The organism is Parendozoicomonas callyspongiae (assembly GCF_023502345.1).
Classification (GTDB): domain Bacteria; phylum Pseudomonadota; class Gammaproteobacteria; order Pseudomonadales; family Endozoicomonadaceae; genus Sansalvadorimonas; species Sansalvadorimonas callyspongiae.
Genome location: NZ_JAMFLX010000010.1, coordinates 1 through 115,343, shown reverse-complemented (window position 1 = coordinate 115,343; position 115,343 = coordinate 1). Strand labels below are relative to the sequence as shown.

At 48.8% G+C, this 115,343-nt stretch carries 117 protein-coding genes, 4 tRNA genes and 1 rRNA gene (1 of these 122 running past the window's edge); 49 read left to right on the top strand and 73 right to left on the bottom strand.

The window, feature by feature from the left end; genetic code table 11:
- The 3 genes in view from fliO to M3P05_RS21105 are tightly spaced (each overlapping or abutting the next) and all read right to left on the bottom strand, a layout consistent with a single transcriptional unit that may run on beyond the window.
- Positions 1 to 48, bottom strand: the 5' end (the start) of a protein-coding gene (gene fliO / locus M3P05_RS09315) for a flagellar biosynthetic protein FliO (RefSeq protein WP_249699287.1). The gene continues 381 nt to the left of window position 1, outside the view; the window shows 48 of its 429 coding nt (coding positions 1–48); the start codon lies at positions 46 to 48; its stop codon lies off the left edge, out of view.
- Positions 48 to 392 carry a flagellar motor switch protein FliN gene (fliN, locus tag M3P05_RS09310; protein ID WP_249699286.1) on the bottom strand — a complete coding sequence of 115 codons (345 nt, stop codon included), beginning with the start codon at positions 390 to 392 and terminating at the stop codon, positions 48 to 50. Before fliN ends, fliO begins: the two co-directional genes overlap by 1 nt.
- On the bottom strand, positions 389 to 1,243 hold the full coding sequence (locus M3P05_RS21105; RefSeq protein ID WP_249699285.1) for a FliM/FliN family flagellar motor switch protein: 855 nt from the start codon (positions 1,241 to 1,243) through the stop codon (positions 389 to 391). The genes fliN and M3P05_RS21105 overlap by 4 nt, the downstream gene beginning before the upstream one ends.
- 345 nt (positions 1,244 to 1,588) lie before the next feature.
- Here M3P05_RS21105 and M3P05_RS09300 point away from each other — a divergent pair, with 345 nt between their 5' ends.
- The 9 genes from M3P05_RS09300 (at position 1,589) to M3P05_RS09260 (ending at position 10,449) form a co-directional block, all read left to right on the top strand.
- Positions 1,589 to 2,458: an OmpA family protein gene (locus M3P05_RS09300; protein WP_249699284.1), complete on the top strand. Its 870-nt coding sequence runs from the start codon at positions 1,589 to 1,591 to the stop codon at positions 2,456 to 2,458.
- Between the two features lie 6 nt (positions 2,459 to 2,464).
- On the top strand, positions 2,465 to 3,487 hold the full coding sequence (locus M3P05_RS09295; protein WP_249699283.1) for a sensor histidine kinase: 1,023 nt from the start codon (positions 2,465 to 2,467) through the stop codon (positions 3,485 to 3,487).
- Positions 3,484 to 4,827, top strand: coding sequence for a sigma-54-dependent transcriptional regulator (locus tag M3P05_RS09290; protein WP_249699282.1), 1,344 nt, complete (start codon positions 3,484 to 3,486; stop codon positions 4,825 to 4,827). Before M3P05_RS09295 ends, M3P05_RS09290 begins: the two co-directional genes overlap by 4 nt.
- A 76-nt stretch (positions 4,828 to 4,903) precedes the next feature.
- A complete protein-coding gene (gene fliE / locus M3P05_RS09285) occupies positions 4,904 to 5,215 on the top strand; it encodes a flagellar hook-basal body complex protein FliE (RefSeq protein WP_249699281.1) in 312 nt (103 codons plus the stop codon).
- Positions 5,216 to 5,278: 63 nt separating this feature from the next.
- Positions 5,279 to 6,859, top strand: a complete 1,581-nt coding sequence (gene fliF / locus M3P05_RS09280) for a flagellar basal-body MS-ring/collar protein FliF (RefSeq protein WP_249699280.1) — start codon at positions 5,279 to 5,281, stop codon at positions 6,857 to 6,859.
- Positions 6,856 to 7,890 (top strand): flagellar motor switch protein FliG, encoded by a 1,035-nt coding sequence (locus M3P05_RS09275; RefSeq protein WP_249699278.1) that lies wholly within the window; start codon positions 6,856 to 6,858, stop codon positions 7,888 to 7,890. The genes fliF and M3P05_RS09275 overlap by 4 nt, the downstream gene beginning before the upstream one ends.
- Complete coding sequence (locus M3P05_RS09270; protein ID WP_249699277.1) at positions 7,890 to 8,678, top strand: FliH/SctL family protein; 789 nt, start codon at positions 7,890 to 7,892, stop codon at positions 8,676 to 8,678. The genes M3P05_RS09275 and M3P05_RS09270 overlap by 1 nt, the downstream gene beginning before the upstream one ends.
- The gene (gene fliI / locus M3P05_RS09265; RefSeq protein WP_283777742.1) at positions 8,668 to 9,996 is read left to right on the top strand and encodes a flagellar protein export ATPase FliI; all 1,329 of its coding nucleotides are present in this window, start codon (positions 8,668 to 8,670) and stop codon (positions 9,994 to 9,996) included. The genes M3P05_RS09270 and fliI overlap by 11 nt, the downstream gene beginning before the upstream one ends.
- A 15-nt stretch (positions 9,997 to 10,011) precedes the next feature.
- A complete protein-coding gene (locus M3P05_RS09260; protein ID WP_249699275.1) occupies positions 10,012 to 10,449 on the top strand; it encodes a flagellar export protein FliJ in 438 nt (145 codons plus the stop codon).
- A 35-nt stretch (positions 10,450 to 10,484) separates the two neighbouring features.
- Here M3P05_RS09260 and M3P05_RS09255 read toward each other — a convergent pair whose 3' ends face one another.
- Positions 10,485 to 11,183: a type 2 periplasmic-binding domain-containing protein gene (locus M3P05_RS09255; RefSeq protein ID WP_249699274.1), complete on the bottom strand. Its 699-nt coding sequence runs from the start codon at positions 11,181 to 11,183 to the stop codon at positions 10,485 to 10,487.
- Between the two features lie 219 nt (positions 11,184 to 11,402).
- On the opposite strand from M3P05_RS09255, the gene M3P05_RS09250 reads away from it, so the two are divergent.
- Positions 11,403 to 11,987, top strand: coding sequence for a hypothetical protein (locus tag M3P05_RS09250; protein ID WP_249699273.1), 585 nt, complete (start codon positions 11,403 to 11,405; stop codon positions 11,985 to 11,987).
- Between the two features lie 81 nt (positions 11,988 to 12,068).
- Here the strand turns inward: M3P05_RS09250 and M3P05_RS09245 are convergent, their stop codons facing one another.
- The gene (locus tag M3P05_RS09245; protein WP_249699272.1) at positions 12,069 to 12,446 is read right to left on the bottom strand and encodes a YacL family protein; all 378 of its coding nucleotides are present in this window, start codon (positions 12,444 to 12,446) and stop codon (positions 12,069 to 12,071) included.
- A 337-nt stretch (positions 12,447 to 12,783) separates the two neighbouring features.
- On the opposite strand from M3P05_RS09245, the gene M3P05_RS09240 reads away from it, so the two are divergent.
- Positions 12,784 to 14,394: a hypothetical protein gene (locus M3P05_RS09240; protein ID WP_249699271.1), complete on the top strand. Its 1,611-nt coding sequence runs from the start codon at positions 12,784 to 12,786 to the stop codon at positions 14,392 to 14,394.
- Positions 14,395 to 14,435: 41 nt separating this feature from the next.
- Here the strand turns inward: M3P05_RS09240 and M3P05_RS09235 are convergent, their stop codons facing one another.
- Entirely contained in the window at positions 14,436 to 17,549 is a 3,114-nt protein-coding gene (locus M3P05_RS09235; protein ID WP_249699270.1) for a hypothetical protein, read from the bottom strand.
- A 262-nt stretch (positions 17,550 to 17,811) separates the two neighbouring features.
- Here M3P05_RS09235 and M3P05_RS09230 point away from each other — a divergent pair, with 262 nt between their 5' ends.
- The 4 genes from M3P05_RS09230 to M3P05_RS09215 all read left to right on the top strand — a co-directional run bounded on the left by M3P05_RS09230 (position 17,812) and on the right by M3P05_RS09215 (position 21,087).
- Entirely contained in the window at positions 17,812 to 18,171 is a 360-nt protein-coding gene (locus tag M3P05_RS09230; protein ID WP_249699269.1) for a HopJ type III effector protein, read from the top strand.
- Between the two features lie 229 nt (positions 18,172 to 18,400).
- Positions 18,401 to 19,240, top strand: coding sequence for a transketolase (locus M3P05_RS09225; RefSeq protein WP_249699268.1), 840 nt, complete (start codon positions 18,401 to 18,403; stop codon positions 19,238 to 19,240).
- 33 nt (positions 19,241 to 19,273) lie between these two features.
- Positions 19,274 to 20,290, top strand: a complete 1,017-nt coding sequence (locus M3P05_RS09220) for a transketolase family protein (RefSeq protein ID WP_249699267.1) — start codon at positions 19,274 to 19,276, stop codon at positions 20,288 to 20,290.
- A 2-nt stretch (positions 20,291 to 20,292) separates the two neighbouring features.
- Positions 20,293 to 21,087 carry a hypothetical protein gene (locus tag M3P05_RS09215; protein ID WP_249699266.1) on the top strand — a complete coding sequence of 265 codons (795 nt, stop codon included), beginning with the start codon at positions 20,293 to 20,295 and terminating at the stop codon, positions 21,085 to 21,087.
- Positions 21,088 to 21,156: 69 nt separating this feature from the next.
- On the opposite strand, the gene M3P05_RS09210 is transcribed toward M3P05_RS09215, so the two are convergent.
- The 4 genes from M3P05_RS09210 to flgA form a co-directional block, all read right to left on the bottom strand.
- Positions 21,157 to 21,780 (bottom strand): YceH family protein, encoded by a 624-nt coding sequence (locus M3P05_RS09210; protein WP_249699265.1) that lies wholly within the window; start codon positions 21,778 to 21,780, stop codon positions 21,157 to 21,159.
- A gap of 59 nt (positions 21,781 to 21,839) precedes the next feature.
- Positions 21,840 to 22,295 carry a flagella synthesis protein FlgN gene (locus tag M3P05_RS09205; RefSeq protein WP_249699263.1) on the bottom strand — a complete coding sequence of 152 codons (456 nt, stop codon included), beginning with the start codon at positions 22,293 to 22,295 and terminating at the stop codon, positions 21,840 to 21,842.
- Positions 22,295 to 22,606, bottom strand: coding sequence for a flagellar biosynthesis anti-sigma factor FlgM (gene flgM / locus M3P05_RS09200; protein ID WP_249699261.1), 312 nt, complete (start codon positions 22,604 to 22,606; stop codon positions 22,295 to 22,297). Before flgM ends, M3P05_RS09205 begins: the two co-directional genes overlap by 1 nt.
- A gap of 97 nt (positions 22,607 to 22,703) precedes the next feature.
- A complete protein-coding gene (flgA, locus tag M3P05_RS09195; protein ID WP_249699260.1) occupies positions 22,704 to 23,432 on the bottom strand; it encodes a flagellar basal body P-ring formation chaperone FlgA in 729 nt (242 codons plus the stop codon).
- Between the two features lie 374 nt (positions 23,433 to 23,806).
- On the opposite strand from flgA, the gene flgB reads away from it, so the two are divergent.
- From flgB to flgL, 11 genes are all read left to right on the top strand, one after another.
- On the top strand, positions 23,807 to 24,193 hold the full coding sequence (gene flgB / locus M3P05_RS09190; RefSeq protein ID WP_249699259.1) for a flagellar basal body rod protein FlgB: 387 nt from the start codon (positions 23,807 to 23,809) through the stop codon (positions 24,191 to 24,193).
- A gap of 39 nt (positions 24,194 to 24,232) precedes the next feature.
- The gene (gene flgC, locus M3P05_RS09185; RefSeq protein ID WP_249699258.1) at positions 24,233 to 24,667 is read left to right on the top strand and encodes a flagellar basal body rod protein FlgC; all 435 of its coding nucleotides are present in this window, start codon (positions 24,233 to 24,235) and stop codon (positions 24,665 to 24,667) included.
- A gap of 14 nt (positions 24,668 to 24,681) precedes the next feature.
- The gene (locus M3P05_RS09180) at positions 24,682 to 25,530 is read left to right on the top strand and encodes a flagellar hook assembly protein FlgD (protein ID WP_249699257.1); all 849 of its coding nucleotides are present in this window, start codon (positions 24,682 to 24,684) and stop codon (positions 25,528 to 25,530) included.
- An 89-nt stretch (positions 25,531 to 25,619) separates the two neighbouring features.
- Positions 25,620 to 26,822, top strand: coding sequence for a flagellar hook protein FlgE (gene flgE, locus M3P05_RS09175; RefSeq protein ID WP_249699256.1), 1,203 nt, complete (start codon positions 25,620 to 25,622; stop codon positions 26,820 to 26,822).
- Between the two features lie 14 nt (positions 26,823 to 26,836).
- Positions 26,837 to 27,577, top strand: coding sequence for a flagellar basal body rod protein FlgF (locus M3P05_RS09170; protein ID WP_249699255.1), 741 nt, complete (start codon positions 26,837 to 26,839; stop codon positions 27,575 to 27,577).
- A gap of 14 nt (positions 27,578 to 27,591) precedes the next feature.
- Positions 27,592 to 28,377: a flagellar basal-body rod protein FlgG gene (gene flgG, locus M3P05_RS09165; protein WP_249699254.1), complete on the top strand. Its 786-nt coding sequence runs from the start codon at positions 27,592 to 27,594 to the stop codon at positions 28,375 to 28,377.
- Positions 28,378 to 28,446: 69 nt separating this feature from the next.
- Entirely contained in the window at positions 28,447 to 29,196 is a 750-nt protein-coding gene (gene flgH / locus M3P05_RS09160) for a flagellar basal body L-ring protein FlgH (protein ID WP_283777741.1), read from the top strand.
- Between the two features lie 18 nt (positions 29,197 to 29,214).
- Positions 29,215 to 30,312 carry a flagellar basal body P-ring protein FlgI gene (locus M3P05_RS09155; RefSeq protein ID WP_249699251.1) on the top strand — a complete coding sequence of 366 codons (1,098 nt, stop codon included), beginning with the start codon at positions 29,215 to 29,217 and terminating at the stop codon, positions 30,310 to 30,312.
- A complete protein-coding gene (locus tag M3P05_RS09150; protein ID WP_249699249.1) occupies positions 30,312 to 30,728 on the top strand; it encodes a rod-binding protein in 417 nt (138 codons plus the stop codon). The genes M3P05_RS09155 and M3P05_RS09150 overlap by 1 nt, the downstream gene beginning before the upstream one ends.
- A gap of 114 nt (positions 30,729 to 30,842) precedes the next feature.
- On the top strand, positions 30,843 to 32,129 hold the full coding sequence (gene flgK, locus M3P05_RS09145) for a flagellar hook-associated protein FlgK (protein WP_249699248.1): 1,287 nt from the start codon (positions 30,843 to 30,845) through the stop codon (positions 32,127 to 32,129).
- A 26-nt stretch (positions 32,130 to 32,155) separates the two neighbouring features.
- Positions 32,156 to 33,049 carry a flagellar hook-associated protein FlgL gene (flgL, locus tag M3P05_RS09140; RefSeq protein ID WP_249699247.1) on the top strand — a complete coding sequence of 298 codons (894 nt, stop codon included), beginning with the start codon at positions 32,156 to 32,158 and terminating at the stop codon, positions 33,047 to 33,049.
- A 74-nt stretch (positions 33,050 to 33,123) separates the two neighbouring features.
- On the opposite strand, the gene M3P05_RS09135 is transcribed toward flgL, so the two are convergent.
- The gene (locus M3P05_RS09135) at positions 33,124 to 33,747 is read right to left on the bottom strand and encodes a hypothetical protein (RefSeq protein WP_249699246.1); all 624 of its coding nucleotides are present in this window, start codon (positions 33,745 to 33,747) and stop codon (positions 33,124 to 33,126) included.
- Between the two features lie 138 nt (positions 33,748 to 33,885).
- Between M3P05_RS09135 and M3P05_RS09130 the strand changes: the two genes are divergently transcribed.
- The 14 genes from M3P05_RS09130 (at position 33,886) to M3P05_RS09065 (ending at position 46,728) form a co-directional block, all read left to right on the top strand.
- A complete protein-coding gene (locus tag M3P05_RS09130) occupies positions 33,886 to 34,143 on the top strand; it encodes a hypothetical protein (RefSeq protein ID WP_249699245.1) in 258 nt (85 codons plus the stop codon).
- A 77-nt stretch (positions 34,144 to 34,220) separates the two neighbouring features.
- Positions 34,221 to 35,414 carry a flagellin lysine-N-methylase gene (fliB, locus tag M3P05_RS09125; RefSeq protein ID WP_249699244.1) on the top strand — a complete coding sequence of 398 codons (1,194 nt, stop codon included), beginning with the start codon at positions 34,221 to 34,223 and terminating at the stop codon, positions 35,412 to 35,414.
- 369 nt (positions 35,415 to 35,783) lie between these two features.
- Positions 35,784 to 36,953, top strand: a complete 1,170-nt coding sequence (locus M3P05_RS09120) for a flagellin N-terminal helical domain-containing protein (protein ID WP_249699243.1) — start codon at positions 35,784 to 35,786, stop codon at positions 36,951 to 36,953.
- 181 nt (positions 36,954 to 37,134) lie between these two features.
- Positions 37,135 to 38,301: a flagellin N-terminal helical domain-containing protein gene (locus M3P05_RS09115; RefSeq protein WP_249699242.1), complete on the top strand. Its 1,167-nt coding sequence runs from the start codon at positions 37,135 to 37,137 to the stop codon at positions 38,299 to 38,301.
- Between the two features lie 183 nt (positions 38,302 to 38,484).
- Positions 38,485 to 39,657 carry a flagellin N-terminal helical domain-containing protein gene (locus M3P05_RS09110; RefSeq protein WP_249699241.1) on the top strand — a complete coding sequence of 391 codons (1,173 nt, stop codon included), beginning with the start codon at positions 38,485 to 38,487 and terminating at the stop codon, positions 39,655 to 39,657.
- A gap of 147 nt (positions 39,658 to 39,804) precedes the next feature.
- Positions 39,805 to 40,161 carry a hypothetical protein gene (locus M3P05_RS09105; RefSeq protein WP_249699240.1) on the top strand — a complete coding sequence of 119 codons (357 nt, stop codon included), beginning with the start codon at positions 39,805 to 39,807 and terminating at the stop codon, positions 40,159 to 40,161.
- A 109-nt stretch (positions 40,162 to 40,270) separates the two neighbouring features.
- The gene (fliD, locus tag M3P05_RS09100) at positions 40,271 to 41,686 is read left to right on the top strand and encodes a flagellar filament capping protein FliD (protein WP_249699238.1); all 1,416 of its coding nucleotides are present in this window, start codon (positions 40,271 to 40,273) and stop codon (positions 41,684 to 41,686) included.
- Between the two features lie 26 nt (positions 41,687 to 41,712).
- Entirely contained in the window at positions 41,713 to 42,105 is a 393-nt protein-coding gene (gene fliS / locus M3P05_RS09095) for a flagellar export chaperone FliS (RefSeq protein WP_249699236.1), read from the top strand.
- Complete coding sequence (locus tag M3P05_RS09090) at positions 42,098 to 42,424, top strand: flagellar protein FliT (protein WP_249699235.1); 327 nt, start codon at positions 42,098 to 42,100, stop codon at positions 42,422 to 42,424. The genes fliS and M3P05_RS09090 overlap by 8 nt, the downstream gene beginning before the upstream one ends.
- Positions 42,425 to 42,438: 14 nt before the next feature.
- Positions 42,439 to 43,707 (top strand): flagellar hook-length control protein FliK, encoded by a 1,269-nt coding sequence (locus M3P05_RS09085; RefSeq protein WP_249699234.1) that lies wholly within the window; start codon positions 42,439 to 42,441, stop codon positions 43,705 to 43,707.
- 22 nt (positions 43,708 to 43,729) lie between these two features.
- Complete coding sequence (locus tag M3P05_RS09080) at positions 43,730 to 44,167, top strand: flagellar basal body-associated FliL family protein (protein ID WP_249699233.1); 438 nt, start codon at positions 43,730 to 43,732, stop codon at positions 44,165 to 44,167.
- Positions 44,168 to 44,185: 18 nt separating this feature from the next.
- On the top strand, positions 44,186 to 44,938 hold the full coding sequence (locus tag M3P05_RS09075; RefSeq protein ID WP_249699232.1) for a sigma-70 family RNA polymerase sigma factor: 753 nt from the start codon (positions 44,186 to 44,188) through the stop codon (positions 44,936 to 44,938).
- Positions 44,939 to 45,058: 120 nt separating this feature from the next.
- The gene (gene motA, locus M3P05_RS09070) at positions 45,059 to 45,916 is read left to right on the top strand and encodes a flagellar motor stator protein MotA (RefSeq protein WP_249699231.1); all 858 of its coding nucleotides are present in this window, start codon (positions 45,059 to 45,061) and stop codon (positions 45,914 to 45,916) included.
- Positions 45,913 to 46,728, top strand: coding sequence for an OmpA family protein (locus M3P05_RS09065; protein ID WP_249699230.1), 816 nt, complete (start codon positions 45,913 to 45,915; stop codon positions 46,726 to 46,728). Before motA ends, M3P05_RS09065 begins: the two co-directional genes overlap by 4 nt.
- Before the next feature lie 59 nt (positions 46,729 to 46,787).
- On the opposite strand, the gene brnQ is transcribed toward M3P05_RS09065, so the two are convergent.
- From brnQ to M3P05_RS09040, 5 genes are all read right to left on the bottom strand, one after another.
- A complete protein-coding gene (gene brnQ, locus M3P05_RS09060; protein WP_249699229.1) occupies positions 46,788 to 48,113 on the bottom strand; it encodes a branched-chain amino acid transport system II carrier protein in 1,326 nt (441 codons plus the stop codon).
- 171 nt (positions 48,114 to 48,284) lie between these two features.
- Positions 48,285 to 48,947 (bottom strand): class I SAM-dependent methyltransferase, encoded by a 663-nt coding sequence (locus tag M3P05_RS09055; RefSeq protein ID WP_249699228.1) that lies wholly within the window; start codon positions 48,945 to 48,947, stop codon positions 48,285 to 48,287.
- Between the two features lie 206 nt (positions 48,948 to 49,153).
- On the bottom strand, positions 49,154 to 50,767 hold the full coding sequence (pckA, locus tag M3P05_RS09050; protein WP_249699227.1) for a phosphoenolpyruvate carboxykinase (ATP): 1,614 nt from the start codon (positions 50,765 to 50,767) through the stop codon (positions 49,154 to 49,156).
- 408 nt (positions 50,768 to 51,175) lie between these two features.
- Positions 51,176 to 51,580, bottom strand: coding sequence for a cobalamin biosynthesis protein (locus tag M3P05_RS09045; protein WP_249699226.1), 405 nt, complete (start codon positions 51,578 to 51,580; stop codon positions 51,176 to 51,178).
- Between the two features lie 70 nt (positions 51,581 to 51,650).
- Positions 51,651 to 55,370, bottom strand: coding sequence for a hypothetical protein (locus M3P05_RS09040; RefSeq protein ID WP_249699224.1), 3,720 nt, complete (start codon positions 55,368 to 55,370; stop codon positions 51,651 to 51,653).
- Positions 55,371 to 55,721: 351 nt separating this feature from the next.
- Between M3P05_RS09040 and M3P05_RS09035 the strand changes: the two genes are divergently transcribed.
- Entirely contained in the window at positions 55,722 to 57,149 is a 1,428-nt protein-coding gene (locus M3P05_RS09035; protein ID WP_249699223.1) for a hypothetical protein, read from the top strand.
- On the opposite strand, the gene M3P05_RS09030 is transcribed toward M3P05_RS09035, so the two are convergent.
- A complete protein-coding gene (locus M3P05_RS09030; protein WP_249699222.1) occupies positions 57,097 to 60,342 on the bottom strand; it encodes a PAS domain S-box protein in 3,246 nt (1,081 codons plus the stop codon). The genes M3P05_RS09035 and M3P05_RS09030 overlap by 53 nt on opposite strands.
- Before the next feature lie 215 nt (positions 60,343 to 60,557).
- Between M3P05_RS09030 and M3P05_RS09025 the strand changes: the two genes are divergently transcribed.
- The gene (locus tag M3P05_RS09025; RefSeq protein WP_249699221.1) at positions 60,558 to 61,181 is read left to right on the top strand and encodes a rhodanese-like domain-containing protein; all 624 of its coding nucleotides are present in this window, start codon (positions 60,558 to 60,560) and stop codon (positions 61,179 to 61,181) included.
- A 42-nt stretch (positions 61,182 to 61,223) separates the two neighbouring features.
- Here M3P05_RS09025 and ssb read toward each other — a convergent pair whose 3' ends face one another.
- A complete protein-coding gene (gene ssb, locus M3P05_RS09020) occupies positions 61,224 to 61,856 on the bottom strand; it encodes a single-stranded DNA-binding protein (RefSeq protein ID WP_249699220.1) in 633 nt (210 codons plus the stop codon).
- A 103-nt stretch (positions 61,857 to 61,959) separates the two neighbouring features.
- On the bottom strand, positions 61,960 to 63,312 hold the full coding sequence (locus tag M3P05_RS09015) for an MFS transporter (protein ID WP_249699219.1): 1,353 nt from the start codon (positions 63,310 to 63,312) through the stop codon (positions 61,960 to 61,962).
- Positions 63,313 to 63,560: 248 nt separating this feature from the next.
- Here M3P05_RS09015 and uvrA point away from each other — a divergent pair, with 248 nt between their 5' ends.
- The 4 genes from uvrA (at position 63,561) to M3P05_RS08995 (ending at position 71,556) form a co-directional block, all read left to right on the top strand.
- Positions 63,561 to 66,401: an excinuclease ABC subunit UvrA gene (gene uvrA, locus M3P05_RS09010; RefSeq protein WP_249699218.1), complete on the top strand. Its 2,841-nt coding sequence runs from the start codon at positions 63,561 to 63,563 to the stop codon at positions 66,399 to 66,401.
- A gap of 61 nt (positions 66,402 to 66,462) precedes the next feature.
- Entirely contained in the window at positions 66,463 to 67,167 is a 705-nt protein-coding gene (locus M3P05_RS09005) for a hypothetical protein (protein ID WP_249699217.1), read from the top strand.
- A 540-nt stretch (positions 67,168 to 67,707) separates the two neighbouring features.
- A complete protein-coding gene (locus tag M3P05_RS09000) occupies positions 67,708 to 69,081 on the top strand; it encodes a KamA family radical SAM protein (protein WP_249699216.1) in 1,374 nt (457 codons plus the stop codon).
- 147 nt (positions 69,082 to 69,228) lie between these two features.
- Positions 69,229 to 71,556: a hypothetical protein gene (locus tag M3P05_RS08995; protein ID WP_249699215.1), complete on the top strand. Its 2,328-nt coding sequence runs from the start codon at positions 69,229 to 69,231 to the stop codon at positions 71,554 to 71,556.
- 1 nt (position 71,557) lies between these two features.
- Here the strand turns inward: M3P05_RS08995 and M3P05_RS08990 are convergent, their stop codons facing one another.
- The 35 genes from M3P05_RS08990 to rpsL all read right to left on the bottom strand — a co-directional run bounded on the left by M3P05_RS08990 (position 71,558) and on the right by rpsL (position 93,429).
- Positions 71,558 to 72,103: a thioredoxin family protein gene (locus M3P05_RS08990; RefSeq protein ID WP_249699213.1), complete on the bottom strand. Its 546-nt coding sequence runs from the start codon at positions 72,101 to 72,103 to the stop codon at positions 71,558 to 71,560.
- Positions 72,104 to 72,289: 186 nt separating this feature from the next.
- Complete coding sequence (locus tag M3P05_RS08985; protein WP_249699212.1) at positions 72,290 to 73,450, bottom strand: pyridoxal-phosphate-dependent aminotransferase family protein; 1,161 nt, start codon at positions 73,448 to 73,450, stop codon at positions 72,290 to 72,292.
- A 135-nt stretch (positions 73,451 to 73,585) separates the two neighbouring features.
- Positions 73,586 to 74,896 carry an amino acid permease gene (locus tag M3P05_RS08980; RefSeq protein WP_249699210.1) on the bottom strand — a complete coding sequence of 437 codons (1,311 nt, stop codon included), beginning with the start codon at positions 74,894 to 74,896 and terminating at the stop codon, positions 73,586 to 73,588.
- A gap of 146 nt (positions 74,897 to 75,042) precedes the next feature.
- Entirely contained in the window at positions 75,043 to 75,429 is a 387-nt protein-coding gene (gene rplQ, locus M3P05_RS08975; RefSeq protein WP_249699209.1) for a 50S ribosomal protein L17, read from the bottom strand.
- Positions 75,430 to 75,462: 33 nt separating this feature from the next.
- Positions 75,463 to 76,464, bottom strand: a complete 1,002-nt coding sequence (locus M3P05_RS08970; RefSeq protein ID WP_249699208.1) for a DNA-directed RNA polymerase subunit alpha — start codon at positions 76,462 to 76,464, stop codon at positions 75,463 to 75,465.
- 30 nt (positions 76,465 to 76,494) lie between these two features.
- Positions 76,495 to 77,115 (bottom strand): 30S ribosomal protein S4, encoded by a 621-nt coding sequence (gene rpsD, locus M3P05_RS08965; protein WP_249699207.1) that lies wholly within the window; start codon positions 77,113 to 77,115, stop codon positions 76,495 to 76,497.
- An 18-nt stretch (positions 77,116 to 77,133) separates the two neighbouring features.
- Positions 77,134 to 77,523, bottom strand: a complete 390-nt coding sequence (gene rpsK, locus M3P05_RS08960; RefSeq protein WP_249699206.1) for a 30S ribosomal protein S11 — start codon at positions 77,521 to 77,523, stop codon at positions 77,134 to 77,136.
- Between the two features lie 46 nt (positions 77,524 to 77,569).
- Entirely contained in the window at positions 77,570 to 77,926 is a 357-nt protein-coding gene (gene rpsM, locus M3P05_RS08955) for a 30S ribosomal protein S13 (protein ID WP_249699205.1), read from the bottom strand.
- A gap of 178 nt (positions 77,927 to 78,104) precedes the next feature.
- On the bottom strand, positions 78,105 to 78,221 hold the full coding sequence (gene rpmJ / locus M3P05_RS08950; RefSeq protein ID WP_155162175.1) for a 50S ribosomal protein L36: 117 nt from the start codon (positions 78,219 to 78,221) through the stop codon (positions 78,105 to 78,107).
- A gap of 31 nt (positions 78,222 to 78,252) precedes the next feature.
- Positions 78,253 to 79,578, bottom strand: coding sequence for a preprotein translocase subunit SecY (secY, locus tag M3P05_RS08945; RefSeq protein WP_249699204.1), 1,326 nt, complete (start codon positions 79,576 to 79,578; stop codon positions 78,253 to 78,255).
- Positions 79,579 to 80,013, bottom strand: coding sequence for a 50S ribosomal protein L15 (gene rplO, locus M3P05_RS08940; RefSeq protein ID WP_249699203.1), 435 nt, complete (start codon positions 80,011 to 80,013; stop codon positions 79,579 to 79,581). It abuts the gene before it with no gap.
- A 1-nt stretch (position 80,014) separates the two neighbouring features.
- Complete coding sequence (gene rpmD, locus M3P05_RS08935) at positions 80,015 to 80,200, bottom strand: 50S ribosomal protein L30 (protein ID WP_155162178.1); 186 nt, start codon at positions 80,198 to 80,200, stop codon at positions 80,015 to 80,017.
- 7 nt (positions 80,201 to 80,207) lie between these two features.
- Positions 80,208 to 80,717 (bottom strand): 30S ribosomal protein S5, encoded by a 510-nt coding sequence (gene rpsE / locus M3P05_RS08930; protein ID WP_249699202.1) that lies wholly within the window; start codon positions 80,715 to 80,717, stop codon positions 80,208 to 80,210.
- An 11-nt stretch (positions 80,718 to 80,728) separates the two neighbouring features.
- Positions 80,729 to 81,079 (bottom strand): 50S ribosomal protein L18, encoded by a 351-nt coding sequence (gene rplR, locus M3P05_RS08925; RefSeq protein ID WP_249699199.1) that lies wholly within the window; start codon positions 81,077 to 81,079, stop codon positions 80,729 to 80,731.
- 24 nt (positions 81,080 to 81,103) lie between these two features.
- Positions 81,104 to 81,637 (bottom strand): 50S ribosomal protein L6, encoded by a 534-nt coding sequence (gene rplF / locus M3P05_RS08920; RefSeq protein ID WP_249699198.1) that lies wholly within the window; start codon positions 81,635 to 81,637, stop codon positions 81,104 to 81,106.
- A gap of 11 nt (positions 81,638 to 81,648) precedes the next feature.
- On the bottom strand, positions 81,649 to 82,041 hold the full coding sequence (rpsH, locus tag M3P05_RS08915; protein ID WP_249699196.1) for a 30S ribosomal protein S8: 393 nt from the start codon (positions 82,039 to 82,041) through the stop codon (positions 81,649 to 81,651).
- Positions 82,042 to 82,062: 21 nt separating this feature from the next.
- Positions 82,063 to 82,368, bottom strand: a complete 306-nt coding sequence (gene rpsN, locus M3P05_RS08910) for a 30S ribosomal protein S14 (RefSeq protein WP_249699195.1) — start codon at positions 82,366 to 82,368, stop codon at positions 82,063 to 82,065.
- Positions 82,369 to 82,380: 12 nt separating this feature from the next.
- Positions 82,381 to 82,920, bottom strand: coding sequence for a 50S ribosomal protein L5 (gene rplE / locus M3P05_RS08905; RefSeq protein ID WP_249699194.1), 540 nt, complete (start codon positions 82,918 to 82,920; stop codon positions 82,381 to 82,383).
- A gap of 12 nt (positions 82,921 to 82,932) precedes the next feature.
- On the bottom strand, positions 82,933 to 83,247 hold the full coding sequence (rplX, locus tag M3P05_RS08900; RefSeq protein WP_249699193.1) for a 50S ribosomal protein L24: 315 nt from the start codon (positions 83,245 to 83,247) through the stop codon (positions 82,933 to 82,935).
- Between the two features lie 11 nt (positions 83,248 to 83,258).
- Entirely contained in the window at positions 83,259 to 83,627 is a 369-nt protein-coding gene (gene rplN / locus M3P05_RS08895) for a 50S ribosomal protein L14 (protein WP_249699192.1), read from the bottom strand.
- Positions 83,628 to 83,682: 55 nt separating this feature from the next.
- The gene (rpsQ, locus tag M3P05_RS08890; protein WP_249699191.1) at positions 83,683 to 83,946 is read right to left on the bottom strand and encodes a 30S ribosomal protein S17; all 264 of its coding nucleotides are present in this window, start codon (positions 83,944 to 83,946) and stop codon (positions 83,683 to 83,685) included.
- Position 83,947: 1 nt separating this feature from the next.
- Positions 83,948 to 84,139: a 50S ribosomal protein L29 gene (rpmC, locus tag M3P05_RS08885; protein ID WP_249699190.1), complete on the bottom strand. Its 192-nt coding sequence runs from the start codon at positions 84,137 to 84,139 to the stop codon at positions 83,948 to 83,950.
- A complete protein-coding gene (gene rplP, locus M3P05_RS08880) occupies positions 84,139 to 84,552 on the bottom strand; it encodes a 50S ribosomal protein L16 (protein WP_249699189.1) in 414 nt (137 codons plus the stop codon). Before rplP ends, rpmC begins: the two co-directional genes overlap by 1 nt.
- A 12-nt stretch (positions 84,553 to 84,564) precedes the next feature.
- Complete coding sequence (rpsC, locus tag M3P05_RS08875; protein ID WP_249699188.1) at positions 84,565 to 85,266, bottom strand: 30S ribosomal protein S3; 702 nt, start codon at positions 85,264 to 85,266, stop codon at positions 84,565 to 84,567.
- Positions 85,267 to 85,278: 12 nt separating this feature from the next.
- Entirely contained in the window at positions 85,279 to 85,614 is a 336-nt protein-coding gene (rplV, locus tag M3P05_RS08870; RefSeq protein WP_249699187.1) for a 50S ribosomal protein L22, read from the bottom strand.
- 11 nt (positions 85,615 to 85,625) lie between these two features.
- Positions 85,626 to 85,904, bottom strand: a complete 279-nt coding sequence (gene rpsS / locus M3P05_RS08865; RefSeq protein ID WP_249699186.1) for a 30S ribosomal protein S19 — start codon at positions 85,902 to 85,904, stop codon at positions 85,626 to 85,628.
- Between the two features lie 17 nt (positions 85,905 to 85,921).
- Positions 85,922 to 86,746, bottom strand: a complete 825-nt coding sequence (gene rplB / locus M3P05_RS08860; protein WP_249699184.1) for a 50S ribosomal protein L2 — start codon at positions 86,744 to 86,746, stop codon at positions 85,922 to 85,924.
- Between the two features lie 11 nt (positions 86,747 to 86,757).
- Positions 86,758 to 87,054 (bottom strand): 50S ribosomal protein L23, encoded by a 297-nt coding sequence (gene rplW / locus M3P05_RS08855; RefSeq protein ID WP_249699183.1) that lies wholly within the window; start codon positions 87,052 to 87,054, stop codon positions 86,758 to 86,760.
- On the bottom strand, positions 87,051 to 87,653 hold the full coding sequence (gene rplD, locus M3P05_RS08850) for a 50S ribosomal protein L4 (protein WP_249699182.1): 603 nt from the start codon (positions 87,651 to 87,653) through the stop codon (positions 87,051 to 87,053). Before rplD ends, rplW begins: the two co-directional genes overlap by 4 nt.
- Before the next feature lie 14 nt (positions 87,654 to 87,667).
- Complete coding sequence (gene rplC, locus M3P05_RS08845; protein WP_249699181.1) at positions 87,668 to 88,330, bottom strand: 50S ribosomal protein L3; 663 nt, start codon at positions 88,328 to 88,330, stop codon at positions 87,668 to 87,670.
- A gap of 113 nt (positions 88,331 to 88,443) precedes the next feature.
- A complete protein-coding gene (gene rpsJ, locus M3P05_RS08840; protein ID WP_249699180.1) occupies positions 88,444 to 88,767 on the bottom strand; it encodes a 30S ribosomal protein S10 in 324 nt (107 codons plus the stop codon).
- A gap of 224 nt (positions 88,768 to 88,991) precedes the next feature.
- Positions 88,992 to 90,215, bottom strand: a complete 1,224-nt coding sequence (gene tuf, locus M3P05_RS08835; RefSeq protein WP_249699163.1) for an elongation factor Tu — start codon at positions 90,213 to 90,215, stop codon at positions 88,992 to 88,994.
- 32 nt (positions 90,216 to 90,247) lie between these two features.
- A complete protein-coding gene (gene fusA / locus M3P05_RS08830) occupies positions 90,248 to 92,362 on the bottom strand; it encodes an elongation factor G (RefSeq protein ID WP_249699179.1) in 2,115 nt (704 codons plus the stop codon).
- A gap of 24 nt (positions 92,363 to 92,386) precedes the next feature.
- Complete coding sequence (gene rpsG / locus M3P05_RS08825) at positions 92,387 to 92,857, bottom strand: 30S ribosomal protein S7 (RefSeq protein ID WP_249699178.1); 471 nt, start codon at positions 92,855 to 92,857, stop codon at positions 92,387 to 92,389.
- 197 nt (positions 92,858 to 93,054) lie between these two features.
- Positions 93,055 to 93,429, bottom strand: a complete 375-nt coding sequence (gene rpsL, locus M3P05_RS08820; protein ID WP_249699177.1) for a 30S ribosomal protein S12 — start codon at positions 93,427 to 93,429, stop codon at positions 93,055 to 93,057.
- A gap of 332 nt (positions 93,430 to 93,761) precedes the next feature.
- Here rpsL and M3P05_RS08815 point away from each other — a divergent pair, with 332 nt between their 5' ends.
- Positions 93,762 to 94,127: a hypothetical protein gene (locus M3P05_RS08815; RefSeq protein WP_249699176.1), complete on the top strand. Its 366-nt coding sequence runs from the start codon at positions 93,762 to 93,764 to the stop codon at positions 94,125 to 94,127.
- Between the two features lie 5 nt (positions 94,128 to 94,132).
- Here M3P05_RS08815 and M3P05_RS08810 read toward each other — a convergent pair whose 3' ends face one another.
- Positions 94,133 to 95,536: a DUF945 family protein gene (locus tag M3P05_RS08810; RefSeq protein ID WP_249699175.1), complete on the bottom strand. Its 1,404-nt coding sequence runs from the start codon at positions 95,534 to 95,536 to the stop codon at positions 94,133 to 94,135.
- Between the two features lie 155 nt (positions 95,537 to 95,691).
- Here M3P05_RS08810 and M3P05_RS08805 point away from each other — a divergent pair, with 155 nt between their 5' ends.
- Positions 95,692 to 96,405 carry an HAD family hydrolase gene (locus M3P05_RS08805; protein WP_249699173.1) on the top strand — a complete coding sequence of 238 codons (714 nt, stop codon included), beginning with the start codon at positions 95,692 to 95,694 and terminating at the stop codon, positions 96,403 to 96,405.
- On the opposite strand, the gene M3P05_RS08800 is transcribed toward M3P05_RS08805, so the two are convergent.
- The 17 genes from M3P05_RS08800 to birA form a co-directional block, all read right to left on the bottom strand.
- Positions 96,383 to 97,141, bottom strand: coding sequence for a TlyA family RNA methyltransferase (locus M3P05_RS08800; RefSeq protein WP_249699172.1), 759 nt, complete (start codon positions 97,139 to 97,141; stop codon positions 96,383 to 96,385). The genes M3P05_RS08805 and M3P05_RS08800 overlap by 23 nt on opposite strands.
- 85 nt (positions 97,142 to 97,226) lie before the next feature.
- Positions 97,227 to 101,426, bottom strand: coding sequence for a DNA-directed RNA polymerase subunit beta' (gene rpoC, locus M3P05_RS08795; RefSeq protein ID WP_249699171.1), 4,200 nt, complete (start codon positions 101,424 to 101,426; stop codon positions 97,227 to 97,229).
- Between the two features lie 63 nt (positions 101,427 to 101,489).
- Positions 101,490 to 105,569 (bottom strand): DNA-directed RNA polymerase subunit beta, encoded by a 4,080-nt coding sequence (gene rpoB, locus M3P05_RS08790; RefSeq protein WP_249699170.1) that lies wholly within the window; start codon positions 105,567 to 105,569, stop codon positions 101,490 to 101,492.
- Positions 105,570 to 106,178: 609 nt separating this feature from the next.
- Positions 106,179 to 106,553: a 50S ribosomal protein L7/L12 gene (gene rplL, locus M3P05_RS08785; protein ID WP_249699169.1), complete on the bottom strand. Its 375-nt coding sequence runs from the start codon at positions 106,551 to 106,553 to the stop codon at positions 106,179 to 106,181.
- A gap of 91 nt (positions 106,554 to 106,644) precedes the next feature.
- Positions 106,645 to 107,175: a 50S ribosomal protein L10 gene (gene rplJ, locus M3P05_RS08780; RefSeq protein WP_249699168.1), complete on the bottom strand. Its 531-nt coding sequence runs from the start codon at positions 107,173 to 107,175 to the stop codon at positions 106,645 to 106,647.
- Positions 107,176 to 107,456: 281 nt separating this feature from the next.
- Positions 107,457 to 108,152 carry a 50S ribosomal protein L1 gene (gene rplA / locus M3P05_RS08775; RefSeq protein WP_249699167.1) on the bottom strand — a complete coding sequence of 232 codons (696 nt, stop codon included), beginning with the start codon at positions 108,150 to 108,152 and terminating at the stop codon, positions 107,457 to 107,459.
- Between the two features lies 1 nt (position 108,153).
- Complete coding sequence (gene rplK, locus M3P05_RS08770; RefSeq protein ID WP_249699166.1) at positions 108,154 to 108,585, bottom strand: 50S ribosomal protein L11; 432 nt, start codon at positions 108,583 to 108,585, stop codon at positions 108,154 to 108,156.
- Between the two features lie 172 nt (positions 108,586 to 108,757).
- The gene (nusG, locus tag M3P05_RS08765) at positions 108,758 to 109,291 is read right to left on the bottom strand and encodes a transcription termination/antitermination protein NusG (protein WP_249699165.1); all 534 of its coding nucleotides are present in this window, start codon (positions 109,289 to 109,291) and stop codon (positions 108,758 to 108,760) included.
- 9 nt (positions 109,292 to 109,300) lie between these two features.
- Complete coding sequence (secE, locus tag M3P05_RS08760) at positions 109,301 to 109,672, bottom strand: preprotein translocase subunit SecE (protein ID WP_249699164.1); 372 nt, start codon at positions 109,670 to 109,672, stop codon at positions 109,301 to 109,303.
- 43 nt (positions 109,673 to 109,715) lie between these two features.
- A tRNA-Trp gene (locus M3P05_RS08755) sits at positions 109,716 to 109,791 on the bottom strand.
- 118 nt (positions 109,792 to 109,909) lie between these two features.
- Positions 109,910 to 111,133: an elongation factor Tu gene (gene tuf, locus M3P05_RS08750; protein ID WP_249699163.1), complete on the bottom strand. Its 1,224-nt coding sequence runs from the start codon at positions 111,131 to 111,133 to the stop codon at positions 109,910 to 109,912.
- Between the two features lie 74 nt (positions 111,134 to 111,207).
- Positions 111,208 to 111,283: transfer RNA gene (locus tag M3P05_RS08745), tRNA-Thr, on the bottom strand.
- A gap of 14 nt (positions 111,284 to 111,297) precedes the next feature.
- Positions 111,298 to 111,371 (bottom strand) — tRNA-Gly (locus tag M3P05_RS08740).
- Between the two features lie 95 nt (positions 111,372 to 111,466).
- Positions 111,467 to 111,550, bottom strand: a tRNA-Tyr gene (locus tag M3P05_RS08735).
- A 165-nt stretch (positions 111,551 to 111,715) separates the two neighbouring features.
- A complete protein-coding gene (locus tag M3P05_RS08730) occupies positions 111,716 to 112,417 on the bottom strand; it encodes an SPOR domain-containing protein (protein WP_249699162.1) in 702 nt (233 codons plus the stop codon).
- A 22-nt stretch (positions 112,418 to 112,439) separates the two neighbouring features.
- The gene (locus M3P05_RS08725; protein WP_249699160.1) at positions 112,440 to 113,183 is read right to left on the bottom strand and encodes a type III pantothenate kinase; all 744 of its coding nucleotides are present in this window, start codon (positions 113,181 to 113,183) and stop codon (positions 112,440 to 112,442) included.
- A complete protein-coding gene (gene birA, locus M3P05_RS08720) occupies positions 113,180 to 114,139 on the bottom strand; it encodes a bifunctional biotin--[acetyl-CoA-carboxylase] ligase/biotin operon repressor BirA (RefSeq protein WP_249699159.1) in 960 nt (319 codons plus the stop codon). Before birA ends, M3P05_RS08725 begins: the two co-directional genes overlap by 4 nt.
- A 59-nt stretch (positions 114,140 to 114,198) precedes the next feature.
- Between birA and M3P05_RS08715 the strand changes: the two genes are divergently transcribed.
- Positions 114,199 to 114,891, top strand: coding sequence for a DUF924 family protein (locus M3P05_RS08715; protein WP_249699158.1), 693 nt, complete (start codon positions 114,199 to 114,201; stop codon positions 114,889 to 114,891).
- A gap of 270 nt (positions 114,892 to 115,161) precedes the next feature.
- Here the strand turns inward: M3P05_RS08715 and rrf are convergent.
- Positions 115,162 to 115,277 (bottom strand): 5S ribosomal RNA (gene rrf / locus M3P05_RS08710).
- Positions 115,278 to 115,343: the final 66 nt, after the last annotated feature.

Genomic DNA, 115,343 nt, shown 5'->3' with positions numbered 1-115,343 from the left:
AACAGTGCCCGACAGAAAAGCCAAGCACGCAAGAATGAAGCGAAGCATCAGCCTAGAGGGCCTAACCGCTCGTTCACATTGACAACTTCAGTCAGGCGGATGCCGTAACGGCTGTTACTTTCTACGACTTCACCACGACCGACGAGCTTGCCATTCACTTTCACATCCAGCGGATCACCAGTATGGCGGTTCAGTTCAATGACTGTACCACTGCCCATGGACAGCAGCTCATTTACGGTCAGCTCCGTACTGCCAACTTCCAGAGACATAACAACAGGAATATCGAGGATGACACCCAGATCAGGGGTGACCTGCTCAGCAACAGTTTCCTCAAAAGCAGGAGAAACAATTCCCGTTTCTTCTTCCTGGGCCAGTGCAGTTGCTTCCGTCATTCTACGGCTTCCTCTTCAGTTTTCTGTTCGCTTTCAAGCTCAATCGCAAGCTGGCCATTTCTGGTCACAACTCTGGCCTGACAGAGCATTCTCTTGCCTGTGTGCACATCGGCAATACCAGGCAGATTCAGGGGTAATGTGTCGCCGACCTTAAGCGCCATAACCTTTCCAAGTGTGGTTTTCTGGCGGCTAAGGGTGGCAGTAATCGGTACAGGCACTGAGAAGAGCGCATTCTTGAATGTACTGACCGCGTTCTCATCTTTTTCAAGATTGGGATTGATAATTTCACCAGGAAGCCAGATAGACAGCACGCCGGAAAAATTATCTGTTGTTACTGTCATTTCCATTAACAGATAGTTGTGGCTGGCTGCAGTCTGTTTGTCTGAATCACGCTCTGTGCTGATAGTCAGAGCCTCTTTCAGCCCAAGTGACTTGGTGATCATCTCAACGGCCAGGTTCACCAGGCGGATGGCAAAGCGATGTTCGGCATGAGTCAGCAGGTCAATACTGTCTTTTATTTCGCCTTCGCCGCCACATGCTCGCTCCAGCAGAGCACAGCACAGGGCATTGTCCAGGTGGATCAGTCCGACTTCATCACTGCTACCTGTCTTAACGGGAAACGATGTCACATGGCGTTTTTTCGTGCGAGGCAGAGTACTTGGATAACGAGACTCTGCAGTTACTTCAACACCTTCACCAGTCATATTGGTCAGGCATTCATTGACTGCCCGGGCACAGACATGGCTCAGCTCCATAGCCTGCTGCCGGACATCAGCCATACGACCGCCGACTTCAAACAGATTACAAGGGCGAATGTCACCGGCCCCACTTTCAGCGGATGAGATTATCACAAGGATTTGACCTAATAGTCAGCAAGTTAAATCTGGCGTTCACCCGACATTGAGGCAGATTATTCCTTCAAAGAAAGAACGCCTGTTCAATGCGCCGTCGTGATGATTATTTCCACTTACGAGTTCTCCTGCATCCCTGACAAGAAAAATCTTTAAAACAGCGCACCATGCAGCGGGATAATATTATTTCGATATACCCCCTTCATCCGTACATCTACGAATTATTAGCAGTTGCATTGATATTTATAACTTAACGCAAATAGCCATGAGCCAACATTTTTTTACAGCATTTGACATGCAGTAAAAAAAAGATTTGTGCACAACACCTAAAAGGCCAGAGACTGAATGCGCTTCCTCACCTTCATATTACTACTAGCCGCAACTGGGGCAGGTATTACCCAAGCCCAGGACAGCAACCCTCTACTTTGGAAGGTCACGAGCGGCAAAGAACAATGCCGCCTTGAAGCCAGCCTGTCTGAAAAATCCCGTATTTCATTTATTGCCAATGCAGGCCATAAGCCTGTATTGAGCCTTAATATGCCATTCAGAAACCGATCAACCAGCAAGAGCGAACTGAAAATTATTCCTGCTCCCTGGCAAAAAACATCTCCACGCGCTGTTGCATATACCGATCGAGCACCTGCTTCCGAGCTTGTCTTCTCACAAAGCATTCAACAGCTTCTTGATGCCATGAAAAATGGAGAATGGGCTGAAATCAATTTAACCAGTGATGAAGGCCAGATCTGGACACAGCAGATTCCTGCTACCGCGATAGGCACTCATATGGATAAATTCAATACCTGTCGCAACGCACTCCCTCCTGTGAGTTTTTCTTACATAAACGACACCAGAGTTTTATTTAAAGTAAACAGCATTGAAGTCAGCCCCCTTGAAGCCAAAAAACTAGAGCTGGTTCTTGATTACCTGACTTATGACAAAACCATCAAATCCATACAGATTGACGGCCATACAGATCGATCCGGCAAGAGCTACATCAACCTGACTCTGTCCAGAAAACGGGCCGAACAGGTCCGTGAATATCTGATCGCGGCTGGTATTGATCCCAAAATGCTACTGCCCGTTCGCTGGCATGGTTCCCGCTATCCGGTCAATGACGGCAACACTCTCGAAAAGAGACTTCGCAACCGGCGGGTTGAAATCAAGTTGATGCGAAAAGATCCCCGTTCCACCCCCCCAAATTTGAACTGGAGCTAGAACAATATGGATCTGCAAGCCGCTGGCCTGCACCCCCAGCTCTTTCAATCTCTCCCCCTTGGGCTGGTTCTTCTTGATCGGCAGGGTTTTGTCGCGCATGTCAATCCATCCGCTGAAGCAATCATAGGCAAGCCTCCCAGCGAAACCCGTTGGGCACAAACTGTACGAGAACAATTTCAGCACAAGAACAATGACAGCAATGAAGTCTTTCTCAGAGACGGCCGCAGCATCCATGTCAGCACCTGCCCTCTCCCAAACAGATCCGGCCAGCTTGTCATCCTTCAGGATATGAGTGCCACTCGCCAGTTACAGGAAGTACTGGGAAGGCAGCAGCGTATGGCAAGTATGGGTCAAATGCTGGCAGCGATGGCACATCAAATCAGGACACCGCTGACGACAGCCATGCTGCATGCAGGTAATCTGGAGTGGCTTCAGGAAGACAAACTGTGTGCTGCAGGTAAAAACGCTCTCACCACATTACATCAAGAACTGGTAGCAATTGAACGTAAAATCAGCGATTTTCTGCTATTTGCCAAGGGAGGCCGGATATTACACGACACTATTTGTGTAAATCGTTTAATTCATGATCTAAAACAAAACTGCAATAATCCAAACTGGCAGAATCTCGCGATCATCTGGAACACTGACCAGATTCAATCGAGCCTTTTTGTGTTATGTAACAGAAATACTCTGTTTTCTGTTTTCAGCAACCTTCTCAATAATGCAAAGGAAGCCGGTGCATCAGAAGTGAATCTGAATTGTTCCTGCGATGAGGAGTGGCTGACAATATCATTACAGGATAATGGAAAAGGGCTTTTGGATAGCGAAATACGGCAAGTCATGCAGCCCTTTTACAGCACCAGACCAACCGGAACCGGTTTAGGTCTCCCGGTTGTGAAGCTAGTCATTGAAGCGCACAACGGAACTCTGTCATTAAGTAAGGGGCGGGAGCTGGGCGGACTTAATATCACCGTAAAACTACCTCTGCAGTCTTCATTGACAAAAACTTCATCCAGAGAGGCTGCATGAACAGTCAACATGTACTGGTTGTCGAGGACGATCACAACTTACGCACAGCACTTTCCGACACTCTCGGCCTGGCCGGATATAAGACATGCGTTGCAGAAAGTGCCGAACAGGCCATGACTATCTGCGCCCGCCATAATTTTGATGCCGTTGTCAGCGACATCAACCTCCCCGGTGATGATGGCTACACCTTGATGACCCGCGTTCACAAGAATAACCCCGACCTCCCGGTTATTCTTATGACTGGATACGCAGACACTGAAAAAGCCGTTGCCGCCATGAAAGCCGGCGCACGGGATTATCTGGTCAAACCATTTCCACCGGCCCGTTTGTTGCGGCAGCTCAAGAGCGTCACACCAGCTACAGCAAAAAACAACTGGGTTGCTGAAGACCCGGCCAGCCTTCAAATCAAGAAAATGGCCACCCGGGTAGCCGGTAGTGATGCGACCGTACTGATAACCGGTGAATCCGGAACAGGAAAAGAAGTCCTTGCCCGTTTTATCCACAGCCATTCCAGCCGATTCCCTAACCCATTTGTTGCTGTCAATTGCGCTGCACTGCCGGACACCATGCTTGAGTCCATACTGTTCGGGCATGAAAAAGGTGCTTTTACCGGTGCCACCAGTCGTCAGACGGGCAAGTTTGAACAGGCAAACAACGGAACACTGTTCCTTGATGAAATCGCAGAGATGCCACTGCCACAGCAGGCAAAACTTTTGCGGGTTATTCAGGAACGTGAAGTAGAAAGGCTGGGCAGTCACACCCCTATTAGTGTTAATGTACGCATCCTTGCCGCAACCAACAGAGATCTGGCAGATGAAGTAAGAGCAGGTAACTTCCGTGAAGACCTGTACTACCGCCTAAATGTTATTCCATTGCATATCCCTGCTCTTCGCGAAAGACCAGGTGATATTCAGCCTATTGCACGACACCTGCTTAAAGCCCATGCAAGCACACGACAGAGCGGCCCGGAAAAGTTCAGCCCGGATGCCGAAACAAGTCTTTTACAGTATCACTGGCCAGGCAATATTCGAGAACTTGATAACGTCGTACAGCGCGCCTGTGTGATGAGTGCAGGAAACCAAATTGAGGCTACTGACCTGCTGCTTCCGGTTTCTCTCGCAACCCGACAGCAGAACAAGAATGAGGAAACAAATCCCGAACCAGTCAGCTTTGATGATTTACCGGTGAATAGCCGGAAAAAAGCCGAGTTCAAAGTCATTTTTGAGACCCTGGCCAAACACCACGGTCACAGAGGTGATGCCGCAGCGGAACTCGGTATAACCACCCGTATGCTGCGATATAAACTGGCTCGCATGAGGGAACTCGGAATCGAAACCTGATTTTATTTATATCAGACTCATCCGACTTCAGACTATTAGCAGTAAAAGCTACAGCTTCCTGTAGGAAAAGACAGCCATGATTGACAACAAAATTGCACTATCATCGCTCAGCAATATTGATGTTGCCTCGCTTGAATCCAAAGGCATTGAAAAGCGAGATACTCAGGGACAGGACTTCGGAACCTACTTAAAGCAGGCTCTGGAGCACGTGAACGATCTGCAGATGAATGCAGACGAGATGCGCACCGATTATGAGACCGGTGCCAGTGACGATTTGGCAGGAGTAATGATTGCCGGACAGAAAGCCAGCCTGGCCTTTCAGGGGCTGATGCAAGTGCGTAACCGCGTTGTTTCCGCCTACGAAACTGTTTTCAACATGCCCGTATGATTCTCATTATCGATAGCGTAAATACCCGAAACGGCTCATTCGGGTCACGGAGACATTGAACAAATGCCGTCCTTATCAGCATCAGCTGCGATGCCAGTAGCGCGTGAACGCATCGATGAGCTGCGTACGAACTTTCGCAACCAACTGTTGCCCCGACTAAAACAACGGCGAGGTCTGGTTCTCACCATAACTGCCGCCATTATCGCTGTTGTCGCTACCCTGTTCTTCTGGAGTGGCCAGGAGAACCTGCGTCCTTTATTTGGCAGCCAGGAGCGTTATAACACTGCCAATATTATCGATACCCTGACCGCAGGCAATATTCCCTACACCCTGCACCCAAGCAGCGGCCAGATTCTTGTCGATGAAAGCCTGCTGCCCAAGGCTCGAATGACACTTGCTGCCAATGGTGTCACTCCTGATATTCCCTCCGGAATGGAACTGCTCTCACCCAACGGTGAACTTGGCCGAAGCCAGTTTGTTGAACAGGCCCGCTACAAGCAGGGTCTTGAAGGCGAAGTTGCCAGAACCATTATAAGCATGAGCGCCGTCCGTAATGCACGGATTCACCTGGCAATACCGGAACGCACCTCGTTTATGAGGGAAACTCCGGAAATCACAGCGTCTGTATTTCTGGATATCTATCCGGGAGCACGCCTGAGAGAGAAACAGATACAGGCCATAGTGAATCTTGTTTCAGGAAGTGTGCCAGGACTGGAACCGGATAATGTTTCGGTCATGGATCAGAACGGTAATTCGCTCTCAGCCAGTACTGCGGACAGCATTCCGGAATGGCAGGAACAACATACCCGCAAACGTGAAGCCGCTCTCGCCCACCGGATTACTGCGTTATTGGAGCCTGTCGTTGGCCCGGGCAACCTGCGCGTTCAGGTCACAGCCGATATCGACTACAACTCCAGCGAAGTTGTGAAGGAAAGCTATGACCCTCAAAGCCAGGTGGTTCGCAGTGAGAGTCTGTCTACAGATGAACAGACTGCGGCTCCAGCCAAAGGCGTTCCCGGCGTAGAAAGCAACCGTGTTGCCGATGCTGCTGAAAACAACAAACTTGGTCGCTCCAGCTCAAAGACCCTGCGAAATTACGATGTAGATAAAACCATCAGTCGTAACACCAAAACCGCAGGCAGTCTGGATAAGCTGAGCATTGGTATTGTTGTCAACAGCCTTGCCGCAGAAGGTGATAATGGCTGGACGCCGGAAGCGCTGGAAACCATGACCAACCTGGTCAGCAATGCTGTTGGTATCGAAAACACCCGCGGTGACACAATTAGTTTGTATAGTCTGCCATTTTCTTCAAAGTTTGAGGAAGAAGATCCGAATCCCTGGTATATGATCTTCGAGGGCGAGAACTCTCAGTACGTCATTAGTGGATTGGCTGCTGTTGTCCTGCTCTTCCTCGGGCTGTTGCTGCGAATACAGTCTTACCGCCGTAAGATCGCAAAAGAGCGTAAGGAAGCCGAGGCCCGCCAGAAGGCTCTTACCTCTGAAGAAAGTAAGGATGCGGCTGAAGCCGGACTGGTTATCGCTGTTCATCCGCATGACAAGACTATCGAACGTGCCCGTCAGCTGACCATTAACAACCCTGAACAGGTTGCCATGGTGCTGCAGCAATGGATTGATAAACAATGAGTGAAGAAATAACAATCCAGGAAGAGTCGTCGTATGACGACTCTTACCGATCATCACGTTCCCCGCTGGAACATGCAGCACTATTGATGCTTGGCCTTGGGGAAAAGGCTGCAGGCAGCGTTATTCGAATGATGCCGCCTGATAAGATCATGACCCTCAGCCGTGCCATGGAAAATATCCAGGTGGTGCGGCGTGAAGATTTGGCCCAGGCATCCGAAGCCTTGCTGGGAGCCTGTGATGAAAGCTCATTGCTGACCGGTTCAGAATACGTTAGCCGGACTCTGCAGGAAGCACTGGGTGAAGACCGCGCCAAGAGTCTTCTCAAGTTCTCCTCATCCATTGAGAGCAATCCTGTTCTTGAGCGTCTGCTCTGGCTTGAGGCCGGAGAAATCCTGGCTATGATTCGAAATGAAAAACCACAGCTTCAGGCTGTGGTTCTGGCCTGCCTGTCTCCGGATAAAGGCTCCGCAGTTCTGGCCCAGCTGCCGGAACCTGCCCGTCTGGATCTGGCCAACCGTCTGGCTCGTTTGAAAGACATCCCTCTGACATCTCTGGATACCGTTGCCGACCTGATCTCCTCTTTCGATTCAGGTGCCAGCGATTCCCAGCCAATTCATGGTGCTGGTCACCTGGCAGAGATGATCAACTACATGGACGATATGGATGGCACCTGGCTGCTTAACGGCATCAAGGAATCCGATGAAGAACTGGCCAGCGAAGTTAATGACCTTCGTCTCAACTTCGAACATCTGCTCGGTCTCGACCTCGCCAACCTTACCGTCATTATTGAAAATGCATCCCAGGATACGCTTGCTCTTGCCCTTAAGGGTGTTCCTGAACTGCGTCTGGAACGAGTATTCAGCTGCCTGAGTAAACGTGCTTCCAAGTACCTGAAAGAGGAAATCGAAGGACTTGGCTCTGTCCGTATGAGCCTGGTACGCAATGCCCGTCATGAGATTCTTGAACTGGCCCGTCGTCTGGAAGCAGATGAACAGGTTGAACTGCACGCAAACGATGAGCTGGTTATTTGATGAAGGAAACGACGCGACCGCTTTTTCCTGACAAACAGGATGATGCCATCACTCGCCTCTGGGTTAAGAATGAAAACCTGGTAAAAGCGGTGACTGAGCGCTGGCAGCCTGTTACGGAAAAAGATCAGGAGGATGATGGCTTAATCCGGGAAACACCTGAGCAGCGTCAGCACGCTTTAGCTCAGGCTCAGCGGGAAGGATTTGCCCGAGGCCGGGAAGAAGCCATACAAGCCCTGAAGGAAGAGTTGCGCCCTGTCGTTCATCAGGAAATCTATGATGCCAGCTACCTGGAAGGTAAGCAGGCTGGTCACACTGAAGGCTACCGTAACGGGATACACGAAGCCCAGGTGGAAGTTGATCACCAGATTGCTCTGCTGAAAGAGTTATACCGGGAAATGCACGTCTGGCAGTGTGCCCGTGATAAACGACAGCTTAAAGATTTGCAGGAACTGATCAGCGCAATGGCGCGCAAAGTGGTGATGACTGAACTCAAACTTCAGCCTGATACCATTAACCGCGCCATCTCTGGCGCTATACGCATGCTGCCCACTGACAGTGATGAGATTCCAACCATCATTCTCAATCCGGCAGACAGAGAGCGCGTTGAAAAATTCAAGGACAGCATCAACGCCAAATGGCATATTCATGTCGATTCCAACCAGCATGCTGGCGGCTGCTATGTCGAAGCCAGTCAGAATGCGGTTAATGCTTCCTTTGAACTGAGACTGGAGCAAAGCCTGCAGGCTCTGATAGAAGTCTTTGGTGAGGAATTCAGGAATGAAGCCTGACCGGCTAACGGATATCTACCAAAAGTGCATCAACAGGCTGGAACATGCACAGGTTGCTGAACTGCAGGGTAAACTCCTGCGGGCAACAGGTATGACCTTCGAAGCCATCGGCTGCCGTATGGAAACCGGCCAACGTTGTATGATTCGCGCCAGCCAGGGTGCACCGGTGGAAGCCGAAGTTGTTGGTTTTGATCGTGACCGCCTGTTCCTGATGCCACTGAATCGTGCCAGAGGCCTCGGCCCTGGTGATCCGGTTATCCCTATTCGTGAAGATATCCAGGTTCCTACCGGACGCGGGCTGCTTGGAAGAATTCTTAATGGTGCCGCTGAGCCTCTCGATGGCAAAGGCCCCATCAAGACCGGTCCGACCCTTCCTTTGCAGAGTGAAGTGATTAACCCTCTCCAGCGTCGTCCAGTTTCCGAACCTCTGGATGTCGGTATTCGCTCTATCAACAGCCTGCTCAGTGTCGGCAAGGGTCAGCGTCTTGGTCTGTTTGCCGGTAGTGGTGTGGGTAAATCTGTTCTTTTGGGTATGATGACCAAGATGACAACTGCCGATATTGTTGTGGTTGGACTGATTGGTGAACGGGGACGTGAAGTCCGGGAATTTGTTGAAGAAACCCTCGGTGAGGAGGGTCTTGCACGTTCAGTTGTAATTGCAGCTCCTGCGGATGAATCTCCTGTTCTTCGCCTGCGCGCCTCCCTGATGTGTCACCGTATAGCTGAAGGTTTCAGAGATCAGGGACGTAATGTTCTGCTGCTTATGGACTCCCTGACCCGTTACGCCCAGGCTCAGCGGGAGATCGCTCTGGCCATTGGTGAACCACCAGCAACCAAAGGTTATCCACCCTCTGTGTTCAGTCTGATTCCCCAGCTGGTAGAACGCGCCGGTAATGGCCGGGACGGCAGTGGATCAATAACAGCTTTCTATACCGTTCTGTCGGAAGGTGATGACCAGCAGGACCCAATTGCTGATGCTTCTCGAGCCATACTTGATGGCCACATTGTTCTGAACCGTAGTCTGGCAGAAGCAGGTCACTACCCGGCAATAGATATCGAAGCATCCATCAGCCGCGTTATGCCTCAAGTTGCCAGCCCGGATCATATCAGGGCTGCCAATAGTTTCAGGCGACAGTATTCCATTTATCAGCAGAACAAAGACTTGCTGACCTTGGGTGCATATAAGAGTGGTAGCAATCCGGCATTGGATGAAGCCATTCGCAACCAGCCTGCCATGACGGCTTTGTTACAGCAGGGTATGAAAGAGTCTTCAGACTGGCAGTCCAGTCTGAACCAGCTGACATCCATATGCGGATAGAAAGGGTAGTTAAGGATGAGACACTCAAAAGGATTAAAGCAGTGGTTGAATATCCAGGAGCAACAGAGAAAGAAAGCTGAAAGTCAGGCCATGGCCAGCGCCCGCAAACTGGCTGAAGAAGAGCAGCGCCTGCAGGCTCTGAATCATTTCCGGAACAATAACCCTCTTGACTGCGGTACTGTTCGCAACGGCTTAACACTTAACAACGCACAGATGTTCAACGAACAGTTGGACAAAGTCATTCTGCACCAGAATCAGCAGGTTGCTATTCAACAATCCCAGCAGCGCCGTAAAGCCGATCAGCTGCAACAGGCACAGCTGAACAAGCGTAAAACAGAAGTATTGATTGAACGCTATCAACAGAAAGAACAGCTTGCCGCCAGCCGTTTAGAGCAGAAGCAGATCGACGAGATGGCCAGAATCATGCTGAACAAAACTGTTTTCAGCCCGTAGATATTTCGGCCTTTTGTTAGCCTTTACATTTAAAGCTATCGGGGGGAATTACTATTTCCAGTTAAAACTTTTCTATTTTTGAAAATATTCCCGTCGAATTCTCCGATTATGGAGTTTAATGCTGGAATTATATTTTGTTTATCCTTGTGAACCCAAAATACCAGGTATTCGGCATCTGGTTTAGCAGAATCCATCGGGTGAACATCAATCATTGGGAGGTTTATATCATCCTCTGGATTATGCCTGAATCCAAGATATCCCTCTGCAACAGCATCAACAGTCCCTTCATCCAACAATTTTCTACCTTCAGATATTGATCTTACGAAATGTCTATTTTTAAGAAAAAGCTGATAATTTCTCTCAAGATCCTGATTGGCTGTTGTTGCTTCTACTACAGCAATCTTTGCGTCTTCGTCCAGCTTTCCAGCTTTAGCATATTGAGAATCACTTTTTACACAGAACCCTCTTTGAACAGCTAGATAAGAATCAGAAGCAACACAGGATTCGAGGGGAGCATTTTCATTGATTTTTGAAACCCCATGAGCAGAAATATCTATTTCCCTTTCCTTCAGTTGTGTTGAAAAACAACCAAAATCAGATTCAATATACTTTATTTCACACTTAATTTTTGTTGCCAGTCGACAAAATACTTCTCTAACCTCTTGCGAGGGGCCTCCTTTTGACACTCCAACTTTTAAAACATTTCCCTGCGCTGTAATAGCTATAGGATCCATTACAAACCTCCTTATCCATTAAAAGTCTCACTTAACACCGGCATACTTACGACCGTTATAAAAATTAAAAGTTTCTTGTATTTATATAATTAGCCCGCCACATAATAAAAATAAAAACTTATGTTACACACACTTTCTGCGTTGTTAGTCAAAATATGGAAGCAAGCACTCAATATTTAAGACAGCGATGGGCATGTATTGATATACTCTGGAGAAAAAATGGCCATAAATCATCAAGCTAATGACAGTGGAATAGTGACAACCAGCTCAACTACCGGAATAGCTGGCATAATTTATAGTAAAGCTGCTGATTTTATCGGTAAATCTGTAAAAAACATCTCTTGTCATAATGCATTGATTGATTTGGATGATTCTCGCGTTAAAGATATTTTTAGAACAAGGCCACTTTTAGCAGATTATATATTAATGAACACATGCAGTTTTTCTTCAAGTGCCGCGTGTTTGATTACCGGGTGCTATTTAGGACACAGCTCCCCCGCCTTGTTAGGGGAACTGATTGTTGGCTGTGGAGCTGGTGCAGAAGCAGGACATCGATATTATAAATTTTTAAAAAAAGAATATGACACTAACATAGCTGATCAACCTACAACTACATCTCCTGTACAGATGAGAAGTCATGAAAGAACGAATACCCAAACTCGACCAAATTTACACAGCCAACCACCTTATGGAATCCAGCCGCCGCCTCCAAGTTATGAGGAGGCTTGTCGTTTAACAAACACTGAATCTCATGTAGGTATGACCCAGTTGAGGAGAAGAGCGAGAAATAATGATATTCACTGATTTTTGCGGGTAGTCAGCATCTTTATCAACGCTTTTTACAGTTTTGTTTACAAGTGTTTGACCACTTTATTCAAAAAAACTTTAGTGCCTGACAAACTGCTCCCACTCAAGCAGCATGCTTTTAAAATCATCCAGCCCACAAGATGACCGTGACTCATCGTCATAGAAATCTATTTCTTCCCCGAGACCATCAAACTCATCATCAGCATTCTCAAAATCGATTCTGGAATTATAAACTTCTGCTTCGCTGCGGTTCAGCTTCAAACTGTACTCAACCCCTTCACGGCTGTATTCCCAGAGTTCACGGTTCTGAAGCTTCTCAATGGCTTTGTGCAGCTCAGGTAAAACAGCCTTTCTCTTGCCAACTTCTTCCAGCAGCCAGGCCGCGATCGCTTCATGCCCCATGGAAAAACTGGCCTGCAGCTCTCCGGTTACATCTCTTCGAAACTCAAATTCCATCTTTATTCCTCTCTTTATCCCTCTTTCTACTGGCAACAAAAGACATCCGGGATGCTCATCATGCAGAAGTATCTGACTGCAACATCTTTCTTTGACTACGATCATCCAACCATCCAGAGTTGGGCTCAATGAGTCACAGGTCGAGAAACCGACCCTGAACAACAGGCGGTCAGGATATACCACGCAGTCAGAGACAGTATCCGCTATAACCCTTATGTGTTCAGTGTCATCCTGACCCGTTAGATGCGGTGGCCACTGAGTTAGGCCATTACGGGAATTGTCATGCTAATTTTTTCTCCAACCTTACACAGCAAATTCAACAATCAAGGAGAAAAACATGCTACGTCTAACACCAAGCAGCCTAGGTCCAGGTGCTACGGGGCACCCTGCGCCTGCACCGCATACCCCAATTCCTGAAGACTCAAAACAACTACGTGCCCTAATGACGTTACTGGCAGGGAATGATGCAGAACTCAATTGGAAGAAGTTCGGACAGGCCCTTGAACTGAATAAAAGCGATTTGCAAATCATTGAACGGGGTGCCCCCCCTTGCCCTGCCATGGAAGTGTTCAATAAATGGACTCGCTCTTCCCCTGATACCTCGCTGGAAAAACTGCGGTCGGCTTTAATATTAAGTGGTATATCCGCTTCATGTTTCAAAGATGATGGCACGCTGGAAGATAGTGAGTGGCATTTGCAGAATCAGGCCCGCCTGCCTTGTACTGTTAGCGAATTACCCCGCAATAACTGCGAAGGGCAAAATATTATAGAACCATTTTCCAGACTTGACGAAGAATGGTACAAGATAGGAGCCATGCTGGGTGTTTCTTTGGCGGACCTGAATAAAATCATCACTAAGAACCGTAGTTGTAAGAATATGCGCGGTTTAGATTTGTTAAATCTTATTTGCCGTTCATACCCTGACATTACTCTCGGACAGGTCATCACTGTTTTCTGTCATCCCTCCATAAGCCTGTTTGGGGAAGCGAATACACTTTTGGCTAAGTCCAAAAACACGCCACAACCGCGACCACAACCGCAGACTTACATGCAACCTCAGCGGTCATTCTCTTCGGTTGCTGCCACTTCCCATCTCACAGAATCAGTTATTGCTTCCCCTTATAAGCACCAAAGCAGCAGCTCACATGATGCCTCTACTTATAGCCCTGCAGGCAGATGGGGTCACTCTCACAATGCAATGACAGCACCCTACACGATCCGGCCCTCAAGAAAAGAAAAAGAACCAAAAAAAGCCGTTGATCTACTCAAGGGACGACCAGACCCTGATTATCAGTTGCAGATGAAGCATTTACCCTGGTTGCTGCAAAATGCAAACGTGGGAACAGATTGGTATACATTTGGTATTTCGTTAGGACTGGATTCTCGGAAACTGGCGGTAATAGAAGCAGATTGTTCGAAGATCGACGCAAGAGTGCAAAAAATGTACGCTCACTTTCTGCAAGTAAAAAACTGCACTCTGGGAGATTTTCTTGATGCTATGGAGGCCAAATGTAAAATGGTGACTATGGCCCACACTATAGCTCGAAGCAGTTCGGAATTACTGCATGTTCCTGAATGTGCTCCTCCCGTAAACTTAGCTCCCAGTGCTCCCGCACTGCTGCCTGTGGTTGCCCCCTTCTGCCCTCGAGGAGGCCAAGCCAAGGATGTCATTCTCACTGACGAGCATCTGGGATGGCTTGTTGAGAATGCAAATGTGGCAACAAGTTGGATGGGGATGGGCATACAATTAGGCGTGGATTGGAAGTATTTAGAGGAGTTGAACGAGTCTCAAAATACTCATAACTGTCTGACTGGAGTTTACAGAAAATGGCTTTCGATCGATCCTTTCCCAAAAAATCTGGAAATGTTGATATCCGTTTTAAACAAGAAGTCTGTTGGGCAAAATACTCTGGCCGCTGAGCTTGTTAAAAAGGTCTGTGGAAAGTAACGTTGATAGCCAGGGCATGTAAGTGCCCTGGCAGTTACTCTTCAGTCAAGAGTGCTTCTGCCTGGCTTGCCTGGAGTATATTTTGCCGACTTTGAGCCAAACCATGCCAGTTTTTCTGCCATGCAAGGTGCGCATACCATTTCATCATCGGCAACCAGCACACAGGAATCCTTCCACCAGCTGTTACAATCCTGACATTGTCTTTGACCTTTTTGCCCTATTGTCATAACAGACAATGTTTTCCCAGTCCTGCTTTTCTCTCCAGCCTGCTCCAGTGACTTCCAGAACGCACAGTTTAAACAGTAATCTGTACCATGAACCCTGGAACTGGAGCCCCCCGGCATAAAATCACTGTAACATTGCTCACAGCGATAGTGGTGGCAGGGTAAGATGTCTTGTTTGCAGCCATCACAGATACGCCATTTCACCCCACCAACGGGAAGTGACAGTTTCATACGATGCTCTTTCGGGCATATCACTTCAGGAGGCAGAGCCCAGACTTTTGCAGCGCCTGCCACACAAGGCCCGCACAAGTCATACTGACATTGAATACAACTCATAACATCCCCCACCCTTAGCAGAGTCTCGTCTCCCCCGGCTTTACAGCCATCACAAACAGTACCCACCCCGTACTGGGCATGACTGGCACTGACTGCACGCATCTTAAGAGGATGGTCTTTAGGACATGTAAGCCGATAAGGATGCCGAGAAACTTTTTGCCTAATGGGTTTGAATTCAGTCTTGGGCAGTTTTTGAGGATCAACCAGATCCAGTGGTGTTTTTAAATGAGGATAAGGCCCTCCAGCTGACAGTACACCCGAACCGGATGCTATTCCTGATGTTCTTTTTCCCTGACCAGAAAAATGATAATGAAGCGGCATTAACTGGAAGGAAATTTCTTCAGCAGCATTCCATCCCCATCCAGACTTTTCTCTGAAAAATGTTTGAAGCAAGGCAAAGTCAGCATTATCAACCCTTACATGGCTATTCGATGATGCCATCACCCAAGTACGCCAGATATTCTGGTAGTCTTGAGGATTGCTAAAAAACACACTTCCAAGGCTTCCTACATCAACAAACCGCCCATCCAGTACCTTGATGGTTGCAATGTTTTTTTCGAGATCCTCTCTGGTTCTTAAAAAGTAATATAATTTTACTAACTGGAAAACATCGCGCTGAATCAGATACTCATGCTCTTCAACATCTTCAGCTGACATCAACCCAGGCTTAAGTTCAACAAAAAAAATTTTTTCCAGTCCTCCATCAGAATACTTACGAAGGATTTGCTCTTTTCCCAAATAGCTAATCAGTAGTTTCTTCTTATGCATTCGGGATAATGAGTCGAGGGTATGTTTAATGAAATGAACAGCTTCAGGGATAGGGACTTCACGCGAGGCCACGCGATCAGCAAGCGTTCTCAAAGAGCCGTCATAGTAACCGTATTCAGGACTGACTACCTGGATATGAACTCCACCACCATTGTATGTTGAAACAGGTTTCGGTACGGGTAACCACTTTCCTTTATCAGTATACGATTTAACTCCTTTTATCGCGTCTTCATAACCATCCATATCGTCCTCAGAAGCTTTGTATATTCTTAGCTCCATCGGTGTCCGTTTCCCTCCATTAATAAGTACCAGACGTATTGCAAAAAAAGCTGTACCTACCTCAATTTCATTCAACAATTCACAACTATGATTGAGGAACATCATCTGTATCAAAGAAAAGAGCTCAGCTTTAAGGTTGTTTGTTCCTTTATCATTCTTTTTTTCAATTTCTGCTATCAGCCTTCCCACTACCACTTCCATAGCATCAGCATGATCCTCAGCTTCTGTTTCCATTTCCTTAACATCGACACCATCATCCGCATCTTCTGCAACACTCAAACCAGCTGCAGAAGGCCATTTGTATTTCGGGTTTCGGAAAAAGGCTTCGACTGTTTCTTTATCCGGTCCACTTTTCCCCAGACCCGGGAGCTTTTCGATAGTGTTGCTTCCCACAACTCTGGCGGCATGTAGAAAGTAAATCCAGAGAACATTTCTTAATTTCATATCCAAAGAGGCTTGACCGGGCAGTAAAGCATTCAACTCTGAAATAAAATCTACGGATACTTGACCGTAGCTCTTTGACATTAAGTCCAGGCTCTCCGTATTTACCTTTTTCACTAAAGGATGACTTGGGTTAAGATTCTTTATGGTCTCCTCAATTGATGCTACCTTCCTGCCTTTGTTCTTTGACAACTCCCCTTTTGCATGTCCGCCTTGAGAGCCTGAAGCAGATGTCATAGATCGTTTCTGAGCTTGAAAAAGATCACTAAATGCGATTGAGGAAATAGGGATTGAAGATGGTGGCGCAGCAGATGGGGCAGTCAACTCTTCTAACTGAAGCAATTCTATTTGCTCAAGTAAATCTTTATTTTCCACATTAATGTCTGACTCTTTCTGATCAATTGTTTTTAAAATTAATGCAGCTTTCGCTTTGGTAAAAGCCAAATCAATATATTCAGGCACTCCTGAACTCAACACGTTATCCTTTAATTCAAAAGCTACAACCTGATCAACAAAGGCATTTCCTGAAGCGAGCATTCTATGCATATTAAGGATTTTATAAATATCTATTCCAGAGTCTGGATGCTTTACCCACTCACTCTCTGTCAAATTGGGCATACCACCATGAAAGTCACTTCGAGGACCATACTTTTTTTCAAAAACTTCCTGCTGTCGGTTGATCGTAATTGCAATCCCGCCGCCAGGGGATTTTCCTGCAACGGCTGGAGCTACAGACAACGTTTCAGTAAATAGAATATGCAAATGTCCTTTACCCAAAAGAGCCAGTTTAAGCAGATGCGTGCGCCCTGAATCCAGAACAGGTTCTACATGAGAAAGTGAATAGTTATCCGTTATTTTTCCCGCAACAACAGGTCTGATAGCCGATTGGACATCTTGCAATTGAGCTGCCTGCTCCTCACTGACAGTAACTCGCAGAATAATGTTCCCGGGGGCCCACCACTGAACAGTGATAACTGTCCCAGGTTTTGGAAAAGATAGAGCAGGCTGGGCAACGATCAGTAGCAACAGCATAAACAGGTATAACAACATACTGCCAGCCTGTCGAAACCCTGCAAAACCGTAATGCAGATTCAAGCGGGATAACACGACGATGCCCTCCCCTCTACCAGCCCTCGGGATTTACCTAAAAGAGCAGGCAGTATAGGTCAGAGGTGCCAGCAACACTGAAATAACGCATCCGTACACCTACTTACCCATAACAACCGACAGACGATGTCTTGACATATAGAACACAGGTCAAAAGAACCTGACATTCTCAACAAAATGCATTTCTATTCTTGCTCATTACGGGTTTATTATGTCTGTGCATAAAAACCACAATAACAACACAACAGCAGGATATAAGACCATGAATCTCACAGGTTTTCTTTCCCGGCTGTCAGAACAACCGGAGAGTATTAGGTTTTCTGATACCATCGCTGTCATTGATAATAACTACGACTTTTCGCCCATCGAGTTCCACTGCGGGAAGCACAAGAATGCTCCTGGAGAACATGTCAGAACCTGCAAAATTTTCGCATTTGCTTTACTGAACGGCCTGAGTGCCCGGCAGACGCTGACGTGTTTCGGCGAGTTTTATCGCGACGATGTACTTGGTAACCCAACCGGGGAAGATCACCCGAACCTGCGCGAATTTTCTCGCAGGGGCTGGAATGGCCTTTATATGGATGGTTCACCATTAAGGTTGAAGAAAGCAGCCGTTGCATAACCAATAACCGGGCATGCCGCACTCAGGCATACTTTTGGCAATTTATTACCAGTGAAATCTGATACTGTGTTATGCCGTTTTGATGACGACAGCATTAACGTTAACGAAGCATTTTCCTCCTTCGGCAGTATTTTTTATTCGACTCAATTAACCTGAAAGCTGAACCGGCATGGCCCGATCATCTTTCTTATCGTTCCTAAATAAAACAACTACAGAATCCGGGGGAACAATGCCATTAGCACCAAGTGACATCAAAGAGCTGAAGGATCAGGCGAAGCAGCTCAGGCACGACATTATCAATGTAACAGCCTGGGCTGGCGGCGCCCATATAGGCGGAGCCATGAGCATGCTGGAAATTCTGGTGCTGCTCTACTTCAAATACCTGAATATTGATCCATCCAATCCTGAAACCGAAGACCGTGATCGTGTGATTGTCAGTAAAGGCCACGCTGGTATCGGTTTCGTTTCTGTTCTTGCCCGGCGTGGATACTTCAAGCTGGATGAGCTGAAAACCTTCAACCAGTTTGGCTCCAAGTTCGGTATGCACCCGGATGCCAGCAAAATTGCCGGAGTTGATGCCTCTACAGGATCTCTTGGACATGGCCTCCCAATGGCTGTTGGTCTTGCCCTTGGTGCAAGAACAGCAGGAAAAATCTGGAAGACATACTGCGTTCTTGGCGATGGGGAGTGCAATGAAGGTTCCAACTGGGAAGCAGCAATGGCAGCCTCTCATTATGGCCTGACCAACCTTGTCACCATTATCGACCGTAATAACCTGATGATTGATGGCCCCACCGAAGACATCATGAGTCTCGAACCTTTTGCCGACAAATGGAAAGCATTTGGTTTCCACACTCTGGAAGTTGATGGACACAACTTCGAAGAACTTGCCGAAGCCATTGATATATCGCTCTCAGGGGAAAAAGGTCCCTGCATCATCATCGCTCACACTCATAAAGGCCGCGGCGTCGACTTTATGGAAGACAATGTGAAATGGCATTACGGCAGTCTGGACTCGACTCTGGTAGGGCGGGCCCATGCATCTGTGGATAAAGAACAGCAGCCCTGAGCGATAAAAAAATAATAATATCAGGAGGATTGTATGAGCGAAGTGACAGGCACCACCTGGACCATATACGACGCCAACTCAATGACCCAGGCCGAAATCTATGGCCATGTTTTGTGTGAGCTTGGCGAACAGCACAAAGATATCGTTGGCGTCACTGCCGATCTGGCCAAGTCCACCAAGATTGGTATTTTCGGCGACAAGTTTCCCGATCGATTCTTTAACGTCGGTATAGCAGAGCAGAACCTGTTTGGTATTGCAGCCGGTATGGCACTTTCCGGCCTGACGCCTTTTGTTTCCACCATGGCAACCTTTGCATCCATGCGGGCCTGCGAGCAGGTTCGTACCGATATCTGTTACCAGAACCTCAACTGCAAGATTATTGCGACACATGGTGGCATCTCTTTTGGCACAGCCGGAAGCACTCACAATGCCCAGGAAGACCTGGCAATTATGCGCTCATTCCCAAATATGACCGTGATTGTGCCAGCTGATGGTATTGAAACAGCCAATGCTGTGCGTGCCTGCATAGACTGGCCAGGCCCGGTTTATATTCGTGTTGGCAGAGGCTTTGAGCCAACCTGGTATCAGGATGAAGATTACGGTTTTGAAATTGGCAAAGCCGTTACCATTAATGAAGGCACGGATATCACCCTGATCTGCTGTGGGATGACTGTTCTGCAGGCAGGTGAAGCTGCCAAGGTTCTGGAAAAAGAAGACGGTTTAAGTGTAAGAGTACTGAATATTCATACCCTGAAGCCCCTTGATGAAGATGCCATCATGAAGGCCGTTCTCGAAACTCGCAGAATTATCACCTTTGAAGAACATACCGTTCTCGGTGGTTTGGGTAGTGCCGTGGCCGATGTGATTGCATCCAGTGGTAAGGGTTGTGCATTCGAAAAAGTCGGCCTGAATGACCAGTTCTCCCTGGTGGGTTATCCCGAAGATCTTTATGCCTACTACAAACTCGATACCAACGGCATTATCGATCGGGTACGTGAAGTTATGGGCCAGGACTTCGAAGAGGATGAAGACTGGGAAGACGAGGTGTAACCATGAGCGCATCGAAAGAGCACGAACGAGCACTTCTGGCTACCAGGATATTTCTGAATGCACTGATTCCGGTTATGAAAGTCGTTGTAGCTGACGATCCAAAAATGTCTTCACGCTTTGAAGAGGTTAATGCCAGAGTTCGATTTATAGTCAGGGAAGGGGAAGGTATTCTTGGCACCGATCTGGTATTTAAGGATGGTATTCCTGTCGTAGACAGTTCCATGGAAGGCCAGCCGGATATAACTCTCACCTTTAAAAGCGCTGAAAAATTTAATGGTTTTATGGCAGGCAAGCCGGTTATCCCTTCGATTAAAGGGTGGAACCAGCCAGTGCTGCTATTTAAAGTTATCAGCCTGCTTCTGGCCATGAAGATCCTGATGCCGGATGCCCGCCCCAAAGACCCGGATAAACAGCAGCTCAAAGTCAAAATGATCCTTTACATGATCACCACAGCTCTCAGTCAGTACAATAAGGGCGGTGATTCCGATATGCAGAAATGGACAGGTAAACAGCCAGACCGTATCTATCAGCTGTCTGTCACAGATACGGATGAGGATATTGCCGCGTATTTAAGGGTCAAAGCAGGGAAAACCAAAGCAGGAAGAGGTTTTTACACCCGCCGCAGACCATTTGTGCATATACGTTTCAAAGGAATAGAAGGGGCGATGCCGGTTTTGCTGGGCGATATGGAGTTTGTTGAAGCCGTGGGCCGGGAGTATGTCAACGTTGAGGGTTCCCCTGAATACGCTACCAACCTGAATGACTTTATGCAGAGAATTCAGGCCCTTATCGTGTGAACACCCCCTACCACTTGTTGCGATCTGCTTATGCGGATTGCAACAAGCCTCTTTCCGGAGTAGTGCTCTTCAGGAGCGTGCCTCCAGCTCTGCCTGAAGACGGGCAACTTCTGCTTTCAACACAGTAATCTCATGCTCCAGTTCCCGAATACGGGCTTTATCATCAGCAACCAGATCTGCCGTTGTTGGAACTTCCACATCACCTGAAAAGAGGTGGGCAAACCGTGATTCACGCTTTCCAGCTTCACGCGGCAGTTGAACAACCAACTCCTTATCAGCCATCCCCATAAGTACGGCTTCTGTTTCCTTTACATCCTTGAACTCAGCCATACGTCCAGTTCGGCTGCGCAACTCTCCAGGAGTCTGAGGTCCACGAAGAAGCATGACACAGACAATGGCTCTTTCCTGTTCGGAAAACTGGAGGGTACTGAACTGGGTATTGCAGAACCTGTGGCGATAACGGCTGACCCTGGCACCACTGTCTTCACTGACCATCCGTTGCTCCATCAGGCTGTTTAATGCCTGCATGATTTCAGCATTCGTCAGAGAGAGTACCGGAGCCCGGTTACTCTTCTGATTACAGGCATTCACCAGTGCATTAAGACTCAGAGGGTACTGATCTGGAGTGGTACTCTCTTTTTCCAGAAGGCAGCCAATAACCCGGGCTTCGTTGAGGGTCAGGTTGATATCCATGGCATAAGATCCCGTAGGTGAAACAGCTGCCCATGTTATAACTGATACCAGTGCTTATGTCAGGCATAACCCAGAGATGTTGACTCACCCAGACGGCCATCAGTGCCATCTTTGGCATAACCAACATTATCAACGTCCCGGTTCAGACGTTTGAGCATGGTTTCAGTGAGTTCCTGCTGCATCTGCAGCAGCTGGCCATTAACAGCGTTTGTACTCTGGCACTCCTTGGCAAGTCGTGCCATCCGGACCCAGTCTTCATTAACTTCCGGATGTTGCTCAAGAAAACCGTGCATTCCTTCTCTGTCAGCAGTGAAGCCTAAAGACACAAGGACTTCACCACGCTTCAGGTTATTGCGATCCAGCTTCTGTACAAGGTTTGAGATGGACTGAGCCAGAACAGGAATGGCATCCATATTCCGGCTGCGCAGACTGTCTGTCTGTTGTTCAAGAAGGGGCTTGAGTTTGTTGAGATCGTTAAGATCACTGGCAATCGAGGCGATTATTCGCGCCGGCATTACTCATCTCCGAGGATATCTCCAATTTCTGCCTCGAAGTCGAGCATCTTTTGTGCCAGTTTTTCATAATCGATTTTCAGCTCACCATTAATGATGGCCTGTTTGATCTCTCCAACCTTATCCATATCGACATCCGGCGCAGACTTGGCAAGCGCCTCAGCATTCTGCAGCGTAGCCGCATCCGTGCTGATAGACAGCTTGTCCTTATCGGAACCTGATATTTTGTTGTTGGCCACTTTCCCTGTTTCAGAGCGACGCATACGCTCAATGGTGAAATCGGAAACGGAACCAGTAATACGGGTTGGAGCCATGCTTTAATCCTGAATAATCCCAAACTCCCATGGGGTATATTAAGAGTCGCTAATTTTATGAAAAAATTAAACTCACTGGCTAGAAATAGAGCATAAATCAGAAGCCGATACTTACTATACCATTCCCTTGAGCTGTCGCGACAATTTCCTTACCGCTCGACAAGTTTCTGACCCGGATATTTTCCCCGGCAGCACCATCTTCCAGAGCCTTTCCCGGCATGGTAACGATCAGACCATTTTTGCCTGCTCGAATCTGTACACTGTCACCCCGGTTAACAGCCTGCGCCACCTCAAACATTCCCGGGTTCAGCACATCGCCCGCTTTCATGCGTCGTTTGAGTACTTTCCCATTGAGAAACGCCAGATCCGACAGGTATCCCCGACGCAGATCACTGATATCACGCTTTTGAAGCGAAACGCTGCCCGTGCCAACACGAGATCCCGAAGAGAGTGGTTCCGAAGCAACCAGAACCTTGGCAAGAATCTGAATATCACCGGCGACGTAAACAGACCAGTTACGTGGCCCTTCACAGCGCACCTTTACACGCTGCCGGCCTGACTTTCCCTGACGGGTATCCTCAAGCGCAAAACCCATTTGACACGGTTCCAGGCGGCTGAGATTTGTCAGCTTGGAGACCTCGACCTTCCAGCTGCTTCCCTTGAGATTTCCAGCCAGCATGGACGCTTTATTATTTAGCATCTTGGTCACACGGCCAGTGATATCACGGGACATCCTTTCGGTGGCTTCCTTCGAAGCAGTATCCGCCGACACAGCCCCCGCCGCTAACAGTACAAAAATCAGCCAACTGGAAAGAAATCGTTTCATCATATGCTTCCGCAAGTCCATTCCTGCGGAAATAAAATTCCGCAAGTGTCGTTTATTTCCCTCTTTGTCACGAGTTCATCAGAAACGTTTTCGGCAAGGGAATATCAAGCAGCCTTTACCATGGAAAGACCATTTTTGCCCTATTTAAGCGGTGAAAATGGTCTTTCCATGGTAAAGGCCAAACAAACTACAGTCACAACCCCCTTCTGACAACGGCACAAGTCACTATTAGGTCTTCCTGAAGAGCTACCTGAACAGCTGCCTGAAAAAGCTGGCATATACATTGCTCTAATGCTTCTCGTATACAGCCATGAGCGAAAACATTTTTTCGGCACCCATGGTGATGAAAAAAATTTAATGGAATCGGGAAGCGCATGGCTATCAGCTTCGACAACTATCTGGGGCTCCATCAACAGGCACTGGAATTCCGCTCTCAACGTGCAGAAGTCATTGCCGGTAATCTCGCCAATGTTGATACACCTGGGTATACCGCGAAAGATCTGGATTTCAGCAAGGCACTGGAACAGGCCCGTGAGCAGCTATCCCTCGCAAAGGGAAATGAACTCCACATCCAGCAGGTAAACAGTCCGGTTGCACCCGAAGTTGTAGAGCGCACTGAAACCCAGCCTTCTGCAGACGGTAATACTGTCGAGCTTTCAAAAGAACAGGCTGCCTGGGCAGAGAACCGTGCTCAATGGGAAGCCAGCTTTACTTTTCTGAACCAGAAATTCAGGGGTCTGGAACAGGCCATTAACGGTTAATAACGCAGTATCACTTATCCGAGCTTTCTACCCAAAACCATGTCACTGAATAATATTTACAACATTGCTGGCTCAGCCATGACTGCACAAAGCCAGCGTCTGAATACCGTTGCCAGTAACCTTGCCAACGCTGAGACTGCCGGCTCCAGCCCTGAAACCACATACCGTGCCCGCAAGCCTGTGTTCTCAGCTGTTATGGAACAGGTTCAGGATGACCTGATGACGTCTTCTTCCCTGGATGCCGGTTACAGCGTAAAGATCACCGACATTGTGGAAAGCGACGCGCCACTGGAAACCCGCTACCAACCTGACCATCCTATGGCAAACGACCAAGGTTACGTTTACTACCCCAACGTAAACGAAGTAGAAGAGATGGCTGACATGATGTCCGCCTCACGTAGCTTTCAGACCAACATTGAAGTTCTGGCCAGTGCCAACGCCATGCAGGAACGCCTGCTGACACTTGGTAAATAATAAGAGGCTGCCTGATGACAACTATTAATAACGTTAACGCCCCCAATACTCAGCAAGCGAGTTCCAGCACAAACTCTGTAACATCCATGAACTCGGATGCCTTTATGCAGATGCTGATGGCTCAGCTGCAGTATCAGGATCCAACCAAGCCCATGGACAGTGCACAAATGACTTCACAGATGTCTGACCTGACCATGATTCAGTCTATGTCAGATATGAAGGATGCAGTAAAAGAACTGGGAAGCCAGATGTACTCTTCCCAATCCCTGTATGCATCAACTTTGGTTGGGCAGGATGTATCCGTGCTTGCCAACGTTATTAATATTGAGAAAGGCGAAACAGTTAAAGGCAAAGTCCTGCTGCCAACAACGGCAGACAACTTAAAGATTGAAGTGCTCAATAAGAATGGCGAAGTGGTTGACACCCTTCCTATCGGTAAGCAAACCAAATCAGGAGAGGTCGAATTTGATCTTGCTGACCTTAACAAAGATCTGGAAGCTGGCAAATACACCCTGAAAGCAATAGCTACGGTCGACGGTAAAGAAACTGAAGCCGCCATCATTCAGGATACCAAGGTAACTGGTGTTGTTATTCCAGGCGAAGGGAAAGAGGTTCTGATTGAAGTTGATAATATTGGCCTTGTTCCCCTGTCTTACATTACCCGCCTGAATGGTAGCGCTCAGCCTGAGAGCCAATCAAAATCTGAAATTAACAGCTTTTTCAACCGCGAGCTGCTTAATAAGTATGAAGGCTTAAAAGACTCAGGCATCGTCAAATCAGACATAAACACAACAACATCAAATCATGCCCTTCCCCCCAGCCCTGCATCTCTGGCCATGGCAGAGTGGCAGGCTCAAGTGTAAAAACGGCCATAAACAGGAAATACCTTTACCGTCACCTTGAGAGAATTTCAAAGGTATTTTCATAAAAGTATTCGTGCAAGGAACACCAAATGCCCGCACTCAATAATGGTATCAGCGGCCTGAACGCTGCCTCCTCCAAGCTGGACGCTATCAGTAATAATATTGCTAACGCGAATACCACTGGTTTCAAATCGAAAAACGTCCAGTTTGCTGATGTTTTTTCATCAACTGGTATTGGCGGCGGCGTTTATGTTTCTGATGTATCCACTGACTACGCACAGGGGGCCCTGAACTCCACATCCAGTGTTTTGGATATGGCTATCCAGGGAAATGGTTTCTTTATCACCTCTGATGCAAGCGGCAATACAACGTACACCCGTGCGGGTAACTTTGAGATTGATAAAGATGGCAATGTTGTTAACTCTCAGGGGCTGAATGTTAAAGGGTATGGTGTTGACGGTAACGGCAACCCGATCACAGGCAGCCTTAAAGAATTGAACATTGATACCAGTGATAAAGCCGCCAAAGCCAGTTCTGTCGCTACACTCAAGGCAAATCTTGATGCCCGTGCGAAAGCTGTAACAGTTTCTCCATTAGATCCGTCAAATAAAAACACCTATACCAGCACCACAAGCACCATTGCCTATGACTCCCAGGGCGTTGCTCATACTGTTACCAGTTACTACATCAAAAAAGATTCACCAGCCAACACCTGGGAAGTTCATTACCGTGCCGACAACGGTGCATCAGACATTGCCACCGCCACTCTGACATTTGATGCCAACGGTAAGCTCACTTCAACCGCCCCCAGCCCTATCAGCGTTGCTGTTCCAGCCGGAGGAGCAGGCACCTTAAACCTGAAAATGGATCTCACAGGTATAACCCAGTATGGCAGCGACTTCAACGTCAACACCAACAAAGCCGATGGTTATGCACCTGGCAGCTATACCGGCATCACTATCTCCGATAAAGGTGAGATCTTCGCCACTTACTCCAACGGTCAAACCAAACTGCAGGGTGTTGTCGCTATTGCAACCTTCCCTAACCAGGGTGCGCTGGCTGATGCCGGCAACACCAGCTGGAAAGCAACTATTGAAAGTGGCGACCCAATCACCCACATTCCTGGGGAAGGCAGCGCCGGATCTATCAAATCCAAGTCTCTGGAAAATTCTAACGTCGACAGCACTGCTGAGCTGGTTGATATGGTTGTTGCCCAGAGCAGCTATCAGGCCAATGCAAAAACCATCTCGGCCAGTAACCAGATGACACAGACCCTGATAAACGCCATATAAACGGATAGACGACTATGGATAAGGCGATCTATACCGCGATGAGCGGCGCCACCCGGGCATTATTCCAACAGCGCCAGCACTCCAACAATCTGGCAAACGTAAATACCACCGGTTATAAGGCAGACTTTGCCGATATCATGGCCCGGAATGTGAAAGGCGAAGGCCTTCCCACCCGTGTATTCACAGAAGTCCAGGGAACCTGGTCCGACACCTCCAGCGGCACCATGATGAGTACAGGCCGGGAGCTTGATGTTGCTGTTCAGGATGGTGGCTGGCTGGCCGTTCTTGATAGCAGCGGCAAAGAGGCTTACACCAGCTCCGGTCAACTCTCCGTGACTCAGGAAGGTTTGTTAATAACAGGCAGAGGCCAACCTGTTCTTGGAGTGGATGGTGCCCCCCTCAGTGTTCCGGAATATGAGCAGCTTCAGATTGGTCCTGATGGCACTATCAGCATTCTTGGCTCCGGTGACCCCAAAAGCCAGACCACAACTGTCGGTCAGCTGAAGTTGGCTCTCAGCGAAAGCCGCCTTGAAAAAGGAACCGACGGTCTGTTTCGCACAAAGAATAATGCCCCTCTTCCTCCCAGCGAATCTGTCTCTGTTGCTTCCGGCACCCTGGAAGGCAGCAATGTAAACAGCGTGGAAGAGATGGCTTCATTTATGTCGCTTAGCCGCCAGTTTGAAATGCAACTGAAAACTATGGAAACCGCTCGCCAGATGGCCGAAGCCGGTGATCGCCTGATCAGAAAAGGTTAAAAAGGTAAAGATTCATGCACGCATCACTCTGGGTCAGCCAGACAGGCATCAGCGCACAGAACACCCAGCTGTCCGCAATTTCCAACAACCTGGCCAATATTAATACCGTTGGCTTCAAGGCTGACAATGTCGTTTTTGAAGATCTGTTCTACCAGATTCAGAAGCAGCCTGGCAGCAACAACACACAGGACAACGAAACGCCTACCGGCCTGCAGCTGGGTACCGGTGTTCGTGTTGTTGGTACCAGCAAAGACTTCTCGACAGGTGCCTTCAAGACCACAACCGGCCAATATGACCTTGCCGTTATCGGCCAGGGTTTTTTCCAGGTTGCCATGCCTGATGGCTCCAATGCCTACACCCGGAATGGTCAGTTCCAGCTGAACTCAAATGGTGAAATCGTAACTTCTGATGGTTTCCGTCTGGAACCAAGTATTGAAGTTCCGGCAGAAGCTACAAAAGTCACCATCGGTCAGGACGGCACTGTCTCAGCCACGATTGCCGGACAGGCTGCACCGCAGGAGCTGGGACAAATCACGCTGGTAAACTTCGTAAACCCAGCCGGCCTGAGTGCCATGGGCCAAAACCTGTTCGCTGAGACAGCATCCAGTGGTGCCGCCCAGGAAGCAACGCCTGGCCAGGACGGTCTCGGCACAGTTCGCCAGTTTGCCCTTGAGGCTTCCAACGTGAATATGGTGGAAGAGATGGTGAACATGGTGACAGCCCAGCGTGCCTATGAGATGAACACCAAGGTTCTGTCTTCCGTTGATCAGATGCTGAAGTACACCAACCAGGTTCTGTAATAACCCGTTTCGCTATTGGCTGACTCTTCTGTAGTCGGCCGATAGCAAAAACTGAGAAGTTTCATCAGCATGTTTTCAGCAAGACGTTTTTTACCTTTGAAATGCCCCAGATACTCTCATTTTTCGAGGTGGGCATTTCCAGCTCAAGGCTGTATAAAAGCTGCAATAATATTGGCCTTGGCTACCAGCCTGATGTCTGGCTGCAGTCTTCTTCCAAAGCCTGATGCACAGCCAGATACCAAGCGCTGGGCACCAATACAGCCTCCTCTTGTCAAGACACAGACAACCAATAACGGCAGCCTGTACAACCCAACCTATGCCAATAATCTGTTTGAAGACAGAATGGCTTTTCGGGTTGGCGATATTCTGACTGTCCGCCTGGATGAGAGCACCAGTTCCAAAAAAAGCTCAGGAACAGATTTCAACAAGAACAGCTCTGTTGGAATGAAAGCACCAACCCTGTTTGGCTCGCTGAAAGACTGGGCCACATCTATTGGTACAGACCGGACATTCGAAGGTAAAGCCAACAGCAGTCAGAACAACCAGCTTCAGGGTGATATTACTGTCACAGTTGCCGAAGTTTACCCAAATGGTTCTCTGCGGATCGTGGGAGAGAAATGGCTGCGGTTAAACCAGGGCGATGAATATATCCGCCTTGAGGGCATACTGCGTCCAGAAGATATCAGCCCCAACAATGTTGTTCTCTCAAAACGTCTTGCTAATGCCCGCATCATGTATTCCGGCGCTGGTCCGCTCAACGATGCCAACGACCCAGGCTGGCTGAATCGCTTCTTTAACAGTCCGATTTACCCAATGTAAGGCAGCATTATGAGTATTATGAAAAGAATCCTTCCGCTGCTATTTCTTCTGTTATGCACCCAGGTAAAAGCTGAACGCCTGCTGGATCTTGTTGATATCAGCGGTGTTCGCAGCAACCAGCTGGTTGGCTATGGTCTTGTTGTTGGTCTTGATGGCAGCGGCGACAAAACCCGACAGACCAAGTTTACCAGTCAGTCCCTGAACAATATGCTGCGCCAGCTGGGTATTCAGCTTCCAGCTGGGACTGACCCCAACATCAAGAACGTGGCAGCAGTTTCAATCACTGCCACTCTGCCCGCTTTTGCACGCCCCGGGCAGAAGATAGATATTACCGTGTCGTCCATTGGTGATGCCAAAAGCCTGAATGGCGGCACCCTTCTGCTTGCGCCACTGAAAGGTATCGATGGCAATGTTTACGCTCTGGCCCAGGGTAACCTGGTTGTTTCCGGCATCTCAGTTGAAGGCAACAGCGGTTCTGAAGTGACCGTAAATATTCCGACTGTAGGTCGCATCCCGTCCGGAGCAACTGTTGAACGCGAAGTTCCCAGCAACTTTGCCAGCCAGGATTTCATTACTCTCAACCTGCGCAGCCCAAGCTTTACCACAGCCCGCAATATTGTTCGCAGTATTAATGAACTGCTGGGGCCATCTGCGGCCAAAGCCCGTGACAGCGCATCTATCACTGTTTCAGCTCCAGCAGACAGTGGTCAGAAGGTTACATTTATGGCCATGCTGGAAAACCTGGATGTTGAATCATCACGCCCACCAGCACGTGTCGTTATCAACAGCCGTACCGGTACTGTGGTTATGAACCAGGATGTACGTGTGACTACAGCGGCAGTGAGCCACGGCAATCTGATTGTTTCCATTCAGGAATCATCTAATGTCAGCCAGCCTAATTCCTTCACCTCTGGAGGCCAGGCCGTCACAACTCCCCAGTCTGATATTCAAGTTGAACAGGGCAACAGCCGTCTATTTATGATGCCCGAAAGCCACTCTCTGCAGGAAGTTGTAAACGCTGTAAACAGTGTTGGTGCAACACCTGCCGATCTAATGGCAGTTCTTCAGGCTCTGAAGGAAGCTGGCTCCCTGAAAGCCGAGTTGGTGGTGATCTGATGCAGATAAATAACGGCAACTCAGGTCACCTTCCCGATTCAGTATCTCAGCCTTTTCAGCAGCCATCGCAAAAGATGGCTGCTGACCCGAAGTCCATGGAAGTCTTCAAGGGAAACAGCAACTCTCCGGAAGCACTTCAGGCTGCTGCCACTCAGTTTGAGGCGATGATGGTTGAAGAGATGCTGAAAAGCATGCGGCAGGCTACGGAAACTCTGGCGGAAGACAATCCATTCTCCAGCGACCAGACCCGCTTCTACCAGGGCTTCTATGACAGCCAGCTGGCTTTGGAAATGGCCAGCCAGAGAACCCTTGGCGTCGCTGATCAATTGGTTTCTCAGGTTGAGCAGATCCAGGGTAAGACCCAGCCCAGCGAAAGCACACCTACAGGGACTTCAGAAAAAGGTGTTGAGGAATAACCTTTACGTCCTCAGAACAAGGTATCTGTTTAAGTCAGTTCGCTAACAGACGACTACTGACTTAAGCAGAAAGCACTTAATACCGCACTCTATACAAGAGCTAAGACCGCCTCTATGAGCATGATTTATAACGGTGTGTCCGGCCTGACCGCCGCATCAACCGCACTGAAAACAACCAGCAGCAATATTGCCAATGCTGGTGTAGCTGGTTATTCGCGACAGGTTGCCAACTTTACTTCTGCGGAAACCGGCGGTGTTTATATTTCCCAGATTGAGCGCATCAGTGAAAGCTATGCCGTACAGGAACTCTGGAGCTCGGCCACTGTTCTGGGCTACAACACGACTGATGCCAGTCATGCCAAACGTCTCGAAACAACTATTGCAGGCAACTCAACAGGTCTTTCTCCAGTTATCAATGAGTTTTTCGGCAACCTGAACAAAGCCAGTGCTGACCCCATGGACAACGCCTTCCGCCAGGAAGTACTGGCCAGTGCCAACAATATGGCGAGCCGTTTTAACAGTCTGTCCAACTCTCTGGATACGCAAAAAAATGATATCCAGCATCAGATGGGGTCTTTGGTTGGTGAAGCTAACAGTCTGATTGAGGATGTAGCAAGCATCAACAAAGCCATCGCCGAAGCTGATACTGCCGGTGAAGTTCCAGGGCATCTGCTGGACCAGCGCGACAAGGCTATCCAACAGTTATCTGAGCACCTCAATGTCTCAGTTCTGATTGAAGACGACAAAACTGCAACCATCACCATGCCCTCTGGCGAGCCTCTGGTGACACGCGTTGAAACCAGCGAAGTGGTTATCCAAGGTGGATTTGTTGCCATCGACACAGGGGTTGCCACAAAAAAAATTGATGAGCCCGGTGGAGCTATCGGCGGCCTGGTTGATTTTCGTGATGGCACTCTGGCTGATGCACAGAAAGAACTGGATGATCTGGCCCAAAAGCTGGTGACTTCACTTAATACTCAGCATAAGAATGGCTTTGATGCCAAGGGCAATGCCGGTAAAGATCTTCTCAAGTATGAAAACGGCAAGATGACCGTGGAGATCACTGCTCCGGAAGAGCTGGCATTTTCTGATAAGGCTGACGAGCATGGCAGTAATGCCAACCTGCTGAAGATGATTGATGTACAGAATGATCAATCGATTAATAAAGACTGGAACAGCATCGTCAGCAAAGTGGCCAGCAAGAGCGCCAGTGCCCAGAACAGCCACAAAGCCAGTGAAACGGTTTTCAAGGAAGCCACGAATAAAGTGATGAGTAAAAGCGGTGTCAACCTCGACGAAGAAGCCGCTAACATGCTGGTATTCCAGCAGCTTTACTCTGCCAATGCCAAAGTTATTTCATCTGCAAATGAGATGTTCAAAACCGTGTTGAGCATGGTCTGAGCCTGTTGAGATAAGGAGAATCAAATATGCGCGTCAGCACTATGCAGTTGCACAATTCAATGAGCGGTAACATTCAAACTGCATCGACCGGTGTCAGCAAAACAATGATGCAGCTGAGCTCGAATAAGCGCATTCTTGCACCTTCTGATGACGTTTTCGCAGCCTCCCAGTTGATGGGACTGGATGACGACCTGAGTCAGCTGGAAGTCTGGTCAAGCAATATCAAATCAGCGACCACCATGCTGTCCAATCAGGAAACGGCACTGAAAGATATCAACAATAATATGAACCGCGCCCGGGATCTGGCGATTTCAGCTAAAAATGGCAGTAAATCCCAGGAAGATCTGGAAGCCATCGCCAAAGAACTTGAGCAGGTCGTTGAAACCATTGCAGATCTTACAAACACCAAGTCTTCCAGTGGTGAATACATTTTTGGTGGTACTAAAGGCGATACCGCCCCCATCAAGAAAGCGGCTTCTGGCTGGGATAATAACAGCTCCAGTTCAACCAGAAAGATTGAAATCAGTGACTCTCAATCTGCCAGCCTTGGAGTTACCTCTGAGCAGCTCTTTGGGAGCAGCGCAGAATTTCTTGAAGAAATGGATACATTTATCGCAGCTTTGAAGAACCCATCAACCGATAATGCGGCAGCTGTTGACAAAGTCATTAAAGATATTGATAAAGCCCAGAAGAGTGTCAACGAGTCCATCACCACCATTGGTGCTGAAGTGAATACATTAAAAGCTGCAGAAACAACAAATGCAGATAAGCAGCTCGCCAACAAATCCATGCAAAGCTCTCTGGAAGACCTGGATTTTGCTGAAGCGACGACGCGCCTAAGCGTCCAGCAGACGATGCTGACTGCAGCTCAAAAAAGCTATTCCAGCACTATCAAGCTATCCTTATTCAATTACGTTTAGTAATTAGACTGCAAAGAATAAAAAAGCGCAGACCTGAAAGGTTCTGCGCTTTTTTATTTCCAGGGTTTGGTCATTTAAGCCAGATCCAACTCCAAACGGTCGCCCTTCATGGCAAAACCGATCTTAGTCAAATATGTTGTATGGCCTTCACTACCAGGGGCAGAGACAACCTTTTTGATACCGTGCTTTTTAAAGATATCTGTACTCTCTTTAAAAATAAACTGCCCAGGCTTCATATCGCGATACGGCGCCAGAACAAAGTCCAGATCCATTTCCAGCGTCGTGCCATCAATCTTGTGGCCAATAAACATACCCGCCACAGCCAGATCACGGTGAATCATCATGGAGATGTAATCACGATTGTCACGCAGACCGAAAGGAGGGAAAAATTCCTTGATTTCGCCTTCATGCAGGCGGACAAACTCTTTCAGATAAACATCACTTGTAGAAATCGGAAGAACCTGGAAGTGAGCCTTCTCGGTGTACATCTTGTACAGATAGTAGATATTGGCCAGAGCAATAAAGTAGTTCAACAGAGCAACAGGCAGCGCACCGATCAACAAACCGTAAGTACCAAAACAGGTTGCACCCAAAAGGTTCCACCAACGCAGTTTTACGATGGAACTCATTGTCAAACTGATTGCTACGATAACCGAAGCCACGTAACCAAACAGCTCAAGCAGATCTACTTGAGACATACAAACACTCCAAGCTTTAAAGCCAGTTTTATAAAATATTTTCAAAAGCGCGCTTTTGTACAGGTTTCATCATAGGCAGGTCAACCGGGAGCTATACTCATTCCCCTGCAGAAAAGAACAACAGGCGGTGCTACTGGTATGGATTTTAAAAAGCTGGCTGATTTTTATGCCAGGCACCAGGAAGAGTACGACAGACTTTTGCATGGTGTGGAGGATGTCATCAGTCTTATTCTCAAGGAGCAGAGGGAGTATCAGGGAAGAACAGAGTATCGGCTGGAAAAACTGGAACAGGGACAACAGGAGCTAAGAGTTCATATTGACCAGCGGTTTAGTCAACTGGAGGGACGTTTTGACCAGCTTGAATTTCTTATGCGCCAGCATTTCACCAACGGGTAAAAAGGTTCAACTCTCACCATTATGATGGCTTGTTTCTTGCTTTGAATATGCGCATTTATTCGAAATGAGCTGTACCGATGCCCGCTTCCCAAAATCAGGTTCTATATCCAAAATTCTATCGCGACTTTTCCTGCATTGGCCCAAACTGCGAACATCACTGCTGTCAGAGCTGGCGAATTACTATCGACAAGAAAACGTATAAAATCTACAAAAAAAGCACAGATCCCGTTCTTCGTGATATCACCCGCAACCAGATGAGCCGCCCCCGGCAGCAGACCGACCATGAATACCGGTTAATTAACCTGAAGTCTGACAGCTCCTGCCCTCTGCAAAATAAAGATGGCACCTGTTATATCCACTGCAATCATGGTGAAAAACTTCTTTCTGCAACGTGCAAAACTTATCCTCGTCAGACTAAATCCCTAACAGGCAAAATCGAACCAAGTCTAAGTCTTTCTTGCCCGGAAGCAGCGCGAAAAATTCTTCTCGACCCTTCTGCCATGATGTTTGAAACCGACCCGGAAGCAAAGATCGAATCCGGTCTGATTTTGTCTACATACAATAATGTGCCCGACCATTTTGATGCTTTTCGTCAAACTGCTTTTCAGGCTGTTCTTGGGGAAGAGGAATGTCCAGATGAACGATTGTTCCACCTGGGTGCATTATTCAGTCTTGTTGCTAAGCGAGAGAACAGTGGTGACATTCTTGCCGCGTGCCAGACTTTTTTCCAGATGCGTGAAGATAAATTATTAAATCGTATGTACGCGGAAGCCACTCCAAATATTAAAGGGCAGGCACATCTTCTAAAACAGCTGATGGAGAAACTTCAATTCTTCAAGCACAACAAGGTTCTTGAAGGATATCACCAGCAATTTGTTGATAACTTGAAGGAAAAATTTGGGGAACATGGCTCGGTCAATATGGAACAGCTTCTTGCCGACCGGCAGCAGCATTATACTCCACTCATAGAAGACTGTGGTCATGGTCTCGTGAATATGATGCTTCATTGGCTGTACACCAGTGATATCTGCCACAAAACTGGAGAAGAATTACTGGCCGGATATGCTGAATTTACTCTGAAATATATTTTGATTCGCTTCTATTTGCAGATGCTTGCTGAGCCAGGTCACTATAAAGAGTTATTGGTTGGAATTGTGCACTCAATGTCCCGCAGCGCCGATCACAATCAGGAATATCTGAAAAGCCTGCATGCCAATACAGTATTAATGAAACTGGGAAGCCATGCCCAGATTATGAGCCTGCTGAAGTGATAAACTTTTCTCGACAATATCAATTGAGGAGGTGCCTCGGTTAAACCTCAGCTCATTGGCTTTAAAAAATCGACCAGATGTCAAAAATAATTGTAAGATCTACATAGCAAACCTGACACAGCAGTCGTTCTCGCTCTCTACGCTAAGCTGTTTTTAGAGCCGCTACCAAAAATCAGGTTCCCCCCGGTTGCAACATTCAAACTCTTAACCAATTGCTGATAGCCGGGGGCTGTCAACAAGAGTAAGTAATCACAGTACGAGGTTAAAGATTTTCGAGAAACTCACTTAAAAAATTTAAAATCAAAGCCACAAACCCGACTCCTATAGGTACTGGCCCGATGGCTAGACAAAATTTTTTGGAGTCAGACGATGATTACTATTAACACCAACACCACCGCAATGGTTGCCCAGAGCAACCTGAATAACACCCAAAGCGGCCTGAATGCAAGCATGCTCAAGCTGTCCACCGGCCTGCGCATCAACTCTGCTTCTGACGATGCGGCCGGCATGCAGATCTCTAACCGCATGGAAACTCAGATCAACGGTCTGAATGTTGCCCAGCGTAATGCTAATGATGCGGTTTCCATGGCTCAGACAGCTGAAGGTGCCATGACTGAAGTCACTGATATGCTGAACCGCATGCGTGACCTGTCTCTGCAAGCTGCCAACGATACCAACACCACCAAAGACCGTGCAGCCATGCAGAAAGAGATGGATGCTCTGGCTACTGAAATCACTCGTGTTGCAGAAAAAACCGAGTTTGCCGGCATTGATCTGCTGAGCGGTACTGACGGCAGCAAGGGCAGTGAGAAAACCTTCAGTTTCCAGGTTGGCGCTAATGCCAATGAAACTATTGAATTCTCTCTGACCAATGTTGATGCAGAAAGTCTGGAAGTTGCAGGCAAGGACTACACCGTAGCCGCTGCGAAAAACTCTGAAGCTACTGCAAATGACACTAACGGCAACATCACTATTGAAGTAGGTGCTGCCGGCGGTGATGACGATATTACTATTTCTGTTGCCGGTAAAACTGAGGCTGAAGTTAAATCTGAAGTTGCAAAAGCTCTGGGCACTGATGAGTCCAAAATTGCTTACACTGCTGGTACCTCTACTTCCAAGCAAAAGCTTGAAATCCTGTCTGGTGCAGTTCTGTCTGTTGACGCTCAGAAGATTAAAGCCGGTGACGGTGCAAACACAGCTACATCTGTATCCACTGGCGTAGTTAGCACAACAAAAGGCCTGAATATCTCCAGCCGCGGCAATGCCAATGCAGCCGTTGAAGCTTTGGACAAAGCTCTGGCAAGCATCGATGATCAACGTGCACATCTGGGTGCAACCCAGAATCGCCTGGAATCTACCATCGACAACCTGTCCAACATTACTACTAACATGACGGCTTCCCAAAGCCGCATCAAAAATGTGGACTTCGCCAAGGAAACTACCAACATGACCAGCAAGCAGATGATGATGCAGGCTGGCTCTACTGTTCTGTCCCAGGCCAAGCAAATGCCTCAGTACGCTGCTCAACTGCTGCGTTAATCAGCAACCAAGCGCACTTAATAAACAAGGCCGGGCTTATGCTCGGCCTTGTTTTATGTATTTTCTGAATAACTCTCCATCAAACAATTTATTTACACTCGACCTTATTTAATTATCTGTACTTTTGTTCCGACTCCTGAAGTACTGGCCTGAGAGCTGGAAAAATTTACGGAGTCAGATAATGATTACTATCAACACGAATACAACTGCGATGGTTGCCCAAAGCAACCTGAACAACACCCAAAATGGACTGAGCAGCAGCATGCTGAAACTGTCCACCGGCCTGCGTATTAACTCCGCTTCTGACGATGCGGCCGGCATGCAGATTTCTAACCGCATGCAAACCCAGATCAACGGTCTGAATGTTGCCCAGCGTAATGCCAACGATGCTATCTCCATGGCTCAGACCGCTGAAGGTGCCATGACTGAAGTCACCGACATGCTGAACCGTATGCGTGATCTGTCCCTGCAGTCTGCCAACGACACCAACACTGCAAAAGACCGTAAGGCCATGCAGAAAGAGATGAACGCTCTGGCAAAAGAAATTACTCGAGTTGCTGAGAAAACCGAGTTTGCAGGCATTGACCTGCTGAGTGGTACTGACGGCAGCAAAGGCAGCGAGAAAACCTTCAGCTTCCAGGTTGGTGCTAACGCCAACGAAACTATCGAATTCTCTCTGACCAATATTGACGCCGAGAGCCTGGAAGTTTCCGGAACAGATTACACTGTAACAGATGCCACTGGTGCAAAATCTGAGGCTGCCGCTAACGGTAACGGACAAGACATTACTATTGCAGTAACCGGTGGTGACGATATTACCGTCAAGGTTGATGGCAAAACTGACACCCAAATCAAAGATGAAGTGGCAGATGCGCTGGGCATCGATTCCGGTGAGATTACTTACGCAGCTGGCGGTACTTCTTCCAAGCAGTCCATCACCATTGCCAAAGATGCAGTAATGGATGTTAATGCAACTTCCGTTAAGGTTGGAGGAGCAGCCGCAGTCACGGCTATCACCAGCACCTCTGCCGCTTCAACGGAAAGAGGGCTTGATGTTACGACCAAAACTGCAGCACAAGCCACAGTTAGCAAACTGGATAGCGCTCTTGCCAGCATTGATGACCAGCGTGCTCACCTTGGTGCGACCCAGAACCGCCTGGAATCTACCATCGATAACCTATCCAGTATCACCACTAACATGACGGCTTCCCAGAGCCGTATCAAGAATGTGGACTTCGCCAAGGAAACCACCAACATGACCAGCAAGCAGATGATGATGCAGGCTGGCTCTACTGTCCTGTCCCAGGCTAAGCAGATGCCTCAGTATGCAGCTCAGTTGCTGCGTTAATAGGCGAAAATCTTCTAGAGAATCAAAACCGGGCTTAAGCCCGGTTTTGATTTTTTACTCGCCCTGATAAATGTAATGATCAAACCTTTTCGTCACACCCAGTTCAATTTAATTATTTGTACTTATGTACCGACTCCTGAGGTACTGGCCTGAGCGCCGGATAAAATACTACGGAGTCAGACGATGATTACCATCAATACCAATACCACTGCGATGGTTGCCCAGAGCAACCTGAACAATACCCAGAACGGTCTGAGCAGCAGCATGCTCAAGCTGTCTACCGGCTTACGCATTAACTCCGCTTCTGACGATGCGGCTGGTATGCAGATCTCTAACCGCATGCAGACTCAAATCAATGGTCTGAATGTTGCCCAGCGTAATGCCAACGACGCCATCTCCATGGCTCAAACTGCTGAAGGCGCCATGACTGAAGTCACCGATATGCTGAACCGCATGCGTGATCTGTCCCTGCAGTCTGCCAACGACACCAATACTGCAAAAGACCGTATGGCCATGCAGAAAGAGATGAATGCGCTGGCTCAGGAGATTACTCGTGTTGCAGAAAAAACCGAGTTTGCAGGCATTGACCTTCTGAGTGGTACTGATGGTTCCAAGGGAAGCCAAAAGACTTTCAGCTTCCAGGTTGGCGCTAATGCCAATGAAACCATCGAGTTCTCTCTGACTAACATTGATGCAGAGAGCCTTGAAGTAAATGGAAATGATTACAAAGTAGGTGGTACTGCCAAGAGCTCTGAGGCTGCCGCCTTGAACACCAATGGCGATATTAAAATCCAGGTTGGTGCTACCGCTGGCGATGAAGATGACATTACCATTTCAACCACTGGCAAGACTGCTGCAGAGCTCAAGACAGAGATTGCAAAAGCCCTCGGTACTGATGAAACCAATGTTACATATACTGAAGGTGCTGTTGGTGCCAAGCAAAAGGTTGAGATTTCTGCTAACGCAGTAATGACAACTGATGCTCAAAAGATTACTGCAGGCACTGGCCCAGACACAGCCATTGGTGCTACCGCTGTAGCCAGTACTACTAAAGGTCTGGATGTCACCAGTAAAACTGCGGCCCAAGCAGCTGTCGGCAAGCTTGATTCTGCCCTTGCCAGCATCGATGACCAACGCGCGCATCTGGGTGCTACCCAGAACCGTCTGGAATCCACCATCGATAACCTGTCCAGCATCACTACTAACATGACGGCTTCCCAGAGCCGCATCAAGAACGTGGACTTCGCCAAGGAAACCACCAACATGACCAGCAAGCAGATGATGATGCAGGCTGGCTCCACTGTACTGTCCCAGGCCAAGCAGATGCCTCAGTACGCTGCCCAACTGCTGCGTTAATTGGCAAGCCTTTTGGTTTTCCTCAAGCCGGGTTTTTGCCCGGCTTTTTCATACAACGAAAGCAACCACTCACTCTCTTCGTTATCTTCTTTTAAGAACCTTTCGTCTTAGACCGATTCCTTGACCAGTTAACGGATGCTGATAACTATGGGCGATGAACCTCTTCTTCCACTGAACATCCATAAACACTCTCGTGTTCGCGCTGCAATTGCACAGACACCTGTCGCGACAGCTAATAGAAGACAGCGTGAAATCATAGCGGAAATGTGGCCGGAAATATCCTTCCGGAAGAAAGAGAAACTGTTGGGATTTCTTCTGGGTCGGCTTCGCAGACACTTCAGGAGCAATCTGAATGTCAGTCTGGTGCGACATGATGATGATGTTCGCTTTCTGCTGGAAGATTCTGAAACTCATACAGTTCATCAGCTTACTCTTGAAGATGCCTGTAAGGTACTGGAGAGAGACTCTGACCATAATGGCCAGCTACTCAACCAGGAGTGTTGATGGCACATAAATTGCCATCACTTTTGGAACAGCTCATTAATACTCTGATTTCGGCCTTTGTTTTGAACTGGCCCTGTGACTCAGACGATTTGGATATTTAGGAAGTTATATGTCTATCTCAATGCCCGGGACGGGAACAGGGCTCGATATTCAAGGTATGGCCAAACAGATGGCCAAAGCCAACCTTGCAGGCAAGAGCGACCAGCTCACCAAACAAGAAAACAAAGTCAATGCAGAGGTTGCGGCTCTCAATCAGCTGGATTCTGCATTAGACAAGTTTTATTCCAGCCTGAAGACTCTGTCTGATCCGGAAAGCTTCGGCACATTGAAGCACAATATGAGTGACGATGACCAAAAGTTCTTCACCATAAAATACGATGAAACCGCTGTCGCAAATAGTTACCAGATTGCAGTTCAGCAACTGGCTGAAAAAGACAAGTGGAATATCATGCAAACCACATCCAGCAAAACCCCTGTTCTGGAGGGTACTGGAGATACATCCAGAGAAGTGGAAATCAAAACCGCAGGGATGGATAGTGGAACAAGCTTCAAAATAACCATTGATGCCGATGACACCCTTACTGATGTCATGAACAAGATCAATGACGCCAGTGATAACCCAGGGATTGATGCATCTATAGTTACCGGTTCCAATGGCGCCCAGTTAACTTTAACAAGCAGAGAAACTGGCACTGAGAAGGCTATAACAAGCATCAAGATTGGCTCTCAGGCTCTTGCTGATAACGCAACCAACCATATCAACCCTGCTAAAGATGCCCAATTTACAATTGATGGCATTGCAGTGGAATCTCAATCAAACACTGTTGAGAATGCAATCACAGGCGTCACTCTGAACCTTCTGAAGAAAACAGATGCTGCCAACCCCATTGACGTTAACCTTTCCACTGACACTGACCAGATGAAGAAGTCAATCAAATCTCTGGTGGATAGCTATAACACATTACGTAAAGTCATTGATTCGGTCTCAAAGTCTGAACCTGCTGAACCAGGCGAAACAGCCAGCCGACCTCCTTTAGCCAGTGATACTCTTGTTAACTCGTTAAACAGCCAGCTGCGTGCAGCTCTTACATCTGAAGTTCCAGGCAGTAGCTTTAAAACACTGGCAAGTGTCGGAATAATTACCAAACAGAATGGTGACCTTGAAGTCGATGATAAAATTCTCGATAAAGCTCTTAAGGATAATCCATCCGAAGTGGTAGATCTGTTTGTTGGAACTGATGCTTCCCTAAATACTTTGATGAAAACTGTTGAAGTGTTTATTGGAACTCAGTCATCCAGTTCGGATGACAGTTCCAGCTCTACATACACCCCCAAAAAAGATGGTCTCATTAAGGAGCGTCTTGATCGGCTGAAAGAAGAACAGACCGACATCAAAAATGAATGGACAGAAGTAAATAAACGTGCCGAAGAGGTATACCAGCGCTACTTCAACGAACTAAATGCGATGGATCTTGCTGTCAAGCAAATGAATACCTCCATGCAAAACCTGCAGAAGATGATGTAACAAGTACTCAGGAATCAAGGCATAACATGAAGTACCAACAGGCAATGAATGCCTACACCCAGAATCAGGTTCAAAATCGCGCTGCAGTTGCCAGTCCTTACCGCCTGGTTCAAATGATGTTTGAAAAACTTCTGGATCATATCGCCAGTGCTGGCGGGGCAATTGATCGCAAGGATATTGCAGAGAAAGGCAACCATATCGGAAAGGCTCTTCAACTGCTTGGAGCTTTGCGCAGCGCACTTGATCTGGAAGTTGGTGGCGAGGTTGCCGTTAATCTGTCCCGGCTCTATGAGTTCTGCAGCGACACCCTGATGCAGGCCAGCCTCAAGAACGACAAACAAAAAATCGAAGATGCCGCAGGTATTATCAGAGATATCAAGTCTGCCTGGGATCAGCTGGAGCATGCCTCCAATGGCTGATCTTTCCCAAAAGCTGAATGATATTGAAGTTGCGCTGCAGAAAGTATTTGAGCAGCGCGACTGGGATGAGTTTCTGGAATTGGATACAGCTCTTCAGGACATACTTGCAGGCTACAAGGCCATTGATGAGACCCCTCCCAGGGATCAAATCGAACGAATCCAGAACCACTACCAGACCATGCGTTCCTGGTGTATGAAGCGTCGCCTCCACCTCAGTAAAAAGATGGAAAGCATGCGGCAGCAACGCGGAGCCTTAAATGCTTACGCGCTGTGCTTTCAAGCCGGAAGCTCTCAGACAGAAAACCGCGCAGGAAAATAGAATAAGTATTGACCATGTCTTTGATTAGCTCTCTCAACCAAACCCCTCTCAATCAAACCTCTCTTAATCAGAGCAAAGGGGCAGACTCTATACAGAAGTCTGACTCCCAGTCAGATACCGCAGAAAGTAAAACCAGTGATGGTTTTGACAAACTGCTGGATAACGAGCAGCCAAAGACTGAAAAAAACACTCAGAAGCCGATCAGCGATAAAACTGATCAGACTGAGGAACCAACTGAACCTTCATCAGAAGTTGCAGAGAATGAAGTCACCGAACTTCAGGATATGGTTGAAACTCAGGCTAACTGGAAAGCAGAAAGTGGTACCCCAAAAACCACAGACGCAGTACAGCAGAATACTCCTGAGAACCATGTAACCCAGAATGCTGCAGCAGCAGTTAAGAATGCCGTTACTGAACAGACTCAGGAAGCTGTTTCCATAAGTCAGATTGAGCAGAAAGCAACTGAGTTAACTGCCAAGTTGGCTCAACAAACTTCTGTGGCAAACCAAAACCCGCTACTTGCTCAAAAAACGGCTCAGAGTGCTGAAAACCCTGAAGCATTCAAACAGGATACCCATACAGAGCATTTTGATCTTGAAGATGTTCTGGTTCCCCAATTGAAGGCCGAAGACAAAGGAACCAAAACCAGTCTTGATATTCAGCAGCTGGTTACCCGTCTAAACGCACCAAACGCACAACCGGTGGCTGAAACGTCACAGGCAACTTATGCACAAGCAGCTGCAACAGCACAAAGCACACAGTCTGTTGCTTCAGCTCAGGGCAGTGCACAAACAGCTGCAGCACAACAGGCACGTCCTGAAGCGCAGCCTTCCCTGTCCATGCTTAGTGACCCGGAATGGCCGGATGATCTTGGCCAGCGCCTGCTGCGTATGAGTCAGGGCGAAAATGGTATTAAAGAAGTCAGTCTGCGCCTGGATCCTCCCTCCATGGGAACTCTGGACATTCGTTTAAAGATTGATGAGAACAGCCTGAGCGTTCACTTCCAGTCTTCATCCCCACAAGTGCGCGAGCTTTTGCAAAACCAGGCTGAACGCCTTCGTGCCAACCTGGGGGATTCCAATATGAATCTGGTAGATGTTGACGTCTCCTCCGGACAGGAGCACAAGGGGCAGCACGCATCAGAACAATCAGGTACCTGGCACAGCGATGGCCTGGCTCACTCGGCATCCGACTCGGATACAAGTACCAGTGATGATTTCGAAGAACAGAGTCCACAGCCCGGCTCTGTATCCAGCAATTTATTCTTTAGCACATACGCCTGAGTAACAGGCGGAGATAACTGAAATGGCAGACGCGAAAAAAGAAGGTAAAGGATCAGCCTACAAAGCCATGACCGCCATTCTGGTAGTCCTGACAGGCGCAACCATTTGGTTTACCCAGTTCCGTGATACGCGGACAATGGTCGAAGACCCGTTTTATTTTCCTCTTGATACGATCATCGTGAACCTCGAGAGCAGCACCCCCCGTCACTACCTGAAGGTGCAGCCTGTTCTGGTGACTCGTCATATCGAGTTGAATGAAGAGCTTCCAAAATTCAAGCCACTGCTCCGAAACCGGTTGATTGAAGACCTCCGTAAGGAGTCTGTTGCCTCGCTTTCCGAGAACAATAGCTTTGAAGTCATTCGGGCTAAAGCGCTTGAAGATCTGGATCGCCTGTTGAAGGAAAAAGCAGGAGTTCAAGCATTGGATGAAGTTCTCTTTACCGAGTTTGTGGTGCAGTAACGGGGGAGATATCGCTCTATGAGTGGTTACACAAAAACGGCAATTCACGCCTATCTAACAGGGGCGGGAACCCCGGAAACCACCCATGACCCCATTCAGGATCTGGTGAACGCCCAGGCCCCCATGGTCAGACGTATAGCTTTGCACTTGTCTGATCGACTGGATCGCATGGTGGATGTGGATGACCTGATCCAGTCCGGATTTATCGGACTTCTGGAAGCGGCTCATCGGTATGACCCAACAACCGGTGTTCCATTTGATGCCTACGCCCTGACACGTGTCCGGGGTGCCATGGTAGACGAGTTGCGCCGTAGTGATTGGTGCCCCCGCACACTGCGCCAGCAGGGTAAACAGATTCGCAAAGCCAAGAATGAGCTTGAGCAATCACTGAGCCGTCCTGTGCAAACTCGCGATGTTGCCGAACATCTCAATATGCCTCTGGAAGTCGTCCAAAAAGCAGAAACCAGGCTCGAAGCGGCAAGCAGTATTAGCCTGGATACACTTGTTGAAGACCGGGGTGACAGCTGGGACGTACTGGGCTCAACGGAAGAAACACCGTTCAGCCCACTTCTGAAAAAAGCAGACTCCCAGGAGCTGGCAAGTGCACTCCAGACGCTGCCAGAACGTGAACAGCTGATCCTTCATCTTTATTACGAGAAAGAGATGAACCTGAAGGAGATCGCTCTCATTATCGAGTTGACGGAAGCCCGTATCTGCCAGCTTCGTAAAAAGGCACTGGCAACTCTGAGCCAAAAGATGTCTGAACATTGAGCAATCACTGTCATTTTTCATGGAATACGCGTTTTGTTGTCTTGAAACAACACATTGTATTCGCACATTTAGTAAAAACCTGCACATTGCAGGTTCAAACCTCAAGAGATCTCCCCATCTATGTTGAAAATCACCGGGTTGGCCATACTGATCTTCAGTGTGCTCGGCGGATTTGTTTTAGCTGACGGTCAGCTCCTGTCGCTCTGGCAACCCGCCCAGATATTAATTATTGCAGGTGGCGGTATTGGCGCTTTTTTGATTGCCAATCCATGGCACGTGGTTTGCCACACAATGCGCCACCTTGGCAAAGCTATTCGCGGTACTAACCACTACCCGGCCGAGTACTATCAGAATCTTCTAACACTTCTGTTTAAGCTATTCGAAGTACGCAGGCAAGCCGGCGTCACTGCACTGGAAGCACACATTGAAGAACCAGAAAACAGTATTCTGTTTATGGATTCCGGCATTCTGGAAAATGAACGCCTGACTGCGTTTATCTGTGACAACCTTCGTCTGGTTACGCTTGGCAAGGTCTTACCTCATGAACTGGAAGGTCTTCTGGATCACGAGCTAACGACAATGGCCGACGATCTGCACCGCCCTGCCGATGCACTTCAGCGTATTGCCGACAGTCTGCCCGGTTTTGGTATTGTTGCAGCGGTACTGGGCATCGTACTGACCATGCAGTCTATGGATGGTCCAGCTTATCTGCTGGGTATGAATGTTGCGGCAGCCCTTGTGGGAACGTTCCTCGGCATTTTGCTCTGCTATGGTCTGATCAGCCCTCTCGCTCAATCTGTCACGCACTCGGTGCGTGATGAAATCCAGCTTTATGAGTGTGTGAAAGCTTCACTTCTGGCTAAAGTCAGCGGTCGACCTTCAGCGATAGCTGCCGATGCAGGTCGCAGAATCCTCTACTCCGAAATTCGCCCAAGCTTTATTCAGCTGGAAGCCTGGCTGGCGGAGAGCCGTGAATGAAGGAGCGCCCGACAACAATTGTTGTTAAGCGGGGAATAAGAAGAAGAACCCCTAAGCCCAGATCAAAATGGAAGAATGCTCTCGCAGACTTCTCCATGGTATGTCTTGCACTCTTTATTTTCATGTGGATGGCTGACACGGCAACCCCGGAACAGAAAGCCGGTATCGCTGGATATTTTCGCACCCCTGGCAATAAAGAACAGATTAAGCTGGCGGTTGAGAAGGTACGCATTGCCCAGCTTGAACTTGAGGCCGCAGCGACAGCAAAGCTTAACTCTGATGGCCAGCTGAAAGAACTGGAAAAGCGCAAGTATGAAGAACTGGTTGCACGTATTGAGCAGCAAACCGTTTCATTGCCAGAAAAGATATCAGAAGCCCTGCAGGTGTCTCACTCCCCTGAAGGCTTGAGAGTTGAAATCAGGGAGCTGAAAGGACGGCCGATGTTCGCGCGTGGTAGCGACCGCTTGATGCCTGCTTATCGTCAGATAGTGATTATGCTCGCCCCACGGCTTGAGGAGACAGGCAGTAACATCATGGTTCTTGGTCATACTGACGCCACCAAATTTTCCAGCGCATCCAGACGCGATAACTGGGACTTATCTTCAGCGCGAGCCCAGAAAACAAGGCGCGCCCTGGTTGAAGGTGGTTTCCCGGTTGAACGCATAACGCAGGTCGTTGGCATGGCTGATCGCCAGCTCAGGGATCCTGAAAATCCCAACGATGCCAGCAACCGAAGGGTGGAAATTATCTTACTTGGCAATCATCAAAAATCAGATGAAGAGTCTGACACTATCAAGCTCTCTGCCAACTAGAAAGCTTCTTCATTAAAAAGGCAGCCGATGGCTGCCTTTTTAATCTCTGTGAAATACGATCAACTTTCCACATTTCCCCGTTTTTTTAATTCAGCCACTGAACGTATCAGCCAGCCAAACACCAGTACACTCAAACCCGGAAGGAGCCAGCCCAGACCATTATCAAACAGAGGAATATGGTCGGTCATTTCTATTCCTTTCAGGAACCCGACAGCATTCAAACCATCAATACTACTGAAAAGAATAATAACAAGCAGAGCTGCCTGCATACTTCCACGGGAAAGCGTTATCCAGTTTCTTAGAATACCCGCCACAACCACCATAATGGCCACTGGGTAGAGGGTAATAACAACTGGAATGGATAGCTTCAAAAGCGTTTCCAAGCCGATATTGGCAACAACCATTGAAGCCAGACACAAAATGGAAACCCAGAAACGGTAGCTGATTCTGGGCCAACGATGATGAAAGTAATCACCGCAGGATGTCGTTACTCCAACAGCCGTTGTCAGACAGGCAAGGGTGATAACCAATGAGAGAGCCACCTTGCCCATAGGACCCAGCAGGTGTGTGACCATATAGGCAAGAATTTGCCCACCATGGGTAGCGTCTGTAACCAGCCCCTGACTCATTCCACCTAGATAAAACAGGCCAAGATAAACCAGGCTCAGCCCGGCACCGGCAATCAGGGCAGCCTGAATGGCGTGCCTGACAACCAGACGGTGGTCAGAAACACCATATCGCCTCACTGCTGCAACAATTACGATTCCAAACGCCAGAGCCCCCAGGGTATCCATAGTGAGATAGCCCTGTACTGCCCCTTCAAGCATGGCATGCTCTTTCCACTGGCCAACACCTTCACCAAACTCGGCAGGAGCTTGCAGCAACATCGCCATATACAGAGCGGCCAACACTGCAGCGAGAACCGGTGCCAGTACCTTTCCAACGATATTGACCAGTTTTCCTGGGTTAATACAAAGACAGAGTGCGACTGAGAAGAAAAGCAACGAATAGAGAGCCAGGTAGAGACTTGAGGATTGAGAAATCCAGGGCAGAACACCAACTTCATACGCCACAATTGAAGTTCTGGGCACGGCAAAAGCCGGCCCGATAATTATATAAACAGCTATCCAGAACAGTGGCGCGAGAACACCAGGTATATCACGGGTCAGAGACTCAGGACTTCCAACCATGGCAATGGCAATAATGGCCAGAAGTGAAAGACCAACATCAGTGGCGAGAAAACCAATCAAAGCTAGCCAGAGGTTTTCTCCCGCCTGCTGTCCGGCCCAGGGAGGAAAGATCAGATTTCCGGCCCCTAGAAAAAAGGCAAACACCATTAACCCCATGCCAAGAATGTCGCTTTTCCTCATACCAGCCCTGCTCATTTCTACTTATTTCCTTACCATGGAAATCCCTTTTTCATCCCCCTCCGGGTGATAAAAAAAGGATTTTACCCATAGGGCACGCTGCACGCTCATGGCTGCTTGCAGGTAACTATAGGCAGTTTTGATATAACTGCTTGTTTGGACGCCTGTTACTTCCTCAGTTATCACAGGTCAACGTCGGGTAAGAAGAATGACATCAGCTCCAATAAACTCCACACGGCAGTTGTTTTGGCGAGCAAACCATTCGAATGTCGATCGGCTGAAAAATGTGATATGCGTTGGGTCACGCGTGTAATGCCAGTTTTTAAAGGCTTCCTGATTCTTTACCTGCTTGGTCATTATTCCCAAAATACCTTTGGGCTTGAGAAGGTCCAGAAGCTGGGCAAGCACTTCCCCAGGTTGAACCAGATGCTCGGCAACCTCTGTGCAAGTTACAAAGTCATAGCGCTTCTCCAGCACTTCCGGGTTATTGGCAAAATAGAGATCAAAAATGGCCATTGGATGGCCAGCTTCCATAAACATGGTTGCCAGTGCCGGGCCTGGGCCACAGCCGAAATCCAGCCCACAGGCCCCGGAATCAATACGTTCAGCAACAGGTTGATACATCCGGTTTAGAAATGTCCTGTACCCCGGATCATCAATATTGTTGTTGTGAAGATCGTAGTAAGACTTCTCATCTTCAGGGGAAAGGTGCCAGGCTGGCGGAACAAAAACCAGTTCACATTCGCGGCACTTAACATATTCACGGTGCTTGTCCTGATGCCAGGAATCAGTATGGGAGCATCCACAAAGGGGACAACAAAGGTCAGACATGTAACTGCTACAGAAATTCATCAAGACACCACTATAACCTGAAGCGCGGCAAAAAAGTGGTGCTGACTGTACCGCAGTTAAATTCCCTTATGCCATGACGGGTCAGTTATTGAAAATGACAGGGTTTTATCTTTCTATATGACTACCTGCAAAAAAGCGTCATAGAAAACGGCCCACTGAGTGAGCCGTTAGAGTTATACGTTTATATGGGCTTTAGCCTGAAAGCATCAAACCTGTGGGCCTGCTGCAACCAAAGCTTCACCCGCTTCATTATCAGTATACTGTTCAAAGTTAGTGATAAAGCGGCCGGCCAGATCACGCGCTCTCATTTCCCAATCAGCAACAGATGACCAGGTATTACGTGGGTCAAGAATGTTACTGTCTTCAATGCCAGAAACAGACACAGGCATTTCCAGATCGAAGTGTGGCAGTTTAACAGTCTCGGCGTGATCAATAGATCCATCCAGAATCGCATCAATAATGGCGCGGGTTGCCTGAATGGAGATACGTTTGCCGGTTCCGTTCCAGCCAGTATTTACCAGGTAGGCCTCAGCACCTACATCCTGCATACGTTTCACCAGAAGTTCAGCATACTTGGTTGGGTGCAGAGCGAGGAAAGCCGCACCGAAGGCTGCAGAGAAGGTTGGTGTTGGCTCTGTAATTCCACGCTCCGTGCCAGCCAGCTTGGACGTATATCCTGACAGGAAGTGATACTGGGTCTGATCTGGAGTCAAGCGGGACACAGGAGGGAGAACACCGAATGCATCAGCTGTCAGGAAGATAACCCGGTTGGCATGAGTACCTTTAGAAACAGGTTTAACAATATTTTCGATATGATGAATCGGGTAGGAAACCCGAGTGTTCTCAGTCACACTGCCATCATCATAATCAATGCTGCCATCATCTCTGACGGTTACGTTTTCAAGCAGTGCATCACGCTTGATCGCGTTATAGATATCAGGTTCGGCTTCTTTACTGAGATTGATGGTCTTGGCATAGCAGCCACCTTCAAAGTTGAAGACGCCATCATCGTCCCAACCATGCTCATCATCACCAATCAGAGCGCGCTTGGGGTCAGTCGAGAGGGTGGTTTTACCAGTACCAGAGAGACCAAAGAAAATCGCAACATCGCCATCTTTACCAACGTTTGCTGAACAGTGCATGGAAGCGATTCCTTCAAGAGGAAGGAAGTAGTTCATCACGGTGAACAAACCCTTCTTCATCTCACCACCATACCAGGTGCCACCAACAACCTGCATTTTCTCAGTCAGGTTGAAGGCAACGAAATTCTCGGAATTCATCTTCATTTCTTCCCACTGAGGGTTCACACAGCGGGCACCATTCAGCAGAACGAAATCAGGTTCAAAATCAACCAGCTCTTCTTTTGAAGGACGAATAAACATATTAGTGACAAAGTGAGCCTGCCAGGCAATTTCAGTGACAAAACGGACTTTCAGGCGGGTATCCGGGTTAGCACCACAGAAAGCATCAACAACAAACAAACGCTTGGCTGACAGCTCTTGGGTCACCAGATTTTTCAGGTAAACCCAGTCTTCCTGCCGGATAGGTTTATTATCGTTTTTACCCTGATCAGCCCACCAGACAGTATCACGGGTTGTATCATCACGGACGATATATTTATCTTTAGGAGAGCGTCCGGTGAAAATTCCAGTGTTGACTGAAACGGCACCGGAGTCGGTGACTCGCCCCTGTTCATAACCTTCCAGATCATCCCTTGTTTCTTCTTCAAAGAATTGCTCATAGGATGGGTTATAAACAACTTCCGTCGTGTCTTTGATTCCGTAGGAAGACAGGTCCAGCATGGTCTTGTTAGCACTCATTTATTGTTATCCCGCTCTGCACGTTTCACTACAGAGATAGAGCTAGGATCGAAGTCTGAAGCTGAATCCCTCAATTCAGCATAACCAGATTCAAGAAACCCTATCTCCCACTGATGGCTCTAGGTCGGGTAAATTGTTATCCGCCAGCTTGGTCGTTTTCGGTTCCGGGTCACCCCGGGGCTGCCTGACAACGTTCCCCTCTGTCTGCTGCCCTCAAAGGCAGCTTTTCTGTTACAAAGGCCTGTTACTGTCATTCGTTACAAAAGGCAGGGCCTTTGCTTCCGCAGCTATTTTTCTATCTGTCGCGCACAGGCTACCTCAATGTTTTCCCGTTTTTTTTGCACTAGCTCAGTATTTGCGCCATTTACAGTGCAATTTACGAAAAAACCAGAATGAAGATTCGCCAATCTACAGGCTAACAGAATCCCTACAGATAGAAACCACTACATAATGTTGTCCATAGCAAAGCTGAAAAAGGAATGTGGGGGCTAGCAGCTGACGGGCTTCACTAAAAAAAAGGGCTGCCCGCTCGCTTACTGCAGCCGGACTGAACCAGCCCAGCCCCATGCACCCCTGAGCAGGCGCAGATACTGACCATAATGCTTCAGCATCACAGGTGACAAACGGAACATCATGAACTCTGGCAAATTCATCATAAGCAGGATCAAACTTCTTGAGGTGTATACTTGCAACTTTGGTCACATCCCGAATATCAATATCCAGTTGATCCAGCCGTTGCATAACTCCCTGGCCAATAACCTCAAGTGGCGTCCCTCTAATACTATGAACACCTACAACGAAATTACCTATCATACAGACTCTCCTGCTCAGGCGGGATATGCGTCTGCAGAATAGACAACATTCAACTTACCAGAGGCTTTCATTACATCTTGCTGGGCCCTGTAGTAATAGGAGGTGAATGCATCTGTAATGGCGTTGGTGGGGTATTTGGTGTCTTAGGTGGGCTCCAGGATGTCATGCACTGCTGCTTTCTGGGCGATCCTCCAACGTAATCGTTGCCATCTTCATCCTCAACAGTTCCTATAACGAGCTGATCAGGTCTCTTGCCTCTTGTATCAAAGAAAAGCGGTGACCGTATTCCCATTAAGGAAACTGCAGATACTGTAACCCTCTCCGGGGTATATGTCTGTGATCTCTTCATTTCAGGAGAAACCACGGGCTGTGAACAATTACCAGAAGGGCTTACCGATGAATCCTTTTTTTCAATTTTTGGCTGTGAGCGGTAATCCTTTATAAACGCCCAATGATCCGTTTGATCTCTTATTGTTCTTTCAAGCCATATCCACTTATTATTTCCGTTTGTAATTTCTTTTTCTACATCCTCTTTCTTTTTCTCTGCGTAGCGCACAGCCCAAAGGCCTCCATTTTCATACTCATATGTTCTTAGGCGAGTAACTACTTCTTCCTTCTTCACTTCATCTGTTTTATTAGCTGGCACTCCATTTACCTCTGAAATAAAGATATCCATATTTAACGATGCTGATAACATTTGAAGAAAATACTCTGCTTCAGAGCTGTTAAATTTTAATCTTTTATCACCGAGCCCCCTCAATATTTCAAGAAAAACCATCAGGTTTGTAGGGCTAGCAATAGTGTACCCTCCTTTTTTTGGCGGTATCTTTTGGATTAAACTATTAAAAAAATATTCATGCTTTTTAAAATCATTTAAAATTTTTTGGTAATCTTTTTTTTGTTTATGTGGCATAACACCAATCATCCAAGAAAGATGAGCATCTATGCAATAACCCTGCAAGCGTTGATTTTCTTTAAAAATGCCAAATAAACTTTCAGAACCAAAGGCGCGACCTTTACATGGACCAGTTTTCACTAACCCATCAGATGTAAATGGTTCAAAATCAGCTTTGTAACTTTCCCCATTTGAAAGATTCGTATTATCTTCAGCTGCACTAGGTTCTAACGGCCAAAATCCATGCGTAATAATAATTCCACAATTACGAACCTCCCCGTTTTTTTCCATATAGTTATCATAAGATCTTGCCTGCATACGAAGTAAAGGGGGCTTAAATTGTCCAACATTCCATACAGGTAGTAAGTGCCTATTCGGCTTGCACTTCATATTCCATAATTGCCCTGTGTCAGCACTTAAAGTAGGCGGACAGGCAAGTGCCTCAAGATAACCATAATATGACCTATATTGTTCTGTTGATTCATTTTGAACTGAATTTTCTTGTACAGATTTTGGATGTTTTTTCAAATCTACCCCGCCTACGGAAAAGGGAGAAATAGGGGTCACTGGTTTTTTCGATGTAAGTGAATTTGCACCATCAGATTTACGCTTAACCCCTGCCGGTCGATGACTCGGAATAACAAAGGAGGGGTGCCGTGATGAAGAAACAGGTGCGACCGAGGCTACAGGCACTTTTTTTCCATTCAAGTCAGGTTTTTCAACTTTTGTAATTACAACATCTGGAGTGTTTGTAGCACCTGTAGCGGTAGCTTTTTCAGTCACAGCAGGAGTATCCTTTTTCTCAGGTAATTCCACCACACCTGCACTAAAATCCCTGTAATTCCTGTTTTCTGTAAATGTTTTCACAACTCCCCTGAGAAGTGGAAGAACATGATCCGGGTTGAACTTTTTCTCATCAGCCCCGCTTGCCAACTGATGAAGGCGATTGCCGTCTTTAAAAAGCAGTCCATCAGCCCAACGAACTAATTCCTCTTCATCATTTGTTTGTGACAACATAAAACCATCACGTAACTCCCTAATTTCTTCTATTAGAGCTTTTTGTTTAGCTTCTTCTATTTCAGATGACTTGGTTATTATAAAGTGGTCCCAATTCACCTGTTTACTGTAATGGAGCCCCAAACGCAAAAGCATGTTTGACTTTATGCGCTTTTTCCAATAATTAATTGCATCATCCTCTAAAGTGTCAAGATCAACTTCACCAGGAAATGTGGTATTACATACATTTTTTATCTCATCAAAAACCATCTTCAAGAGTTTATATTTATCACTTTTTTCTTCTTTTAGATCTTCCCAAACAAAGTGGTAACGAGATTCACATTCATCCTTATCGTAAATTGTATCAATAATATCGCTAGCTAACTTTAAAACAATTGCCTTAGCATCTGAGTAACCTTCAAATTTTCTTAAATACCTTTTTACCATTCCTTCTGAAACAAGTGCATCATCAGATTTATTATCATGGAAAAAAGTATCAAATACAGTATAGGGAGTACGACCATTATCTTCTGTTGGGTGCCTCCCAAATACTTTAAGATGAACTGGGTATGGATCCATATACCTGAGAACAAAGTGGCCAGATTCCACTTCTATGGCGTAATTAGCATATTTTGCATCAACATATCCGGCCAGCATTTGTTTCCTACCAGGTGGCATAGACTGATCTTCGTGCTTTTTGTTTTTTTTAGATAGCTCACGAACATCATTCAGTATTATTTCAGTGATGCGATTTAAAAATTTTCTTGCTGTCAGCTCCTGTCCTAAAACTGTGATTTTTTCATCTGGTTTTTTCCCCAAAAGAACCTTCTTAAAGTACCAATCAAGCAAGTTCTCTTTTACAAGCAGAGGCTGAACGATATAGACAACATTTCCGACTTTAAGAAATTGGGTTTCTAATGAATTTACACCATTTTCTTTCAAATAAACCTCATGAGCACGCTGATGGAAATAAAATGAACGTGCCTGAGTTTCATCTGGCAATACAATTCGTCTTAATGCCAAATTTGGTAGAAATGTTCTCACAGAATCTAGCGCGCTTTCATTAACATGTGGGTACTTATCTGGTAGCCCTTTACACTCTTTCCCGACATCAATTTTAAATACAACTGTGCTTGTTCCCGAACCGACAATAGTGATTTTAGCCGGACCACCAAAAGAAAAATCAAACGTCTCCCCATTTTTGAAGGGACCTGAAGGGAATACAGCCTCTTTCTCAATCGCCTCAATAAATTCAGAAACCTCCCGGTTCATTGCAGTTATTTCATCCTGATCTCCTGGTGGTGGCACTCCCAGTGATAGCTCAGCATAATTGGGATCTTTTATTTCCTCCACACCACAACATATTTCTGCACTTTCCACTCTAACCGTTTCTGCATTTGCACTTTCCAGACTATCTGTATCTACACTTTTTGATTGGACAAAATATGTATTACAAACCAGAGACTTCTTTTTCCGTTTGTCGGATGACAGCGCCGGAAGATCAGATTCCTTCCATTCAGATTTCTTATTTTTTATTCTTACCCAGACATGCCCTTTCATCTTCATAGCCCTCAGCTCACTCTCCTGTGACACACTTCGTGATAACACAGCAGGGGAAGCAGCCAAGGAGGGTGGCCCCGGAGAGGCTGAAGCTAGCTCACTTATGGAGTAGGTATTATAAGGTGCAGGAGTAAATGAATGTTGTTTATCAAGCTTGAAGTTATATTTATCCTGATATTCTGTAGGGGCTCCATACTCTTGAATAGCCACTCCTGTGGTCTCTTCATTGTCCATTAAAATGGCAAAACGCACCCATCCATCAGGTTCGTAATTTTCACCAGAGCTGATACTGGCATGGGGTTTTGCATGCTCAATTAAATAATCGTACGAATTGGTCATGACTTCAACACAACCGTTAAGACCAAGTACCTGACCATATTCCCCATATGCAGTTGTAGAAGCATATGCGAGGAGAATAAGCAACAGTATGCGAAAACGCAGAGAACATACCACCAACTACCCTCATAATTCGCGCAATCTACCACAGAGATAGCAGTTTAGTTATAACTGTTGAAAACAGCTCTATTTATCCCAATTTTTTCAACAGTTTTCTGCATTTGGACTATATTCCTTGTTTCTATCAGGCATGGAATTATTGCGTAATAACGATACGACGGATAAATCATCTCAGAACATATCGCAAGAAATCATAAAGACCATTAGTTTTTTATGGATATAAACTCATAGCCGATGCCCTTAAACAACTACCCAAAGTTAACAGAATTCTCTCTGGCATTAACTGCCGGTATCCTACTGCCTCTGGGGCTCCCTCCAGTAGATATTTCGTTTTTATCACTATTGGGAGCATCTCTTCTTTTTTCGCGAACCCAACTGGATGGTATGCGTAGCATTGCCATTGCCATTCTTGGGTTTGCTTTTGGATATACAATTACAGGACAGTTCTGGTTCTTGTGTCACCAAATTCTTTTACCACAGCATCAAAGTATTGCTGAAACTTTAGAGATAGTCCTACAGCAGCTTCTTATACCTATCCTATCAATAATATTGATCCTGGGATTCTACCCTACCTGTCGTAAGGTCTTAAATCTTGCAAGATTTTCAATTGGAAGCTCAATCTTATTTGCTTGCCTGTGGGTGATTTATGAGGTTTTGTACAGCCTTATACCATTAACCTATCCACCGCTATTGATTGCTGGCTATTCAACTATTGGTTTTCAATCTGATAGTCTTTTTCCAATAATGGGTCCATTTGGTGGTAGCTTTGTTTTAATGCTGGCAGCAAGCCTACTTAGCAGTCTTTTCTACCAGCTGTCCAAAAAGCATCCACGTCATGTTATTTCACTTGTACTCACGCTTATTCTTACTCTTATTACACCTTTTCTATGTAACCATCATGAATGGACTGTCTCTTATGACAAGCGCCCATTCAGCTATGCAATGCAAACCCGAATTGATGCTGACCAGGTTTCATCATCACTGAATAAAACCTTGGGTACAGTCTCTCCAAAGCTTGTTATTTTTGGGAATACCTTCTCAAGAGATGTAAATGGCAACTGGCCCAAGTACCTTTCCAAGCTTGATAGTTACTCAAACACAGCATTCCTTGCAAGGTTTAAGTCAGATCAGAAAAACTGCCCGACATATTATTGTACCTTTGGAGAAGGAGATGGATGCACCTGTGCCTATGATCACATTCCTTCCGCAGATGTTTTTAAAGCAGGCTTGCCAGTTCATAATCCCTCAACATTTCGTCACCCTGCTGTTGATGCTTACAGAATAATGATCACCGGAAATTCAGACGACCTTACCCCGTACTTCATTTCGAGTAAGGTCATAGGGGCAGAAGCCATTATTGTTTATGACGTCTCCATAAGTAGTAAAGTTCTTCAGGACAGGTTGCTCAGAATCAACCAATCCAGAGCATTGGAAACTGGACGTCCCGTACTTCGCTACAGTGAAAAGGGAGTAGCTGCTGAAATTAACCATCGTGGAGAAGTCAAAGCCCGGTATTATCCGGAACACATTTTTGCATCGGGTAGTATTACCCCTATGACCAAGCCCACTCCCTTCATGCTTTTAGGGCCTTATGCACCACTTAGTGTTGTTACTCTTTGTCTGGTTTTTTTTGCGTATCGTCGCTTATTTCACAGTCTTTAGGCAACTTAACAGCCCCCCTGCAAAAGTGTTCCAGTCGATCAAAGGCAAATGTCCGGCATAAGTCTTCCAGTGCTGGAACGAATTGCTCGCAGGCAGGATCTTCCTGGAGTACTGATGCCAGGTGCCTGATTCTGTCAATATCTCCTACCTCTGCAGCTTCCTGGAGCGACTTAAGCAACGGTTTCAGATGCGGGGGGGGATCACCCAGTTGCAAATCAAAATCTTTGCTGCCTTTCCCCTCTTTCCACACAAAGTGGATATTTAAAACACTTTCAATCTTGCGAAACAGATCATCAACCTGAAATGGCTTCCCTACATATCCATCGAATCCAAGTGTCTCGAAGCGTTCCCGCTGGGCCGGATCAACACTAGCTGTGACTGCAATAACAGGAATAGGGTTTCCCTGTCGCCTGAGTTTCTGGACAGTTTCCATACCATTCATAACCGGCATACGAATGTCCAAAAGAACAAGATCAGGCTGATGTTTATGGATAGAATTCAAAGCATCCAAGCCATTTACTGCTTCAAGGGTTTCAAAACCTGCATCTTCAAGCAGACGTACAAGCATTTCCCTGTTTATGCGGCTGTCATCTGCAACAAGAACCCGGCCACTTTCCCCTGGCAGCAATCGCATACAGCGAGCATCAAGGCTTGCAGCACTGGCCTCAACATCTTCATTCAGAACAGCCTTTCGTAAAGGGAGAGAGAAATAAAACCGGCTTCCGAAACCCGGGGAACTTGCAACCTTTAGCGCCCCTCCAAGAGCTGTCACAAGTCGCTGACTGATTGCCAGGCCAAGGCCCGTTCCTCCAGGATGATCCGGATACTCAATTTGCTGGAATGGTGCGAATATCCGATCCTGCTCGTCCTGCTCTATACCAATACCCGTATCACTGACGATGTACACAACCTGATCACCATTCGCCAGAACTTTGAGCTGAACCTTCCCATGGCTAGTGAATTTAACTGCATTTCCCATCAGGTTAATCAGAACCTGTCTCAGCTTGGTGGCATCCATCAGGATCACTGAAGGCAGCTTTTCATCAACTTCCAGAGCAAGGTAAAGTCCTTTTCGTTCGGCCCGTGGGCGTAACATACGACACACCTTGTCCAGCACCGGCCTAAGCCGAACAGGCTGGAACTGAACCTGCGCACCAGTTGTCTCAATTTTTGTCAGATCCAGAATATCATTGATGATCATAAGCAGATGCTGACCACAGTCTTCCACAGTCTCCAGACTATCCCTCTGGCTTTTACCCAGGATTTCTGTTCGAAGTAACAACTGAACATGGCCAAGAATTCCATTAAGCGGCGTTCGCAGCTCATGGCTCATATTTGATAGGAACTGGCTTTTTGCCTGATCAGCAGCCCTTGCCCTGTCGCGAGCCAGACGCAAATCCTTTTCTGTATCTTTGCGATCAGATATATCACGTACAGCAATGGTTATGAGAGTTCCCCCCTCAACTTCAAGAGGATTTGAAGTCACCTCTGCCGGAAAACAGCTGCTGTCCTGACGTCGGCACACAGTTTCAAAACCAAACTGCGTAGAACCCTCATGAAGAAAGTCCCGTTCTCTTGGCAATAAAAACCCTGCTCGCTTCTTACCCAGCATGGCAAGAGGCCTTCCGAGAAGCTCCTGCCGTTTATACCCGAACATGTCTTCTGTTCTGGCATTGACCATTGTTATCAACTCATCCCTGTCCGTAATCACAATGGCATCAGGTGCAGATTCCAGTAGCCCACGGAATTTCTTGGTGTCACTGATCAACTCCGTGACATCATGACCCATGCCTTCTATTCCGCTGATACGGCCTCCAGGCTCAATAACGGGGACGTTGATAATTTCTATAGTCCGTACGCTGCCGTTTTGATGTGGAAACTCGATCTGAATCGCTTCGTCCTGTAGCTCTCCATGAAGGACTGTATTGATAACCCGCCGGATGTCCCGATGCTCCATCTTCCCGGAGAACATATCAGCAATTTTCTCCATAAATTCCTGGGGTGAGTAACCGAGAATCTGGGCAACGGATGAACTGACAAACGTCACCTTTCCTCTGTCATCCAGGATGTAATAGAAGTAATGACCCCTTAAACATTCGGCAATGCGGCTAATATTGCTGGCCCGTAATTCACGTAACGCTTCATCGCGCTCCTCCAGTCTTATAGCCATGGCTGAGATACTTCTGGCCAATCTTCCGGTTTCATCATCAGACTTATGAGCAAATGGTAAATGCCAGTGACCATCACCCAGATGATCCACTGCTCTGGCGAGCCTGACCAGTGGGCGAGTAATAAAGCCGGATATCTTCAGAAGAACAGCACTGACCACCAACAGGGCAGCAAACAGCATTAGAGCACTGTTAAGGGCTGCCTGACGTACAGACGCCAAAGCCTTGGTTTCCCGGATATGAGTCAGCAAAATCCAGCCAGATTGAGTAATCGGACTGGTGAAATACCATGATGGCCAGTCACGAAAAAAGATTGTCGCGACGCCTCTTTTGCCATCATGAACAGGGCCATTCAGAAGTTCTTTGAGTGATGCTGAGTTTATACGCTCAGCGGTTTCATAGAGGGACTTGTCCGGCTTGGTTGAACGCATATCGGAATGTACAAAACGACCTTCCCTGTCGACAATCGCGAAACGAAGCTTTCTGGGGTTATCTTGCTGTAAAAGGTCGATGAAACTCGACACCAAAACGATAAAGAAAAGATTATCTGCGCCTGGCACACGGTATGTAACAACCTGCTGCCCTGTTTTAGGGTCATCAAATGGCAGGCTCCAACCCCACTGATTTTCTGAAAATATCCCCTGTTGATAGTTCTGCCACTCATATTTCTGCAGACTATCATCTTCATAGCGATAAATGAGCCCCTTATCAGACGCTCCGACCAGAATGGCATGGAGCACCCGATTATCTTTCAATGACCCAGTTATAAGCTCGAAGAAATCTTCAGAACCCGGCGTTTCATTTTTAAGGTTATAGGAAAGAAAATCGCCAAAAGACTCAATAAAGCGAAGCTGATTATCCAGCAGACCAGCATAATGGCCAGCCTGCTGCTCCATAAACTCTTCAACACTGCTTTTGGAGACTTTTAAAGAATCAATTATGTGTATAGCGAAAATAACACTGTAGAGAAGCGTTATGGGAATGATGGTGAACAGGACAACTTTATTGCGGATCGATTGCCACATGAACTACTTCCAGCCAGAATTATCATCTACTTCTCTATCCTTGTCATTTACCGCGCCCGTTCCCACGCCATGACCAACCGGCATAGCTTCAATCAGCATAGCTACCATGCACCATCCACCGGATAGCCTAGTCGAGAGAAGAAATTCCCGCAAAATGATCTAGCCTGATTCTCTTTCTACTGAGTGGCCAAGTTGAGAGGATCTTCATGGAGGGAATGAGCATCTGCAGAAGCAACAATGTTGGAATCAAATCAAATAACGCTTTTTGGCAGGTTTTCCTTTTGCTATCAGCTTTAGCCTGTATTCAAGGTTGCTGTACAACAGAATCGACTCTCTCTCCCTCAGAAAGAGATATTAATCAGCTGATAGTAAAAACCCACCAGCTTGCCGACCAGGGAGGGTACCGGTTAATAACCACATCTGGTGTAGAGGGGTTAATCAACTCAAAAAGAAACTGCCTTATCGTTGATACACTACCTCTGCCGCGCTATGAGGCTCATCATATCGAAGGAGCTGTTTCATTCTGGTTCCCGAGAAGCCCGGCTCCGGTGAATGAATGGGATACTGAGTTGATGGAAGGGAAAACCATTAAGGACTTCAAGGGCATGCTGGGAGCCGACAAAGAACGCCCTGTCGTTTTCTATTGTGGAAGAACGGCATGCGACAGAAGCCACAGCGCTGCAGCCTGGGCAGTCAAATTGGGTTATAAGGAAGTCTATCGTTATGCAGGCGGCATCAATGCCTGGTTAAACCGTCCATGGGATGGCAGGCAACCTAAACCTGCCTGTACAGCATCATCTTCGCCAGAGAAAAGCCATAAAAAAAGCTCTACCTCTTGAAAGAGGTAGAGCTTTGAATTTGAGGATGATATTCCGTTTTAATTAGAACGGGATGTCATCATCGAAATCATCAAAACCACCAGCAGGGGCTGGCTGAGGCTGCTGTTGAGGGCGAGCCGACTGTTGCTGCTGAGCACGCTGAGGCTGACCATAACCCTGATTCTGGTTCTGGTTCTGCTGAGGCTGGCCATATCCTTGAGACTGCTGCGGTTGAGCAGGCTTTTGTTGTTGCATAGGCTGACCGTAGCCCTGATTCTGCTGTGGAGCCTGTTGCTGAGGAGCTGCCGCCTGTTGAGGCTGGCCATATCCCATGTTGCCACCTTCCTGGCGACCATCCAGCATCTGCATCTGGCCATTAATATCAACAACGACTTCTGTTGAATAACGATCCTGGCCCTGCTGATCCTGCCACTTGCGGGTTTGCAGCTTACCTTCGATATAAACTTTTGATCCCTTGCGCAGATACTGGCCGGCAATTTCTGCCAGCTTGCCGAACATGGCTACACGGTGCCACTCGGTACGTTCCTGCTGCTGACCAGTCTGCTTGTCACGCCAGGATTCACTGGTCGCAATGCTCAGATTAGTGACCGCACTGCCGTTCGGGGTGTAACGAACTTCCGGATCCCCTCCGAGGTTACCAACCAGTATGACCTTGTTAACACCACCACGAGCCATTGGCTTCTCCCATATTTTTGATAATCCAAAGTCCCGGAAGCATCCGGTTCTATAACAACCAGTTCAGGAAGGAGAACTCCTCGTCCTTCATCTGACTCATTGTTTACCAGTCCCCATACTGGCGTAAATGCTGTTCATCAAGCTGCTGCTTATCAATTTTCAGATAGGCAGTCTGCTCTTCTACGATCAGGGTTACATCCTTAACGCCTGCCACCGCTGCCAGACGATCACTCATCCGGTTAGCCTCAGAAGGTACCACCGGATAAAGGTCTAACACGATACTGCTAACATAGGGGGGATTGTTCATAGTAACAGACAATAACCACCATATGGCAGTCGCAATTGCCCCAACCACAAAGATACCAGTCCCGCCCCATAATTGATAAGCCAGACCGGCAATTATTCCCCCAAGGCCCGCACCCAGGAACTGACAGGTTGCAAAGGCTCCCATGGCTGTTCCGCGACTGCCTGCCGGAGCAATTCGACTCACCACTGAAGGCATCGTGGCTTCCAGATAATTAAAAGCCATAAAGAACAGCAGTACGCTGCCCACCAGCCATGCCAGGTTAGACTGGTTAGCCCAGATCATTCCCTGGGCAATAAACAGAAGTGTGACCACCCCGATCATAATGGGACGAATCATTCTCTTCTTCTCGCCAATAACAATAAAGGGCACCATGGCAAAGAAGGAAATCACCATGGTCACCAGATATACCCACCAGTGCTCTTCCCTTGGTAGACCAGCCAGGTTCTGCAGGGCCAGAGGCAGCTGCATAAACAGCAGCATCAGTACAAAGTGAAGAGTGAAAACACCAGCGTTCAGGCGAAGAAGCTGCCTGTGCCCGAGAATTTCCCGTAACTGTGACAGTGTCGCAACAGTTTCCCGGTTAGCTTTCTGTCTTACAGGGGTAGGAATAGCCCAGGCTACCAGAGCAATAGCACCAACGGCCATCACTGCTGAAATATTGAATAATCCTGCAAGCCCCCATTGCTGAACCAAAAGAGGCCCAAGCACCATAGCCACACAGAAAGACAGACCGATGCTTATCCCTACCATGGCCATGGCTCTGGTGCGGTTCTCTTCCCGGGTCAGATCAGCCAGCAAGGCGGTAACCGCCGCTGCAATAGCCCCTGCGCCCTGCAGGAAACGCCCGGCGATAATATTGGTTATGGTATCCGAGGAACCCGCCAGCAGACTGCCAGCAACAAAGATTAATAGACCGCCGATGATAACTGGCTTACGACCAATGCGGTCGGAAAGAAGCCCGGCAGGAATTTGTAACAGAGACTGGCTGATGCCATAAGCACCAATAGCCAGACCGATAAGTGCAGGAGTTGCACCGCGCAGCTCATCAGCGTAAACCGCCAGAACCGGCAGTAACATAAAGAGACCCAGCATTCGCAGGGCAAAAACAAGGGACAGTGATGATGCCGCCCGTACTTCTAATGAATTCATTCTGATCAGTTTGTTATTTCCCGTGCGGCATACTATCAGTCGAACAGGCCACATTAGCAACTGTACAGCAATAATTATTGTGTATGTGAAACTGAAAGCGGGAACCAGCTGTGGCTCTTGTATTCCCGAACTGGCAAGGCTTCTGGAAGGCAATCATTAACAAGCTCTTTTGAATCGATAGAATATAATTCAATGATTCACACGTCCCTCTGCTTTATAATCGACCGGTTCTAAAGTGGAGTCATCCTGTGGATTCGATCACCGTACGCGGCGCGCGCACTCATAATCTTAAAAATATCGATCTGGACTTACCCCGGGATAAATTGATTGTTATCACAGGCCTTTCCGGGTCAGGTAAATCCTCTCTGGCTTTCGATACTCTCTATGCGGAAGGTCAGCGTCGCTATGTGGAATCGCTGTCTGCCTATGCACGGCAGTTCCTGTCCATGATGGAAAAACCGGATGTTGACCATATTGAAGGTCTTTCTCCGGCGATTTCCATTGAGCAGAAGTCCACCAGCCATAACCCACGTTCTACCGTGGGAACTATTACAGAAATTTACGACTACCTTCGTCTGCTCTTTGCACGTGTTGGTACTCCACGCTGCCCCAAACATCACCATGCTCTGGAGGCTCAGACCATCAGCCAGATGGTTGACCAGGCTTTGGCCCTGCCGGAAGGCTCCAAAATCATGCTGCTGGCTCCGATTGTGCGGGCACGCAAAGGTGAGCATCTGCATGTATTCAGTGAACTAAAGTCTCAGGGATTTATTCGTGCCCGAATTAACGGCATAGTCACTGATCTGGATACTCCACCGGCACTGGAGAAGAACAAAAAGCACACTATTGAAGTGGTTATTGATCGGGTTAAGGTTCGGGACGATCTGCAGTTGCGCCTGGCAGAATCTTTTGAAACCGCACTGGAACTGGCTGACGGTCTGGCCACTATCAGCTTTATGGATGGTGAACAGGAAGACATGGTGTTCTCCGCCCGCTTTGCCTGCCCAGAATGTGGTTACAGCCTGAACGAACTGGAACCGCGCCTGTTCTCTTTCAACAACCCGGCCGGTGCCTGCTCATCCTGCGATGGTCTGGGTATGAAACAGTTCTTTGATTCCAACCGGATTATTCAACACCCGGAGCTGACCCTGGCCGAAGGTGCTATCCGTGGCTGGGATCGTCGCAGTGTATATTACTTCCATATGTTGAAGTCACTGGCGGCTCATTACGGGTTTGATATTGATACTCCGTTTGATGATCTTTCAGCAGAACATCAAAACATTATCCTGCATGGTTCTGGGGATGAACTGGTTGATTTCAGCTATATCAATGACCGTGGTGACATCTATAAAAAACGCCACCGCTTTGAAGGCATTATTCCCAACTTTGAGCGTCGCTATAAGGACACCGAGTCCCAGTCTGTGCGGGAAGAGCTCAGCAAATACGTGGCCACTCAGCCCTGCCCCAAGTGCAAGGGAACGCGACTGAGGGAAGAAGCCCGTAATGTCTTTATCGAAGAGACCACACTACCTCAGGTAACCTGTCTTCCGGTTGAAGGGGCTCTTAAACACTTTGAATCACTGAATCTGACTGGTCAGAAAGGTGAGATTGCTTCCAAGATTCTCAAAGAGATCCAGGATCGCCTTAGCTTCCTTAATAATGTTGGTCTCAACTATCTAACATTAGACCGCAGTGCCGAAACTCTTTCCGGCGGTGAAGCCCAGCGTATTCGACTGGCCAGCCAGATTGGTGCCGGTCTTGTAGGTGTGATGTATATCCTGGATGAGCCATCTATCGGCCTTCACCAGCGTGATAATGATCGCCTCCTCAAGACGCTTATTCGCCTGCGTGATCTGGGTAATACGGTCATTGTCGTCGAACATGATGAAGATGCCATTCGCTCCGCTGATCATGTTGTTGATATTGGCCCGGGTGCAGGCGTCCATGGTGGTAAGATCATTTCCAGCGGAACGCCGGAAGATATTATGGCCTGTGATCAATCTCTCACTGGCCAATATCTCTCAGGCACCCGCCGTATAGAGGTTCCTGAACAGCGTAATGCTGTTGATAAAAAACGTCTACTGACGCTTTCCGGCTGTACAGGCAATAACCTCAATAACGTCAAACTGGAAGTTCCACTTGGGCTGCTGACCTGTGTGACCGGTGTTTCCGGCTCAGGTAAATCAACTTTGGTTAATGGAACCCTTTACCCCATCCTGGCTGAGAAGCTTAATGGTGCAACCACGCTGACTTCTGCTCCTCATAAAACCATCGATGGGCTGGAGCATGTGGATAAGTGTATCGATATCGACCAGAGCCCGATCGGCCGTACACCACGTTCCAACCCGGCAACCTATACCGGCATCTTCACACCTATTCGTGAATTGTTTGCCGGTACCCAGGAAGCGCGCTCCCGTGGTTACAAACCCGGCCGCTTCAGCTTTAACGTCAAAGGTGGACGCTGTGAAGCCTGTCAGGGTGACGGCGTTATTAAAGTGGAAATGCATTTCCTGCCGGATATCTACGTCCCCTGTGATGTCTGCAAGGGCAAACGCTATAACCGCGAAACCCTGGAAGTGAAGTACAAGGGCAAGAGCATTGATGAAGTGCTGGAGATGACTGTTGAAGAAGCACTGCCATTCTTTGATGCCATCCCGGCTCTCAAACGCAAACTGCAAACCCTGATGGATGTAGGCCTTTCCTATATTCACCTGGGCCAGAACGCGACTACTCTCTCAGGCGGTGAAGCTCAGCGGGTCAAGCTGGCAAAAGAGCTGTCCAAACGGGATACAGGCAAGACCTTCTATATTCTTGATGAACCAACCACTGGTCTGCACTTTGAGGATATCCAGCTGCTGTTGAAAGTTCTTCATCGTCTACGGAACCATGGTAATACCGTTTTGGTTATTGAACACAATCTGGATGTGATCAAGACCGCAGACTGGATTGTCGATCTCGGCCCGGAAGGTGGTGATGGCGGTGGTGAAATTATTGCCACCGGCGCTCCGGAAGATATTGCCAGAAACCCCGTTTCCCATACCGGGCATTTTTTGAACCATGTATTGAACCGAACAAAAACGCTTTCTTAGTATGCTCTATACTCGGTAGCCGTATTTCTGCCATGACTACCTGAGGGTTCCAGTGAACAGAATGCAACCTGTAACCCGCTGGGTTTTTACTCTTCCTATATTCCTGCTTTCATCACTGGCTTCAGGCAGCTATGGAGAATTTCCCTCAACAGAGTTTCAAGGAACAGGGAGTGCTGCAGGCCAGTCAATAGTGATTACCTTTCAACCAAGTGTTGGAGTAACCACTATGAAACATTCAAAAGAAAGCCTGACTATTGAAAACATGTCTTTTGAGCAAGGAACAGCTGATAAATTATTTCAAAGTATGAAGCAAGCTAGTGGATATGAAGAGGAAAACATGGCCTCTCCACAAATCGTCAGCTGGATGACACTTCTGGAGTATGTCGGACAGATTGTTCAACTGGGCACGATGCCACGGAATGAATTTCAACTTTTAAGATACTCTCCCCCAATTAAAATTCAGGACACTAACAGCTTTCTGAAAGATGCTGAGGACACAGTCTTCCGAAAAGACAAAAGGCTAGACATGATAGACATGAAGAAAGCCCAGAAAGACGTTTCTTTTCATGCAGCCCAGAGAGTCACTTTCAAAGACTGTGTTGATACTCTATATCGTAACACTGTCAAAGAACTCCATTTTGAGTTTGTACAACCTGTGGAAGATTCTGACTTCCAGCTTTATGGGGTGTATCTATACAACTCATACGTAGATGAGGTAACCGATGGCAAGTATAAAATTACCAGTCAGCTCATTGGGGGGGGTTGAGCGTCCTGCATGGAGAGCAGTGAAAACAAAAGCCCCAGCCTCACCGGAAGTAGATGAAAATAAGCCACTCACAGGTCTTCAAGGTATCTCAAACAATGCCCAGCAATTGATCCCCCAACTCAATAAACAGCACCGGCACTGGGGGGATATAATCACGGATGACGACTCAAACTCCGTTTCGTTGCCTCTTCCAATTCTTCCCCCAACAAACAAATAAAGTATTCAGCAGTGTATGGATAAGCCCGCCGTTCACCATCACAGGCAACGGCCTTACACCCCCAAAAAAACGAAACTCATTCCAGAGTCACCACATTCAAGCACGCCAATCCCTTATTGATAACTCATGATTGTGATAATTCACAGTCATGAGTTATCAATTCCGAATATGACAATGCCTCAGTTGCGGGTGTAACGCATTGAGAGTAAACCTTGATCTCCATACACTCTTCAACGAAACAACATCATACCTTTTTCATGCCCATGGCCCCGCAGGCCGACTTTCCGGGTGCACTCACTTTCACAACTTTTTCAGGAGCATAGATGCACGGTAACAACGACGCAGTCCATCTCATCGCATCTACCGAAGAGCGCCGCCCTTACAAGGTGTACACCGAGCGTAACCTTGACAGTATTGAGCAGTTTCTTGCTCTGCCGGAAGACATGCAGTTTGATATCCGTGTTGTTGCCAGCGTGCTGCCTTTTCGGGTCAACGAGTATGTTGTTAACGAGCTGATCGACTGGAGCTGCGTGCCTAACGATCCCGTTTTCCGCCTGATGTTTCCTCAGAAAGGTATGCTGCAGCCCGGACAGTTCGACACTATGGCCAAACTGCATCGCAACGGCGCAACTGCCGAGCAGATCAAGGAAGCTGCCCGCAAAATCCAGCACTCCATGAACCCGCACCCTGCCGGTCAGCTGGCTCTGAACCGCCCAATGGTTGATGGTAAGATTGTTTCCGGCATGCAGCACAAGTACCGTGAAACTGCCCTGTACTTCCCAAGCCAGGGTCAGACCTGCCACAGCTACTGCACCTTCTGCTTCCGTTGGGCACAGTTTATCGGTGATGATGAGCTGAAGATGGCTGCTACCGAAGCATCCACCATGCACGCTTACCTGAAACAACATCCGGAAGTAACCGACGTTCTGTTCACCGGCGGTGACCCTCTGGTAATGAAGACCCGTCTGCTGAAGGAATACCTGGAACCTCTGCTGGCTCCAGAGTTTGACCATATCAAGAACATCCGCATCGGCTCCAAGACTCTGACCTTCTGGCCATACCGCTTTGTTTCCGACGATGATGCCGAAGAACTGCTGGCTCTGTTCAGCAAGATCACTGCATCTGGCAAGCAGCTGGCCTTTATGGCGCACTTCGACCATTATCAGGAACTGAAGACTGACGTCTGCAAGGAAGCTATCAAGCGTATCCGTGCTACCGGCACCATGATCCGCGCACAGGCTCCTCTAACCCGTCATATCAACAACGATCCTGATGTTTGGGTGAAGAACTGGGAGACCCAGCTGTCTCTGGGTATCGTGCCTTACTACTTCTTCGTAGCCCGTGACACTGGTGCCAAACACTACTTCGAGATCCCTCTGGCTGAAGCTTACGAGATCTACCGTCAGGCCATTACCCGTATGTCTGGCCTGGGTCGTACCGTTCGTGGCCCATCCATGAGTGCTGGCCCGGGTAAGGTTGAGATCACCGGTATTGCCGACATCAACGGCGAGAAGGTGTTCTGCCTGCGCTTCCTGCAGGGCCGTAACCCTGAGTGGTGCTACCGTCCGTTCTTCGCCAAATACGACGAGAAGGCCACCTGGCTGGATCAGCTGGAACCAGCTTTCGGCGAAGAGAAGTTCTTCTTTGAAGATGAATATCAGGCGATGTTTAAAGCAGCAGATACTGCAGCAGCTTAATTACCATCGTTCTTTTCTTTAGGGGGGAGAAAACTCTCCCCTTGCTTCCCCTCTACAGGGGTTGCCAATTGTGACAAGCCTGTTATATCCGCCTGTCTTTCCCTGCAAACCATGGTCGAACAAAGATATTCCAAGGATCTTTGAGCCATGGCCTGTGCAGCAAAAATACCCACAACACCCGCCATTTCGTCGGCATCAACTGCCCTAGAAAAGGCCGGCTCTCACCCAAAGAGCTTATCCAGCCCTAAGGCCTTATTGGGTGAAGCAAATAAGTTGGCTGATTATCACAGCGAGACATATAACAAATCCTTGTTATTTCGAAAAGCAAGAATAATAAGAAAGCTTCAAGAGTCATCAACAGCACTGGGGGAAAGCTGGCTTTCAGTTGAAGATATTGCATCAAACCTGACGGCTTCAAAAACAGGCAAACCCGAGACTATTGAAGCCAGTTCAAATATTCGCTTTACCCCACTACAGCTGATAGTCATCCGAGAACAACTTCAGAAATGGTTTATGAGCTCGTGCGAGGACGGTAGTTTTGACCCTGATGAGATGAATGCAGCATTAATTTTGCTGGATCAATATTTATTCTCTGTTGGTGAAATGATTAATCAGCATCTAGAAAACATTAAGAATGTTTTTGGCCTTCTAACTTTTCTTTTATCACCAACTTTCAGGAAAAGCTTAAAGAAAGACTGGCATCTTCAGATGCAAATAATAGGTGGATACCTGGATGCCATTGAGGTCATGGGTACTCCAGATTATGAAAGAGCATTTCCTACCACCATACCAAAAGATATTCTTCTAAATATCCAGGCGTTGCTAGACAGCATCCCATATGACGAACTTTCCTCAGAATGCCTTTCTGACTTTCATTCTTACCAAGCCAAGTTATGTATATACCTTGCTAAAGGTGAAGAAGAGCTATTCAAGCAAATTAAGCTGGCAGCAGAAATTGGTGAACCTGAGGCCCAGTTTGACCTGGCCCTGCTTTACTGCGGAATTTATTTGGGTTCAGAGAACTATGTCGATCTGGAAAAAGGGCTTGACTATTTTCGCCGCCTTAAAGACCTTGATGAAAGTCTGTCCCATGATCTACGCCGTCCACTTCAGCAGGAGCAGTTACTTTTAGGCATAAACCCTGATGACAGAAGACTTCACGGGCAACTGGCTCACGACATAGCTCGCATACTATGTAAACGAGCTCTTGCACGATATTTTGGAATTGAGTGCATTAAAGATACCAGCAAAGGGAATCAACTGCTTGATCTGGTCAAGCAAATTAAGCCCCATTATTTTCATCTGTTTAAATCAATTATTGCCATTATTGAGGAGAAACCAAAAAATATTTCCTTACTGTCGCTCCTTGATAACTCAGCAATGAAGCTTTGGTTTAAAGGAAAACAGTCAGAGCTTAACGGCCAGAAAGAACTAGCTTTAAAACATTATCAAGATGCTGCCGAACAAAACCCAATTACTTCAGGGTTAGCTCCTGTCCGACTTGCCTGCAATTTGGAGAGATGGCAATCCGCATTTGAGTCTCTGCAAAGATATCATGCGGCCCTTATAGCCAATGGGCAAGAAGATGAAGCACTCAATCTGGAAGAGGAACTTAATCAGCTTGCCGCAATGCCTGCCTCCTCTCAACGTCCTGTACCTGGGAAACACACAACTAAAAGACGGAGAAGGAACAAAAAAGGAAAGAAAAACAAGAGTAGAACCACTAAATCCTCTCCCAGTTCTTCGCGACCGAATACTATAAGCAAACCAGCCTCTGCTGGTCCTTCTCAAGTGCTTGAGGAGGGATCGTCCGATAGTTTCGATGAAGAACCACAACATGCAATAACCCCATGCCCAAAGGCTCCCCTAGCCGCTTATCGCGCTGTTATAACTACGCCGCCAGCCAGTGAAGGTTCCAGAAACACATTTAACCGCCACTTATATGAAATAAACCGGCTGGTAAGATTCCGTCACTATACGCGAGCTAATCAACAAGTAGAAACACTCCATGGCCCAACAGATCTTCATATGGCCAAAACCATGCAGCTCAACGCCTGGATAGCTAAATGCATGGCTTCTGATGCTCTTTTTGTAAGAAAAGCAGTTGGTAACCACACTGCTCGCCAAGTAGCTGAGCGCACCCGGTTAAGGGAGATGGCAGAAGAGCTTTCCCTGAGAGGGCTCTCACAGCTTCTCAGACTGGAAGGCACTGAGCTGGAGGAAGTCACACTTACTCCTGGCAAAGTGGTTTCAACCCGCCAGTTATCACCGGAAATCACATGGATCACTGGATCTTTATGCTCAACCCTGGGGCATATTTATTCTGACACTTATAGAGAGCACCCAAGACTGACCCACCTTAAACAACTCAGCAAGGAATTCTATGACTGTGCCAACAGCACGAATCCTTGCCGTCTTAAGATAAAGATGGGACAACGTCTGACATCAGAGGAAAAAGCAGCTGCAAGTTATTAACTCAGCGCCATTTAATCGAACATCCCATACTGGGCTTTTGTTCAGCGGGCCCTTTCCCTGTTTTCGCAACCATACGCATGGCATTCAAAAGCTCCGGCGTACGACCTGCAGCATTTCCCATCTTGGCATCATCAATTCTGCCCCGATACTGAAGTTCTCCCTGGCTGTTGAAACCAAAAAAGTCAGGAGTACAGACAGCGTCGTAGGCTTTTGCCACTGACTGATCTTCATCAATCAGATAGGGAAATGAAAAGTTGTTCTGCCGGGCGAATTCTTTCATATGTTCAGGAGCATCCAGAGGATAGTTCTGGTAATCATTAGACATAATTGCCAGCACACCAAAACCTTCCTTCATCAAAGCCGCTGCATCTTCCGCCAGCCGTTCTTTGATGGCCTGCACATAGGGGCAATGGTTGCAGATAAACATAATCAGCAAGCCTTTATCACCCATACACTCCGTCATGGTAAAACTGTTGCCGTCAGGGTCTTTCAGGGTTAAGTCTGGAGCTTTCCAGCCAAAGTCGCAGATAGGTGTATCAAGAAGCATTTTTTTATCCTGTCTATTGAGCTTTCAGGTAGTTCAACACACAAAACACCAAAACATATCGAAATAACTGACAAGCAGAATATTTAGCTTCGCATAGTTTTTTCTAATGATTGCGAAGCCCGCAGCTATTCAATTTCAGTAAACATAAGTTGAGGTGCCTTGAATCAAGCACCTCAGCTTTCAAATCTACTTTTGATAGATTTCCATTGCAGCTTTGCAACCACCGCTCTTTCCAAGAACAGCTTCCAGAGCGCCCAGGCAGAACAGTGCATTTGTCTTGGTTGCAGCACAGCCCATAAGACCAATCCGCCACACTTTGCCAGCAAAGTCACCAAGGCCTGCACCAATTTCAAGATTGTAGGCTTCCAGAAGTTCTGCTCGAACTGCAGCTTCGTCAACCCCTTCAGGAACTGTCACCAGGTTAAGCTGTGCCAGCCGCTCATCAGCCGGTACAACCATACTCATACCCATAGCTTCCAGACCAGCAACGAGAGCATTGTGATGCAGTTGGTGGCGCTTCCAGGAGTTCTCGATACCTTCTTCCTGCAGAATGACCAAAGCCTCGTGCAGAGCATAGAGCGCATTTACAGGTGCAGTATGGTGATAAGCTCTTTTGGCTCCTTTACCCCAATATCCCATAACCAGATTGAGGTCGAGGAACCAGCTTTGCACTTTTGTCTTCCGGTTCTGAATTTTATCCACAGCCCGCTGATTGAAGCTGACAGGTGAAAGACCCGGAACACAGGAAAGACACTTCTGGGTGCCGGAATAAATAGCATCAATACCCCAGGCATCAACTTCAAGCTCACTGCCACCCAGAGAAGTGACGGCATCAACGATGGTGAGGCAGTTATGCTGGCGCGCCAACGCGCACAGTTTCTCAGCATCACTGCGCGCACCGGTAGAGGTTTCTGCATGAACAAAAGCAAGAATGACAGCATCAGGGTGTGCTTTCAGTGTTTCTTCAACAGCTGCAGGGTCAACAGCGCGGCCCCACTCTCCCTGAACAATCACCGTCTCACCGCCACAACGCTCGACATTCTCCTTCATTCGAATGCCAAAAACGCCATTAATACAGACGATGACTTTTTCACCTGGCTCAACCAGGTTTGCAAAACATGTTTCCATTCCCGCTGAACCGGGGGCAGAAACGGGAAGCGTCAGTGCATTCTGGGTACGAAATGCATACTGGAGAAGCTGCTTCACTTCATCCATCATTCCGACAAACATAGGGTCCAGATGTCCGATTGTTGGACGGGACAAAGCTTCAGTGACTCGGGAATAAACATCCGACGGACCTGGTCCCATCAGCGTACGACGTGGAGGGTGAAAAGATGTGATGCTCATAATTGTCTTAGGTTCTGATTCTAATTGTTACAGGGAAAGAATTTTCACCAACTGCACTATGAAGAAAACCTTCTCAGATACGGGCTACTTTAACGGGAGAATCATATCACAGATAGTACACCAGCCTATCGTTACCTAGGAACCTGTACCAAGAGAGAGTATAAAACTGAACACCACCACGCCCCCTGAAATCAGAACATACATATCTGTTGTCGGGTTTCTAAACCTTGTTAATCCTGCCAGCCGGTATATGGCCAGAAGTGGAATAAAAAATACGACTATGGCCATCATTGGAGCGACCAGTCCTACTATCGCATCGAGAATACTCCAGTTACCAATAGCAGATATCCAGCAGCCTAAAAATGCCAGGAGAATACTGACCCTATGAACAGCTTTGGGGGTTACGACTTCTGCTCCTGTGAGTTTTTTCACACCGTTCACCAACAGTACGTTTATTAACTCAACAGAACCCAGAAAGAAGCCGAAAAAGGATGTTGATATAGATAAGAAAGCGATAACAGGCGCAACAAAAGCAAACCAGGGGTTTCCGGATTTGTTAGCCAGAACAGAAAGAATAGGAAGATTACTATGCTGACTTGCCAACACCTCAGCTCGGGTAAGACATAAAAGACAGGACACAACAAAAAAAAGAATGACAACAAACAGCAGAACGGTACTGAGCAAATGGATCTTGTCCGTACGAGAACAGCTGTCATTAGAGGAATAATTTCTTTCCCGATATCCCCTGGCCATGATTGAACACATTGGAGCGTGGTAGAAAGAAAAAGTAATCACCGGAAGGCCAAAGAGAATGACTTTCCATATCTCAGCCTGCTCTGGTACATACAGCAAATTATCCAGATTCCAGAAAGGAATAAGATAAACTGCAAGGCAGAGCATAATCACCGTCAGTGGGGTAACCATTCCACTGGCAACCCTCAACAACCATTTTTCACCACCTGCCAAAATTACTACCAGCAGAGAAATCAAGAATGCCGATAACAGTGAAATATCAGGCACTGGTAATTGCAGCTGGTTGCCAATAAAACTTTCGGTGATGTTGGTTATTCCAATTGCATAAATCAGGAGCGTTGGAAAAACAGACAAGAATGTAACAGCCAGAAGAACCCTTGAGATCTTCGGAGGGAATGTGCCTACAATTAAACTGTGGATATCTGAGTCAGATAACTCTGGAGCCAGACATGCCCGGGATAAGTTTCGGTGGCTGAGATATACAAGAGGGATGCTGAACAGCGTGAGAACAATTATTGGTATAAACCCGCCAGCACCTATGGCAAACGGAAGATATAGAACTCCTGCACCAAGCCCCGTTCCTGCCAGAGCCATCACCCAGGCTGTTTCATACAGTGTTATTGGGTTCTGCCGCTTTAGAGATTTATTAGAATGTGCTTTATTCGTTTTATCCGTTATCTCTTTATTCTCCAAACCATCCACTCCAGAAAGCTAATCACGGAGTATAGATTCAATTTTGGAGGCAAAATCCTGAAAGAATACCTAACAACGTTGTTAGTAAAAGCTATCAGGCACAAAAAAACCGGGCTAAAGCCCGGTTTTTTCTAGATCTGGAGATCTTATTCCTCGTCAGCAGCTTCCACTGCAACAGGACGATCAACCAGTTCAACGTATGCCATAGGAGCAGCATCGCCTTGACGATAACCACACTTCAGGATACGGATGTAACCGCCAGGACGCTCTTTGTAGCGAGGGCCCAGATCAGTAAACAGCTTACCAACTGTAGCCTTGTTACGCAGGCGGCTGAATGCCAGACGGCGGTTGGCTACGGAATCTTCCTTAGCCAGAGTGATCAGAGGCTCTGCTACGCGGCGCAGTTCTTTCGCCTTGGGCAGAGTAGTCTTGATCACTTCGTGCTCAACCAGGGAAGCAGTCATGTTCTTGAACATCGCCTGGCGATGAGAACTGTTCCGGTTGAGTTTACGTCCACTCTTGCGATGACGCATGATTCTTAATCCTTACCAGTACTGCCTGGTCGTTTAAGCTGAAACCTTGTCGTCAGACTTCAGGCTTGCTGGCGGCCAGTTGTCGAGGCGCATGCCAAGACTCAGACCACGAGAAGCGAGAACGTCTTTGATCTCGGTAAGGGACTTCTTGCCCAGGTTCGGGGTTTTGAGCAGCTCTACTTCGGTGCGCTGAATCAGATCACCGATGTAGTAGATGTTCTCTGCCTTCAGGCAGTTGGCGCTACGTACAGTCAACTCCAGATCATCTACTGGGCGCAGCAGAATAGGATCGACTTCGTCCTCCTTCTGCTCTGGCTCAGGCTCTGCGTCACCTTCCAGATCCACGAACACGGCCAGCTGCTGCTGCAGGATGGTCGCAGCACGGCGAATGGCTTCATCAGGATCCAGAGTACCGTTGGTCTCCAGATCAAGAACCAGTTTATCGAGGTCAGTACGCTGTTCTACACGCGCACGCTCAACAACATAGGAAACCCTGTGCACCGGGCTGTAGGTAGCATCCAGCTGCAGACGACCAATGGAACGACTTTCTTCTTCATCGGAACGACGCTGATCAGCGGTTTCATAACCACGACCACGACGAACCAGCAACTTCATGTTGAGATCGCCTTTCTCACTCATATGAGCGATAACGTGATCCGGATTCAGAATTTCTACGTCATGATCCAGTTGCAAATCACCGGCAGTAACGATACCTGCGCCCTTGCGGGACAGAGTCAGAGTTGCTTCGTCACGGCCAGTCATGTTGATTGCGAGCCCTTTCAGGTTCAGGAGAATGTCAATGACATCTTCCTGCACGCCTTCAACAGTGCTGTACTCATGTTGTACGCCGTCGATCTCGGCCTCGACAACAGCACATCCAGGCATTGAGGACAGCAATATACGACGCAATGCGTTGCCCAGAGTATGACCAAAACCGCGCTCCAGCGGCTCCAGCGTAATCTTGGCGCGCGTCGGGCTGTGCTCCTCAACGTCGATGTGACGAGGAGTCAAAAATTCTGTAGCCGAGTTCTGCATGGATGAACACCCCACCTAGTTATCTATCCCTTACTTGGAGTACAGCTCGACGATCAGATTCTCGTTGATGTCGGCTGACAGATCACTCCGCTCAGGCTGTGCCTTGAAAGTGCCTTCTTTTTTCTTGGCATCCACCTCTACCCAGATGGCAAAGCCACGCTGGGAAGCCAGATCCAGAGCAGCGCCGATGCGCAGCTGAGTCTTGGCCTTCTCGCGGACAGCGACAACATCACCAGGCTTAACCTGGTAGGACGGAATGTTGACTGTCTTACCATTTACTATGATGGCTTTGTGGCTAACCAACTGACGTGCTTCTGCACGAGTGGAGCCAAAGCCCATACGGTAAACTACATTATCAAGGCGACCTTCCAGAAGTTGCAACAGGTTTACACCGGTTGCGCCCTTCAGACGATCAGCCTCTTTGTAATAATTGCGGAATTGCTTTTCCAGCACACCGTACAGACGGCGTACTTTCTGCTTTTCACGCAGCTGAACACCGTAGTCGGAAAGACGACCACGACGCTGACCATGCTGGCCAGGAATAACTTCAGCGCGGCACTTGGACTCGTGCGGACGTACACCACTCTTCAGGAAGAGATCGGTGCCTTCGCGACGAGACAGTTTGCACTTGGGACCAATATATCTTGCCATTTTGACCGAATCTCCTGTTTACACGCGACGCTTTTTGGGCGGACGGCAGCCGTTATGTGGGATCGGGGTAACATCGGTGATGTTAGTGATCTTATAACCGCATGCATTTAACGCGCGTACAGCAGACTCACGGCCTGGGCCGGGTCCCTTAACACAAACGTCAAGATTCTTCAGACCGTATTCAGCGGCAGCATTTCCTGCACGTTCTGCAGCAACCTGAGCAGCGAATGGTGTGCTCTTACGGGAACCGCGGAAACCAGAACCACCAGAGGTGGCCCAGGAAAGGGTGTTGCCCTGGCGGTCGGTAATGGTCACGATGGTGTTATTGAAGGAAGCGTGGATGTGTGCGACACCGTCCACAACTGTCTTCTTCACCTTTTTACGTGAACGAATACCTGGCTTTGCCATATCAGAATTGTTCCTGTATCAAGACGACTGGAAGATCCAGTTGTTTTTACTTACGAATCGGCTTACGTGGGCCCTTACGGGTACGCGCATTAGTTTTAGTGCGCTGTCCACGAACCGGAAGATTGCGACGATGACGCAGACCGCGATAGCAGCCCAGATCCATCAGACGCTTGATGTTCATGTTGATTTCGCGACGCAGGTCACCTTCGACGGTGAATACACCGACAGCGGTACGCAGCTTCTCGATATCATCTTCGCTCAGAGCGGAGATCTTAGCAGATGGGTTTACACCAGTCTCTGCACAGATTTTCTGAGCAGTGTGCTGACCAACACCATAGATGTAGGTCAGAGAGATAACAGTATGTTTGTTATCCGGAATATTGACGCCAGCAATACGGGCCATTCAATCGTCTCCGTGAGTTTCGCCTAATTGCAACGCGAAGGTAAAAACCCAGGTCGAAAAAGGGGTGCATAATACATGCCTTCCCCCAACAAATCAACTGCCCGGCCTGCTTGTCACAAAGTATGTTACAAAACAGGTCAGGCGGTCTGCCGACTTAGGTTTAAAACCCGAGCGTATATCAACCCTGACGTTGCTTATGTCGGGGCTCTTTGCTGCAGATTACGCGAACAGCACCCTTACGCTTGATGATCTTGCAATCGCGGCAGATCTTCTTTACTGAAGCACGAACTTTCATGGTTCTCTCCACTATCGGCAGAGTTACGGTCTTAACGGATCAGGCCGCCGGAACCATAACCCTTAAGATTAGCTTTTTTCATCAGGGACTCATACTGATTGGACATCAGATGAGACTGAATCTGCGCCATAGTATCCATAACTACGACTACAACGATCAGCAGGGAAGTACCACCCAGATAGAAAGGTACATTTGCCCACACCACCAGGAACTGGGGCAGAAGACAAACCGCTGTCATGTAAACCGCACCTACCATGGTGAGCCTGGTCAGAACGCTATCAATGTAACGAGCTGTATGCTCACCCGGACGGATACCGGGAATAAACGCTCCTGACTTCTTCAGGTTGTCTGCTACGTCCTTCGGATTGAAGACCAGAGCAGTATAGAAGAAGCAGAAGAATACGATGCCAACCGAGAACAGGACAATGTTCAGCGGCTGACCAGGACCCAATGCTAGGGCAATATCCTGCAGCCAGTCCATACCTTCACCCTGGCCGAACCATTGGGCGATGGATGCTGGGAACAGCAGAATACTGGAAGCGAAAATGGCGGGAATAACACCGGCCATGTTCACCTTCAGAGGCAGATGACTGCTCTGAGCGGCAAACACCTTGCGGCCCTGCTGTCGCTTGGCGTAGTTCACTGTAATGCGACGTTGACCGCGCTCCACAAAGACTACACCAGCGATGACGGCGACGGCCAGTACGGCAACCACCAGCAGCGCAAGGATATTTACATCACCCTGACGGGCTGACTCGAAGGACTGCACAATGGCGCCCGGCAATCCCGCGACAATACCTGCGAAAATCAGAATCGAAATACCGTTACCGATACCTCGCTCTGTGACTTGTTCGCCGAGCCACATCATGAACACGGCACCCGTCACAAAGGTGGCAACTGCCACAAAGTAAAAACTGATGTCAGCACTGAAAGCCACACCCTGATTTGCCAGACCGACAGTCATACCAGTGCCCTGTAACAGAGCCAGAATCACTGTGCCATAGCGAGTGTATTGGCTGATCTTGCGCCGACCGCTTTCACCTTCCTTTTTCAGCTGCTCGAGCTGTGGGCTGACCACTGTCATCAGCTGCGTAATAATAGACGCAGAGATATAGGGCATAATGCCGAGAGCCAGAACAGACATGCGCTCCAGCGCACCGCCGGAGAACATGTTGAAGAGACCAAGAATGGTCCCTTCATTCTGACTAAACAACTGTGCCAGTCTGTCCGGGTTTATTCCGGGAACAGGGATATGTGCCCCGATCCGGTAAACCAGGATCGCCAGGAAGACAAAGCGTACACGAGCCCAAAGCTCACTCAGCCCGTTCTGATTTCCGACAGGTAGTTGTTTAGCCATTTAGTCCTCGATTTTACCACCAGCTGCTTCGATAGCGGCACGGGCACCTTTGGTGACCGCGAGTCCCTTGATGGTGACAGCTTTGCTCAGCTCACCAGACAGGACCACCTTGGCACGCTTGATACCGGCGTGGATCAGGTCTGCAGCACGCAGGGCTTCCAGATCGATAACGTCAGCTTCAACCTTGGCCAGCTCAGCCAGGCGAATTTCTGCAGTTACTCGAGCCAGACGGGAAGTGAAGCCGTACTTTGGAAGACGACGCTGCAGTGGCTGCTGACCGCCTTCAAAACCTGGTTTCACACCGCCGCCGGAGCGGGACTTTTGACCTTTGTGGCCGCGGCCACCGGTTTTACCCAGACCGCTGCCGATACCACGACCGACACGCTTGCCAGCCTTGTTGCTACCTTCAGCCGGAGACAGAGTATTCAGTTTCATCTTACTCTCCTTCGACGCGAACAAGGTAGTTAACCTTGTTTACCATGCCACGCACGGAAGGAGTATCTTCTACTTCCACGGTGTGACCGATTCGACGCAGGCCAAGACCCTGTACGCAGGCCTTATGGCTTTTCAGTCGACCGTTGGCACTCTTAACGAGTGTTACCTTGATCTTCTTGTCTGCCATGTCAACCTCACAGGATCTCTTCGACAGTCTTGCCACGCTTGGCTGCTACATCTTCCGGAGAACGTACGCTCTTCAGACCATTGAAGGTCGCGCGAACAACGTTAACTGGGTTAGTAGAACCGTAGCACTTGGCTAGAACGTTCTGGACACCAGCAACTTCCAGTACGGCACGCATTGCGCCGCCGGCGATAACACCGGTACCTTCAGAAGCAGGCTGCATGTAAATCTTGGAAGCACCGTGGGCAGCTTTCACAGGATACTGAATGGTTGTGCCATTCAGGTCAACCTGAATCATGTTGCGACGGGCAGCTTCCATAGCTTTTTGGATGGCAACTGGCACTTCACGCGCCTTGCCACGACCGAAGCCAACCTTGCCTTTGCCGTCGCCGACTACAGTCAGCGCGGTGAAACCGAAGATACGGCCACCCTTTACAACTTTAGCAACACGGTTAACCTGAACGAGTTTCTCGATCAGACCTTCGTCGTTAGTCTTATCTTTGCGATCTTCTCTAGCCATGACCCGACTCCTTAGAATTCCAGTCCGCTTTCACGGGCTGCGTCCGCGAGAGCCTTGACACGACCGTGATACTTGAATCCGGAGCGGTCAAAGGCAACCTTTGCCACGCCGGCAGCCTTAGCGCGCTCGGCCACGAGAACGCCAACTTTCTTGGCAGCTTCAACGTTACCGGTAGCTTCGCTACGCAGATCTTTCTCAACGGTAGAAGCCGCAGCCAGTACCTTTCCGCCTTCAGCATCAATCACCTGCGCGTAAATATGACGCGGAGTGCGATGAACGGTCAGGCGAGCTACGCGAAGTTCGCGCATTTTCATCCGCGAACGCTTGGCGCGACGCAGACGTGCTACTTTCTTTTCGCTCATGGTATTACCCTCTTAACCTAACCGTTACTTCTTCTTGGCTTCCTTGCGGCGAACCATCTCATCAGCGTAACGAACACCCTTACCTTTGTAAGGCTCAGGACGACGGTAGTCACGAATCTCAGCAGCAACCTGACCTACCAGTTGCTTATCGATACCTTTAACGACTACTTCAGTCTGAGATGGGCATTCTGCAGTTACACCTTGAGGCAGTGCGTATTCCACAGGATGAGAGAAGCCCAGAGACAGGCTCAGGGTCTTACCCTTAGCCTGCGCACGATAACCAACACCTACCAGCTGCAGCTTCTTTTCGAAGCCAGCGGATACGCCAGTTACCATGTTGTCGATCAGGGCGCGGGTAGTACCAGACATGGCACGAGCCTGCTTGGAACCATCACGAGCTTCGAAAGTCAGAACGTTGCCGTCCTGCTTTACAACTACAGCGCGATGAATGTTCAGTTCCAGCTGGCCCTTGCTGCCTTTAACGGCAATGTGGTCAGCAGTCAGCTTGACTTCTACACCGGAAGGAAGTTCAACCGGGGTCTTCGCGATACGAGACATTCCGATCCTCCTTAGAATACGGTGCAGATAACTTCGCCACCAACGCCCTGAGTACGGGCAGCGCGATCAGTCATCACGCCCTTGTTGGTAGAAACGATAGCGATACCCAGACCACCATTGACCTTAGGCAGGTCAGCCGCTGCTGCGTAGTTACGCAGACCAGGACGGCTGGCACGCTTGATCTGTTCGATGACCGGCTTGCCTTCGAAGTACTTCAACTCGATAGTCAGCTGAGCCTTCACTTCACCGTCTACTTTGTAGTCAGTGATGTAGCCTTCATCTTTCAGGACCTGGGCGACAGCCGCCTTGATCTTGGAAGCAGGCATAACGACAGAGGCGTGCTCTGCCATCTGGGCATTACGGATGCGAGTTAGCATATCTGCTAACGGGTCCTGCATACTCATATTTGCTCTCCTACAGCGACCTTACCAGCTGGCCTTAGTCAGGCCAGGAACGTCACCGCGCATGGCGGCTTCACGCAGTTTGATACGACTGAGACCGAACTTACGCAGGTATGCGTGAGGACGACCAGTCAGACGACAGCGATTACGCAGACGCGCTTTGGATGCATCACGTGGCTGCTTCTGCAGGGCCACGGTTGCTTCCCAGCGCTCTTCTTCACTGCTGGCAGGGCTGTTGATAATAGCTTTCAGTTCAGCGCGCTTCTGTGCGAACTTTGCAACAAGCTTCTGTCGCTTGAGCTCGCGCTGCTTCATGGATTCTTTAGCCATAAACCTTCGCCTTTAGTTACGGAAAGGGAAGTTGAACGCTTTCAGAAGCGCACGACCTTCGTCGTCAGTCTTGGCAGTAGTGGTAAAGGTGATGTCCAGACCACGCAGAGTGTCGATCTTATCGTAATCAACTTCTGCGAACATGATCTGTTCTTTAACACCCATACTGTAGTTGCCACGACCGTCGAATGATTTGGCGCTCACACCGCGAAAGTCACGCACGCGGGGCAGAGCGATATCGATCAGACGTTGCAGGAATTGATACATCTGCTCATTACGCAGAGTTACCTTCACGCCAATCGGCCATCCTTCACGGACTTTAAAGCCGGCTACAGATTTGCGAGCTTTAGTTACGACAGGCTTCTGGCCTGCGATCTTGGTCAGATCGCTCAGAGCATGCTCAATAACTTTCTTATCGCCAATCGCTTCACCAACACCCATATTCAGGGTGATTTTGGTGATCCGGGGTACTTCGTTCACGTTCTTGAGACCCAGCTCTTTCATAAGCTGAGGTACAAGCTCTTCACGGAACTTTTTCTTCAGTTCTGCCATTTCACCAGCCCCTTAAGCGTCAACAGGGTTGCCGGTAGACTTGAACACACGCTGCTTCTTACCATCAGTGATGGAGAAACCAACGCGGTCAGCCTTACCAGCTTCCGAGTTCCAGATGGCAACGTTGGAAGCCTGAATAGGGGCTTCTTTCTCAACGATACCGCCAGGCTGGCCCAGCATCGGGTTAGGCTTCTGGTGCTTCTTCACCATGTTCACGCCCTGAACCAGGACACGACCATCGATGTTAACACTCAGAACCTTGCCACGCTTGCCTTTATCTTTGCCAGCAATGACTACTACTTCATCGTCACGACGAATCTTTTTCACGGTCTATCTCCTTACAGCACTTCTGGTGCCAGAGAGATGATCTTCATGAACTGCTCACCGCGCAGCTCACGAGTCACCGGGCCAAAGATACGGGTGCCGATTGGCTGGTTCTGTGCATTCAGCAGAACCGCAGCATTGCCATCAAAACGGATCAGAGATCCATCAGGACGACGAACACCCTTCTTAGTGCGAACGACCACGGCATTCATTACCTGGCCTTTCTTCACTTTACCACGAGGAATTGCTTCCTTTACGGTGATCTTAATAATGTCACCGATACCAGCATAACGACGATGGGAGCCGCCCAGTACTTTGATGCACTGAACACGGCGGGCACCGCTGTTATCTGCTACTTCGAGTTGTGTCTCGGTCTGAATCATTACCAGTTCTCCTCAAACTGCAGACTCAAAGCCGGCCCTAAAGGCCGGTATAGCCTTAGATTTGAGTCGCACGCTCTTCAATGGAAACAAGTTCAAAAGACTTGTTCTTGGACAGAGGACGAGTTTCGCGGATGGTGACTTTGTCACCCATACGGCACTCATTTTGCTCGTCGTGTGCGTGCAATTTAGTAGACCGCTTTACGATTTTACCGTACAGCGGATGCTTAACGCGACGCTCGATCAGGACAGTAATGGTCTTGTCCATCTTGTCGCTCACGACCTTACCGGTCAGTGTACGGACTTTTTTGGTCTCAGACATTTTACTTACCTGCCTTCTCAGTCAGCATCGCCTTGATGCGGGCGATGTCCCGCTTGGTCTGCTTCAGCAGATGAGTCTGCTTCAGCTGACCAGTAGTCTGCTGCATACGGTAGTTAAACTGATCGCGCAGCAGATCGAGAAGCTGAACATTCAGCTCCTCAATAGACTTTTCACGAAGCTCTGCGGCTTTCATTACATCACACCCCGCTTAACGAAAACTGTCTGCAAAGGCAGTTTGGCGGCAGCCAGAGCAAAAGCTTCACGAGCCAGCTCTTCGGATACGCCTTCCATTTCGTACAGGACACGACCCGGCTGAATCTGTGCTACCCAGTACTCAACGCTACCCTTACCTTTACCTTGACGAACCTCGAGAGGCTTCTTGGTAATTGGCTTGTCAGGGAAGATGCGAATCCAGATCTTACCACCACGCTTAACGTGACGAGTCATGGCACGACGTGCCGCTTCGATCTGGCGGGCTGTTATACGGCCACGGCCAACAGCTTTCAATGCGTATTCGCCGAAGCTGACCTTAGAACCGCGATGAGCAAGACCACGGTTGCGGCCCTTCATCTGCTTGCGGAATTTAGTACGCTTAGGTTGGAGCATCGTTATAACTCCTTACTTCTTAGCGGCCGGCTTCTTGCGAGGACGACGAGCAGGCTTCTTCTGCTCCTTCTCTTCCTCACGAACACCGCCGATAACTTCGCCCTTGAAGATCCACACCTTCACGCCAATAACACCGTAGGTGGTATGCGCTTCGTAAGTGGCATAATCGATGTCCGCACGCAGGGTGTGCAGAGGCACACGACCTTCGCGGTACCATTCGGTACGTGCGATTTCAGCACCGCCCAGACGGCCGGACAGCTGAATCTTGATACCTTTGGCGCCCAGACGCATGGCGTTCTGCACGGAACGCTTCATGGCACGACGGAACATTACACGACGCTCCAGCTGACCAGCAATGCTTTGTGCTACCAGCTTGGCATCGATCTCAGGCTTGCGTACTTCTTCGATGTTGATGTGCACGGGCACACCCATCATCTTGTTCAGCTTCTGACGCAGCTTTTCAACATCTTCACCCTTCTTACCGATAACGATACCGGGGCGAGCAGTGTGAATAGTAACGCGAGCGCTCTGTGCAGGGCGCTGGATTTCAATACGGCTAACAGATGCATTCTTCAGCTTGTTCTCGATGTACTCGCGAACCTGCAGATCGGCATACAGCTTGTCAGCGTATTCGGTACCTTCTGCGTACCATACGGAAGTATGGTCCTTAACGATACCCAGGCGAATGCCTGTAGGATGTACTTTCTGACCCATCTGATCGCTCCCTTAAACCTCAGCAACCTTCACAGTGATGTGGCAAGACCGCTTCAGAATGCGATCAGCACGGCCCTTGGCACGTGGCTTGATGCGCTTCAGAGTCATACCTTCGTTTACGAAAGCAGTGCTGACTTTGAGCTCATCAATGTCCATGCCTTCGTTGTGCTCAGCATTTGCTACAGCAGACTCAAGTACTTTCTTGACAAGAACAGCAGCCTTCTTGGTGCTGAAAGTCAGGATGTCCAGAGCTTCTGCAACATTCTTACCGCGAATCAGGTCTGCAACCAAGCGAGCCTTCTGGGCAGAAATGCGAGCGCCGTTGTGCGTAGCAGCTACTTCTTTCATCTCAATACCCCTTAGCGCTTCTTGGCCTTCTTGTCTGCAGCATGACCGCGATAGGTGCGGGTGGCTGCAAACTCGCCCAGCTTGTGGCCGACCATCTCTTCAGAGACATAGACAGGCACGTGCTGACGACCGTTGTGAACCGCGATGGTCAGACCAACCATCTGCGGAATGATCATGGAGCGGCGAGACCAGGTCTTGATCGGGCGCTTGTTGCCAGCCCCTACCGCGTCCTCCACCTTCTTCAACAGGTGCAGGTCGATAAAAGGACCTTTCTTCAGTGAACGTGGCACGATGTTATCCTCTCAAATTACTTGGTGCGGCGACGGACAATGAACTTGTCAGTACGCTTGTTGGAGCGAGTCTTCTTGCCCTTCGTAGGTACGCCCCACGGAGTAACAGGATGACGGCCACCAGAGGTACGACCTTCACCACCACCATGTGGGTGATCCACAGGGTTCATGGCCACACCGCGAACGGTAGGACGAACACCACGCCAGCGCTTGGCACCAGCCTTACCCAGAGAGCGAAGACCGTGCTCGCCGTTGGATACTTCACCCAGAGTTGCGCGACAGTCAGCCAGAACCTTACGCATTTCGCCGGAGCGCAGGCGTAGGGTTACATAGGCACCTTCACGTGCAACCAGCTGAGCAGAAGTGCCAGCGGAACGCATCATTTGTGCACCCTTGCCAGGCTTCAGTTCCACACAGTGGATAACGGAACCCTGAGGGATGTTACGCAGCGGCAGAGTGTTACCAGCTTTGATAGGAGCGTGAACACCAGAGATCAGCTCATCACCAGCTTTAACACCCTTCGGTGCGATAATGTAACGACGCTCACCGTCCATGTACTTCAACAGGGCGATGTGCGCAGTACGGTTTGGATCGTATTCCAGACGCTCAACGATGGCTGGAATGCCATCCTTGTTGCGACGGAAGTCTACAACACGGTAGTGCTGCTTGTGGCCACCACCAACGTGACGGGTGGTGATGCGGCCAGCATTGTTACGACCACCGCTTTTGCTCTTCTTCTCGAGCAGAGGAGCGTAGGGCTTACCTTTGTGCAGGTCAGGGTTAACGACCTTGACTACAAAGCGGCGCCCCGGAGAAGTGGGTTTACACTTAACAACAGCCATTGTCTGTCTCCTTATTCAGCGTCCGCGAAGTCAATTTCCTGACCAGCATCCAGGGAAACGTACGCCTTTTTCCAGTCGTTACGCTTGCCCAGGCCACGCATGGTGCGCTTGGTCTTGCCCTTCACGTTGACAGTAGTTACTGCCTTGACCTTGACTTCGAACAGTTGCTCGACAGCCTTCTTGATTTCCAGCTTGGTTGCGTCGGTAGCTACCTTGAACACATACTGGTTGTTAGTCTCAGCCACAACCGAAGACTTCTCGGAAATGTGGGGACCAACGAGGACTTTCAGCAGTCGTTCCTGATTCATCCCAGCATCTCCTCGAACTTCTTGACCGCGTCAACAGTCATGATCACTTTTTCGTGAGCAACCAGGCTTACCGGATCAATACCTTGCACATCGCGAACATCAACATGAGGGATATTGCGAGCGGACAGGTAAACGTTCTGGTCTACGCTGTCGGATACGATCAGGGCATTGCAAGCATTCATTTCAGTCAGCTTGGCAACCATTGCCTTGGTCTTGGGAGTTTCTGCCTTGAATTCAGAAACAACAACCAGACGTTCCTGGCGAACCAGCTCAGACAGGATGGAACGCAGCGCGCCGCGGTACATCTTTTTGTTGAGCTTTTTGCTGTGGTCCTGAGGACGAGCGGCGAAAGTAGCACCGCCCCCGCGCCACAGTGGGCTGCGGATAGTACCGGCACGTGCACGGCCAGTACCTTTCTGACGGAAAGGCTTACGACCACCGCCACTTACGTCGCTGCGAGTCTTCTGAGCTTTAGTACCCTGACGAGCACCTGCCATGAAGGCAACAACGGCCTGGTGAACCAGGGCTTCGTTGAATTCAACGCCGAAGGTTACGTCGGAAACCTTCAGGGCGTCTGCACCAATTACGTTCAGATCCATGTTCAAATCCCCTATCAGGCCGCGGCACCGGCCTTAACGGCAGGCTTGATAACAACATCAGCGCCAGTGGCACCAGGGACCGCACCCTTGATCAGGAGCAGGTTACGCTCAGCGTCAACGCGAACGATTTCCAGGGACTGAACAGTTACTTGCTCGTCACCCATGTGACCCGCCATTTTCTTGCCTTTGAAGACACGACCGGGAGTCTGACACTGACCAATGGAACCAGGTGCACGGTGAGACAGAGAGTTACCGTGAGTGGCGTCCTGCATATGGAAATTCCAGCGCTTTACGCCGCCCTGGAAACCCTTACCCTTGGAACGTCCAATTACGTCTACCTTCTGACCCGCTGCGAACAATTCTACAGTCAGGACGTCGCCAGCTTTCAGCTCAGCTTCACCGTCCAGACGGAATTCCCACAGACCGCGACCAGCTTCAACACCAGCTTTGGCGAAATGACCTGCTTCAGGCTTGGATACACGGGAAGCTTTCTTGCTGCCAGTGGTAACCTGAACGGCTTGGTAACCATCCACTTCCTCAGAACGAATCTGAGTAATGTGGTTAGGTTCTACTTCGATAACAGTAACGGGCAGGGATGCACCTTCTTCGGTAAAGATGCGGGTCATGCCACACTTCTTACCGACAAGGCCCAGCTTGCCGTTTTCTTGACTAGACATAGTCTACCTCTTACGTGTACGGGGCTATTACCCGCTATGGCCGCCCATTCCAGAGCGTTACACAAGCAAGAACTGTTCGGAGAACTAACTCAGAACAATTCCAGCCTGAATTATTAGCCAAGGCTAATCTGAACTTCCACACCTGCAGCCAGGTCGAGCTTCATCAGAGCATCAACTGTCTTGTCGGTGGGCTCGACGATATCGAGCAGGCGCTTGTGAGTACGGATCTCGTACTGATCACGCGCGTCTTTGTTAACGTGCGGAGAGATCAATACGGTGAATTTTTCCTTGCGGGTCGGCAGGGGGATAGGACCACGAACCTGCGCACCAGTACGCTTCGCAGTATCAACGATTTCCTGCGTGGACTGATCGATCAGGCGATGGTCAAAAGCCTTGAGTCGAATGCGAATTTGTTGAGTTTTAGGCTGCTGACTCATCTTAATAACCTAATAGGTGTTTAAAGAACGAAATCTGCCCACTCAACGGCGGGCAGATGAAAAAGGAGCGCGCATTTTAAGTGCTGTCAACACCTCTGTCAACAAAACACCAAATAGCACTTACCCTTTTCACATAGCTGTTTTCACATAAGAAAGGGCCTCAGGCATCAACCTGAGGCCTTTCGATCAAACGATTTTAACTTGCTGTTGATAACAGCCAGCTATCACTCGATGATCTTGGCTACAACGCCGGCGCCAACAGTACGACCACCTTCACGGATTGCGAAACGCAGACCGTCTTCCATGGCTACTGGGCAGATCAGGGTAACAACCATCTTGATGTTGTCACCTGGCATTACCATTTCAACGCCTTCTGGCAGTTCTACGTTACCGGTTACGTCAGTAGTACGGAAGTAGAACTGTGGACGGTAGCCCTTGAAGAATGGAGTGTGACGACCACCTTCATCCTTGGACAGTACGTAAACCTCAGACTCAAACTTGGTGTGAGGAGTTACGGAACCAGGCTTAACCAGGCACTGGCCACGCTCGATTTCTTCACGCTTAACACCACGCAGCAGGGCGCCGACGTTCTCACCTGCACGACCTTCGTCGAGCAGCTTACGGAACATTTCAACACCAGTTACGGTAGTCTTGGTGGTGTCCTTGATGCCGATGATTTCAACTTCTTCACCAACCTTGATGATACCGCGCTCTACACGACCAGTAACAACGGTACCACGACCAGCGATGGAGAATACGTCTTCGATAGGCAGCAGGAATGGCTGATCGATAGCACGCTCAGGCTCAGGGATGTAAGTATCCAGAGTCTCAACCAGCGTCTTAACAGCGGTAGTACCCAGCTCGTTGTCGTCTTCGCCGTTCAGGGCCATCAGAGCGGAACCTGGGATGATTGGAGTGTCGTCGCCAGGGAACTCGTAAGTATCCAGCAGCTCGCGCAGCTCCATTTCAACCAGTTCCAGCATTTCTGCGTATTCTTCGGAACCAACACCGCCACAGTCTTCAGCCAGCAGGTCTGCTTTGTTCAGGAAGACAACGATCTTAGGTACACCAACCTGACGAGACAGCAGGATGTGCTCACGAGTCTGAGGCATAGGGCCGTCAGTCGCGCCACAAACCAGGATAGCGCCGTCCATCTGAGCAGCACCGGTGATCATGTTCTTAACGTAGTCAGCGTGCCCTGGGCAGTCCACGTGAGCGTAATGACGCTCCTTGGAATCATACTCAACGTGCGCAGTAGAGATGGTAATACCACGCTCACGCTCTTCTGGAGCGTTATCGATCTGATCGAAGGCTTTCATTTCGCCGCCGAATACTTCTGCACAAACGCGAGTCAGTGCAGCAGTCAGAGTGGTTTTACCGTGGTCAACGTGACCGATGGTGCCGACGTTTACGTGCGGCTTTGTACGTTCAAACTTTTCCTTAGCCATTTTTCACTTACCTTCTAGCGAGTCTGAAATAATTAACCCTGGTTTGCCTTGATCACCGCATCAGCGATGCTACTTGGAGCTTCTGCATATTCTGCAAACTCCATAGTGTAAGTAGCACGGCCCTGAGTAGCAGAGCGCAGATCAGTTGCATAACCAAACATTTCACCCAGTGGAACCTGAGCGTTAATAGTCTTACCGGTCGGGGTATCTTCCATACCCTGAACAAGACCACGACGACGGTTCAGGTCGCCCATAACATCACCCATGTAGTCTTCAGGTGTTACCACCTCAACCTGCATCATGGGTTCCATCAGCACAGGCTTAGCCTGTGGCGCGTACTTCTTCAGAGCCTGAGATGCGGCGATTTTAAACGCCATCTCGTTGGAGTCAACCTCGTGGAAGGAACCATCAAACAGACGAGCTTTCAGACCCAACAGAGGGTAGCCGGCGATAACGCCATTCTGCATCTGTTCTTCGATACCTTTTTGTACCGCAGGAATGTATTCCTTAGGAATGGTGCCACCAACGATTTCGTTGATGAATACCAGACCTTCTTCACCGTCATCCGCTGGAGAGAACTCAACAACAACGTGACCGTACTGACCGCGACCACCAGATTGCTTGGCAAACTTGTGGTTGGCTTCAACACTGGACTTGATCTTCTCGCGGTAGGCAACCTGAGGCTTACCAATGTTCGCTTCAACCTTGAACTCACGACGCATACGGTCGACGAGAACGTCCAAGTGCAGCTCACCCATACCAGAGATGATAGTCTGACCAGTTTCTTCGTCAGTCTTAACACGGAAAGATGGATCTTCCTGAGCCAGCTTGCCCAGTGCGATGCCCATCTTCTCCTGGTCAGCCTTAGACTTAGGCTCAACAGCTACGGAGATTACTGGCTCCGGGAATTCCATGCGCTCCAGTACGATTGGGTGAGCTGGATCACACAGGGTTTCACCTGTAGTTACATCCTTCATACCAATCAGAGCAACAATGTCACCAGCCAGCGCTTCTTTAATCTCTTCACGGTTGTTGGAATGCATCTGCACCATACGGCCGATACGTTCCTTCTTGGACTTCACGGAGTTAATTACAGAACTACCGGAAGTTGCAACACCAGAATAAACACGAGCAAAGGTCAGCGTACCAACAAACGGGTCGGTAGCAATCTTGAAGGCCAGAGCAGCGAAAGGAGCGCTGTCATCTGCAGGACGCTCTTCCATGATGTGCTCACCGTCAGCGTTCTCACCAACAGTACCTTCAATTGCCTTAACCTCAAGAGGAGAAGGCATGAATTCAATAACAGCATCCAGAACGGCTTGTACACCCTTGTTCTTGAATGCGGAGCCGCCGAAGACAGGGATGATTTCGTTAGCCAGGGTCCGCTGACGGATACCGGCCTTGATTTCTTCCTCGGAGAGTTCACCTTCTTCCAGGTACTTCTCCATCAGCTCTTCGGTAGCTTCTGCAGCGGACTCAACCAGGTATTCGTGCATTTCGGCACACTGATCAGCCAGCTCGGCAGGAATATCTTCGTAGGCGAAGGTCATACCCTGATCAGCTTCGTTCCAGATAATGGACTTCATCTTGATCAGGTCAACAACACCCTTGAATTCGTCCTCTGCACCGATGGTCATCTGCAGAGGTACAGCATTTGCACCCAGACGGTCCTTCAACTGGTTAACTACCATCATGTAGTCAGCACCAGTACGATCCATCTTGTTTACAAATACCATGCGAGGTACTTCGTACTTGTCAGCCTGACGCCATACGGTTTCAGTCTGAGGCTGCACGCCGGAAGAACCACACAGTACTACTACAGCACCATCAAGAACACGCAGGGAACGCTCTACTTCGATAGTGAAGTCAACGTGTCCTGGAGTATCAATGATGTTTACACGATGCTCGTCAAACTGGGCATCCATACCACGCCAGAAACAGGTGGTCGCAGCGGAGGTGATGGTAATACCACGCTCCTGTTCCTGCTCCATCCAGTCCATGGTAGCTGCGCCATCGTGAACTTCACCGATCTTGTGGGACAGACCAGTGTAGTACAGGATACGCTCCGTGGTAGTGGTCTTACCCGCGTCGACGTGGGCACAGATACCGATGTTACGGTAACGGCGTATCGGGGTTTTACGGGCCACGACTCAATTCCTCTGAAAAATCGTTTAGAAACGGTAGTGGGAGAATGCTTTGTTAGCTTCTGCCATACGATGCACGTCTTCACGCTTCTTGACAGCCGCGCCTTTCTTCTCGGCAGCGTCCATCATTTCGCCAGCCAGACGGAGGTCCATGGACTTCTCGCCACGCTTACGTGCAGCGTCTACCAACCAACGCATGGACAGAGCCATACGACGGGAGGGACGTACTTCTACTGGCACCTGGTAGGTAGCACCACCAACACGACGGCTCTTAACCTCAACCATAGGAGCGATAGTTTCGAGAGCAGCCTCGAACACTTCCAGAGGATCCTTACCGGAACGCTCCTGGATCTTGTCCAGTGCACCGTAAACGATACGCTCTGCAACGGCCTTCTTACCGCTGATCATTACGTGGTTGATAAACTTGGCCAGAACCTTGTTTCCGAACTTAGGATCCGGCAGCACGTCGCGTTTGGCGACAACTCTTCTTCTAGGCATGAAAATGTCCTCGATTTCAGGTTAGTCCGAGATCAGGCTTTGACTCGGCCTTACTCTTCAAAAATAACCAGATGCTTAAAAAATCTGATTTCCATCCACGACTTCTTATCAAAGCCTGCCAGCCGCTGTATTAGCTAGCACAACTGATTAAGTGCTTTTAATGAAACACTGGCGTGGAGGTGGAAGCGCAGGCCCTATTAGGACTTAGGCTTCTTGGTACCGTACTTGGAACGGCCTTGCTTACGATCGTTAACACCCTGAGTATCCAGAGTACCGCGAACGGTATGGTAACGAACACCGGGCAAATCCTTTACACGACCGCCACGGATCAGGACCACAGAGTGCTCCTGCAGGTTGTGACCTTCACCACCAATGTAGGAAGTCACTTCGAAGCCGTTAGTCAGACGCACACGGCAAACTTTACGCAGTGCGGAGTTAGGCTTCTTAGGGGTAGTGGTGTATACACGGGTGCACACGCCACGTTTTTGAGGGCAGCTTTGCAGCGCAGGAACGTCGGTCTTGGCGACCTTACGCTTACGCGGCTTGCGTACCAGCTGGTTAATGGTTGCCATTAGGCACACTCTCCGATTTCTAAACAATCAAAGGGTCGCGTCACCCAGAGGAAGTTGGTGTCGCGGCCACAAAAAAACCGGACTTGCGTCCAGTCTTAAGTGCTCCCATTTTCCGGCAAAAATCCCGCTAACGGTATTTTCTGCTTTGAGGCTGTTTTTATGTGCTTTTGAGCAACACGCAAAAGCCGGGCACACTAAAAGGCACAGGATTTTAAAGAGAGCGCACATCCCCGTCAAGAAAAGCCTTTGTAAAGCCTTGCCTACAGCCACCTGCGATCAGCCCAATTCTGGTGGGTTACACTAAGACACATCACGGAAGAGTATATACATTGATGAGCAGAGTACCCTGTTTCCTTTTCGTCACCCTGTTATTACACGCAGCCCAGCCCGCACAAGCCGCCAGAGAATTTTGGTATCAAAAGGTCTGGTGCGAAGGAAAAGGAGGAAAGGTTGAACATGAGTTACCCCAGGGCCCCCGGGTTGACTGCCTGACCAAAACCCACGCAATCGAGATGGATTTTGCCCGAAAATGGCCTGAAGCCATCGGACAGTCACTCCATTATTCCCTTCTGACAGGACTGGAAGCGGGCATTGTTCTGATTCTAAAATCTCCCGGAGAAACACATCATATCCATGCAGCCCGAAAAGTCATCAAACATTACCAGCTTCCTATCAAACTCTGGCGGCTTGGCCCTTAAGCTTCTTAGAACATGCCCTGTGCATCGAATTCCACATTATTGAGCGTCATGCGCCCCTCATCAAGAATCAGCTCCAGAGAGCGATCTTTCTCCCAGACAGCCTGCACTTTCTTCATTTTCTCAGCACATTCCCATCCACTTTGGACACAGGCCATATTCAGGAAATGCCCACCATCGACCAAACCTTTACAGGCACCGGCCATCATGGGGAGCTGCACGGGATCCTGTGTTTGCATGGCTGATACCATATCGCACCCCCAGCCAATCAGCTCTTCAGTCACTTTGACCCTGGCGGATGATCGAACGTTATTGAGGACATTTTGTGCAGCCAGATATTCCTGCACTTCATTCTGGGGCGGATTATCAATCAAGCTCTGCACTACCTTAGCGGTATTTTTCGTAGCAGCGACATCGAAATTCATGGTGATTGAGCCATGACCAGTATCAACCATCAGCTCATCCAGTGAGTAACGAGGCAGATCCTGTAACAATTCTATAACTGCGGTTTGTGTACTCTTTTGTCCAGCTGCATCGGCACCATCAATAGCTTTCAGCAACTCACCAAGCGCAGATACTCTGATATTCTCCAGCGAAGCCTTCGCTTTGACCGATTCCAGCAGAGACTCACCTTCCGGTGAAAGGTACATTTTGCCCGTCTCGAAGAAACCCTCGCTGGAGGCCACTCCACCAACGGTCTTCTCACTCCCGCCCACAGTTACATTTTCGACCGTTACTCTGGTCGCCTCATTGGGAACCCCCATTTCCAGCTCCGGAGCCTCCAGCAACCACTCTCTACTTGCCGGAGAATACTTCAACGCAGAGGGCGCAATATCAATCGTCGCGACCTCATAGCCAGCCTCTGCAACCCGCAGATTGATATCCGTGAGTTGCAGACTATAGGCATCAGGTTGATTGTTATCACTGTCATAGCTAACACGGTATTCATCAATAGCAACCAATGAGCCACTTTCGGGGTCGACAGGAAAAATAACCGGGGACATATCCACAGCCACCTGCTCACGCCCCAACCAAGACAGGGATGATTCGATATCGCCTGCCAGCTCAAGTCGATCTTTACCTCTCCCCTGAATAACTGTCACATCAAACTGCCCGGACACCATTTCAGGGAAACCAGCAATACCGCTATGACTCAGCTCTCCAGTAATCTCAATGGATTCCTGGTTCAACTCTCTCAACCCTTCCCCCTGGAGAACAACGCTTACCTGAGTTGACGAAAACCCTCTATCCAGGCTCATTTCTGCAATGGAGTAGCTCGATGACTCCGCCATTGCTTTCAGGTCATTCTCAACAAAGTTATTTGCAACAATTCCTGATATCCCTGGCAAGGCGATAACCCCTCCCCCGAGGATTACGCAGGCTATCAATCCCAGCTTGGCCTTAGATCCCATCTCAACTCCAACACCTTCGTTTTGTCACCCTATTAAACAGTGACAGGTTATGTAACCACAATAATTTATATTTCCCTGCAGGATTTCCATACAGGGAGTTGCCCCCATGAGTGATATAATGAGGTTTTCTGCTTACCTTTTGCACTACCCACCCAATGAAGAATACTAATCTGCCCGTTATCGCTTTTGATGCAGACGACACTCTCTGGCCCAACGAACCTTATTTTCGTGAAGCCGAGAAAGATATGATGAAAATTCTCACCCCTTATTTCCGGGGTGGCGATCTTATGGAACACCTGTATCAGCAGGAAATCAAAAATCTCCATATCTTTGGCTATGGTGCCAAGGGCTTTACCCTTTCCATGATTGAGAGTGCCATTGAACTCTCTGAAGGCACCATTCCCGGCAGTGAAATCCAGAAAATCATCGATCTCGGCAAGCAGATCATGACTTACCCCATTGAGCTTCTGGAAGGCGTTGAAGATACCCTTATTACACTCAGAGAGCACCGTCTGGTATTAATCACCAAGGGTGATCTGTTTGATCAGGAAAGCAAAATTGCCCGCTCCGGCCTGGCCAATCATTTTGATGCCGTGGAAATCGTCTCAGAGAAAGACGACGAAACCTACGAGAAGCTATTGAAGCGTCATAAGATCAAACCGGAAAACTTCTGGATGATCGGCAACTCGTTAAAATCTGATGTTCTGCCTATCGCCCGAATTGGCGGAACAGGCGTCCATATCCCCTATGAAAGCACCTGGCAGCATGAGCAAGTTACAACCGATGCTGCCATGAAAGAGACTTATCACGAACTTAGCAGTATTCGTGAACTGCCCTCTTTAATCGCTAAAGTTTGCGACAGCAAATAAAGAACTCACGATTTCCATCGCCACCTTTAATTGGGCTGTCAAAGTAATACTCAACTGACAGCCCGACTTCATCGGCAGATTTTCGTATCAAGTTTTCCACTTCCGGATACAGGCTTTCATCCCGAACAATACCGCCCTTACCCAGGCCTTTTTTGCCTACTTCAAACTGGGGCTTTACCAGACTTAAGAGGCAGCCATTCTTTCTCAGCATCGGAGCCAAAGAAGGCAAAATTTTAGTTTGCGAAATGAACGACACATCCATAACAGCTGCATCAAAACCATCACTATCGATATGATCAAGTAACTGTTCTCCCGGCATTTCTCTGGCATTCACACCTTCAAGACAGATAACACGATCATCGTCTCTTAGCCTTTGCGCCAGTTGGTCATGCCCCACCTCGACACCAACCACTTTCTTCGCTCCAGCTTGCAATGCGCAGTCGGTAAAACCACCTGTCGACTGCCCAACATCCAGAACATTAAAACCTGAAATATCCAGGCCCGTTTTTTCCAGCGCCCCCAGCAGTTTAAGCGCGCCACGGGAAACATAATTATCAGCTTCGTCAGCCTGAACCCGAAACTCTGTTTCCTCAGGACATTTCAACCCTGACTTATCAAGTACACGCCACTGACCGGCTTTTGTGAATTCAACCCGCCCCCTATCAATCAGGCGCTGCGCACGTGTACGGGTTTCCGCCAAACCTCTGGCGACAAGTAACTTATCTGCACGCTCCACAAGGAGACCTCTACAAACTCAAACATCAAATACAAAAAAGCCAGTCGGATGACTGGCTTTTTCATAGACGGCAGAAGCCGGGCGATTAGATATCGCCCTGGCTCAGCGCTTCAGACAGTGCTGCTTCGACATCGGAAGCAGAAATTGTCATGGTAGCCGCGCTCTGCTCACGCTCACGACGCTTGGCGTGGTAAGACAGACCAGTGCCAGCCGGGATCAGACGACCCACAACAACGTTCTCCTTCAGACCGCGCAGGTGGTCGGACTTGCCGGTTACCGCTGCTTCGGTCAGTACGCGGGTAGTCTCCTGGAAGGAGGCCGCGGAGATGAAGGATTCTGTCGCCAGAGATGCCTTGGTGATACCCAGCAGAATGCGATCGTACTTCGCAGGGAAGCGATCAGCTGCATTCATTTCATCGTTAACTTCCAGCACCTTGGTGTACTCAATCTGCTCACCACGGATCAGGGTGGAGTCACCGGAATCGGAAACTTCAACCTTACGCAGCATCTGACGCAGAATGGTTTCAATGTGCTTGTCGTTAATCTTAACGCCCTGTAGACGGTATACGTCCTGGATTTCGTTAACGATGTACTTGGCCAGCTCGGATACACCCAGCAGACGCAGGATGTCGTGCGGGTTGGAAGGACCATCGGAGATCACTTCACCCTTAACAACGTTTTCACCCTCGAACACGTTCAGCTGACGCCACTTCGGAATCAGCTCCTCGTAAGGGTCTGCACCATCAGTCGGCGTAATCACCAGACGCTTCTTACCCTTGGTTTCCTTACCGAAGGAAACAACACCGGATATTTCCGCCAGAATGGACGGTTCTTTCGGCTTACGGGCTTCGAAGAGGTCGGCCACTCGTGGCAGACCACCGGTGATATCCTTGTTACCGGAAGACTGCTGAGGCATACGCGCCAGGATCGCACCAACCTCAAGCTGCTCACCATCCTTCAAGCTCACCAGTGCGTTGGCAGGCAGGAAGTACTGGGCAGGGTTGTTGCTGTTTGGCAGAGTCAGCTCATTACCATTTTCATCCAGCAGCTCGATAGCAGGACGGATGTCCTTACCAGCGGCAGGACGATCCTTAGGATCGATAACCTCAATGCTGGACAGACCGGTGATCTCATCGGTCTGGGTTTTGATGGTGATGCCTTCTTCCATGCCGATAAAGCGAACCTTACCAGCAATTTCGGTCACGATTGGGTGGGTATGTGGATCCCACTTCGCCACGATCGTACCGGCTTCAACAGTTGCGCCATCCTTAACAGACAGAACAGTACCGTATGGCAGCTTATAACGCTCACGCTCACGACCAAACTCATCAATCATGGCCAGCTGACCGGAACGGGAAACAGCAACCAGGTTGCCATCCTTACGCTCAACTGTCTTGATGTTGGTCAGACGAGCGGAACCCTTGCTCTTAACGGTAATGTTGTCTTGAGCAGCAGAACGGGATGCAGCACCACCGATATGGAAGGTACGCATGGTCAGCTGTGTACCCGGCTCACCGATAGACTGAGCAGCGATAACGCCAACAGCTTCACCAGGGTTAACAATATGACCACGACCCAGGTCACGACCATAACACATAGCACAGACGCCGTGACGGGTCTCACAGGCAATCGGTGAACGCACGACCATTTCGTCAACGTTCAGCTCTTCCAGCTTGCGAACCCATTTCTCGTCGATCAGGGTACCAGCTTTAACTGCGATATCATCAGTGCCAGGAACGTAAACGTCCTCAGCCACAACACGACCCAGGATACGCTCACCCAGAGGCTCAACCACGTCACCGCCTTCAATGTGCGGATTCATGACCAGACCGTGAGCAGTACCACAATCATGTTCGGTAACAACCAGATCCTGAGCCACGTCAACCAGACGACGAGTCAGGTAACCGGAGTTTGCGGTCTTCAGTGCGGTATCCGCAAGACCCTTACGAGCACCGTGAGTGGAGTTGAAGTACTGCAGTACGTTCAGACCTTCACGGAAGTTCGCGGTAATAGGTGTTTCGATGATGGAGCCGTCTGGCTTGGCCATCAGACCACGCATACCAGCCAGCTGACGAATCTGGGCTGCGGAACCCCGCGCACCGGAGTCGGCCATCATGTAAACGCTGTTGAAGGATTCCTGCTCTTCTTCTTCGCCATCGCGGTTGATAACGAGATCAGTCTTCAGGTTGTCCATCATGCGCTTGGCCAGTACCTCGTTGGCACGGGACCAGATATCGATAACCTTGTTGTACTTCTCACCCTGGGTTACCAGACCGGAAGCAAACTGGTTTTCGATTTCACGCACTTCGTTGTACGCCTCATCAATGATCTGACCTTTCTCAGCAGGGATAACGAAATCGTTAACACCGATGGAAGCGCCAGAGATGGTGGCGTAGCTGAAGCCCAGATACATCATCTGGTCAGCGAAGATAACAGTTTCTTTCAGACCAACGTTACGGTAGCAGGCGTTCAGCAGACGAGAGATCGCCTTCTTCTTCATTGCCTGGTTTACGAGGTCGAATGGGAGGCCATCTGGCACGATTTCCCACAGCAGTACACGACCAACGGTAGTCTCTGCCAGGAACTTGCGGGTATGCAGCTCGCCATCTTCATCCTTAACGGTTTCAGAAATACGAACCTTAACGCGGGCATGCAGATCAGCAGCACCAGTGCGGTATGCACGCAGGGCTTCGGAGATATCCTTGAATACCAGACCTTCGCCATTTGCGTTGATACGATCACGGGTGATGTAGTACAGACCCAGTACAACGTCCTGGGAAGGTACGATAATTGGTTCACCGTTCGCAGGTGCCAGGATGTTGTTGGTAGACATCATCAGGGCACGGGCTTCGAGCTGGGCTTCCAGAGTCAGAGGTACGTGTACCGCCATCTGGTCACCGTCGAAGTCAGCGTTGTACGCCGCACAAACCAGCGGATGCAGCTGGATTGCCTTACCTTCGATCAGTACAGGTTCGAATGCCTGGATACCAAGACGGTGCAGGGTTGGAGCACGGTTCAGCATAACCGGATGCTCGCGGATCACCTCGTCCAGGATATCCCATACGACTGGCTCTTCGCGCTCAACCATCTTCTTGGCAGCTTTAATAGTGGTAGCAAGACCACGGGTTTCCAGCTTGCCGAAGATGAAAGGCTTGAACAGTTCCAGTGCCATCTTCTTAGGAAGACCACACTGATGCAGACGCAGAGTTGGGCCTACGGTAATTACGGAACGACCGGAGTAGTCAACACGCTTACCCAGCAGGTTCTGACGGAAACGACCCTGCTTACCCTTGATCATGTCGGCCAGGGATTTCAGAGGGCGCTTGTTGGAACCAGTGATGGCGCGACCGCGGCGACCGTTATCCAGCAGGGCATCAACAGACTCCTGCAGCATACGCTTTTCGTTACGTACGATGATGTCAGGAGCGTTCAGCTCAAGCAGACGCTTCAGACGGTTGTTACGGTTGATAACGCGACGGTACAGATCGTTCAGGTCGGAAGTCGCGAAACGACCACCATCCAGAGGAACCAGAGGACGCAGATCTGGCGGCAGAACCGGCAGAACGGTCATGATCATCCACTCAGGCTTGTTACCTGAGTGATAGAAAGCTTCCAGCAGCTTCAGACGCTTGGTCAGCTTCTTGATCTTGGTTTCACTGTTGGTCTGCGGAATTTCTTCACGCAGTTGATCGATCTCTTCTTTCAGATCGATATCACCCAGCAGATGCTGAACAGCTTCAGCACCCATGCGGGCATCAAAGTCATCACCGAACTCTTCCAGAGCTTCATAATACTCTTCGTCATTCAGCAGCTGACTTCTGTCCAGAGTCGTCATGCCCGGGTCGATAACGACATAGGATTCAAAGTACAGAACCCGTTCGATATCACGCAGAGTCATGTCCAGCAGCAGACCGATACGGGACGGCAGAGACTTCAGGAACCAGATGTGTGCAACTGGAGCAGCCAGCTCAATGTGACCCATGCGCTCACGGCGCACTTTGGCCAGTGCAACTTCAACGCCACACTTTTCACAGATAACACCGCGGTGCTTCAGTCGCTTGTATTTGCCGCAAAGACATTCGTAGTCTTTTACGGGGCCGAAAATCTTGGCACAGAACAGACCGTCACGCTCTGGCTTGAACGTACGGTAGTTAATGGTTTCCGGCTTTTTAACTTCGCCGTAAGACCAGGAACGTACCATCTCCGGGCTCGCCAGGGAGATACGAATAGAATCGAATTCTTCCGACTGTCCCTGGGATTTCAGCAGATTAAGTAAGTCTTTCATCGCTTCTCCTCGCAGAAGCCGACGGGCACGAGGCCCGTCGAATCATTAACCCTTAAGCCCGAATTACTCAGTTTCCAGCTCAATATCGATGCCAAGCGAGCGAATTTCTTTCACCAGTACGTTGAAGGATTCTGGCATGCCAGGCTCCATACGGTGATCGCCATCTACGATGTTCTTGTACATCTTGGTACGACCTGCAACATCGTCCGACTTGACTGTGAGCATTTCCTGAAGGGTGTAAGCGGCACCGTATGCTTCCAGTGCCCACACTTCCATCTCACCGAATCGCTGGCCACCGAACTGGGCTTTACCGCCCAGAGGCTGTTGGGTTACCAGGGAATAGGAACCGGTAGAACGCGCGTGCATCTTGTCGTCTACCAGGTGGTTCAGCTTCAGCATGTACATGTAGCCGACAGTTACCGGACGCTCGAAGCGGTCACCGGTACGGCCGTCGTACAGGGAGACCTGACCACTGTCATCCAGGTCTGCCAGTCGCAGAAGCGCCTTGATCTCAGCTTCCTTGGCACCATCAAATACTGGTGTTGCCATGGGAACGCCCTTGCACAGGTTGCGGGCAAGATCCAGGATCTCTTCATCAGAGAAGGAGTCCAGTTCTTCCTTGTCCATACCTGCGCCTACAACGTTGTAGACTTCGTTCAGGAACTTGCGGATCTTGGCAATCGCCTGCCGGGTTTCGATCATTACATTGATCTTGTGACCCAGACCACGTGCCGCTGCACCCAGGTGAGTTTCCAGAACCTGACCAACGTTCATACGGGATGGTACGCCGAGAGGGTTCAGTACGATATCAACAGGGTTACCGTGTTCATCATATGGCATGTCTTCGACAGGCATGATGATGGAGATAACACCCTTGTTACCGTGACGACCCGCCATCTTGTCACCAGGCTGGATACGACGCTTGATAGCCAGGTAAACCTTGACGATCTTCAGCACGCCAGGTGCCATGTCGTCGCCGGTCTGCAGCTTCTTCTTCTTGTCTTCGAAACGCTCGTCCAGCTGACCACGCAGCTCCGCCAGCTGCTTCTGGGCAGCTTCCAGCTGTTCGTTCAGACTCTCTTCGGCCATGATCAGTTTGAACCACTGTTCATGCTCCAGAGTTTCGAGGTAGTCAGAAGTAACTACATCACCCTTCTTCAGGTTCGGACCACGGTCAGCCTTCTGGCCTACCAGTGCTGCAGACAGACGGGCGAAGGTATCGTGTTCAACGATACGGAACTCTTCGTTAAGGTCCTTGCGGATCTCATCCAGCTGATGCTTCTCAATGGAGAGAGCACGGGTATCTTTCTCAACGCCGTCACGGGTAAATACCTGAACGTCGATAACAGTACCCTTAACGCTGGTTGGTACACGCTGAGAGGTGTCCTTAACGTCAGAAGCCTTTTCGCCGAAGATCGCGCGCAGCAGCTTTTCTTCCGGAGTCAGCTGGGTTTCACCCTTAGGTGTCACCTTACCAACCAGGATGTCGCCAGCTTCAACTTCCGCACCCACGTAAACGATACCGGCTTCGTCCAGCTTGTTCAGCGCGGACTCACCAACATTCGGGATATCGGCAGTGATCTCTTCAGGGCCGAGCTTGGTGTCACGGGCGACACAGGTCAGTTCCTGAATATGGATAGTGGTGAAACGATCTTCCTGAACCACACGCTCGGATACGAGCATGGAGTCCTCAAAGTTGTAACCATTCCAGGGCATGAACGCGATACGCATGTTCTGACCCAGAGCCAGCTCACCCATATCAACGGAAGGACCGTCAGCCAGGATGTCGCCACGGGCTACCTGATCACCAGCCTTAACTAGAGGACGCTGGTTGATGCAGGTGTTCTGGTTAGAACGGGTGTACTTGGTCATACCGTACAGGTCGACACCCGCTTCACCAGGCTGCACTTCGTCATCGTTGACACGGATAACGATACGGCTGGCGTCCACGGAATCGATCACACCGCCACGGCGGGCAACAACACAAACACCGGAGTCACGGGCAACATTGCGCTCCATGCCGGTACCGACCAGCGGCTTGTCAGCGCGCAGGGTTGGTACAGCCTGACGCTGCATGTTGGAACCCATCAATGCACGGTTCGCGTCATCGTGTTCCAGGAATGGAATCAGGGATGCTGCAACAGATACAACCTGACGGGGAGATACGTCCATGTACTGAACATTCTCAGGACCGGTCAGAGTTACTTCGTTACGGTGACGTACGTTAACCAGATCTTCAGTCAGGTTGCCGTTATCGTCAGTCGTTGCAGATGCCTGTGCGATTACATATTCGCCTTCTTCGATAGCGGACAGGTAATCAATATCATCAGTTACCTTGCCTTCGACAACGCGACGGTAAGGGGACTCCAGGAAACCATATGCGTTAGTACGGGCATAGGTTGCCAGAGAGTTGATCAGACCGATGTTCGGACCTTCAGGGGTCTCGATTGGACATACACGACCGTAATGGGTTGGGTGTACGTCTCGAACTTCGAAGCCTGCACGTTCACGGGTCAGACCACCGGGGCCCAACGCAGAAACACGACGCTTGTGAGTAACCTCAGACAGCGGGTTGTTCTGGTCCATGAACTGGGACAGCTGGCTGGAACCGAAGAATTCCTTGATAGCTGCTGCAACAGGCTTGGCGTTGATCAGATCCTGAGGCATCAGGCCTTCGGATTCAGCCATGGAGAGACGTTCTTTAACAGCACGCTCAACACGAACCAGACCAACACGGAACTGGTTTTCTGCCATTTCACCAACGGAACGGACACGACGGTTACCCAGGTGGTCAATATCGTCGCACACACCCTTACCGTTACGGATGCTGACCAGAGTCTGCATAACCTCAACGATGTCCTGGTTATCCAGGATGCCAGGACCAGTGTCTTTTTCACGGCCCAGACGGCGGTTGAACTTCATGCGACCAACAGCGGACAGATCGTAACGCTCAGCGGTGAAGAACAGGTTCTGGAACAGCTGTTCAGCCGCTTCCTTGGTAGGCGGCTCACCAGGGCGCATCATGCGGTAGATTTCTACCAACGCTTCCATGGCATTCGTTGTGGAATCAGAACGCAGTGTATCTGCCACATAAGAACCACAGTCCAGTTCGTTGGTGTAGATCACATCAACAGACTTAACACCAGCAGCCAGCAGTTTTTCATAAACTTCCATGGTCAGCTCGGTATTACACTCAACCAGGATTTCACCTGTAGCGGAGTGGATAACCGGCTTGGCGAGGTATTTACCCAGAACAAACTCGGGCGGAGCTTCCAGAGTGCTGATATTCGCTTTCTGCAGCTGGCGGATATGACGGGCAGTTACACGACGACCCATCTCCACAATAACGTTGCCGTCATTGTCTTTAATATCAAAGCTGGACGCTTCACCGCGCAGACGCTCAGGCACCAGATCGAAGGTAACGCCATTGCTACTGAGCTTGTAGGTGTTACTTTCAAAGAAAGTATCCAGAATCTGTTCACTGCTGAAGCCCAGAGCTCGCAGCAGAATAGTCGCAGGCAGTTTACGACGACGGTCAATACGAACGAAGAGCAGATCCTTGGGATCAAACTCGAAGTCCAACCAGGAGCCACGGTAAGGAATGACCCGTGCGGAATACAACAGCTTACCGGAAGAATGGGTCTTACCACGGTCGTGGTCAAAGAACACACCAGGTGAACGGTGTAGCTGGGATACAATAACCCGCTCCGTACCATTCACCACAAAGGTACCATTATCTGTCATGAGCGGAATTTCGCCCATGTAGACTTCCTGTTCCTTTATGTCTTTGATCGCCTTATTGGCGCTTTCTTTATCATAAATAATCAGTCGCACTTTAACGCGCAGAGGCACAGCGTAAGTTACGCCGCGCAACTGACATTCTTTTACGTCAAATGCTGGAGTGCCCAGGCGGTAGCCCACATATTCCAATGCGGCATTGCCTGAATAGCTGACAATAGGAAACACGGACTTGAAAGCCGCGTGTAATCCAATATCGTTACGTCCCTCTGGACCCGTATCGGTTTGCAGAAGCTTCCGATATGAATCCAGCTGAATTGCCAGCAAATAGGGCACATCCATGACTTGCGGCAATTTGCCGAAATCCTTACGGATACGTTTTTTCTCTGTATACGAGTAAGCCATCAGCGTTCCCCAGCTAGGTCACCTGCGGATCTGTCGTGCGTGCCGGCTTCGGCCACGACCTTGTCTCGAGGGCGGGTAGCCTCTCACTATTTTCCTGAAAATCCCGACTATCTTACGATATCGAGGTTCTCACGACCGGTGCTCCGGTAAACTTGGTTTTTCGGCTCAAACCGCGGACCAAGTTCTCACTCAGGGACCTAAAGAAGGGCAAATAATTCAGCTTTTTTTCATGCAGAAAAAGACCCCTGCCCCACGGTACTCCGTTGAACATGAAGTCATCTGTACTGTCATGAAACCACTCGTAAAAGTCGCAAGCCGAGTGCCTACCCCCAATAAACCCACTCTGCGTGGATCCTGAACCGCCAAACCAAGTTGACCAGAGCACAAATAATTGCAACCAGTTATAAACTGGCTGTATCTGTTCCCAGATACGTGCCGTTGTTATTTTTGTTAAGTCAACGTGCGAGGTTAGCTTAACAAGATCAGAATGTCTTCTATTGATTTAATTTCCAAACAAAGACAACCATCACAACGGAAAAAGGCCGGTACCAAGAGGCACCAGCCATTCGGCCTATTATGCAACAAGCCTAATTTTTTGCAACGTAGAAATTACTTGATTTCTACGGAAGCACCAGCTTCTTCCAGCTGCTTCTTCAGTTCTTCAGCTTCGTCCTTGGACACAGCTTCTTTCAGAGGAGCAGGAGCGCCGTCTACAACACCCTTGGCTTCTTTCAGGCCCAGGCCGGTAGCTGCACGTACAACCTTGATTACGTTAACTTTCTTGTCGCCAGCGGAAGTCAGGATAACGTCGAATTCAGTCTGTTCAGCAGCAGCAGGAGCATCGCCAGCAGCAGCAGGAGCAGCAGCAACAGCAGCAGCGGCAGAAACGCCGAACTTCTCTTCCATTGCTTCAACCAGTTCAACAACTTCCATTACGCTCATTTCAGCGATTGCGTTCAGGATATCTTCTTTGGACAGAGCCATTTCTCTCATCTCCGGAATTTGTCAGGGTAAAACCTGTCGCCTGTTTCCAGGCAAAATAAGTTAAAAACGATCAGAAAGCCGAAATAAATAATTAAGCGGCTTTTTTCTTCTCGTCGGCAACAGCTGCCACTGCACGGGTGATCTTGGCTGGGAATTCGTTGAAAGTACGAACCAGCTTGGTCACAGGTGCAATCATCACGCTCATCAGCATCGCACGCGCCTGATCCAGGGTCGGCATCTTGGCCAGAACGTCAATCTGCTCAGCACCGAGCAGTTTGCCGCCAATGGACAGAGCCTTGACTTCCAGGGCGTCATTCTCCTTAGCGAAATCTTTCAGGACACGGGCAGCAGCGCCCGGATCTTCCTGAGAGAAAGCCAGGATAGTAGGACCTACCAGCGCTTCTTTCAGGCACTCATAATCAGTACCTTCAACAGCGCGCTTGGCCAGGGTATTCCGTACAACTTTCAGATAAACACCATTCTTGCGAGCTTCGCTGCGCAGAGTGGTCATCTGTTCTACGGTCAGACCGTGGTAGTCCGCGATTACAGCCGACAGAGCGTTTTGGGCAGCCTCATTGACACCAGCGACAATCGCTTTTTTGTCTTCGAGACCTAACGCCATGGGGCTTTACTCCAGTTTGGGAAAGTGTTGTTCACCGAACCGTGCATTCTGCATCAGTTCCAGTGGACACTTAATACGGTGAAGGGCCGAATTGTCAGACAATCGATTCACCGTCTACGCAGGAAATTAAGCTTTCTGAACTAACAGCATCGAATTAATCGATATAGCTCATTCAACACCTGCGATCTTTGACAGCCCTCGAAATCCGAGGACCCCAAAGATGGTTTGTAGTTGCGCAATACGCTTTCGACAAGCAACTGCGCAACTACGAATTTTTGCTATCAGACTTCCAGAGAGGAAGTATCGATAGTCAGGCCAGGACCCATGGTAGAAGATAGGGAGATCTTCTTCATGTATACACCCTTGGCGGAAGCAGGCTTCAGCTTTTTCAGCTCAGCCAGCAGAGCTTCAACGTTCTGCTTCAGAGCAGACGCTTCGAAGTCTACCTTACCAACGCTAGCGTGGATGATGCCATTCTTGTCAGTACGGAAACGTACCTGACCAGCTTTGGCATTCTTAACAGCGTCAGCAACGTTAGGGGTTACAGTGCCAACCTTAGGGTTAGGCATCAGACCGCGAGGGCCGAGGATCTGGCCCAGCTGACCAACAACACGCATTGCATCAGGAGAAGCAATAACAACGTCGAAGTTCATTTCGCCAGCTTTAACCTGAGCAGCCAGGTCATCCATACCTACAATGTCAGCACCAGCAGCTTTAGCAGCTTCAGCGTTTGCGCCCTGAGTAAACACAGCAACGCGAACGTCTTTACCAGTGCCGGCAGGCATCAGAGCGGAACCACGTACAACCTGATCGGATTTACGAGGATCAACACCCAGGTTCACAGCAACCTCAACGGATTCCTTGAACTTAACGGTGGAGATTTCAGCCAGCAGCTTGGCAGCTTCTTCGAAGGAGTAAGCCTTACCAGCTTCAACCTTCTCAGCAATCATCTTGGCGCGCTTAGTCAGTTTTGCCATCTTAGATGCCCTCCACGTTCAGGCCCATGGAACGGGCAGAACCAGCGATGGTACGGATAGCAGCATCTTCGTCAGCAGCAGTCAGATCAGGTTCTTTGATCTTGGCAACTTCCAGCAGCTGTTCGCGAGTAACGGTACCAACCTTCTCAGTATTAGGACGACTGGAGCCTTTCTTCAGCTTCAGAACCTTCTTCAGCAGCACGGATGCAGGCGGAGTCTTGGTTTCGAAGGTGAAGCTGCGGTCGCTGTATACGGTGATGATAACCGGAATTGGCATACCGGGTTCCATGCTTTGAGTCTTAGCATTGAACGCCTTGCAGAATTCCATGATGTTAACACCGTGCTGACCCAGAGCTGGACCAACAGGCGGAGATGGGTTTGCTTTACCAGCTGCAACTTGCAGCTTGATGTAAGCTTGTACTTTCTTAGCCATATTAACCTCTTAGAGGGTTCAAACGCTGCCATTCCTCCCCGACCAAAGTCAGATCAAGATAGCAGCTCCCCAATACCAGGGATGAACCCCGGATAACAAAAGCCCCACACTTATTAAAGTGCGAGGCTCGACAAATCCTTATCAAAAAGAGCCATATCTTCGCCCGGCTTTATCAGCCTTTTTCTACCTGACTGAACTCCAGTTCAACAGGGGTAGAACGGCCGAAGATCATAACCGCCACTTGCAGACGGCTCTTTTCGTAGTTGACCTCTTCCACGACACCATTAAAGTCGGCAAAAGGTCCATCGATAACCCGAACCATCTCTCCGGGCTCGAACAACGTCTTCGGACGTGGCTTGTCACCACCTTCCTGAACACGCTGCAGAATAATATCAGCTTCTTTTTGAGTGATCGGCTGAGGCTTGTCAGCAGTACCACCAATAAAGCCAAGCACACGCGGTGTGTCTTTAATCAGGTGCCAGGAGTCTTCACTCATCTCCATCTGCACCAGAACGTATCCTGGGAAGAACTTGCGCTCACTACGGCGCTTTTGGCCGTTCTTGATTTCTACAACTTCTTCTGTAGGAACAAGAATCTCGCCAAACAGATCTTCCATGCCATACAGCTTGACTCGCTCATTCAGCGAGCGCATCACCTGCTTCTCATACCCGGAATAGGCATGGACGACATACCAACGTTTAGCCATCTTCTGTCCTTATCTAATCAGGCTGCTAACGATCCAGCCTAGCAGACTATCCAAACCCCAAAGAACCAAACTCATCAACAGCACCACCAAAACCACGATAACTGTGGTTTGCACCGTTTCCTGGCGAGTCGGCCATACGACCTTACGAACTTCAGCCTTGGCATCGCGGAGCAAGCCCCAGAACACCTGACCCTTAGCAGTCTGCAGAGCAACACCAACAGCTACAGTCGCAACTGCAACCAGACCAATTGCTCTATATAGAATGGACTCACTGCCAAAGTAGGAATTCCCTACCGCTCCAGCAATGATAAGTGCTACAACAACAGCCCATTTCAGCCCATCCAGGCGACTTACGCTTTCAACGTCCGTTTTACCACTCATCCAGATTATCTCTTCAGATCAGGAATTCATCCGGGAAGGGATCTGGCAGGCCAGGAGGGAATCGAACCCCCAACCCCCGGTTTTGGAGACCGGTGCTCTACCAATTGAGCTACTAGCCTACTGATTCAAAGCCAATATCTTGATAGATTCATTTAGCCTTGGGAGCGCGTACTATACACGATCCCAAGGCAAATTCAACCACCCGCATTTCCCGTAAAATGACAGGTAGTTCACCGATTATTCGATGATCTTGGCTACAACGCCGGCGCCAACAGTACGACCACCTTCACGGATTGCGAAACGCAGACCGTCTTCCATGGCTACTGGGCAGATCAGGGTAACAACCATCTTGATGTTGTCACCTGGCATTACCATTTCAACACCTTCTGGCAGTTCTACGTTACCGGTTACGTCAGTAGTACGGAAGTAGAACTGTGGACGGTAGCCCTTGAAGAATGGAGTGTGACGACCACCTTCATCCTTGGACAGTACGTAAACCTCAGACTCAAACTTGGTGTGAGGAGTTACGGAACCAGGCTTAACCAGGCACTGGCCACGCTCGATTTCTTCACGCTTAACACCACGCAGCAGGGCACCAACGTTCTCACCTGCACGACCTTCGTCGAGCAGCTTACGGAACATTTCAACACCAGTTACGGTAGTCTTGGTGGTGTCCTTGATGCCGATGATTTCAACTTCTTCACCAACCTTGATGATACCGCGCTCTACACGACCAGTAACAACGGTACCACGACCAGCGATGGAGAATACGTCTTCGATAGGCAGCAGGAATGGCTGATCGATAGCACGCTCAGGCTCAGGGATGTAAGTATCCAGAGTCTCAACCAGCGTCTTAACAGCAGTAGTACCCAGCTCGTTGTCGTCTTCGCCGTTCAGGGCCATCAGAGCGGAACCTGGGATGATTGGAGTGTCGTCGCCTGGGAACTCGTAAGTATCCAGCAGCTCGCGCAGTTCCATTTCAACCAGTTCCAGCATTTCTGCGTATTCTTCGGAACCAACACCGCCACAGTCTTCAGCCAGCAGGTCTGCTTTGTTCAGGAAGACAACGATCTTAGGTACACCAACCTGGCGAGACAGCAGGATGTGCTCACGAGTCTGAGGCATAGGGCCGTCAGTCGCGCCACAAACCAGGATAGCGCCGTCCATCTGAGCAGCACCAGTGATCATGTTCTTAACGTAGTCAGCGTGTCCGGGGCAGTCCACGTGAGCGTAATGACGCTCCTTGGAATCATACTCAACGTGCGCAGTAGAGATGGTAATACCACGCTCACGCTCTTCTGGAGCGTTATCGATCTGATCGAAGGCTTTCATTTCGCCGCCGAATACTTCCGCACAAACGCGAGTCAGTGCAGCAGTCAGAGTGGTTTTACCGTGGTCAACGTGACCGATAGTGCCGACGTTTACGTGCGGCTTTGTACGTTCAAATTTTTCCTTAGCCATAGCGACCTCCACCTGAGTGACCAACGCACATACGCAAATGGGGTAGATGCAAATGCATCTACCCCTTAGAAAAATGGAGCTCTTAACCAGATTTGAACTGGTGACCTCATCCTTACCAAGGATGCGCTCTACCGACTGAGCTATAAGAGCTTCATGAGAAGATTTGGAGCGGGTAGCGGGGATCGAACCCGCATCATTAGCTTGGAAGGCTAAGGTTCTACCATTGAACTATACCCGCCGATCGTCCTTTAGGAATGAGGCTCATAACCGACGAGCACGCACTTCCCAGGCCGCTCTACAAAGTTACAACATTTTGCAACTTTATTGAAGAGATGGTGGTGGGGGCTGGATTCGAACCAGCGAAGCTTTCGCGTCAGATTTACAGTCTGATCCCTTTGGCCGCTCGGGAACCCCACCTAATTTGCGCCGCTATTTTAACTTGAAGCGTTTCGCTGTCAAGTGAAGATTTTCTTCACTTTCAAACAGTTAGACGTTTCGACCAGATTCATTCTGAATCACTTGAAGAAGCTGCTTACTGTTTGCGACACCTGCCTCACCAGCGCGAGGCGCATTCTATGGGAACTACCGGGTAGTTGCAATACCGTCTTCACATAAATTGTCGTGTTTCTCGGCAAATTCATAACTTTCTTTTAAACCATCCCAGAGCTCCTTACCAAAGAGCTCTCGGTCTTCAGGTTTAATATGCACCCAGTACTCAAATTTAAATCTTGGAACTTCTTTCAAGGCGACATCATCACCACGACTCTGATGTTTTTCCAACAATCTATTAGCCAGCTTTTCTTTACTGAATAAACCAAGCGAAATTGCATTTTTCATTTCGCCATCAGTCATTAGATAACTGTCTATACCCTGCGCCTTTAATTCACGGTATTTTTGCGTTGCACGACTACGGTCTGGCAATGGTTGAATATAAACCCAGTAATTTGATGCTGCCGGTACTTTCTCAGGTTTGATTTCACTCCCGATACCGGAAGCCATCAAGCGCTGCTGAATCTGTAGCGCTTCGCTTTCTTCCTTAAAGGCACCTATAGATGTGCACAACCTTGGTTCTGCTTTTACTGCCTCACTCTCTGCCACCTTTACAGGCTGCTCAATTTTTTGAGCTTTCCCAGCAGCCACAGCCTCCGAAAGCAATGTAATCGTGGTTACTCCGTTCTCCCCCTCTAAAACCTGCTCACCACTATTAGCATTTTCTGCCGACAGTGGCTCCTCAGCCCGCTGCAGGTAAAGGTAGTAACCACCATTCAGAATCAGCAAAGCCACAAAGACCCAGCGCATTATCATTTCATCGCATCCCTTTAACCGGTATAGCCACTTCCAACCCCTCAAAAACCAGTTCTGGACAATACTCAACCGGAATATTCATCTGCTCTGCCAGCATACGCGCATCACCACCACACAAGACCACTCTCGCCTGACTGTTAAATCGCTGAACCTCCCGCTCGATCAGCGAAGCAGCCATGGACAAAGCACCATTCAAAACCGCCTGCACACTGTTTTTTGCCAATGACCGGCTGAACTCTTTCTCATCCGGAAGCACCAGAAGATCAGCGGCATCTACCATGGACTTCAGCATAGTGTTCACACCTGGAGTGATCAGCCCTCCCTGAAACACCCCATTCGCATCAACGGCATCCAGTGTTAATGCTGTTCCACTGTCTATAACAACAACTGGCCCATCCGGATAGTGCTTCCTGGCTCCCAACATGGCCAGCCAGCGATCATCCCCCAGGCGACAGGGGTCAGCATCAGGAAAGTGAACACCTCCGATACCGCTTTCCGGGTCAGGCAGAGCAGGAGAAACACCAAAAACATTTTCGAGAGAAGCCCGCAGGGACTCACGCTCCTTTGGCGCCCTGACAGATGCCATTCTGCACAGGTCGACTGCCCCATCCACAGAATCTGCAATCATCTCAACCAAAGCGTTTGAAGAGTCGTTAGCAAACGCTCCAGCTTTATGACTTTTCCCATCAACCAGATAGCGCCATTTCACCCGGGTATTACCCGCATCTATATCCAGTATTCTCATAGTTTGCGGACGGATATTTCCCCTCCAGAAAAAGACTGAATACCATCAGCAGTTTTTAGTAAAAGCGCCCCGTTCTCGCCAACACCGGCCTCTACACCAGTGACTTTATTCCCCCCAATATTCAGTACAACTTTTTGCCCGGAAAAGGCATCTCTGGACATCCATTCATCTCTATACGGTGTAAAGCCGTACTCTTTAAATGTTTTAAGCATGTCGATAAGAGTTGAGGTTAACCGGCCAGCCAGTTCATTTTTGCTGACACTTAAGCCAACCATTTCCCGAACATCCGTAGCAGGCTGATCAATCGTCTCCAGCTGGGAACGATTCAGAGCAAGGTTAATTCCGATACCAATAACGACTTCACAGGAACCAGTTGGGTCACCACTGATTTCCAATAAGACCCCTGCCAGCTTTTTATTATTTCCCAGCACATCATTCGGCCATTTCAGCTTTAAACCATTGGCTCCAAAGGACTCCAAAGTTTTCACCACGGCAAGGCCTACCGCCAGACTCAAACCTTCAAGTGCAGCCAAGCCACCATCAACCCGCCACAACATTGAGAAATATAATGAGGCTCCAAAAGGGCTTTGCCAGGTACGCCCTCGTCTTCCTCTTCCATGACTTTGGTGCTCTGCCATACAGACCTGCCAAGGCTCACTGGCTGCAGACAGTTTTCTTACATCATCATTTGTCGAGCGAGTACAAAGCTCAACCTGAACGCCTACCGATTTCCGCATATCATCAGGAAGACTTTCCCGTATGATATTTCTATTTAAAAGTTCAATATTTCCAGGTAACCGGTAACCCTTCCCCCTGACGGCATCCAGCTCGAGCCCCAAGGCCGATAACGCCTTCAGCTTCTTCCATACTGCTGCCCGACTGACACCCAGTTCCGAGCCAAGCTCCTCCCCGGAATGGAAGCGCCCGTCCGCAAGCAACCTCAATAGATTTTCCATAAGGCAACATCTATAACTCTTGATAGCGAGATAATATAGTGCCAACAGAGGAGATAACAGTGGATACAGCAATTCGAAGGCCTACCTCTGTTATTCTTGTCCTTCTTTCTCTGCTGCTAACAAATACAAAAGGTCATGCAGATATGCCCTCACCTGATTACCAGCCCGTTCTCGACTTTTGGTTTGGACCTTTGCATGACGGTTTCCCACAGGAAGATCGATTGGGCCTCTGGTTTAGAGGCAAACCAGATGATGATCGTGATATTAATTCCAGATTTGGCAACTTAGTGCATAATGCTGTTTACGGTGAACTTACTGGGTGGGAGAGCAACCCAAAGAGTCGACTGGCTTTAATTATTCTCCTGGATCAATTTACTCGCAGCATTTATAGGAAAACAGCTGCAGCCTTTTCCAGTGACCAAAGAGCCCAGGAATTGGCAAGAGATACTATTAACAAAGGGTGGGATAAAGAACTGGCTTTTACAGAACGGCAGTTTTTGTATATGCCTTTAATGCACTCAGAGCAGCTTTCTGATCAGGAGCTTTGTATAAGGGCTTTTAAGCAGCTTGCCGAGGATGTTCCTGAAGGGCGAAAAGAATATATCAACAGCTCAGTGCATTATGCTGTTGAACATCGGGATTTGATTGCTCGATTTGGACGGTTTCCACATCGGAATAAGGCTTTGGAGCGGGAAAGTACTGCTGAGGAATTGGAGTATCTTTCTTCTGGGGCTAGTTCTTATGGGCAGTGATCCAGAACCTTTGAAATCAACTTACATTTATTGGCCTGCAAACTTTTTGTGCAAACCTTTGATCAACTTAATTGCCTAAGGTGACCTACTTTGCTCGGGCTTTCCTTGCCCTCGCCCCTGCGGGACCAGCCTTCGGCTGTCCAAAAACGCTCCAGGCGTTTTTGTCACATGGGTAGCTTTGCTACGTTTCCATGTTCGAGCTACTAGCGCACTATCAAAGATCAAATGAAAAAGCCCAGTGAATTTCTTCACTGGGCTTTTGCATTTGAAGCTTGACGGTGACCTACTCTCACATGGGGAAGCCCCACACTACCATCGGCGATACTTCGTTTCACTGCCGAGTTCGGGATGGGATCGGGTGGTTCCAAAGCTCTTTTGCCGTCAAGCAAAACTGGTTAAATATAAGACAATCGGCCTTATATTCACAGCCTTGAGCGAATCAAGGTTGAAAA

Coding starts and splice junctions, on each gene's coding strand:
- fliN (WP_249699286.1), bottom strand. CDS start 392: ATGACGGAAGCAACTGCACTGGCCCAGGAAGAAGAAACGGGAATTGTT.
- M3P05_RS09300 (WP_249699284.1), top strand. CDS start 1,589: ATGCGCTTCCTCACCTTCATATTACTACTAGCCGCAACTGGGGCAGGT.
- M3P05_RS09295 (WP_249699283.1), top strand. CDS start 2,465: ATGGATCTGCAAGCCGCTGGCCTGCACCCCCAGCTCTTTCAATCTCTC.
- M3P05_RS09290 (WP_249699282.1), top strand. CDS start 3,484: ATGAACAGTCAACATGTACTGGTTGTCGAGGACGATCACAACTTACGC.
- fliE (WP_249699281.1), top strand. CDS start 4,904: ATGATTGACAACAAAATTGCACTATCATCGCTCAGCAATATTGATGTT.
- fliF (WP_249699280.1), top strand. CDS start 5,279: ATGCCGTCCTTATCAGCATCAGCTGCGATGCCAGTAGCGCGTGAACGC.
- M3P05_RS09275 (WP_249699278.1), top strand. CDS start 6,856: ATGAGTGAAGAAATAACAATCCAGGAAGAGTCGTCGTATGACGACTCT.
- M3P05_RS09270 (WP_249699277.1), top strand. CDS start 7,890: ATGAAGGAAACGACGCGACCGCTTTTTCCTGACAAACAGGATGATGCC.
- fliI (WP_283777742.1), top strand. CDS start 8,668: ATGAAGCCTGACCGGCTAACGGATATCTACCAAAAGTGCATCAACAGG.
- M3P05_RS09260 (WP_249699275.1), top strand. CDS start 10,012: ATGAGACACTCAAAAGGATTAAAGCAGTGGTTGAATATCCAGGAGCAA.
- M3P05_RS09255 (WP_249699274.1), bottom strand. CDS start 11,183: ATGGATCCTATAGCTATTACAGCGCAGGGAAATGTTTTAAAAGTTGGA.
- M3P05_RS09250 (WP_249699273.1), top strand. CDS start 11,403: ATGGCCATAAATCATCAAGCTAATGACAGTGGAATAGTGACAACCAGC.
- M3P05_RS09245 (WP_249699272.1), bottom strand. CDS start 12,446: ATGGAATTTGAGTTTCGAAGAGATGTAACCGGAGAGCTGCAGGCCAGT.
- M3P05_RS09240 (WP_249699271.1), top strand. CDS start 12,784: ATGCTACGTCTAACACCAAGCAGCCTAGGTCCAGGTGCTACGGGGCAC.
- M3P05_RS09230 (WP_249699269.1), top strand. CDS start 17,812: ATGAATCTCACAGGTTTTCTTTCCCGGCTGTCAGAACAACCGGAGAGT.
- M3P05_RS09225 (WP_249699268.1), top strand. CDS start 18,401: ATGCCATTAGCACCAAGTGACATCAAAGAGCTGAAGGATCAGGCGAAG.
- M3P05_RS09220 (WP_249699267.1), top strand. CDS start 19,274: ATGAGCGAAGTGACAGGCACCACCTGGACCATATACGACGCCAACTCA.
- M3P05_RS09215 (WP_249699266.1), top strand. CDS start 20,293: ATGAGCGCATCGAAAGAGCACGAACGAGCACTTCTGGCTACCAGGATA.
- M3P05_RS09210 (WP_249699265.1), bottom strand. CDS start 21,780: ATGGATATCAACCTGACCCTCAACGAAGCCCGGGTTATTGGCTGCCTT.
- M3P05_RS09205 (WP_249699263.1), bottom strand. CDS start 22,295: ATGCCGGCGCGAATAATCGCCTCGATTGCCAGTGATCTTAACGATCTC.
- flgM (WP_249699261.1), bottom strand. CDS start 22,606: ATGGCTCCAACCCGTATTACTGGTTCCGTTTCCGATTTCACCATTGAG.
- flgA (WP_249699260.1), bottom strand. CDS start 23,432: ATGAAACGATTTCTTTCCAGTTGGCTGATTTTTGTACTGTTAGCGGCG.
- flgB (WP_249699259.1), top strand. CDS start 23,807: ATGGCTATCAGCTTCGACAACTATCTGGGGCTCCATCAACAGGCACTG.
- flgC (WP_249699258.1), top strand. CDS start 24,233: ATGTCACTGAATAATATTTACAACATTGCTGGCTCAGCCATGACTGCA.
- M3P05_RS09180 (WP_249699257.1), top strand. CDS start 24,682: ATGACAACTATTAATAACGTTAACGCCCCCAATACTCAGCAAGCGAGT.
- flgE (WP_249699256.1), top strand. CDS start 25,620: ATGCCCGCACTCAATAATGGTATCAGCGGCCTGAACGCTGCCTCCTCC.
- M3P05_RS09170 (WP_249699255.1), top strand. CDS start 26,837: ATGGATAAGGCGATCTATACCGCGATGAGCGGCGCCACCCGGGCATTA.
- flgG (WP_249699254.1), top strand. CDS start 27,592: ATGCACGCATCACTCTGGGTCAGCCAGACAGGCATCAGCGCACAGAAC.
- flgH (WP_283777741.1), top strand. CDS start 28,447: ATGTTTTCAGCAAGACGTTTTTTACCTTTGAAATGCCCCAGATACTCT.
- M3P05_RS09155 (WP_249699251.1), top strand. CDS start 29,215: ATGAAAAGAATCCTTCCGCTGCTATTTCTTCTGTTATGCACCCAGGTA.
- M3P05_RS09150 (WP_249699249.1), top strand. CDS start 30,312: ATGCAGATAAATAACGGCAACTCAGGTCACCTTCCCGATTCAGTATCT.
- flgK (WP_249699248.1), top strand. CDS start 30,843: ATGAGCATGATTTATAACGGTGTGTCCGGCCTGACCGCCGCATCAACC.
- flgL (WP_249699247.1), top strand. CDS start 32,156: ATGCGCGTCAGCACTATGCAGTTGCACAATTCAATGAGCGGTAACATT.
- M3P05_RS09135 (WP_249699246.1), bottom strand. CDS start 33,747: ATGTCTCAAGTAGATCTGCTTGAGCTGTTTGGTTACGTGGCTTCGGTT.
- M3P05_RS09130 (WP_249699245.1), top strand. CDS start 33,886: ATGGATTTTAAAAAGCTGGCTGATTTTTATGCCAGGCACCAGGAAGAG.
- fliB (WP_249699244.1), top strand. CDS start 34,221: ATGCCCGCTTCCCAAAATCAGGTTCTATATCCAAAATTCTATCGCGAC.
- M3P05_RS09120 (WP_249699243.1), top strand. CDS start 35,784: ATGATTACTATTAACACCAACACCACCGCAATGGTTGCCCAGAGCAAC.
- M3P05_RS09115 (WP_249699242.1), top strand. CDS start 37,135: ATGATTACTATCAACACGAATACAACTGCGATGGTTGCCCAAAGCAAC.
- M3P05_RS09110 (WP_249699241.1), top strand. CDS start 38,485: ATGATTACCATCAATACCAATACCACTGCGATGGTTGCCCAGAGCAAC.
- M3P05_RS09105 (WP_249699240.1), top strand. CDS start 39,805: ATGGGCGATGAACCTCTTCTTCCACTGAACATCCATAAACACTCTCGT.
- fliD (WP_249699238.1), top strand. CDS start 40,271: ATGTCTATCTCAATGCCCGGGACGGGAACAGGGCTCGATATTCAAGGT.
- fliS (WP_249699236.1), top strand. CDS start 41,713: ATGAAGTACCAACAGGCAATGAATGCCTACACCCAGAATCAGGTTCAA.
- M3P05_RS09090 (WP_249699235.1), top strand. CDS start 42,098: ATGGCTGATCTTTCCCAAAAGCTGAATGATATTGAAGTTGCGCTGCAG.
- M3P05_RS09085 (WP_249699234.1), top strand. CDS start 42,439: ATGTCTTTGATTAGCTCTCTCAACCAAACCCCTCTCAATCAAACCTCT.
- M3P05_RS09080 (WP_249699233.1), top strand. CDS start 43,730: ATGGCAGACGCGAAAAAAGAAGGTAAAGGATCAGCCTACAAAGCCATG.
- M3P05_RS09075 (WP_249699232.1), top strand. CDS start 44,186: ATGAGTGGTTACACAAAAACGGCAATTCACGCCTATCTAACAGGGGCG.
- motA (WP_249699231.1), top strand. CDS start 45,059: ATGTTGAAAATCACCGGGTTGGCCATACTGATCTTCAGTGTGCTCGGC.
- M3P05_RS09065 (WP_249699230.1), top strand. CDS start 45,913: ATGAAGGAGCGCCCGACAACAATTGTTGTTAAGCGGGGAATAAGAAGA.
- brnQ (WP_249699229.1), bottom strand. CDS start 48,113: ATGAGCAGGGCTGGTATGAGGAAAAGCGACATTCTTGGCATGGGGTTA.
- M3P05_RS09055 (WP_249699228.1), bottom strand. CDS start 48,947: ATGAATTTCTGTAGCAGTTACATGTCTGACCTTTGTTGTCCCCTTTGT.
- pckA (WP_249699227.1), bottom strand. CDS start 50,767: ATGAGTGCTAACAAGACCATGCTGGACCTGTCTTCCTACGGAATCAAA.
- M3P05_RS09045 (WP_249699226.1), bottom strand. CDS start 51,580: ATGATAGGTAATTTCGTTGTAGGTGTTCATAGTATTAGAGGGACGCCA.
- M3P05_RS09040 (WP_249699224.1), bottom strand. CDS start 55,370: ATGACCAATTCGTACGATTATTTAATTGAGCATGCAAAACCCCATGCC.
- M3P05_RS09035 (WP_249699223.1), top strand. CDS start 55,722: ATGCCCTTAAACAACTACCCAAAGTTAACAGAATTCTCTCTGGCATTA.
- M3P05_RS09030 (WP_249699222.1), bottom strand. CDS start 60,342: ATGTGGCAATCGATCCGCAATAAAGTTGTCCTGTTCACCATCATTCCC.
- M3P05_RS09025 (WP_249699221.1), top strand. CDS start 60,558: ATGAGCATCTGCAGAAGCAACAATGTTGGAATCAAATCAAATAACGCT.
- ssb (WP_249699220.1), bottom strand. CDS start 61,856: ATGGCTCGTGGTGGTGTTAACAAGGTCATACTGGTTGGTAACCTCGGA.
- M3P05_RS09015 (WP_249699219.1), bottom strand. CDS start 63,312: ATGAATTCATTAGAAGTACGGGCGGCATCATCACTGTCCCTTGTTTTT.
- M3P05_RS09005 (WP_249699217.1), top strand. CDS start 66,463: ATGCAACCTGTAACCCGCTGGGTTTTTACTCTTCCTATATTCCTGCTT.
- M3P05_RS09000 (WP_249699216.1), top strand. CDS start 67,708: ATGCACGGTAACAACGACGCAGTCCATCTCATCGCATCTACCGAAGAG.
- M3P05_RS08995 (WP_249699215.1), top strand. CDS start 69,229: ATGGCCTGTGCAGCAAAAATACCCACAACACCCGCCATTTCGTCGGCA.
- M3P05_RS08990 (WP_249699213.1), bottom strand. CDS start 72,103: ATGCTTCTTGATACACCTATCTGCGACTTTGGCTGGAAAGCTCCAGAC.
- M3P05_RS08985 (WP_249699212.1), bottom strand. CDS start 73,450: ATGAGCATCACATCTTTTCACCCTCCACGTCGTACGCTGATGGGACCA.
- rplQ (WP_249699209.1), bottom strand. CDS start 75,429: ATGCGTCATCGCAAGAGTGGACGTAAACTCAACCGGAACAGTTCTCAT.
- M3P05_RS08970 (WP_249699208.1), bottom strand. CDS start 76,464: ATGCAGAACTCGGCTACAGAATTTTTGACTCCTCGTCACATCGACGTT.
- rpsD (WP_249699207.1), bottom strand. CDS start 77,115: ATGGCAAGATATATTGGTCCCAAGTGCAAACTGTCTCGTCGCGAAGGC.
- rpsK (WP_249699206.1), bottom strand. CDS start 77,523: ATGGCAAAGCCAGGTATTCGTTCACGTAAAAAGGTGAAGAAGACAGTT.
- rpsM (WP_249699205.1), bottom strand. CDS start 77,926: ATGGCCCGTATTGCTGGCGTCAATATTCCGGATAACAAACATACTGTT.
- rpmJ (WP_155162175.1), bottom strand. CDS start 78,221: ATGAAAGTTCGTGCTTCAGTAAAGAAGATCTGCCGCGATTGCAAGATC.
- secY (WP_249699204.1), bottom strand. CDS start 79,578: ATGGCTAAACAACTACCTGTCGGAAATCAGAACGGGCTGAGTGAGCTT.
- rplO (WP_249699203.1), bottom strand. CDS start 80,013: ATGAAACTGAATACTCTGTCTCCGGCTGAAGGTAGCAACAAGGCTGGC.
- rpmD (WP_155162178.1), bottom strand. CDS start 80,200: ATGGCAGACAAGAAGATCAAGGTAACACTCGTTAAGAGTGCCAACGGT.
- rpsE (WP_249699202.1), bottom strand. CDS start 80,717: ATGGCTAGAGAAGATCGCAAAGATAAGACTAACGACGAAGGTCTGATC.
- rplR (WP_249699199.1), bottom strand. CDS start 81,079: ATGAGCGAAAAGAAAGTAGCACGTCTGCGTCGCGCCAAGCGTTCGCGG.
- rplF (WP_249699198.1), bottom strand. CDS start 81,637: ATGTCTCGTATCGCGAAGACCCCGGTTGAACTTCCTTCCGGTGTAGAA.
- rpsH (WP_249699196.1), bottom strand. CDS start 82,041: ATGAGTATGCAGGACCCGTTAGCAGATATGCTAACTCGCATCCGTAAT.
- rpsN (WP_249699195.1), bottom strand. CDS start 82,368: ATGGCTAAAGAATCCATGAAGCAGCGCGAGCTCAAGCGACAGAAGCTT.
- rplE (WP_249699194.1), bottom strand. CDS start 82,920: ATGGCAGAACTGAAGAAAAAGTTCCGTGAAGAGCTTGTACCTCAGCTT.
- rplN (WP_249699192.1), bottom strand. CDS start 83,627: ATGATTCAGACCGAGACACAACTCGAAGTAGCAGATAACAGCGGTGCC.
- rpsQ (WP_249699191.1), bottom strand. CDS start 83,946: ATGTCTGAGACCAAAAAAGTCCGTACACTGACCGGTAAGGTCGTGAGC.
- rpmC (WP_249699190.1), bottom strand. CDS start 84,139: ATGAAAGCCGCAGAGCTTCGTGAAAAGTCTATTGAGGAGCTGAATGTT.
- rplP (WP_249699189.1), bottom strand. CDS start 84,552: ATGCTCCAACCTAAGCGTACTAAATTCCGCAAGCAGATGAAGGGCCGC.
- rpsC (WP_249699188.1), bottom strand. CDS start 85,266: ATGGGTCAGAAAGTACATCCTACAGGCATTCGCCTGGGTATCGTTAAG.
- rplV (WP_249699187.1), bottom strand. CDS start 85,614: ATGAAAGAAGTAGCTGCTACGCACAACGGCGCTCGCATTTCTGCCCAG.
- rplB (WP_249699184.1), bottom strand. CDS start 86,746: ATGGCTGTTGTTAAGTGTAAACCCACTTCTCCGGGGCGCCGCTTTGTA.
- rplW (WP_249699183.1), bottom strand. CDS start 87,054: ATGAATCAGGAACGACTGCTGAAAGTCCTCGTTGGTCCCCACATTTCC.
- rplD (WP_249699182.1), bottom strand. CDS start 87,653: ATGGATCTGAACGTAATTGGTGCAGACGCCCTGAAGGTTTCCGACGTA.
- rplC (WP_249699181.1), bottom strand. CDS start 88,330: ATGTCTAGTCAAGAAAACGGCAAGCTGGGCCTTGTCGGTAAGAAGTGT.
- rpsJ (WP_249699180.1), bottom strand. CDS start 88,767: ATGAGTCAGCAGCCTAAAACTCAACAAATTCGCATTCGACTCAAGGCT.
- tuf (WP_249699163.1), bottom strand. CDS start 90,215: ATGGCTAAGGAAAAGTTTGAACGTACAAAGCCGCACGTAAACGTCGGC.
- rpsG (WP_249699178.1), bottom strand. CDS start 92,857: ATGCCTAGAAGAAGAGTTGTCGCCAAACGCGACGTGCTGCCGGATCCT.
- rpsL (WP_249699177.1), bottom strand. CDS start 93,429: ATGGCAACCATTAACCAGCTGGTACGCAAGCCGCGTAAGCGTAAGGTC.
- M3P05_RS08815 (WP_249699176.1), top strand. CDS start 93,762: ATGAGCAGAGTACCCTGTTTCCTTTTCGTCACCCTGTTATTACACGCA.
- M3P05_RS08810 (WP_249699175.1), bottom strand. CDS start 95,536: ATGGGATCTAAGGCCAAGCTGGGATTGATAGCCTGCGTAATCCTCGGG.
- M3P05_RS08805 (WP_249699173.1), top strand. CDS start 95,692: ATGAAGAATACTAATCTGCCCGTTATCGCTTTTGATGCAGACGACACT.
- rpoC (WP_249699171.1), bottom strand. CDS start 101,426: ATGAAAGACTTACTTAATCTGCTGAAATCCCAGGGACAGTCGGAAGAA.
- rpoB (WP_249699170.1), bottom strand. CDS start 105,569: ATGGCTTACTCGTATACAGAGAAAAAACGTATCCGTAAGGATTTCGGC.
- rplL (WP_249699169.1), bottom strand. CDS start 106,553: ATGGCTCTGTCCAAAGAAGATATCCTGAACGCAATCGCTGAAATGAGC.
- rplJ (WP_249699168.1), bottom strand. CDS start 107,175: ATGGCGTTAGGTCTCGAAGACAAAAAAGCGATTGTCGCTGGTGTCAAT.
- rplA (WP_249699167.1), bottom strand. CDS start 108,152: ATGGCAAAACTGACTAAGCGCGCCAAGATGATTGCTGAGAAGGTTGAA.
- rplK (WP_249699166.1), bottom strand. CDS start 108,585: ATGGCTAAGAAAGTACAAGCTTACATCAAGCTGCAAGTTGCAGCTGGT.
- nusG (WP_249699165.1), bottom strand. CDS start 109,291: ATGGCTAAACGTTGGTATGTCGTCCATGCCTATTCCGGGTATGAGAAG.
- secE (WP_249699164.1), bottom strand. CDS start 109,672: ATGAGTGGTAAAACGGACGTTGAAAGCGTAAGTCGCCTGGATGGGCTG.
- tuf (WP_249699163.1), bottom strand. CDS start 111,133: ATGGCTAAGGAAAAATTTGAACGTACAAAGCCGCACGTAAACGTCGGC.
- M3P05_RS08725 (WP_249699160.1), bottom strand. CDS start 113,183: ATGAGAATACTGGATATAGATGCGGGTAATACCCGGGTGAAATGGCGC.
- birA (WP_249699159.1), bottom strand. CDS start 114,139: ATGGAAAATCTATTGAGGTTGCTTGCGGACGGGCGCTTCCATTCCGGG.